We start from the raw sequence: 114,459 nt of genomic DNA, 5'->3' as shown, positions 1-114,459 counted from the left end.
TCGAAAGCGCCAGCGGCAGGGCCACAGCAGCGGCACGCCGGCGGGCGTGAGCATATCTGCAACGATATGGCTAAGATAGCCGACAACCATACCCTGCAGCGCGTCCGTCGGCAGGATCCAGCTGTCAGGCACTTTTAAGGCAAAGAGGGTAAGCGCAAGAAAAACCGCCAGCAGGCTATGGGTAAACCCACGGTGACCAAAGGCGCGCGCAACGGGTTTTGAGATCCACTTTAGCCGCTGGCCGAGGAAGGATTTCGGGTGATCGATGTCCGGCAGCAGGCAGGTGAGAATGGCTGAAGGCACAATATGCCACCAGTCGCCCTGTGCAAGCACGGGCGTCAATTCGGCATTCTTGGTAAACACCGCGCAGGCTATGGAGAAAAGCAGGTGTCCTTCCGCCGTCATGATCAAACTCGCTAAACTGTCGATGCATACAGTATAGGATGTTTGTACAGTAGGCGGAAGAGGTGACGGTGTAACTCTTTGTCACAATCCTGCTAATTTAGCGCGCCAGCCAGCCGCCATCGACCGCTAGCGTGTAGCCATTTATGTAGTCAGCCGCCGAAGAGGCGAGAAAAACCGCCGCGCCCTGTAAATCCTCCGGCGTACCCCAGCGAGCCGCGGGAATACGATCGAGGATCTCCTGATTACGTTCAGCATCTTCGCGCAACTGCTGGGTATTGTTGGTCGCCATATAGCCGGGCGCAATCGCATTAACGTTAATATTGTGCTTCGCCCACTCATTCGCCAGCAGGCGGGTGAGGCCCATCACGCCGCTTTTTGAGGCGGTATAAGAGGGAACACGAATGCCGCCCTGGTAAGAGAGCATCGAGGCAATATTGATAATTTTGCCGCCGCTGCGCTGGGCGATAAATTGTCGGGCGACAGCCTGGGAGAGGAAGAAGAGCGATTTGAGGTTGAGATCCATCACCTCATCCCAATCCTTTTCGCTGAAATCGATGGCGTCACAGCGGCGGATAGTTCCGGCGTTATTGATGAGAATATCAAGGTGTCCCATCTTCGCCACCGCTTGATCGACAATCGAGGCCAGCTGCTGCTGGTCGCGCAGGTCGGCCTGAATCGCGTGAAATCGGCGGCCAAGCGCCTCGACGCGTTTTGCCGTTTCATGAGGGATTTTCCGGTTAACACCGACAATATCGCAGCCTGCTTCCGCCAGCCCTATTGCCATGCCCTGGCCCAGACCGGTATCGCATCCGGTTACAAGAGCCACCTTATCCGTTAGCTTAAAAGCATCCAGTATCATATCTACTCCGGCGTGATGTCATGTCGTGACGGGCGTCAATGCCTGCGGATCAGAATAGAAGGCGGGAGCGTAAAATACAAACAAATGAAATCATGTTTCAATATTTTTGTGATGCAGGAGCAGCTTTGCGCTGCTCCTGCACATTATTAACCGAGCAGATGTGCAGCGGTGAGCTGCTGCAAGCTGTCGAGTTTGACATTCGCCAGCACATAGCGCGGATCGGCACGATGCTCCTCATCGGGCACCACAATCGAACGCATGCGCGCCGCTTTGCTGGCAATCATCCCGTTTACGGAATCCTCCAGCGCCACGCAGGCTAAGGGATCGACACCGAGTTTCGCCGCGCAATCAAGATAAACCTGCGGGTGCGGTTTGCTGTAAGGCAGGCTCTCGGCAGAGGCCAGTGCATCGAAGCTGTCACGAAGGTCGAACATCGCTAAAACTTTTTCGAGCATATGCAGCGGCGAGGCGGAGGCCAGCCCCACACGCAGGCCGTTCGCTTTGCACAGTGCCAGCGCTTCACGCACGCCCGGCAGCAGTGGGCGCTCTGCTTCTACCAGCGCGATTGCGCGCTCGATAATTTGTGCAGTCACTTGCTGGCAGGACGGACCGCTCCACGGCTGTTGCGCATACCATAAATCAACCACCATATCGATGCGCAGGCCCAGCGTGTCAGGCAGTTCGCCGCGGCGCGTGATGTCGACGCCGAGGCTTGAGATCACCTCAAGTTCAGCGCGATCCCACAGCGGTTCCGAGTCAATTAATAAACCATCCATATCAAAAATTGCTGCAACTGTTTGGCGCGGGGCAGACATAACACCTCTCCGGTTAGCGTGATTAAACAGGGTGAAGGTAGTGAGTATGGCAATGCGTTCACCCTGGCGTCTTTAAAAATCAGGCGAAAATAGTTATCAGCAGGTAGACTAAGGCACAAACAGTGCGTCAACAACAAGGGGAATCCATGACGTATCAACAAGCTGGACGCATCGCCGTACTGAAACGCGTTCTGGGTTGGGTGATTTTTATTCCGGCCGTTATTTCGACCGTTATTTCGATCCTGAAGTTTATGTATGAGCATAGCGATAAACAGCCCGGTATTAATGCCGTGATGCTTGATTTCGCCCACGTGATGATTGAGATGATGCGGTTCAATACGCCATTCCTCAATCTCTTCTGGTACAACTCGCCGACGCCCCATTTTCAGCAGGGTCTGAACGTTCTCTTCTGGATTATCTCCGCGCTGATCTTTATTGGCCTGGCTTTACAGGCTTCCGGTGCACGCATGAGCCGCCAGGCACGCTTTGTGCGTGAAGGGGTGGAAAACCAGCTGATCCTCGAAAAAGCCAAAGGCGACGAGGGGCTGACCCGCGAGCAGATCGAAGCGCGTATTAATGTGCCAAACCACACCATTTTCCTGCAGATTTTCCCGCTCTATGTGCTGCCGGCCATCATCATCGTGGCGGGGTACTTCTTCTTTAAGCTGCTCGGCTTTCTGTAAAGTTACAGCGCCCGATAGCATTCGCGATCGGGCTTCTTAGCCTTCCACTTTTACGCGGCCAATACCCGATCCAGCGCCTTCTGTGCATTCATCAAATGTTCACCGCCGAAGAGAATGGCGCGGTTGAAGAGGGTGTAGAGCTGGTAAATCGGTTGGCGGTCGAGAAAGTCGGGCGGGAGCGGGGAGATAGATTGGTAACCGTCATAGATCTGCGGCGGCTGATCCGGATGGAGCGGCAACATCGCCAGATCGCACTCCCTGTCGCCCCAGTAGCAGGCGGGATCGTAAATATAGGGGCCATCCGGGCCAAGGGCGCAGTTGGCGGACCAGAGATCGCCATGCAGTAAAGAGGCCTGCGGCTGGTGGCCAGCTAACCGCTGCTGAACATGTTCAACAATTGCATCGATATTGCCGAACTGTAGCCCTTTCTCCGCCGCCAGCTCAAGCTGCCAGCCGATACGCTGCTCGGCGAAAAAGGTCGACCAGCGTCGCTGCCAGGCGTTTGGCTGCGGGGTGGTGGAGAGATCGTTATCGAAGTCGAGACCAAACTGCGGCTGATCGCTCCACTGATGGAGCCGGGCAAGCTGCTGGCCCAGCAAAAAAGCGCTATGCATATCCAGCGGACGGGCGTGGAGATACTCCATCACCAGGAAGCTGTAGTCGCGGTCGCTGCCGACCGCCCACACTTCAGGCACCCGGACCGTATTGCTGCGCGCCAGCAGCGCCAGCTGATCGGCTTCGGCAGTGAAGATGGGAAGCAGGGCGCGTTCATCACATTTAACGAAACAGTCGCGTCCTGCGTAACGTATGCGCCATGCAGCGTGAATTTCGCCGCCCGGTAGCTCATCGCGTTGTTCAATTTCGCCTTCACCCAGTTGCTCGCTTAACAGACCACTTATCGCTTGCCACATGATATTTCTCCCATGTAATCAGCCAGATCATTAGGTTAGCGCACTAAAGCTGTGAAAAAATTCGACTTAACGCACACCAGGCGCACGCACGGCGCAGGATGGCACTTATTGCTCTTGTTGCCGCCACGTCTCCCAGGTGGAAACCGTGACATCGGTTTTTCGCCCGACGGCGCTTTCGGCCAGGCCGCTGGCGAGATCATGAACCTCTTGCTCATTTAAGGCGCTAATCAGGCCGAAGGTGTTGGTGCCCAGATCGTGCACCTTGCCATCGTCGTCCGCCATGGTGATAAGAAAGCCCGCAAGTGTAAAGTGGTTATTCAGCTCATTAATATCCGTTAGCGTCTCATCGTGAAATTTCACCGTGACGACGTAGCGGTTGATGCCATCGCTACTCATATTTCACCTCATTGTTAATGCAAATTTTTTTAGCATAGTCGGCGACGACTATTTGTCGACTATCGCCAGCGACTCTCGCTGCGTTAACGCGCTTAAGCACCGCATAAGTAGTCGTAGATCTTTTGCGTATCTTCACTGGCACACAGGCGCGTGCCCTGATTGATGGTTGCCGCGCTGCCGGCTGCGACGCCAAAGCGCACCATATCGTCGAGCGGGGCATCTTCGGCAAGCTTGAGGGTCATGGCACCGACCATGCTGTCGCCCGCACCAACGGTGCTCTGGCTTTTCATCGGCGGCGGCACAACCTGAACATGGCCCTGCTGATCCACCCCCAGCGCCCCTTGCGGCCCTAGCGAGACCACTACGCGGCGCGCTTTACCGCTGTTAATGATCTCCTGCGCGGCACGCAATACGTCATGAGGTTGGTTGAGCGGTCGGCCAACCAACGCGCTCAGCTCTTTCTGGTTGGGTTTGACCAGTTCGATATTGCCAATCTCCAGCGCAGCGGCCAGCGCCTCGCCTGAGCTGTCGATAATGCAGCGGATCCCCTGTTTTTGCGCGACGGTAATCAACTGCGTCAGCTTTTCAAGCTGTACACCAGGCGGAAGACTGCCGCTGATGACCAGAATCGCGCCGCTCTCTATCGTCAGCACTCTCTCTTCTATCTGGCGGAACTCATCTTCGCTGAGGGCGGCGCCGGGCATCACAAAGCGATACTGCTCGCCGCTCGCTTCAACGTGCACATGCAGGTTCTGTCGCGTCCAGTCTGCGGTCTGCACGCTGAGGGTCGGGACATGCTCATCGGCGAGCAGGGCAGTCAGGTGTTCACCGGTTGCGCCGCCCGCCGGGAAAATCGCGGTAGCTTTGCCGCCGAGGTGGGCAATGGCGCGGGCAACATTAATGCCGCCGCCACCCGGTTCAAAAACCGGCGAGGTGCAACGGAGTTTTCCTTCCGGATAAATTTGCGGCGTTATTGTCGCGCTATCGAGAGATGGCGCGAGCGTTAGCGTATAAATCGATACCATATTGACCTCCTGTTACGTAGGGTGCAGTAAGCCTGGCACCATTTACAGCGAAGGGAAAGTAAATAACAGTATGATTTTAAATACGATATTATTTTTACGGTGATATTTCGGAATCTATAACATTTATTCTGAGATCTCTCTTATTCAAAAAATCAAATAAGATTTCATTGATATGTTTAAGCGGTCTTTTTATAATTTGTTACCTTTCTGCGGACCATTGGTCATTGATCCATAAGAAAGTTTCCGGGACCGTGTTGGTCTCATTTACTGTACGGATTTTAAAAAAATGAAGCTTTTTAAGACAGTACCCGCGCTGGTTGTGGCTGCGGGCGTGCTTGCGTCGATGAATGCTGTCGCAGATGATACCGTTTTTACTGTCATGGATGACCCCGCCTCCGCGAAAAAACCGTTTGAAGGTAATGTTAACGGTGGCTATCTCGGTCAGTCAGGCAACACAAAGAGTTCCTCTTTGACGGCTGACTCTACCCTGACATGGTATGGCGATTCTACGGCCTGGTCCCTGTGGGGCAACGCCAGTAATACCTCGTCTAATGACGAACGTTCTTCCGAGAAGTATGCTGTTGGTGGTCGTAGCCGTTATAACATGACTGACTACGACTACCTGTTTGGCCAGGCGAGCTGGTTAACCGATCGCTACAACGGTTACCACGCCCGTGACATCGCTACCGCCGGTTATGGTCGTCAGTTCCTGAATGGCCCGGTTCACAGCTTCCGTCTCGAATTCGGTCCGGGTGTACGTTATGACAAGTACACTAACGGCGATACCAAAACGACGGCGCTGGGCTATGCGTCTGGCACCTATGCGTGGCAGTTCTCTGACAATGCGAAATTTACCCAGGGCGTTTCGGTGTTTGGTGCGGACGATACCACTGTCAACTCCGAAACCGCGCTGAACGTGGCGATTAACTCCCACTTCGCGTTGAAAGTTGCCTATAACGTGACCTGGAACTCCGAGCCGCCATCATCGGCACCGGATCATACCGATCGCAGAACGTCGATTACCTTAGGCTACAAAATTTAACTGGACGGGCCGGATTATCCGGCCCGTTTTTATTTACACTCAGTGCGCAATTCGTCGGTTAATTTTATTTAAGTCCGCTCCTGCACTTTCTCTCCACATTTCCGCTTTGAGAAACATATTCAGTTTATTTGACACGAACGGCTAAATAAATTGACTGGGAAAAAGTGTGATCCAGATCTACAATTCTTGCTGTGGGCACGCTGCTGCCCGGCCAGTTAAATCTATTTCAGCAAGAGAATTCAATCATGAAAACAATCACAACAACCGCCGCCGCGCTGGTTATTTCTGCGCTCTCTTTCAGCGCTTTCGCGGCACAGCCTGCACAATCTACTAACCACATCACCAGCATCGAAGCGGGTTCAAACATGATCCCCGGCACGCATGCAGTAAAAGGTACTAATGACGCTGCTTTTAATGCGCATACGCTGGTAGCCGGTGGATGGGAATAAAGATTATTCTTAGCAGTTTCATCTGCTTAATTTAAAAACCGGATTATGCGGTACCGGTTTTTAAATTTGGCAAGACAGACTTAATAATGAGTCGATTCTGAAAAGTTATTTATAAAAAGTGCACGAATAACGCTTATCTCTGGTTGCGTTAAATCTCAAAGTATTAGCTACGCAGGAGAGAGAGAATATTCTCCGCCGCCTGGTTCGCCACTTTTAGCACGGCGTCCTGACCCTGCTGTAACAGCTGTGCTTTAGCCATCTTGCTCGCTTCCAGCGCGTAATCTGCATCTTCTATCCGGCTCTTTGCCGCCTGTGTGGCGATACTCTGCTGCGCCAGCACCGATTTGTTTGATTCAAAACGATTAATAAAAGCGCCATATTGCGCGCGGTAACCGCTCACTTTCTCCAGCGCCTGGTCGAGTTTGCCCATCGCCTTACCAGCAGTGGTTTCTGACAGCAGATCCGTGCCGGTTAAGCCAAGGGATTTAACATCCGCGGGCGTGGTCGGAATGGTCGTTGATTTGATCTCATCCCCGACAGTGGCGCTGGTCACCACTTCCCACGGCCTGCTCTGCTTAGGTGGCACTTCCGGCGTAATGGTCGGTTTTGGCAGCTCGCCCCAGGTCAGGTTGCTGGTAAAAGAGCCGCTACCGACGACCATGACAACAAGATCTTCGGTGACATTATCGATCGTTAAACGCTCAAGGCGGTTCGAACCATTGCTGCCATCATTGTAGGCAGCACCGGACTCATAACGATCGCCGTCACCACTGTATTTGATGGTCATGCCATTATAGGCGAGCGTCGAACTACCATTTAATGCCCAGGAAGAGCCACCCTCAATCAGTAACGAGTCATCGTAAGTGGCGCCACTCTTAAAGCCATTCGATGCGGTCAAAACGCGGCTGGTCGCCTTTGCTGAATCCGTGATGCCGCGGCTTTTCCAGGTGTAATCCGGGTCACTGCCATTAATCGGCGTACCAGCCAGATGTTTACCGTCACGCGTAAAGAGCTGGATATCGTCATCCAGACCGAGTGAGTCGATGGTAATAGTAATATTTTTCGCTCCCGCAGGAATATAGGCCAGCGAGACGATGCCTGAGCTGAACGAATAGTCCGTTCCGCTCACCGGAAATTTCGTACTCAGCGGCGGAACATCGCCGATAAGTGCTGGCGGAAGTTCCGGCGCGTCCGTTGCCAGCGGATAAGAGCCGAAAATCTCGGTGCCTTCGGAAATCGACTGAATGGTATCCAGAATGCTTTGATACTCATTCTGTATGCTGCGTCTGTCGCTGTCGGAAAGCGTGCTGTTGCCAGCCTGGATAGCCAGGCTTTTAGCGCGAATCAGCCGTTCACTAATGGTACTCAGGCCACCATCGGCGGTCTGCGCCATGCTGATGGCGTCATCAAGCCCGCGGGAAACCACGGTGTCTGCGTTGCTGTTAGAACGCATACGATTGGCGATGGCCTGGCCTGCCGCATCGTCTTTTGCGCCATTGATTCGAAAGCCTGACGATAAACGCTCAATTGACTCCTGCAGAGTCGATGAGGTCGTTTTTCGAACCGTCAGGTTCAATCCCGTCATCTCGTTGTAATTGATCGCTTGCATTACCGTCGCTATATCATTCAAACCACGAATGCTCTATTTATCGGCAACAGGAGTGAGTTTCTTTAAGGTAAATCGATAAGGAAATTTAACTTTGTGCAACTGTATAAAAAACAAGTGCTTTTACATTTCCGCTATAGATTTGCTGTGTTGTGGCACACTTACAGGCAATGGGGATAAGGATAGATTGCGTTTTACTCAAGGCTTTCTAATGAAAAAAGTGGGGCGATATGGGCAAGTTGAATGATGCGGCGTTATACGATGAGATGTGCCGGGTGGTGGGCAAGGTGGTGCTTGAGATGCGTGACCTGGGACAGGAGCCTAAGCATATTGTTATTGCGGGTGTGGTAAGAACCATGCTGGCTAATCAGAGAATTAAACGTACCGAACTGACCGAAGCGGCGATGGAAGAGGTGATTCGCGCACTGGGTTTCGACGCCTGAGCCGGGTTTCAACAGGGCACGCATTGCTGCGTGCCCGGGAGAAGCGAAAGCCCTAGCGTCGTTTTCTCGGGGAAACCGGTAGGGTTTGTGAATATTTCACTTTGCTGTGTTTATAAAAGGCAAAAAAAACAATCGCAATCAGCAGAACAATGGCTAAGATATAAACTATTACCATGATTTATCAGTGGGTTAGGGGTTAATGGGAAGCCAAATAGACTGCTTCCACCCCTGTTGTGTCAAGATGGCAAAGCAAAATCAGATAATACCTTCCTTGCGCCAGCACAGTTGAATGGCGACTTACTCCCCAATAGAGCCGAAAAAGGGCGCAATAACGATCCGCGCCACACTAGCCCTTTCAACGCCGAGTGCAAATGTGTACTATTGTCGGGTACTTAACAGCAGCGGGTAAGGGTAAAGTGCGGTCATTACCGTTCGATACATATTCCGCAGAGTGAAGCGAGAAAACTTATCTAAGCGGCTGTTATATCTTTGAAATCTCATTTTGCATGTGCTCTTTCGTGTGGCGCACCACTGCAAATTAAGGAAATGAAATGCCTGTAATTACGCTTCCTGATGGCAGTCAACGCCATTATGACCACGCCGTAAGTCCCCTGGATGTCGCGCTTGATATTGGCCCTGGCCTGGCGAAAGCTTGCATTGCCGGGCGCGTCAACGGTGAACTGGTCGATGCTTCAGATATCATCGACAGTGATGCAAACCTTGCTATCATCACCGCAAAAGATGAGGAAGGGCTGGAGATTATCCGCCACTCCTGTGCGCATCTGTTGGGCCATGCGATCAAGCAACTATGGCCGCACACCAAAATGGCGATTGGTCCGGTTATCGACAACGGTTTCTATTATGACGTTGATCTCGACCACACCCTGACTCAGGAAGATATCGACGCGCTCGAAAAACGTATGCACGAGCTCGCCGAATCCAACTATGACGTTATCAAGAAGAAAGTGAGCTGGCAGGAAGCGCGTGAAACGTTTGTCGCACGCGGTGAAAACTACAAAGTCTCCATTCTTGATGAAAATATTGCCCATGATGATAAGCCTGGCTTGTATCATCATGAAGAATACGTCGATATGTGCCGTGGTCCGCACGTACCGAATATGCGTTTCTGCCACCATTTCAAACTGATGAAAACGGCGGGCGCTTACTGGCGTGGCGACAGCAACAACAAGATGCTGCAGCGCATTTACGGTACCGCATGGGCAGATAAAAAAGCGCTTAACGCCTATCTGCTGCGTCTGGAAGAAGCAGCAAAACGCGACCACCGTAAAATCGGCAAGCAGCTTGACCTGTACCATATGCAGGAAGAAGCGCCGGGTATGGTATTCTGGCACAACGATGGCTGGACCATTTTCCGTGAACTGGAAACGTTTGTACGCTCTAAGCTGAAAGCGTACCAGTACCAGGAAGTTAAAGGCCCGTTTATGATGGACCGTGTGCTGTGGGAAAAAACCGGCCACTGGGACAACTATAAAGATGCTATGTTTACGACCTCTTCGGAGAATCGTGAATACTGCATCAAACCGATGAACTGCCCGGGACATGTGCAGATTTTCAACCAGGGGTTGAAATCCTACCGCGACCTGCCGCTGCGTATGGCGGAGTTCGGTAGCTGCCACCGTAATGAACCTTCGGGCGCGTTGCACGGTCTGATGCGTGTGCGCGGCTTTACGCAAGATGATGCGCACATCTTCTGTACGGAAGAGCAGGTTCGCGATGAAGTGAACGCCTGCATCCGTATGGTCTACGATATGTACAGCACGTTTGGCTTCGAAAAGATCGTTGTCAAACTCTCCACCCGTCCCGAGAAACGTATCGGTAGTGACGAGATGTGGGATCGTGCTGAGGCGGATCTGGCAGTTGCGCTGGAAGAGAACAATATCCCATTTGAATATCAGCTGGGTGAAGGCGCATTCTACGGTCCGAAAATTGAATTTACCCTGTATGACTGCCTCGATCGTGCATGGCAGTGCGGAACGGTACAGCTGGACTTCTCCCTGCCGGCTCGTCTGAACGCCTCTTATGTGGGCGAAAGCAACGAGCGTCAGGTTCCAGTTATGATTCATCGCGCAATTCTTGGGTCACTGGAGCGCTTTATCGGCATCCTGACTGAAGAGTTCGCAGGCTTCTTCCCAACCTGGCTTGCGCCGGTGCAGGTAGTGGTCATGAACATCACTGATTCACAGTCTGAATATGTCAACGAATTGACCGAGAAACTGCAAAATGCAGGCATTCGTGTAAAAGCAGACTTGAGAAACGAGAAGATAGGCTTTAAAATCCGCGAGCACACTTTACGTCGTGTCCCTTATATGCTTGTTTGTGGTGACAAAGAGGTTGAAGCCGGCAAAGTTGCTGTGCGTACCCGTCGCGGTAAAGACCTGGGTAGCCTTGACGTAAATGAAGTTATCGAGAAGCTGCAACAAGAGATTCGCAGCCGCAGTCTTAAACAACTGGAGGAATAAGGTATTAAAGGCGGAAAACGAGTTCAAACGGCGCGTCCCAATCGTATTAATGGCGAGATCCGCGCCCTGGAAGTTCGCTTAACTGGTCTGGAAGGCGAGCAGCTTGGTATTGTGAGTCTGCGAGAAGCTCTGGAAAAAGCTGAAGAAGCCGGGGTTGATTTAGTTGAAATTAGCCCTAACGCCGAGCCGCCCGTTTGCCGTATAATGGACTACGGCAAGTTCCTCTATGAAAAGAGCAAATCTTCTAAGGAACAGAAGAAGAAGCAAAAAGTTATTCAGGTCAAGGAAATCAAATTCCGACCTGGTACAGATGAAGGCGACTATCAGGTAAAACTCCGCAGCCTGATTCGCTTTCTTGAAGAGGGCGATAAGGCCAAGATCACACTGCGTTTCCGCGGTCGTGAGATGGCCCACCAACAGATCGGTATGGAAGTGCTTAACCGCGTGAAAGAAGATCTGGTCGAACTGGCAGTTGTCGAATCCTTCCCTACGAAGATCGAAGGCCGCCAGATGATTATGGTGCTTGCTCCTAAGAAGAAACAGTAAGGCCATCAAGTAATTAAACCTGTGGGCCTCGTGCTCGCGGGTTTAGTTCGCCTTTGTTTCGTTTATTAACAATGCGAAGTGGAAATTGAAAAATGCCAAAGATCAAAACCGTACGCGGTGCTGCTAAGCGCTTCAAAAAAACCGGTAAAGGTGGTTTTAAGCACAAGCATGCTAACCTGCGTCATATTCTGACCAAAAAAGCTACCAAGCGTAAACGTCACCTGCGTCCGAAAGCCATGGTTTCTAAAGGCGATCTGGGCCTGGTCATCGCGTGCCTGCCGTACGCATAAGTCGTTAACCTTTTAACTTTTTAATTAGAATATACAGGAGAGCATATGGCTCGCGTAAAACGTGGTGTGATTGCACGTGCACGTCATAAGAAAATTTTGAAACAAGCTAAAGGCTACTACGGCGCGCGTTCACGCGTTTACCGTGTTGCCTTCCAGGCTGTTATCAAAGCTGGTCAGTACGCTTATCGTGACCGTCGTCAGAAAAAGCGTCAGTTCCGTCAGCTGTGGATTGCACGTATCAACGCAGCAGCACGTCAGAACGGTATTTCTTACAGCAAATTCATCAACGGCCTGAAAAAAGCCTCTGTTGAAATTGACCGTAAGATCCTGGCTGACATCGCCGTATTCGACAAAGTGGCATTCTCTGCCCTGGTTGAAAAAGCGAAAGCAGCTCTGGCGTAAGCCAGTTTAAGAGAGGGAGCCTGGCTCCCTCTTTTGCTTTAACAGTATCAATACATTGACTTTTTGCCGTGATGCGTTTTCAATAGCCCATCGTCGCCACGTAGCCGATTAAGGTAATGCAAGCATGAATGCTGCTATTTTCCGCTTCTTTTTTTACTTTAGCACCTGAATCCAGGGGGCTTGCGCGTGAAAGAAGAAACGGAAAACAGCGCCAGAAAGCCTCCCTTGTGGAGGCTTTTTTTGTATCTGCCGCGTGTAAATATCGTCATATAACGAGGAAAACCATGTCACATCTCGCAGAGCTGGTTGCCAGTGCGAAGGCAGCCATTAACGATGCCTCAGATGTCGCCGCGCTGGACAACGTACGCGTCGAATATTTGGGTAAGAAAGGGCATCTGACCCTTCAGATGACCACCCTGCGTGAGCTGCCGCCAGAAGAGCGCCCGGCTGCCGGAGCGGTAATCAACGAAGCGAAAGAGCAGGTTCAGCAAGCGCTGAACGCGCGCAAAAACGATCTCGAAAGCGCTGCGCTGAATGCCCGCCTCGCTGCTGAGACCATCGATGTCTCCCTGCCGGGCCGTCGTATTGAAAATGGCGGTCTGCACCCGGTGACCCGTACCATCGATCGTATCGAGAGCTTCTTTGGCGAGCTGGGCTTTACCGTCGCCACCGGGCCGGAGATCGAAGACGATTACCATAACTTTGACGCGCTGAACATTCCGGGCCACCATCCGGCACGTGCCGATCACGACACCTTCTGGTTCGACGCCACGCGTCTGCTGCGTACGCAGACCTCAGGTGTGCAGATCCGCACCATGGAGCATCAGCAGCCGCCGATCCGCATTATTGCTCCGGGCCGCGTCTACCGTAACGACTACGATCAGACCCACACCCCGATGTTCCATCAAATGGAAGGGCTGATCGTTGATAAAAACATTAGCTTTACCAACCTGAAAGGGACGCTGCACGACTTCCTGCGTAACTTCTTTGAAGAGGATCTGCAAATCCGCTTCCGTCCCTCCTACTTCCCGTTCACCGAACCCTCCGCCGAAGTGGATGTGATGGGTAAAAACGGTAAATGGCTGGAAGTGCTGGGCTGTGGCATGGTCCACCCGAATGTGCTGCGTAACGTTGGCATCGACCCGGAAATCTACTCCGGCTTCGCGTTTGGCATGGGGATGGAGCGCCTCACCATGCTGCGCTACGGTGTGACAGATCTGCGCGCATTCTTCGAAAACGATTTGCGTTTCCTCAAACAGTTTAAATAAGGGCAGGCGAAACAATGAAATTCAGTGAACTGTGGTTACGCGAATGGGTGAACCCAGCGGTTGATAGCGAAGCGCTCTCCGGGCAGATCACCATGGCCGGCCTGGAAGTGGACGGCGTTGAACCGGTCGCCGGTGCGTTTCATGGTGTAGTGGTTGGCGAAGTGATGGAGTGCGCTCAGCACCCGAACGCCGACAAACTGCGAGTAACAAAAGTGAACGTGGGCGGCGATCGCCTGCTGGATATCGTCTGCGGCGCGCCAAACTGCCGTCTCGGTCTGAAAGTGGCCGTTGCGACCGTCGGCGCGGTACTGCCGGGCGATTTCAAAATCAAAGCGGCGAAACTGCGCGGCGAACCCTCTGAAGGGATGCTCTGCTCCTTCTCCGAACTCGGTATTTCCGACGATCACAACGGCATCATTGAACTGCCGGCAGATGCGCCGATTGGCACCGATATTCGTGAATACCTGAAGCTTGACGACAACACTATCGAAATCAGCGTCACGCCAAACCGCGCCGACTGCCTGGGCATTATCGGTGTTGCTCGCGACGTTGCAGTGTTGAATAAATCCCCGCTGAACGAGCCAGAAATCGCACCGGTTGCCGCCACCATTAACGATACGCTGCCGATCGTTGTGGAAGCGCAAGAGGCCTGTCCGCGCTACCTGGGCCGCCTGGTCAAAGGTATCAACGTCAGCGCGCCGACGCCGCTGTGGATGAAAGAGAAGCTGCGTCGCTGCGGCATTCGTTCAATCGATGCGGTAGTCGATGTCACCAACTACGTTCTGCTTGAGCTCGGCCAGCCGATGCACGCTTTCGACAGCGATCGCCTGGAAGGCGGCATCGTGGTGCGTATGGCGAAAGAGGGCGAAACGCTGGTGCTGCTCGACGGCAACGAAGCGAAGCTGAGCACAGACACGCTGGTCATTGCTGACCAGAAAAATGCGCTGGCAATGGGCGGTATCTTCGGCGGGGAACACTCCGGTGTAAACAGCGAAACGAAAAACGTTCTGCTGGAGTGTGCTTTCTTCAACCCGCTCTCCATTACCGGTCGTGCGCGTCGTCACGGTCTGCACACTGATGCTTCTCACCGCTACGAGCGCGGCGTCGATCCGCAGTTGCAGTATAAAGCGATGGAGCGCGCCACGCGCCTGTTGCTGGATATTTGCGGCGGTGAAGCGGGCCCGGTCATTGACGTGACTAATGAAGCCTCTCTGCCGAAACGCGCCACCATCCGTCTGCGTCGCAGCAAGCTGGACCGCCTGATTGGTCATCACATTGCCGATGAGCAGGTGAGCGATATTCTGACCCGCCTTGGCTGCGAAGTCACCGCAGGCCAGGATGAGTGGCTGGCGGTCGCGCCGAGCTGGCGTTTCGATATGGAGATCGAAGAGGACCTGGTGGAAGAGGTTGCCCGTGTTTACGGTTACAACAATATTCCTGACGAGCCAGTACAGGCCGGGCTGATCATGGGCGAACATCGCGAAGCCAACTTGTCCCTTAAGCGAGTGAAAACTATGCTTAACGACAAAGGCTACCAGGAAGTGATCACCTACAGCTTCGTTGATCCGAAACTGCAGCAGTTGATCCACCCGGGCGAAGAAGCGCTGGTGCTGCCAAGCCCGATCTCCAGCGAAATGTCGGTGATGCGCCTCTCACTGTGGACTGGTCTGCTGGGCACCATTGTCTATAACCAGAACCGTCAGCAGAGCCGTGTGCGTATTTTCGAAACCGGTCTGCGTTTTGTGCCGGATACCCAGGCGAACCTCGGCATCCGTCAGGATGTGATGCTGGCGGGTGCTATCTGCGGTAACCGTTATGAAGAGCACTGGGACCTCGCGAAAAACAGCGTTGATTTCTTCGATCTGAAAGGCGATCTGGAGTCTGTGCTGGAGCTGACCGGCAAAACAGGCGCTATCGAGTTCCGCGCTGAGACCAATCCGGCGCTGCATCCGGGTCAATCTGCCGCGATTTATCTGAAAGATAAGCGCATTGGCTTTATCGGCGTGGTGCATCCGGAGCTGGAGCGTAAGCTTGATCTGAATGGCCGCACGCTGGTGTTTGAACTGGAGTGGAATGCCCTTGCAGACCGCGCCGTGCCTCAGGCTCAGGAGATTTCTCGCTTCCCGGCGAACCGCCGCGACATCGCTGTTGTGGTCAATGAAAATGTACCCGCAGCAGATGTTTTGGCTGAATGTAAGAAAGTTGGCGCAAATCAGGTAGTTGGCGTAAACTTGTTTGACGTGTACCGCGGTAAGGGCGTCGTGGAAGGGTCGAAAAGCCTTGCCATCAGTCTGATCCTTCAGGATACCGGCCGTACACTCGAAGAAGAGGAGATTGCCGCTACCGTTGCCAGATGTGTAGAGGCATTAAAAGAGCGATTCCAGGCATCATTGAGGGATTGAACCTATGGCGCTTACAAAAGCTGAAATGTCAGAATATCTGTTTGATAAGCTCGGGCTTAGCAAACGGGATGCAAAAGAGCTGGTAGAGCTGTTTTTCGAAGAGATCCGTCGTGCTCTGGAAAATGGTGAGCAGGTCAAACTCTCCGGCTTCGGCAACTTTGATTTGCGTGACAAGAATCAACGTCCGGGTCGTAATCCAAAAACCGGCGAAGATATTCCCATTACAGCACGGCGCGTGGTGACCTTCAGACCCGGCCAGAAGTTAAAGAGCCGCGTCGAAAACGCTTCGCCCAAAGCTGAATGATTTTGCATTAACCAAAAAGGCCGCCTCGCGGCCTTTTTTCTTTTCAGCATCCGCTATCCCTCTTAGAATCAGTCACCTGGCTGATGAGTAAACGTGAAACCATGCTGGCATACGCCCATCTTCAACAGCAACGCAACCGCCGCTGGCTCGGCGCGCTGGCGCTGCTGTTACTGCTTGCGCTCACCTTAAGTCTTTGCGCAGGCGAGCAGTGGATAGCCCCCAATCGCTGGTTCACTCCTGAGGGTGAGCTTTTTGTCTGGCAGATACGCTTACCGCGCACTCTTGCCGTGCTGCTGGTGGGTGCTGCGCTGGCGCTGTGTGGTGCCACCATGCAGGCGCTGTTTGAAAATCCTTTGGCAGAGCCAGGCCTGCTTGGCGTATCGAGCGGCGCGGGCGTAGGCCTTGTTGCGGCAGTGTTTCTCGGCGGCGGGATGTTGCCCGACTGGGCGCTCGGTCTCTGCGCCATTGCCGGCGCATTAATGGTTACGCTTATCCTGCTGCGCTTTGCGCGCCGCCATCTTTCCACCAGCCGCTTACTGCTGGCTGGTGTCGCACTCGGCATTATCTGTACCGCCTTAATGACCTGGGCGGTCTACTTCTCTACCTCGCTCGATTTACGCCAGTTGATGTACTGGATGATGGGCGGCTTCAGCGGCGTCGACTGGCAGCAGGGCTGGCTGATGGCAGCACTTCTGCCGGTGATGGTGTGGATCTGCCTGCAATCCACGGCGCTGAACGTGTTAGCGCTGGGGGAAATCTCCGCCCGCCAGCTCGGGCTGCCGCTCTGGTTATGGCGTAATCTGCTGGTGGCGGCCACCGGCTGGATGGTAGGCGTCAGCGTGGCGATTGCCGGGGCTATTGGCTTTATCGGGCTTGTGATCCCGCATATTTTGCGCTTATGTGGCTTAAGCGATCATCGCGTTCTGCTTCCGGGCTGCGCGCTGGCGGGCGCGGTTGCGTTGCTGTTTGCGGATATTGTCTCGCGCCTCGCGCTTAGCGCCGCAGAGCTGCCGATTGGCGTTGTAACATCAACACTAGGTGCGCCGGTGTTTATCTGGCTATTATTGAGGGTCGGGCGCTAAGCCCGGCAACCATCACATTCATTAAGGGGATGTTATGCAACAGAATATTCTGGATACCGAAGTTACCACTATTGATGGCGAAAAGATCTCGCTCAGCGCCTGGCGCGGCAAGGTGCTTTTAGTGGTTAACGTCGCGTCAAAATGTGGCCTGACGCCGCAGTACGAGCAGCTGGAAAACCTGCAGAAAGCGTGGGAAGGGGAAGGCTTTAGCGTGCTGGGCTTCCCGTGCAACCAGTTTCTTGGCCAGGAGCCGGGCTCGGAAGAGGAGATCAAAACCTTCTGTAGCACCACCTATGGCGTCACCTTTCCGCTGTTCAGCAAGATCGACGTCAATGGCGACGCGCGTCATCCTCTGTATGAAAAATTGATTGCTGCCGCACCAACAGCGCTTGCCCCGGCAGACAGCGAATTTTATGAGCGCATGGTCAGCAAAGGCCGCGCACCGCAGGCACCGGGCGATATTTTGTGGAACTTCGAAAAATTCCTGATTGGCCGCGACGGCCAGGTGATTCAGCGTTTTTCACCCGATATGACGCCGGAGGATCCGCTGCTGGTCAACGCCATTAAGCAGGCCGTCTCGAAGTAATGTCGATGCTGATGCAGCTGCAGCAGGTTGCTGAGCCAGGCAGGCTGGCACCGATAAGCGTGTCGCTGCCCCCCGGGCAGATCGTGCATCTTGTCGGGCCGAACGGGGCAGGGAAGAGCACGTTGCTCGCACGTATCGCCGGGCTTTCCGGCGGGCCGGGTAAGATAACTTTTGGCGGCCAACCCCTTGAGCAGTGGTCGGCGACGGCGCTGGCACGGCATCGCGCCTACCTGGCCCAACAGCAGAGTGCACCGTTTGCCATACCCGTGTGGCACTACCTGTCGCTGCATCAGCCTGATAAAAGCCAGCACGCCCTGCTGACCCATATTGCCGGTCAGCTTGGCCTGCAGGATAAGCTGGCGCGGGCAACCAACCAGCTCTCCGGCGGCGAATGGCAGCGGGTGCGGCTGGCGGCGGTGATTTTGCAGATCCATCCGCAGGGCAACGATCGCGGGCAGCTGTTGCTGCTCGATGAACCGATGAACAGCCTTGATGTGGCACAACAGGCGGCGCTGGATGGGGTAATTGGCGAGCTGGTCAGCGCTGGTATTTCGGTAGTGATGAGCAGCCACGATCTGAATCATACCCTGCGACAGGCCCACCAGGTATGGCTATTGCGTGAGGGAGAGTTGCTGGTAAGCGGCACCAAAGCGGAGGTAATGACACCTGCGCATCTGGCTGACGCCTACGGCATGGCTTTCCAGCAGGTTGAGGTGGAAGGCCACCGAATGCTGATCCCGACCGTGTGACGCAATGGAGACTTGCCACGACTCGCGCTCCCACTGTAGATTAATCCGATAAAAAGAGATAACGAGGCGTATTGCAGAATGCGTATCTGGTTTTTACTGGCGGCAGCGCTTTTCCTTGCAGGATGTAGTTCTCATCGCGCCCCCCCGCCTAACCCACGGCTGTCGGACTCGATTACGGTGATCGCCAACCTGAACGATCAACTGAGCGAATGGCGCGGCACGCCCTATCGCTATGGCGGAATGGCGCGTTCAGGCGTCGACTGCTCGGGCTTTGTGATGATGACCTTCCGCGACAAATTCGCGCTGCAGTTGCCGCGTGAAACGCGTCAACAGGCGAAGCTTGGCACCGAGATAGATAAAGAGGATCTGCTGCCAGGCGATCTGGTGTTTTTCAAAACCGGCTCTGGCGAGAGCGGGCTTCACGTCGGCATCTACGACACTGATAACGCCTTTATTCACGCCTCAACCAGCCGGGGCGTGATGCGCTCTTCGCTGGATAATGTCTACTGGCGCAAAAATTTCTGGCAGGCGCGACGTATCTGACGCGGCATCGACAGACAGAGAAAAAAGGGAGCGCGCGTAATGCAGGCCTCCCTTTTTTTGTTTGCGGCAGCGGAACATTTTCATATAAACCAGGACGTTTCCACTAATTCATTTTTTAAAGTTTAATTATGCTTGTTCGCAACTCACCGCCAGGGGGCAAGAGAATGCGGGAGCCAACGAATAACAACGGAGGGGAGGGTAGAAAAATAGAACGGGAAAAAAATGAAGCCAATCTCATTAAAATCAGTAAATATGGAATATTGTCAAACAGCTTTGTTGAAGCCGGATTTCACCCATAATGCGGGGCTGGCAAAATGATAGTTTCACTCGATTACAGCTATCGCTCTGAGCTTTTATTACTCCCGGCAAGAAACGGTAACGGAGTGCTTCAGGGTGTCGAAATTATCGTTAACTTTGTTGGAAAGGACAGCACCGTCCGCGCCCCGACAGAGCTGGTTTTGCCGCGCCTGACGAATGCAGAAAAAGTGACGCTGTTTACTGAGCAACTGGCGCTAATTGAAGCCTGCCAGCTCTTTTTAATTCAGCATCACCTTACCGCCTGGATTAATATTTCTCCGGAAATAACCGAGCAATTACTGACGGATGACACGCTGGCGGCGCAGGTAAGAAAATTCCCGTGCCTTGAATTAGCCATCAATGAGAATTATCCAGATCTCAATAGCGGAAAAGAGAACAAAACTCTGTCTCTTTTGGCGAAACAATATCCGCTGGTGCTGTGGAATTTTGGCGTTGGCGCTGCGTCAACCAGAGCGGTATTTGACGGGTTGTTTAAACGGGTCATGCTGGATAAAAACTTTATTCACCAACGTTTATCTACGCTTGCCTTCGAACCCTTTATGCGCGCCATCATTTCGCAGGTTGAACCCTATTGCGATGCGGTGATGATTGCCGGCATTGATGATGAGCCGTCGCTGAAGCGCGCAAGGGCGTTTCAGTTCAGCGCCATGCAAGGCGCACTCTGGCCTGCGGTTACCGCCGCGCAGCTGACGTCACTGATCCATCCATAGCCCTTGTGTTGCCCGGTGTTTAAACACCGCGTTAGGCACTACACTAAAAGGCTGGAGGATCTATGACCCTGACTTTTACTACTCGCTGGCGTGATGAACTGCCAGATTACTACACCGCGTTAATGCCCACTCCGCTCAGCAACGCACGCCTTATCTGGCGTAATGCTCCGCTGGCTGAAACCCTCGGCATACCCGAGGCGCTCTTTCACCCTGAATCCGGCGCTGGCGTCTGGGGCGGCGAAACGTTGCTGCCCGGCATGTCGCCGCTGGCGCAGGTCTATAGCGGGCATCAGTTCGGTGTCTGGGCCGGGCAACTGGGCGACGGGCGCGGCATTCTGCTCGGCGAACAGCAGCTGGCGGATGGCTCAACCCGCGACTGGCACCTGAAAGGTGCCGGGCTGACGCCATACTCGCGCATGGGCGATGGCCGCGCGGTGCTGCGTTCGACCATTCGTGAAAGCCTTGCCTCAGAAGCGATGCACTATCTCGGCATTCCCACCACTCGTGCGTTAAGCATTGTCACCAGCGACACGCCGGTGATGCGCGAGACCCGCGAGCAGGGGGCGATGCTGATGCGCATCGCGGAAAGCCATGTCCGTTTCGGCCATTTCGAACACTTCTACTATCGTCGTCAGCCTGAGAAAGTACGCGAGCTGGCCGATTTTGTCATTCGCCATCACTGGCCGCATCTGCAGGAGGAGCCTGACCACTACGTCGCCTGGTTCCGCGATGTGGTCCGGCGTACTGCCGTGATGATTGCCCGCTGGCAGGCGGTCGGTTTTGCCCACGGCGTGATGAACACCGACAATATGTCGATCCTCGGTTTGACGATGGATTACGGGCCGTATGGTTTTCTCGACGACTACAACCCGGCGTTTATCTGCAACCACTCTGACTACCAGGGGCGCTACAGTTTTGAAAACCAGCCGGTGGTGGCGCAGTGGAATCTGCAACGCCTGGCGCAGTCCCTCTCGCCGTTTATTGCCGTCGATGCCCTGAATGGGGCGCTGGATGAGTATCAGACCGCGCTGCTGACGGAGTATGGCAGCCTGATGCGCAGCAAGCTCGGCCTGTTTGTGCCGCAAGAGGGGGATAACGAGATCCTCAACACGCTGTTTGCGTTGATGGCGCGGGAAGGGAGTGACTACACGCGGACCTTCCGCATGTTAAGCCATACCGAGCAGCAGAGTGCGGACTCGCCGCTGCGCGATGAGTTTATCGATCGCGGTGCGTTTGATAACTGGTTCGCCACCTATCGCCAGCGCCTCCAGCAGGAGGGGATTGACGATGCGCAACGGCAGCAGCAGATGCAGAGCGTTAACCCGGCGGTGGTGTTGCGCAACTGGCTGGCGCAGCGCGCCATCGATGCGGCGGAGCAGGGCGACATGGCAGAGCTGGAAAGGCTGCATGAGATCCTGCGCCAGCCCTTTAGCGATCGCAGCGATGATTATGCCCGCCGTCCGCCGGACTGGGGCAAACGGCTGGAAGTAAGCTGCTCGAGCTAGTTTATTTGGTGAGGATCAGCTTGCCGGCGTGGGTTTCGCGCAGCAAATAGCGCTGCCCGTTATGCTCAATCACAACACGGCGCTGTTCGCCGAGCAGCGCCTGGCTGGTGATATGCCGATCGTCGGCCTGAATCTGATCCGGTTTTTCGTGCGGGCTGGTGGGCGTGGCGGGGCTATCCATAGGCAAAGTCGCGCTTAACGGTAAATCAACAATGAGAATTATTATCGATAAACAGCGCGGTGAGGCAAGTGCGTTTCAGGGAGATCGCGCCGATCCCCCTAAAATCTGTAGGTAACCTCTGCCTGGTTCGCAGATGAGCCTGGATCAACCGCGCGTGGCGACGGCGGCGGCCAGTTTTTCCAGCAGCAGCACGCTGTCATCCCAGCCAAGGCACGGATCGGTGATCGACTGACCATAGATCAGCGGCTGCCCGGCAACGATTTTTTGCGTTCCCTCTTTCAGGAAACTCTCCGCCATCACACCGGCAATGGCCGTTGAACCATTGCGAATTTGCGCACAGATCTCATCACACACCTCAAGCTGGCGGCGATGCTGTTTCTGACAGTTGCCATGGCTGAAGTCGACCACCAGTTGCTCCGGCAGATCAAACTCGCGCAGCGTGTCGCAGGCATTGGCGATATCCTGCGGGTAAAAGTTTGGCTGCTTACCGCCGCGCATAATGATATGGCCCCACGGGTTCCCGCTGGTCTGGTAGACGGTCATCTGACCATCTTTGTCCGGTGACAGGAACATATGGCTGGCGCGAGAGGCGCGGATCGCATCCACGGCAATACGGGTATTGCCATCGGTGCCGTTCTTAAAGCCCACCGGGCAGGAGAGCGCCGAGGCCATTTCGCGGTGGATCTGGCTTTCGGTGGTGCGCGCGCCGATGGCGCCCCAGCTAATCAGATCGGCGATAAACTGGCCGGTCACCATATCAAGGAACTCGGTGGCGGTCGGCACACCCAGTTCGTTGACCTGCAACAGCAGCCTGCGCGCCAGTTCGATACCGTGATTCACGCGATAGCTGCCGTTCAAATCGGGATCGGAGATCAACCCCTTCCAGCCGACCACCGTGCGCGGTTTTTCAAAATAGGTGCGCATCACAATCTCTAACTGCGCCTCGTGCTGCGTGCGCAGAGCTTGCAGGCGGCGGGCATACTCCATCGCCGCATCCAGATCGTGAATAGAGCAGGGGCCGATAACCACCAGCAGGCGGCGATCTTCACCGTTAAGGATTTTTTCTATACGTCTCCGTGAGGCCGTCACATGGGCGGCGACCTCCGGGCTGACAGGATAGCGCTGTGCCAGCGCCGCAGGCGTCACCAGGCTATCAATACGCGCGGTGCGAAGTTCATCTGTTTTGTTCATTAACGATCTCGAAATTAGGGGCTTCAGCGGCAAAAGTGCCGGAAGTGATGCGCTCACCATAAACCAATCGCGGCTGAAAACAAGCCTGCTACGGGGCGCAACACATCAGTGGGAAGGATGATAGCGCAGAATGCATTCATGTACTAGCTTATTAGTACATGCGGCGGCTTAATCCCATCATATCGAGCATCTTGGTGGCAATCTCCTCAACGGAGTAGTTGGTGCTGTTAAGGCAGGGGATTTGATGGCGGCGGTAAAGCGCTTCCACTTCGGCCACTTCCATACGGCACTGGCGTAACGACGCATAGCGGCTGTTCTCGCGGCGCTCTTCGCGGATGGCGGCAAGGCGCTCAGGATTAATGGTCAGACCAAAGAGTTTATGCTGCAACGGCTTCAGCGCGGCAGGCAGGCCGAGGTTATCCATATCATCCGCAATAAAGGGGTAGTTCGCGGCGCGAATACCGAACTGCATCGCCAGATAGAGGCTGGTGGGTGTTTTACCGCAGCGGGAGACGCCGAGCAAAATCACCTGTGCCTGGTCGAGGTTGCGCAACGAAATACCATCATCGTGCGCCAGTGTGTAATCAATGGCGGCGATACGCGCGTCATACTTGGTCAAATTTCCCGGCGTCAGGCCATGGGTACGATGGGCAATCGGCGTCGGATCGAGTTTTAATTCCTGCTGCAGCGGCGCCACCAGCGCCTGCACGATATCCTGACAGAACCCCTCGCATTGCAAAATAATGGCGCGGATTTCCGGCAACACAATCGAGTAGAAGACCAGCGGGCGATTGCCGGTCTGCTGATAGAGCGCATCTATCTGCTCCTTGACCGCGCGGGCGCGGCTCTCGGTTTCCACGAAGGGCAGGGTGATACTGCTGACGGCAACCGGAAATTGCGACATCACCGCATGGCCTAATACTTCAGCGGTGATAGCGGTTCCATCGGAAATATAAAACACGTGACGATCGACTGCGTTGTCCATTAATCCCATCCTGAGTGTGATGCGCAATTATCTGAAAGCTTAAATTAAAAAGCCTGCCACTGCGTATAACCTTTATCTCATTTTAAAATGAAATACCGTTTTTATTTTTAATGAACTGTACGGTTCATTTTTTAACACCGGGAAGTACGCGAATCGCCGGGGTATTGAGAATTAACCTGGTCACCATTAATTGATGGGTATCTGTCCGAAAAACCGCTAAGGCTAATTGCTTACACGATTCACCGTTTTTTCAACGCAATTTATTATGCCAGGATAAAAAACGCTGTAAGACGTTATGTACCCCTTCATATATCACAAAAGGATTGTCTCGATGTCCAACAATGGCTCGTCACCGCTGGTGCTTTGGTATGACCAACTCGGCATGAATGATGTAGACAGAGTTGGAGGCAAAAATGCCTCCCTGGGTGAAATGATTACTAATCTTTCCGGTATGGGCGTCTCCGTACCGAATGGATTTGCGACCACCGCCGACGCGTTTAATCAGTTCCTCGAACAGAGCGGTTTAAATCAGCGTATTTATGAACTGCTTGATAAAACCGACATCGACGACGTCTCCGAACTGGCGAAAGCCGGGACGCAGATCCGCCAGTGGATTGTGGATACCCCGTTCCCGCCCGCGCTGGAACAGGCGGTACATGAAGCGTACGCCCAACTTTCGGCAGATGACGCAGAGGCCTCGTTTGCCGTGCGCTCCTCCGCCACCGCAGAAGATATGCCGGACGCCTCGTTTGCCGGTCAGCAGGAAACCTTCCTCAATGTGCAGGGCTATGACGCCGTGCTGGTGGCGATTAAGCATGTCTTCGCTTCCCTCTTTAATGATCGCGCCATCTCCTATCGCGTGCATCAGGGTTACGACCACCGTGGCGTGGCGCTCTCGGCGGGCGTGCAGCGCATGGTGCGCTCCGATCTCGCCTCTTCGGGTGTGATGTTCTCCATTGATACCGAATCCGGTTTCGACCAGGTGGTGTTTATCACCTCTGCGTTTGGGCTGGGTGAAATGGTGGTGCAGGGCGCGGTCAACCCGGATGAGTTCTACGTGCATAAGCCGACGCTCGCCAATGATCGCCCGGCGATTGTGCGCCGCACCATGGGTTCGAAAAAAATCCGCATGGTCTATGCGCCGAATCAGGAGCATGGCAAGCAGGTGCAGATTGAAGATGTGCCGCAGGCCGAGCGCGATCGCTTTTCCCTGACCGATGAGGAGGTGCAGGCGCTGGCGAAACAGGCGGTGCAGATTGAAAAACATTATGGCCGGCCGATGGATATCGAGTGGGCGAAAGATGGCCACACTGGCAAGCTCTTTATCGTGCAGGCGCGTCCGGAAACCGTGCGCTCGCGCGGCCAGGTGATGGAGCGCTACACTCTGCATGCGCAGGGCAAGATCATCGCCGAGGGGCGCGCCATCGGCCACCGCATCGGCGCGGGCACGGTGAAAGTGATCCACGATATCAGCGAGATGAACCTGATCGAGCCTGGCGATGTGCTGGTCACCGACATGACCGACCCGGACTGGGAGCCGATCATGAAAAAAGCGGCGGCGATCGTCACCAACCGCGGCGGGCGCACCTGCCATGCGGCGATTATCGCCCGTGAGCTGGGTATTCCGGCGGTGGTCGGCTGCGGCGATGCCACCGATCGCATCAAAACCGGCGAAAAAGTGACGGTCTCTTGTGCTGAAGGCGACACCGGCTATGTCTATGCTGAACTGCTCGATTTCAGCGTGAAAAGCTCAAGCGTCGACACCATGCCGGATCTGCCGCTGAAGATCATGATGAACGTCGGCAACCCGGATCGCGCCTTTGACTTCGCCTGTTTGCCAAACGAAGGCGTCGGGCTGGCGCGTCTCGAATTTATCATCAACCGCATGATCGGCGTGCACCCGCGCGCGCTGCTGGAGTTTGACGACCAGGAGCCGAAGCTGCAAAACGAAATCCGCGAAATGATGAAGGGTTTCGATTCGCCGGTTGAGTTCTATATCGGTCGCCTGACGGAGGGGATCGCGACGCTCGGCGCAGCCTTCTGGCCGAAGCGCGTTATCGTGCGCCTTTCCGATTTCAAATCTAACGAATACGCTAACCTGGTGGGCGGTGAGCGCTACGAGCCGGAAGAGGAGAACCCGATGCTCGGCTTCCGTGGCGCGGGCCGTTATGTGGCAGATAGCTTCCGCGACTGCTTTGCGCTGGAGTGTGAAGCGGTAAAACGCGTGCGCAACGAGATGGGGCTAACCAACGTCGAGATCATGATCCCGTTTGTGCGCACCGTTGACCAGGCGAAAGCGGTGGTGGATGAGCTGGCGCGCCAGGGGCTGAAGCGCGGCGAGAACGGGCTGAAGATCATTATGATGTGCGAAATTCCGTCGAACGCGCTGCTGGCAGAGCAGTTCCTCGAGCACTTTGACGGCTTCTCCATCGGCTCAAACGACATGACCCAGCTGGCACTCGGCCTGGATCGCGACTCCGGTGTGGTGTCGGAGCTGTTTGATGAGCGTAACGAGGCGGTGAAAGCGCTGCTGTCGATGGCCATCCGCGCGGCGAAAAAGCAGGGCAAATATGTCGGCATCTGCGGCCAGGGGCCGTCCGACCATGAGGATTTTGCCGCGTGGTTAATGGATGAGGGCATCGACAGTTTGTCGCTCAATCCGGATACGGTGGTGCAAACCTGGCTCAGCCTCGCCGAACTGAAAAAATAACGGCGAAAACAAAATCCCCGGCACAATGTCGGGGATTTTTTTATTTCAGCCGCGAATATGTGGCCGATCACAATAACTAAAAAACGTAAAAAGCCTGGCAATTATTGCAATTGTTCCGATGCTGCCTTCTTCTAATACTTGAGCCTGTAGTGAGCGGTGCGATAAGAAATAACGCACCAGGATGAAATAATTTTTCACCTCACAAGGCTAATAACAATGACAATTTCCTCTGTCCTGCGTACGAAAGACAAAATAGGCTATGGCCTCGGCGATATGGCAAGCGCCCTGGTGTGGCAAACGGCGACGCTATTTCTCGCCTATTTCTATACCGATGTTTTTGGTTTACCCGCCGCCATTATGGGCACTATGTTTTTAGTCGTTCGCGTTATTGATGCGTTTGTCGATCCCTGTATCGGCGCGCTGGTGGATCGCACGCAAACACGTCATGGTCGTTTTCGCCCGTGGCTGCTCTGGTTTGCTATTCCCTTCGGCGTCAGCTGCGTTATCACCTTCTATGTACCGGAGGCGGGCGCCACGGCGAAAATTATTTATGCCTGCGTCACTTACGCCATTCTCAGCTTTATCTACTCCGCGATTAACGTGCCTTACTGCGCCATGCCCGGCGCGCTGACCATGGATCCGCACGAGCGCCACTCGCTGCAATCCTGGCGCTTTGGCCTGTCGTTTATCGGCGGGCTGATTGTTACCGTTATCGCCCTGCCGCTGGTGGCGCACCTCGGCGATGGTAACGTGCAGAAGGGTTACTTCTACGCCATGAGCATGATGGGCGTATTAGGGATTGTGCTCTTCTTTAGCTGTTTCTTTATGACCCGCGAACGCTTTACGCCGCGTAATGACACTTCCGGCTCGATGATAGGCGATCTCAAGCTGCTGGCAGCAAATAGCCAATGGCGCATTGTTTTCCTGTTTAATATTTTGCTGTTGACCGCCGTCGTGACCCGCGGTTCAGCCACCATGTATTACGTCAAATATGTGTTACTGCGCCCGGAAATGGTCTTCACCTTTATTGTCTCCGGCATGCTGGCTTCACTCACCGGCGCACTATTATCGGCACGTCTACTCGGTAAATTCGATCGCGTGCGCGCTTACCAGTGGACGATTATTACTTTCGTTATCTTTGCCGCGCTGATCTTTATCATTCCGCCATCGCAGGTGTGGCTTATTTTCACCCTCAATATTGTCTTCAGCTTTATTCAGAACCTGACCACGCCGCTGCAATGGACGATGTTCTCCGACGTGGTGGATTATGAAGAGCACCGCAGCGGACGCCGCCTCGACGGGCTGGTCTTCTCCACCGCGCTCTTCGCCATTAAATTTGGTCTTGCCCTCGGTGGCGCAGTGGTGGGCTGGGTGCTCGGTGCGGTTGACTATATTCCGAACCAGGCTCAGCAGAGCGCAACCGTGCTTACCACCATCAATGCGCTGTTTACCCTGATTCCCTGCCTGTTATTTATCTGCATGGTGCTGCTGCTGACCCGTTACAAACTCAACAGCAGCGTCGCCGACAGCATCGCACAAGAGCTTCTGCAAAAACGCGGTGGCAGTAATGAAGCCGCCGACGCGCAAACCACCCCGGATCTCAGTAACACAGGAGTGACCCGATGACCGCAATTTACAAAGACGCAAACCGCCCCGTCGCCGAGCGCGTGGCCGATCTTCTTGCCCGCATGACGCCAGAGGAGAAGTTCGCCCAGATGCACGGGCTGTGGCTGGTGCTCTCAGAGGAGGGCGACCACCGCGAGCGGACCGATTTAAGCGATGAATTTGCCGGAGTAAGCGCGCAGGAGGCGCTGGCGGAGCGGCTGAAACTCGGCGTCGGGCAAATTACCCGCCCGCTGGGCACCCATATTGTCGAGGCGAAACAGGGTGTACGTGCCGCCAACCGGCTGCAAAAAACGCTGATGGAGGAGACGCGCCTCGGCATTCCGGCGCTGTTCCATGAGGAGTGTCTGGTGGGGCTGCTCTGTAAAGATGCCACGCTGTTTCCCTCCTCACTCAACTACGGCTCGACGTGGGATCCGGCACTGATTAAACGCGCCGCGCAACACATTGGTGATGAAGCGCGCTCGACCGGCTGTAAACAGGGGCTGGCGCCGGTGCTGGATGTCTCGCGCGATGTACGCTGGGGGCGCACGGAGGAGACTTTTGGCGAAGATCCATGGCTGGTCGGCGTGATGGCCTGCGCCTACGTCGAGGGGTTGCAGGGCGAGAAGGGCGATATGCTGGCGACGCTCAAGCACTATGTCGGCCACTCATTCAGTGAAGGGGCGCGCAACCACGCGCCGGTGCATCTCGGTTTTTGCGAGCTTAACGACACCTTCCTGCTGCCCTTTGAGATGGCGGTGAAGTGCGCCAATGCCGGATCGGTGATGCCCGCCTATCACGATATCGATAACCAGCCGGGCCACAGCGATCATTTCCTGCTCACTACCGTATTGCGCGAACAGTGGGGCTTTGAGGGGATTATTGTTGCCGATTATGGCGGCGTCAGCCTGCTGCACCAGCATCACGGCGTCACTCACGATGCCGCCGAGTCGGCGGCGCTGGCCTTTAACGCCGGGCTTGATGTTGAGTTGCCAAAAGATGACTGCGCGCGCCATCTGGCGCAGGCGGTGGAACGCGGTCTGATCTCGATGGAAAAAGTGGATGAGATTGTCGCGCGGCTGCTGTCAGTGAAGTTCCGTCTCGGCCTGTTTGAACACCCCTACAGCGACGAACAGAAGATTGTTCTGCAAGCGGAGGAGACACGGCAAGTGGCACGCGAGGTGGCGACCCGCTCGCTGACGCTGCTGGAGAATAACGGCGTGCTCCCCCTGAGCGGCGCGCCGAAGGTGGCGGTTATCGGCCCGACCGCGGACGATCCGCTGGCTTTGTTGAGCGGTTATAGCTTCCCGGTGCATCTGATTATTAGCGATATGCTGGAGGAGACGTCGCAGGTCACCACACCGCTTGCCGCCCTGCGCCAGACCCTTGGCGAGGCGCAGGTTCGTTACGCCAAGGGCTGCCATATCATTGAAAAACGGATGGCGGGCGCGCCGGTCTTTCCGGGCGATGCCTCAGGAAAACCGATGCAGGCGTCGCCGGTCTCAAAGGATATAAGCCTGATTCCTGACGCGGTACGCGCGGCGCAAGAGAGTGAGGTAGTGATTGCCTGCGTGGGCGATCTCGCTGGCCTGTTTCAGAGTGGCACGGTCGGTGAGGGCTCTGACACCGACAGCCTGACGCTGCCCGGCGTCCAGCAGCAGTTGCTGGAGGCGCTGGTAGAAACCGGCAAGCCGGTGGTAGTAGTGATGACCGGCGGGCGTCCGTACAACCTGCAGGGGCTGGAAACGCGCGTCGCTGCCCTGCTGATGGCATGGGCACCGGGTCAGGAGGGCGGATGGGCAATTGCCGATGTGCTCACCGGGCGCGCGGAGCCGCAGGGCAGGCTGGTGGTGAGCGTGCCGAAAAGCGCGGGCGCCATGCCCTATTACTACAACCATAAATTGAAGAGCGGCGGGACGCCTTTCGCCTTCCACTTTGGCTCTCGCTACCCCTTCGGCTATGGCCAGAGCTGGACGCAGTTTGCCTACGGCGAGCCTGAGCTGGCGACCAGTCAGGTCGATATTGACGGCGAGATCACGCTGCGCGTGAAGATAACAAATGTCGGCGAACGCAGCGGCAGCGACGTGGTGCAGCTCTATGCGCGCGATAACGTCGCCTCGATGGTGCGACCGGTGCAGGAGTTAAAAGCGTTTCAGCGCGTGGCGTTAAGCCCCGGTGAGACGGCGACGCTCACCTTCACGCTACCGGTTGATATGCTCAACTTCACCCGCCGGGACGGAAAGCGCATTGTCGAGCCTGGCGAGTTTGAGTTGCAGATTGGCGCCTCATCGGCAGACATTCGCGGGCGCGCAACCGTGACGGTAACCGGGCAGACAAAAGTGTTGCCGCAGCGATGGCGAATGATGAGTAATTGTGAAGTAAGTCGCTAATTTCAGACGAAACCCGCTATGCAAAGCGGGTTTCTTTTTTATCAGCGCTATCAATAAAAAAAGGATAAAAAAAAGCCCATCGTGGGAGATGGGCAAAGACTACACACAGCAATTCGTTGTTTCACTCAGGGGATTTCCATGCTTATAAATCAAGGTGTTGATTTATAACCGTGCTCTTATAGTAGGCATGCGGAATTTTTGCGTCGATCAGATTCGTCTCATTAGTTAAACGCAGGTAAAGAATATATGCTGCAAAAGAGGCGATATACCGGAGATTATACAGGATGGGTGATATAGCGGTGTTAAAATGATAAGCAATGCTTAATGATTATTAAGGCGGGCTACCCCGCCTTAACGGTATCAGGCAGGGTTGTCTAAATCGTCGACTTGCGCCAGCGCGTCGTCTGAGGGCGTCTTCGGTGCCGGGACTTCGTTAACCCAGGCGGAGAAGAGACGCCAGGAGACCGCCAGCAGCACCGGGCCGATAAACAGGCCAATCATGCCAAAGGCTACCAGGCCGCCGATAACGCCGGAGAGGATCAGGATCAGCGGAAGATCGGCCCCGAGGCGAATCAGCACCGGGCGGATAAAGTTATCAAGCGTTGCCACCACTGCGCTCCATACCAGCAGCACCGTTCCCCACGTCGAATCACCGCTCCAGTAGAGCCAGATAATTGCCGGTACCAGTACCAGCAGCGGACCGATCTGAATCAGGCAGGTCATCAACATCAGCACCGTAAAGAGGGTGGCGTAAGGCACACCGGAGACAGCAAGCCCGATACCGCCCAGCACCGCCTGCACCAGCGCCGTCACCACCACGCCGAGCGCGACGGCACGGATCGCCTGGCCTGCCAGCAGCACCGCAGCATCGCCGCGCTCGGCCGCCAGCCTGAAAGCGAAGTGGCGAATACCCTCTGCCACCTGCTCACCGCGCCAGTAAAGCAGGGCGCTGAACAGCAGCATCAGGCCGCAGTGCAGCATCAGGCGACCAATATGCGCGGCCTGGCCGACAAACCACGTTGTTGTGGTCCCGACGTAGGGGCGCAGCTTCGCCATAATCGCGCTACCGCCCATATCGAGCAGGCTGTGCCAGGCGGCGTAGAGCTTGCTGCCCACCAGCGGAATGCTGTTCAGCCATGCCAGATCCGGCGGTGAGGAGACGCCGCTGGTCACGGCGTGGATCACCGTGCCGCTGGAGTCGACAAGGCTATTGACCAGCAGGGCGACCGGGATAATAAACAGCAGGATCAGCAGCAGCATCATCGCCAGCACCGCCAGCGAGCGGCGGCCGAAGAGTAATCGCTGCAGGCGCAGCAGCAAAGGCCAGGTGGCGATCACCACGGTTCCCGCCCAGGCGAAGCCGAGCACAAACGGCTGCACCACCCACAGGCAGGCAATGATCATCAGGGCTAAAAACAGTACCGACAGCATTAATTGCGGCACATCCCTGGAGTGACGACTATCAACTTTATCCATTATTCACCTTTCCAGTACTGAAGGGGCGGTGCGGCAGGCAAGCACCCATTATTATGCGAAGCGATATGCGCTGGTTTGCACCGCCTGATTCTGCCTGCAATTCTGCTGAGCACCTAAGAAAAAAATGTGATACAACGATGAGGGCTTAAAGCAAACGATTAACTTTTAACAACATTAACTGTCAGGCAGGGTCAAGCATAATGATCCCACAGATTTCCCAGGCACCAGGCGTCGTTCAACTGGTGCTCAATTTTTTGCAAGCACTGGAGCAGCAAGGTTTTACAGGTGATACCGCCACCAGTTACGCCGACCGGCTAAGCATGGCGACAGACAACAGTATTTACCAGCTACTACCCGACGCCGTTCTCTTCCCCCGTTCAACGTCAGACGTTGCCCTGATCACGCGTCTCGCCGCCGAAGCGCGTTTTAAGGCGCTGGTCTTTACCCCGCGCGGCGGCGGTACCGGCACCAACGGCCAGGCGTTGAATCAGGGCATCATTGTTGATATGTCCCGCTATATGAACCGCATTATTGAGATTAACCCCGAAGAGGGGTGGGTGCGTGTTGAAGCGGGCGTCATCAAAGATCAGCTTAACCAGTTTCTTAAACCGTACGGTTTCTTCTTCGCGCCGGAGCTCTCTACCAGCAACCGCGCGACCCTTGGCGGCATGATCAATACCGATGCCTCCGGCCAGGGTTCACTGGTCTACGGTAAAACCTCCGATCACGTACTCGGGCTGCGCGCGGTGCTGCTGGGCGGCGATATCCTTGATACCCAGGCGATGCCGGTTGCGCTGGCCGAAACCCTCGGCAAGGCCAGCACCGCTATCGGGCGCATCTATAAAACCGTGCTCGAGCGTTGTCGCGATAACCGCCAGCTGATTGTCGATAATTTTCCGAAACTCAACCGCTTTCTCACCGGGTACGACTTGCGCCACGTCTTTAATGACGAGATGACCGAGTTTGACCTGACGCGCGTGCTGACCGGCTCGGAAGGCACGCTGGCCTTTATTACCGAAGCGCGGCTTGATATTACCCGCCTGCCGAAAGTGCGCCGGCTGGTGAACATCAAATATGACTCCTTCGACTCCGCACTGCGTAACGCCCCCTTTATGGTCGAGGCACGCGCGCTGTCGGTGGAGACCGTCGACTCGAAAGTGCTCAACCTGGCGCGGGAAGATATCGTCTGGCATTCGGTTAAAGAGCTGATTACTGATGTGCCGGACAAAACCCTGCTTGGCCTCAATATCGTCGAGTTTGCCGGGGATGATGAAGCGTTGATCGATGCACAGGTGGCCTCGCTCTGTCAGCGGCTGGATGAGCTGATGGCGCGTGGCGAAGGCGGCGTGATTGGCTGGCAGCGCTGCGATGAGCTGGCGGCGATTGAACGTATCTATGCGATGCGCAAAAAAGCGGTTGGCCTGCTGGGGAATGCTAAAGGCGCGGCCAAGCCAATTCCGTTTGCGGAAGATACCTGCGTGCCGCCGGAGCACCTGGCCGATTACATTGTTGAGTTTCGTGCGCTGCTCGACGGGCACGGGCTGAGTTACGGCATGTTTGGTCATGTCGATGCCGGTGTGCTGCACGTGCGCCCGGCGCTGGATATGTGCGATCCGCAGCAGGAAGTGCTGATGAAAACTATCTCTGATGAGGTGGTGGCACTGACGGCGAAATATGGCGGGTTATTGTGGGGCGAGCACGGTAAAGGTTTCCGCGCCGAGTACAGCCCGGCCTTCTTCGGCGAGGCGCTGTATGGTGAGCTCAGGAAAATCAAAGCGGCGTTTGATCCTGAGAACCGCCTGAATCCGGGGAAAATCTGCCCGCCGGAGGGGCTTGATGCGCCGATGAAGCAGGTCGATGCGGTTAAGCGCGGGACGTTTGATCGGCAGATCCCGACCACTTCGCGCACGGCCTGGCGTGGGGCGATGGAGTGTAACGGTAACGGGCTGTGCTTTAACTTTGATGTCAAAAGCCCGATGTGCCCGTCGATGAAGATCACTGGCAACCGCATTCACTCACCGAAGGGGCGCGCTACGCTGGTGCGCGAATGGCTGCGCCTGCTGGCTGACCGCGGTATCGATCCGCTGAAGCTTGAGAGAGAGCTGCCGGAAAAACGCACCTCGCTGCGCACCCTTATTGAGCGCACCCGCAACAGCTGGCATGCGCGCCGCGGCGAGTATGATTTCTCCCATGAGGTGAAAGAGGCGATGTCCGGCTGCCTGGCCTGCAAAGCCTGTTCGACCCAGTGCCCAATCAAGATTGATGTTCCGGAGTTCCGCTCCCGTTTTCTGCAAATCTATCACGGTCGCTATCTGCGCCCGCTGCGCGATCATCTGGTGGCGACGGTCGAAAACTATGCACCGCTGATGGCGCGAGCGCCGAAGACTTTCAACTTCTTTATGAGCCAGCCGTGGGTGCGAAACCTGTCGGCGAAACATATCGGCATGGTCGATCTGCCGTTACTCTCAGTACCGTCGTTGCAGCGGCAGATGGTCGGCCATCACTCGGCCAATATGACGCTGGAGCAGCTCGAAGCCCTGAGCGCCGAGCAGCGCGCGAAAACGGTGCTGGTGGTGCAGGATCCCTTCACCAGTTACTACGACGCGCAGGTGGTGGCGGATTTTGTCCGCCTGGTCGAGCGGTTAGGTTACCGCCCGGTAGTGCTGCCCTTTTCACCGAACGGCAAAGCGCAGCACATCAAGGGCTTTCTGAATCGCTTTGCGAAGACAGCGCAGAAGACCGCGGATTTCCTCAACCGCGTTGCGGAGCTGGGGATGCCGATGGTTGGCGTCGATCCGGCGCTGGTGCTCTGTTATCGCGATGAGTACAAGCTGGCGCTGGCGGATAAACGCGGCGATTTCCATGTGCAACTGGTGCATGAGTGGCTACCCGCCGTGCTGGAAAAGGTTGAACCACGCGCCGTGAGCGGCGAGCCGTGGTATCTTTTCGGCCACTGTACCGAAGTGACCGCCTTGCCCGGTGCGCCTGCGCAGTGGGCGGCTATCTTCGCGCGTTTCGGCGCACAGCTGGAAAATGTCAGCGTCGGCTGCTGCGGCATGGCCGGTACTTATGGTCATGAAGTGAAGAACCACGCCAATTCACTCGGTATCTATGAGTTGTCGTGGCATCAGGCGATGCAGCGTCTTCCGCGCAACCGCTGTCTGGCGACGGGCTATTCGTGCCGCAGCCAGGTGAAGCGCATTGAAGGAAACGGTGTGCGCCATCCGTTACAGGCCCTGCTGGAGATGGTGTGATGATCTGGAAACGCGCGGTTACGCTGGAAGCGCTCAACGCCATGGGCGACGGCAATATGGTTGGCCTGCTGGATATCCGTTTTGAGCGCATCAGCGACGATACGCTGGAAGCCTCGATGCCTGTCGATGCGCGTACGCATCAGCCCTTTGGCCTGCTGCACGGCGGCGCCTCGGTGGTGCTGGCTGAAACCCTCGGCTCGGTGGCGGGCTATCTCTGCACGGAAGGGGAGCAAAAGGTGGTCGGTGTGGAGGTCAATGCCAACCACCTGCGCCCGGTGCGCAGCGGGCGGGTGCGCGGCGTCTGTAGCGCCCTGCACACCGGCAGCCGCCATCAGGTGTGGCAGATCGATATCTTCGATGAGCAGGCGCGCCTCTGCTGCTCTTCACGCCTGACCACCGCCGTTGTCTGAAGCGATTTCGGCGGGTTACCGCCGAAAATCTTCACGTTTTATTCACTATTCTTAAGATAACCCATTAGCACTCCGTGCTATATTACGCGCTACGGGATGTAACGCTTGCGCTCTGATGCAAGCGATTGGGCTGTAACGCGTAATGACTTGATGAAGTTCTTCATTGTCTCTTTAAGCGCTACTGGATACAGGCTTGAAGGATTGATGAATGACGGCATTTAAATTAGCTTTTCTCCACCCGCGTTACTGGCTCACCTGGGCTGGTCTGGGTTTTCTCTGGTTGCTGGTGCAACTCCCTTATCCTTTTCTTTCGCGTCTTGGCGCCGGTCTGGGGCGACAATCACGCCGCTTCCTCAAACGCCGCGAGAAGATCGCAAAACGTAATCTCGAACTCTGTTTTCCTGATATGAGCGACGAGATACGCGAAACGCTTATCGCCAAAAACTTTGTCTCGCTGGGCATGGGTCTGATTGAGACCGGCATGGCCTGGTTCTGGTCCGATAAACGCGTGCGTCGCTGGTTTGACGTCGACGGTTATCAGCACTTGCAGGCCGCGCAGGCAAGCCGCCAGGGGGTTATGGTGGTAGGCGTGCACTTTATGTCGCTGGAGCTTGGTGGCCGCGTGATGGGGCTCTGCCAGCCGATGATGGCGACCTATCGGCCGCATAACAGCCCGGTGATGGAGTGGGTGCAAACCCGTGGACGTATGCGTTCCAATAAATCGATGATCGATCGCCGCAACCTGAAAGGGCTGGTACAGGCGCTGAAGCAGGGCGAAGCCGTCTGGTTTGCACCGGATCAGGATTATGGCCGTAAGGGCAGCAGCTTCGCGCCATTCTTCTCGGTCAAAGATGCGGCGACCACCAACGGTACTTTCGTGCTTTCCCGCCTCTCCGGCGCGAAGATGTTGACCGTAACAATGGTGCGTAAAGAGGACAGCTCCGGCTACTCGCTGCACATCGGCCAGGCGCTGGATGATTATCCGGCCCATAACGAATTTGCCGCAGCCAGCTATATGAACCGGGTGATTGAGCGTGAAATCCTGCGCGCGCCGGAACAGTATTTATGGATCCACCGGCGTTTCAAAACGCGCCCGATCGGCGAACCTTCGCTCTACAGCTAATCTTTCTTAACGCCCCGTTTCAGGGGCGTTTTGCCGTTTAATTAAAGGGAGTGGTTATGGTCAGGATTATTGCCGCGGGCTGCTTTGCCCTTTTCTCTGCCTGCTCGTGGTCAGCCGGTATCACGCTGCTCTGCGATGAGTACAGCGTTGAGGTGGAGCCCAACGGGCTGACGGTAAACGGGCGGCACTTCAGCGATCCGCAAGAGAAGCCGTATGAGATTGGCGATCAGTACACCGGGCGTTCGCTCTTTTACAGTGATAAAGAGGATCAGAACGCAGATACAAACTGGGTTGCGATCCATATCATCACGCAGCTGGGAAGCGGTAAAAAAGCCTTTTTCTATTCAGATAAAAACCACACCGATGACAAAGCGATCCTCTGTAGCCAGGGGAAGGAAACGCCGTCACCGTAAAGGCGAGCACAGGGCGTTAACTGCTGAGATTTTCCCATAACTGCAGCTGTGAAAGGGTCAGAGCGTGGGGTAACGCATAGCCTTTAACGGCAGGAAAGAGGCTTTGCCACTCGCTGTCGCCACTCTGCAGAAGGTGCTCTGCGCGATTGTGCAGCCCCAGCATAAAACCGTACGCTTTAATCTCGCGCAAAAAGGGCAGGCTCTGTTGCAGCTCCGCGTGCGCGATGCGCTTATCAAGAACAATCTCGATACGATCCGCTGCGACATCATGGCGGGTGCAGAGATGATGAAGCGTGGCGAGATAATCGCTATCGTTCAGCCGCTGCGGCGGTAACGTAAAGGAGAAACAGAGCGTCTCTTTCTTTTTCGCCAGCTGGCACAGTGTTGTAAAAATAAAATCGGCCACGCTCGGCGGCTGCCCGCATGTTATCTCTACCGGACGGGGGAGTGCAGGGCGATCGCTGTATTCAAAAAAACGCGCGCTCGTCTGGTAACAAAGAATATTTTTCCCCGACAGATCGGTCACCGGCAGAAATTCTGCCGTCACGAGAAGTTTCTTATCAGCAATATCGACTATTATTGATTTCATTTCCCTGATTAAGCTCCCTACTCAAAAGAACAGGACTTTTCCAATATACAAGAGTGCAATTTTACCTACGCAATCATCACATTTGAAAATTGTTTTAAGTGATCGATCTGTTGCTGTTTGATAGCCTCTATCTATTGCTATTACAAAACCGATCGCTTAAATCTATATAATTGGTTAGCGTTATCGGCGTAATATTTGTATTAACGGCATATTATTATCTGTTGGTTTGTTTTGGGTTTTTGTTATCTTCTTGTTATCGCTGATAAAACATCAAAAATTTATTTCTATACTGTCTGAGGAAACCGCCGTGAAACGGGCCTGCGATTGCCGGGTTTTGTTTTTTATGCCGCAATAAAAGCATTAATTGTTTAAACACCAACTCCGCGCTGCCAATAAATCATCGGCCATGATGAAAATAGCGCGGGCGCGCCGGAAGGAAAAAGACGCACCCTGAAGATAAAAATGCCAATTAAGCGTAACGGGTGAGGAAATCAATAATCAGCCGGGTAACAAATTCCGGGTTTTCTCTGTTGCTAATATGGGCAGCACTGGGGATGAGGCTAAATTCACAGCCCACTTTTTCCGCCATCAATTGGCCCTCCAGCGGCGGGCGCGGTAAATCCAGCTCTCCGGTGGCAACCTGCACCGGGCAACTGATTTTCTCCAGCATCGCCATACGATCGGGACGCCCGAAAATGAGCTTGCCAAGCGGAACAATGCTCTCGCGCAGTTGCTCTGCGCTGAGTGCGCCAAGCCGGGCCTTGAGCGCCTGCACATCAGATGGATCGGCATTGTGCGAGTAGAACTGCGAAACCACATACTCCAGCAGCGGCGGGGGAAGGGTGCCAGCAGCGTCAATGGCGTTAAGCATGGCGAAATACTTTTCACGCGCCTCATCCGTTTCACTGCCAACAAAGGTGTCGATCAGCACCAGCGCTTTAACCCGCTCCGGAGCCATTGCGGCGAGTTCTGCGCCCCACATTCCCCCTACCGACAGCCCGACGATGGCAAACTCCTCAATGCCAAGGGCATCCATAATCTGCAGATGATCGGCGGCGAGATCGGCCATGGAGCTTTTCCCTGCTGGCAGCGCGGGGGATTCACCATGTCCCCACAGGTCAGGCACGATGACGCGAAACTGCTTCGCGAGCGCGGTCATCTGCGGTGACCACATGGTTTTATCAAACAGGTAGCTGTGACCAAGCAGGAGGGGTAAGCCGCTGCCGCTATCGATATATGACAGGGTAGATGGTGTCTGCATCACTCTTTTCCTTATAGGGGCGCTCGTTGGCGTGAGCGCGGTAAAAGTGCGTTCATCATATAAAAGATCGATCGCCTCGGGAGCCTGCAAATTCCTATTCTTCAGCGGGCGGTCATCTTTAAGCCCTTCCTATAATAAAAATAGGCATTTCCTATACATTTTTTGCGCTTTTACCGATTTAACGCGTTACGCTTGCTAAAGCCATTATTTATCAATTTATTAATCATTTTTTTACCGCCCTCTACACCCTTTCAACAGGGTCTATGCTTAACAGATACGCTGTAAAAAGGGCCCGTGGGGGAATAACCCTGCGGTAAGAAGGTTGAAGTGAGAATTATTATCACTAACATAGCGTTATGCCCTTCAGCTCAGATGAAGTGAGGTAACACGATGGAATCATTTAACCCCGAAGATTTTGCATGGCGCGGGCTTACCCTGACGCCGGCCGCCGCGGAGCATATCCGTGCACTAACCGAAAAACAGCCCGGCCTTCTTGGCGTGCGGCTTGGCATTAAGCAGACCGGCTGCGCAGGCTTCGGTTATGTGCTCGACACCGTAAGCGAGCCGAACGACGACGACCTGCTGTACGAATCTGATGGCGCTCGCCTCTATGTCCCTTTACAGGCCATGCCGTTTATCGATGGCACCGAAGTGGACTACGTGCGCGAAGGCTTGAACCAGATCTTCAAATTCAATAACCCGAAAGCGCAGCACGAGTGCGGCTGCGGCGAAAGCTTTGGGGTATAGGCGGTACTATGTCTCGTAATACTGAAGCAACTGACGATGTCAAAACCTGGACCGGCAATATCAATTATAAAGAGGGCTTTTTCACCCGGCTGAGTACGGATGAGCTGGCGAAAGGCATCAACGAAGAGGTCGTACGCGCCATTTCGGCGAAACGTAACGAGCCTGAGTGGATGCTGGAGTTTCGCCTGAACGCTTTTCACGCCTGGCTGGAGATGGAAGAGCCGCACTGGTTAAAAGCCCATTACGACAAGCTTAACTACCAGGATTACAGCTACTACTCTGCGCCCTCCTGCGGCAACTGCGATGACGCCTGCGCCTCGCAGCCCGGCGCGGTGCAGCAAACCAACGCCAATACCTGGCTGACGGAAGAGGTCGAAGAGGCCTTTAACCAGCTCGGCGTGCCGGTGCGTGAAGGCAAAGAGGTGGCGGTAGACGCCATTTTTGACTCGGTGTCGGTTGCCACCACCTATCGTGAAAAGCTCTCTGAACAGGGGATTATCTTCTGCTCCTTTGGTGAGGCGATCCACGATCATCCGGAGCTGGTGCAGAAGTACCTCGGTACCGTGGTGCCTTCCAACGATAACTTCTTCGCCGCGCTGAATGCGGCCGTCGCCTCTGACGGCACTTTTATCTACATCCCGAAAGGGGTGCGCTGCCCGATGGAGCTGTCGACCTATTTCCGCATTAACGCGGAGAAGACCGGCCAGTTCGAGCGCACCATTCTGGTGGCGGATGAAGGGAGCTACGTCAGCTATATCGAGGGCTGCTCTGCGCCAGTGCGCGACAGCTACCAGCTGCATGCGGCGGTGGTGGAAGTGATCATCCACAAAGATGCGGAAGTGAAATACTCCACGGTGCAAAACTGGTTCCCGGGCGATAACAACACCGGCGGCATTCTCAACTTCGTCACCAAGCGTGCGCTGTGTGAAGGGGAGAACAGCAAAATGTCGTGGACCCAGTCAGAAACCGGCTCTGCGATCACCTGGAAGTACCCGAGCTGTATCCTGCGCGGCGACAACTCGATTGGCGAATTCTTCTCGGTGGCGCTCACCAGCGGGCATCAGCAGGCGGATACCGGCACCAAGATGATCCACATCGGTAAGAACACCAAATCGACGATTATTTCGAAAGGGATCTCGGCCGGAAAGAGCCAGAACAGCTACCGCGGGCTGGTGAAAATCATGCCGACGGCAACCAACGCGCGAAACTTCACCCAGTGTGACTCAATGCTGATTGGCCCTGATTGTGGCGCGCACACCTTCCCCTATGTCGAGTGCCGCAACAACAGCGCGCAGCTGGAGCATGAAGCGACCACTTCGCGTATCGGTGAAGACCAGCTCTTTTACTGTCTGCAGCGCGGCATCAGCGAAGATGATGCCATCTCAATGATTGTTAACGGCTTCTGTAAAGATGTCTTCTCCGAGCTGCCGCTGGAATTTGCCGTCGAAGCGCAAAAACTGCTGGCTATCAGCCTTGAACACAGCGTCGGTTAAGAATTAAAGGATAATAAATGTTAAGTATCAAAGATTTGCAGGTTGGTGTTGAAGATAAATCGATTCTGCGCGGCCTGAACCTTGAGGTGCGTCCGGGCGAAGTGCACGCCATTATGGGCCCGAACGGCTCCGGGAAAAGTACGCTCTCCGCCACCCTTGCCGGGCGTGAAGATTATGAAGTAACCGGCGGCAGCGTGGAGTTCAAAGGCAAAGATCTGCTGGAGCTGTCACCGGAAGATCGTGCGGGCGAAGGCGTCTTTATGGCCTTCCAGTATCCGGTGGAAATCCCGGGCGTCAGCAACCAGTTCTTCCTGCAAACGGCGCTCAACGCGGTGCGTAAATATCGCGGCGAAGAGGCGCTGGACCGCTTCGATTTTCAGGATTTGATGGAAGAGAAAATTAAGCTGCTGAAGATGCCGGAAGATCTGCTGACCCGTTCGGTTAACGTCGGCTTTTCCGGCGGCGAGAAGAAGCGTAACGACATCCTGCAAATGGCAGTGCTGGAGCCGGAGCTCTGCATCCTTGATGAGACCGACTCGGGGCTCGATATCGATGCCCTGAAGATCGTTGCTGAAGGGGTCAATGCGCTGCGCGATGAGAAACGCGCCTTTATTATCGTCACCCACTACCAGCGCATTCTCGACTACATCAAACCGGACTTTGTGCATGTGCTGTATCAGGGGCGCATCGTGAAATCAGGCGATTTCACGCTGGTTAAGCAACTGGAGGAGCAGGGCTATGGCTGGCTTACCGAACAGCAGTAACGCGCTGCAACAGTGGCACCATCTGTTTGAAACAAAGAGGGGTGCGCACTCCGCCACGGCTGAGCAGCACCTGCAGCAGATGCTGCGTCTCGGCCTGCCGACGCGTAAGCATGAGAACTGGAAATATACGCCGCTGGATGGTCTGTTAAACAGCCAGTTTGTCGCCAGCAGTGCCACCCTCGACGCCGCGCAGCGTGATGCGCTGGCGCTGCCGGTTGACGCGCTGCGTCTGGTCTTTGTCGACGGCTTGTTTAGCGCTGAATTAAGCGACGACACCACCGGCTCCGGGTTTGCGGTAACGGTAAGCGAAGCCGCCGAAAACCTGCCTGCGCCGGTGCAGCCGGAGGTCTTTTTACACCTCACCGAAAGCCTGGCGCAGAGCGTCACCCGCATTGACGTCGCGCGTAATCAGCGCCCTGAAAAGCCGCTGCTGCTGATGCACGTTACCCAAGGGGTGACCGGGGAGGAGATGAACACGGCGCACTATCGCCACCATATCGAACTGGCGCAGGGCGCGGAAGCGACGATCTACGAACACTATGTCAGCCTGAATGGCGCGCGCCATTTTACCGGCTCGCGCTTTACCATGCAGGTCGGCGCGAATGCGCGTCTGCATCACGTCAAGCTGGCTTTCGAGAACCCGCTCAGCTACCACTTTGCCCATAACGATATTGTGCTCGGCGACGATGGCGCAGCCGACAGCCACAGCTTCCTGCTTGGCGGCGCGGTGCTGCGACATAACACCAGTACCCAGCTGAATGGTGAAAACACGCAGCTCAATATCAACAGCCTGGCGATGCCGGTGAAGAGCGAAGTGTGCGACACCCGCACCTGGCTTGAGCACAATAAGGGCTACTGCAACAGCCGCCAGCTGCATAAAACCATTGTCAGCGGCAAGGGGCGGGCGGTATTTAACGGTCTGATCAAGGTGGCGCAGCACGCCATTAAGACCGACGGTCAAATGACCAACAACAACCTGCTGCTCGGTCGTCTTTCGGAAGTGGATACCAAACCGCAGCTGGAAATTTATGCCGATGACGTGAAATGTAGCCACGGGGCGACCATTGGACGTATCGACGATGAGCAGATGTTTTACCTGCGCTCGCGCGGCATTGATGAGAACGCAGCGCAGCAGATGATCATCCATGCCTTTGCCGCTGAGCTGACCGAAGCCATCAGCGACGAGGCGCTAAAACAGCAGATTCTGGCGCGTATCAGCCAGCGTCTTGCAGGGGGCGAAGCATGAGTTTTCCCGTGAACGAGGTACGTGCCGATTTTCCGGTACTGCAACGTGAAGTAAACGGACTCCCGCTGGCATATCTCGACAGCGCCGCCAGCGCGCAAAAACCGAATGCGGTAATCGATGCCGAAGCGGAGTTTTTCCGCCACGGCTATGCCGCAGTGCATCGCGGCATCCATACGCTCAGCGCGGAAGCAACGCAGCGGATGGAAAATGTGCGGGTGCAGGCGGCAAGCTTCCTGAACGCGCGTCTGCCGGAAGAGATCGTGTTTGTGCGCGGCACCACCGAAGGGATCAACCTCGTTGCCAATAGCTGGGGCAACAGCCAGGTAAATGCGGGCGATAACATCATCATTAGCGCCATGGAGCACCATGCCAACATCGTGCCGTGGCAGATGCTCTGTGAGCGGGTAGGTGCCGAGCTACGCGTCATCCCGCTGAATCAGGATGGCACGTTGCAGCTTGAAGTGTTGCCCGGCCTGCTGGATGCGCGGACCAAACTGCTGGCGATTACCCATATCTCTAACGTGCTCGGTACCGAGAACCCTGTTGCTGAGATCATCGCGCTGGCGCATCAGCGCGGCGCGAAGGTGCTGGTGGACGGTGCGCAGGCGGTAATGCATCACGCGATTGATGTGCAGGCGCTCGATTGCGACTTCTACGTCTTCTCCGCCCATAAACTCTATGGGCCGACCGGGATTGGCGTGCTCTACGCTAAAGAGGATATTTTGCAGGCGATGCCGCCGTGGGAAGGGGGCGGGGCGATGATCGCCACTGTCAGCCTCACTGAAGGCACGACCTATGCGAAAGCGCCGTGGCGTTTTGAAGCGGGCACGCCGAACACCGGCAGCATTATGGGCTTTGGCGCGGCGATGGAGTACGTCACGCGCCTCGGTCTGGAAGCGATTGGCGAGTATGAGCAGACGCTGATGCGCTACGCTCTCGATGCGCTGCGCGAGGTGCCGGATTTGACGCTTTACGGCCCGGCCGACAGAAAAGGGGTGATTGCCTTTAATCTTGGCAAACATCACGCCTATGACGTGGGCAGCTTCCTGGATAATTACGGTATTGCGGTGCGTACGGGTCACCACTGTGCGATGCCGCTGATGGCCTTCTATAATGTCCCGGCAATGTGTCGTGCGTCGTTTGCGATGTACAACACGCATGAAGAGGTGGATCGTCTGGTTACCGGCCTGAAACGTATTCATCAGTTACTGGGCTAACAGGGAGCACACATGGCCGCACTACCCGATAAAGAGAAGCTGGTGCGCAACTTTAACCGTTGCGCCAACTGGGAAGAGAAGTACCTCTACATTATTGAACTGGGCCAGCGCTTACCTGCGCTGAGTGCTGAAGCGCATAACGCAGACAATCTTATTCAGGGCTGTCAGAGCCAGGTGTGGATTGTCATGCAGCGCAATGATGAGGGCGTGATTGAGCTGACCGGCGACAGCGATGCCGCCATCGTCAAAGGGCTTATCGCCATTGTCTTCGCCCTCTATCAGCAGATGACCCCGCAGGACATCGTGGCCTTCGATGTACGCCCGTGGTTTGAAAAACTTGCCCTGACGCAGCACTTAACCCCCTCCCGCTCGCAGGGGCTGGAAGCAATGATCCGCGCCATCCGTACCAAAGCTGCCAATCTTAGCTAAACTCAAAAGACCCTTCTATCCTGTTTACGCGGGGCGTTTGCCGCCTCGCTGATTCTTCAGCTTTCTGACAGCCTGTCAGTGATTACAGGAAACACAGCATGAAACGCGCGTCTTTACTTTTTCTTTCTCTTTTTGGTGCATTAAGCACACTTCACCTGGCCCATGCGGCGGAATATAGCCTGCCTGCGAATGGCGGTCGCCTGATTGGCCAGAACCAGACCTACACCGTACAAGCCAGCGATAAAAACCTGCAGGCCATCGCCCGCCATTTTGATACGGCAGCAATGCTGATCCTTGAGGCGAATAACACCATCGCGCCAGTTCCTGCACCGGGCACGACGGTGACGATCCCAACACAAATGCTGCTGCCGGATACACCGCGGGAGGGGATTGTCGTCAACCTCGCGGAGCTGCGGCTCTACTTCTACCCTCCGGGTAAAAATAGCGTGCAGGTCTACCCGATTGGCATTGGCCAGCAGGGGCTGGAAACGCCGGTGTCGGTAACCCGCATCAGTCAGAAAATCCCTAACCCGACCTGGACGCCGACTGCGGGCATCCGTGCGCGCTCGCTGGAGCGTGGCGTAGAGTTGCCGAAAGTGGTGCCCGCCGGGCCAAATAATCCGCTGGGACGCTTTGCCATGCGTCTGGGGATTGGTAATGGCGAGTATCTGATTCACGGCACCAATGCACAGGACAGCGTCGGCTTACGCGTCAGCTCCGGCTGTATCCGCATGAACGCGCCCGATATTGAAGCGCTGTTTGCGCAGGTCGCTGCCGGTACGCGGGTAGCCATCATCAATGAACCGGTGAAGTATGCCGTCGAGCCTGATGGTAAGCACTACATTGAAGTGCATCGCCCACTGGCGCAAACCGTTGAACAGGACACGCAGACGCAGCCTATCGTCTTCTCACCGGCGCTGGGCGCGTTGATTGAGCAGTCTGGCGGCGACCATTCGATGATTGAGAAAGCGCTCTCGCGCCGTGCTGGTTATCCGGTAGTGATTGCGGGCGGGAAAGCCACCTCTGCGTCAACCACGGTATTGTCGGTACAGAACAGCATTAAGCCGACAGCCAGCGTTGAAGGGCAGAGCGAAGTGGTGATGCAGTAGGTAAGAAGGGATAGAAGGAAGGCAAAAAAAATGGCGCACAATGTGCGCCATTTTCATTACAGGTACTCTTACTTACGGTAAGAGTGAGCCTGGTTGTCCAGACGCTGGTTAGCGCGAGCTGCGTCGTCTTTAGCAGCCTGAACGTCAGAACGCACTGCGTTCACGTCGTTGCTCAGCTGGTCAACTTTAGCGTTCAGAGTCTGAACGTCAGAAGACAGCTGATCGATTTTAGCGTTGCTGGAGCAACCAGCCAGCAGAGTAGAACCCAGGATTACCGCGCCCAGTACCAGTTTAGTACGATTCATTATTAATACCCTCTAGATTGAGTTAATCTCCATGTAGCGTTACAAGTATTACACAAAGTTTTTTATGTTGAGAATATTTTTTTGATGAGAATGCACTTAAATTTGATCGTTCGCTCAAAGAAGCACCGACTTTGATTTAACTTGCTAAAAACGCCTATTAAAACAGCGGATTCTCATCGGATTCATCTTAGATAAAGGGCGATTTAAATAGCAAAATCCGATTGAAATTTTTAATTCCATCCGCAAGCAAAAATATTTAAAAAAAAGCGCCGCAAGGGCGCTTTTTTAATCTGTCAAAAAGTCCGGTAATTATTACAGTACGTGGACAGATGCAGTGTTGGTGGTGCCGCTCGGAACCAGCGCGCCGGAGACCATCACTACCACGTCGCCTTTGCTTGCCAGACCGCTTTCCAGCGCCACTTCTTTACCCAGACGGTAGAAATCATCCGTAGAGGAGATCTCTTTCACCAGTTGGGCAACAACGCCTTTGCTCAGCACCAGCTGACGCGCAGTTACTTCATTGGTGGTCAGCGCCAGGATAGTCGCATCCGGGAAGTATTTACGCACAGCGCGCGCAGATTTACCGCCCTGAGTTGCCACCACGATCAGCGGCGCTTCCAGCTTCTCAGCGGTTTCCACTGCGCCACGGCAGACAGCTTCGGTAATACGCAGTTTGCGGCTGTCGTTGTTGTAGTCCAGACGGCTGGTCATCACGCGGTCAGTACGCTCGCAGATGGTTGCCATGATGGAGACGGACTCCAGTGGGTATTTCCCTTTTGCGGATTCGCCAGAGAGCATCACGGCATCGGTGCCGTCGAGGATGGCGTTCGCCACGTCGCCAGCTTCAGCGCGGGTCGGACGCGGGTTTTTGATCATGGAGTCGAGCATCTGGGTAGCGGTGATCACCACTTTACGTGCGCGAATACATTTTTCGATCATCATCTTCTGCGCGAAGATCACCTCTTCAACCGGGATCTCAACGCCCAGGTCGCCACGGGCAACCATGATGCCGTCCGACGCTTCAAGGATCTCGTCGAAGTTGTTCAGGCCTTCCTGGTTTTCAATTTTGGAGATGATCTGGATGTTTTCGCCGCCGTGCGCTTTCAGGTGCTCACGGATTTCAACCACGTCAGAACGCTTACGGATGAAGGAAGCAGCAACGAAATCGACGCCTTGCTCGCAGCCGAAGATCAGATCCTGCTTATCTTTTTCCGCCAGCGCCGGCAGGGCGATAGAGACGCCCGGCAGGTTGACGCCTTTGTTTTCGCCGAGATCGCCGTTGTTCAGCACTTTACAAACAACTTTATTCCCTTCGATGGCGGTCACTTCCATACCGATCAGACCATCGTCGACCAGCACGGTATCGCCGACGCTCAGGTCGTTGGTGAAGCCTTCATAGGTCACGGCAACGGTGTCGCTATTGCCAACAACGGATTTGTCGGTGGTGAAGGTGAAAGTCTGACCCGCTTTCAGCGAAACGTCGTTACCGCCTTCCAGTTTGATGGTGCGGATTTCCGGACCTTTGGTGTCCAGCAGGATGGCCGCTTTCTTACCGGTTTTGCTCATCACGTTGCGCAGGTTCTGGATGCGCTGGCCGTGCTCAGCATAGTCACCGTGAGAGAAGTTCAGACGCATGACGTTCATGCCTGCGTCCAGCATTTTGGTCAACATCTCTTCGGATTCGGTTTTCGGCCCGATGGTGCATACAATTTTGGTCTTTTTCATGACAGTTTCTGGTCTTTAAGTTTGGGTTGAGAAGGAATGGGAATTCACGCTCCGGGATGCGCACGGCGCCGGAGTCAAACCTGTGTTGCGAAAAGAGCGATGCCACAGAATAAGGATAGGTGACATCAAAAAAGCGTGCAGAGGAATGTGTGCCTGAGGTTCAGCCAGTCTGGGAAAACATTGATGTGAGTTATCTGCTTTACAGTTCAATCAGCTGAATCCATTCAAATTAGGATTGCGGCATTATAGCGTCCACAGTGACAGAAAGGAATTAAAAACGCTGTTTCAAAATGCGAATTGATGACCAGCATCGTTTCGTTATGCAACCGTTATCACATAATTGCGCAACCGTTGCACCAGCGTATGCACTTCTTCTGCTGAACAACCCGGCGTCAGCAGTTGCATCAGAATGACCGCATCTTGCGGCAACATTATTGTACAGCTGCGCAAGTGCTTATTTATCGAGCCACTCTTTTGCTGAAAAAAATTAGCAATAAGAAAGTTCCATATATCTCAATTGACTCACGCCTGAGGTCAGGGGATTAAATAAATGCAAAGCAAACTGCTTGCACTCTAATTAATTACCACGATAGCTAATTTTTTAATCACGCCGACCTTTAAGCGAGGCGGATATATCGTTCATTTCGTCAGCATAATCGCAGAAATATATTTTATATTTCCGAATCACTATCACGTTTTTGCACCAAATTTAGATTAAGGAAAATCCTAAAACGCTTGCATTTAAGCGTGGCTAACTTTTTGTTTTAGTTAGTTTCTTCTAACGCAGCGCGAAAGTGGTATAAATCTAAGTTGTTGATATGTATGAATCTTCATTTTTTGAGATAATTTGCAATAAAGCACGGCGTAACTACTCTTAAGCGACTCTTAATGAGAGGCAAAAATTTATAAAAAAATTTGTTCCGGAGAATTACACCCGGAGGTCGGCTGGTGCCTGCTAATTATTTTACCGCCAGCCCTATTTAATGCGTTGACTCTTGATGAAGGTTAGGCGATGACGACTTCCACAGTTGTTGGTCATGGATATGCTTTTATTTCACCGCCGGAAATTCCGACCCAACAGGGGCCGATGGGTATCCTGTATGATTTTAATGACGGTGCCCGTTTATTGTTGCCAGCCGGTAACTGGCGGGTCGAAATAAGCGATGACGAAACGGGAAATATCCTCTTTGCTGACGATGTCGGGCAGGGGTGGGTCATCAGCACGAAAAAATATTATGTGCCGTTTCGTCTGCGGGTCTGGGACGGAGTGCAGGCGGAGCCCGTGCTGGATCATGCGCTGGATATGCGCGGCAAAAGGGTGCTGATCTCTTTTCCCAGCGGCACGCTCGGCGATCTGGTCGGCTGGGTGCCGTACGCCGAACGCTTTCGGCAAACCTACCAGTGCCACGTTGACTGCACGCTGGCGCAACCGATTGTCGATCTCTTCTCGCCGGTCTATCCGCAGCTCAACTTTTCAACCCCGGAAAGCTGGCAGGCCGGGCCTGGCGTGAGCGCGCCGCCCTATGCCAGCTGGCGCGTCGGGCTCTTTTTTAATGGCGATCTCGACAAACAGCCCTTTGATTTTCGCGCCGTTGGCCTGCACCGCACCGCCGGGCATATCCTCGGCGTCGACCCGAGCGAAATTGTCCCGGATCTGCGCCAGCACACTCCGCGCCGCATCGCTGAGCCCTATGTCTGCATCGCCACCCAGTCCACCAGCCAGGCCAAATTCTGGAACAACGGCACCGGCTGGCATGAGGTTATCGATTATCTACAAGCGCAGGGCTACCGCGTGCTTTGCATCGACAAAGAGCGCGTGGTCGGCCGCGGTTACGTCTGGAACAAAATCCCCCACGGCGCGGAAGATTTCACCGGCAATTTGCCGCTGGCTGAACGCGTGGCGCTGCTGGAGCACGCCGACTTTTTTATCGGCCTCGGCAGCGGTCTCTCCTGGCTTGCCTGGGGCTGCCATATCCCGGTGGTGCTGATCAGCGGTTTCAGCCTGCCCAACAGCGAGTTTTATACCCCCTGGCGCGTCATCAACACCCATGTCTGTAACGGCTGCTGGGATGACGTGCGGCTCAATTTTGATCATCAGGACTATTTCTGGTGTCCGCGCCACAAAGGCACGGACCGGCAGTACGAATGCACACGATTTATCACTGGCAAGCAGGTCATCGGCCATTTACGCCGGCTGATTGCCCTGCGAAGCAATCCCTTTGGCATCAAAACAACAGCATTGGCAGACCCCGATCAACACGCCGCATAGCGGATGAGAGACGGGTTTCGAGGACATTGAAATGAAGAAAAGTCTTAACTGCAGTTACCGGCTGGTGTGGAATGACGTTCAGCGGGCGTTCGTGGTGGTTTCCGAACTGACACGGGCAAAAGGCAAGCGCGCAGGCGGCGCGGTATTAATCTCAGCGGCGGTGGGCGGTCTGTTCGCCAGCAGCGGGGCAATGGCATTCACCCCCGATGTCACCGATTCGGTGCGGGATGAGGTGGTGCAGGAGGGCGTACAGAATGTACGCACCGGCGGGTTAACCACTAACCATACTATCGGCAGTCGCGGTACCCAGATCGTGGCGGGCGGTCAGACCGTTGACACCCGCGTTCAGGATGGCGGATCGCAGATCGTGCGCCAGAACGGCCAGACCAGCGGTACCGTGGTCACCAACGGCGTACAGATTGTTGAAGTGGACGGCACGGCAACCGGCTCGCAGCTGAACAGCGGCGGCACGCAGGCGGTCTCCGGTAAGGCGAGCGGCACCGTGGTCGGTGCAGGCGGCGTGCAAACCGTGCTGCAGAGCGGTCTGGCAAGCCAGACGGTGATTAACAACGGCGGCGTACAGGCTGTTAGCGGCAACTCAGTCGAGGGTATTGTTAATGCCGGCGGCACGCAGCTTATCAACAACGGTGGTTTCTCCCAGAATGCGACAGTAAACAGCGGCGGTAGCCAGCATGTTAACGTCGGGGGTTCCGCCGCCGATACCGCTATCTTTGGCGGCGGCAATCAAATTGTTGCCGGTACGGTATCCGGCGCCCACCTCAACGACGGCGGCGCGCAGCTGGTTCAGCAAACCGGTAAAGCCATCGGCACCATCGTCAATAATCGTGGTACCCAGACCGTCGACGGCACCGCGATCTCTGCGGTGGTTAACGGCGGCGGTACCCAACTGGTTCATAGCGGCGGGCTGGCAGCGGGTACTACCGTCAACAGCGGCGGCATCCAGCATATCAAACAGGGCGGCGCAGCCTCCGACGGCGTCGTGTTTGGCGGCGGCACCCAGGTTCTCTCAGGAACCGCATCCGGCACCAGCGTCAGCGACGGCGGTGCGCAGTTAGTCCAGGCAACCGGTAAATCTACCGGGACCATCATCAACAATCGCGGCACACAGACCGTTGACGGCCAGGCGATCGACTCCGTGGTCAATGCGGGCGGTACGCAGCTGGTTAACCGCGGCGGTCTGGCGACCGGCGGCGTGGTTAACACCGGCGGACTACAGCATATCAGCGTAGGCGGTGCGGCATCCGACGCCACTCTGCTCGGCGGCACCCAACTGGTGGAGGGTATGACCTCCGGTACCGTCATCAATAACCGCGGTTTGCAGCAGATCCACGCCAGCGGCATCAGTAAAGACGCGGTGGTTAACGCGGGCGGCGAACAGGATGTTGACGGCGTTTCGCTCTCCGCAGAGGTGAACGACGGCGGCCTGCAAAAAGTGCGCAGCGGCGGCAGCGCGACCAGCGCGGTGATCAACGCCGGTGGGATCCAAAGCGTGCTCACGGGCGGTTCAACCGTTGCCACCACGCTGCTGGGCGGTATTCAGCAACTGGCGGGCGTGGCGGCAGACACCATTATCGGTGCGGGCGGCGTACAGCACGTGCAGGTGGGCGGCAGCGCGACGGGATCGCTTATCAACGACGGCGGCTTGCAGCGTGTGGATGGTACGGCCACTTCATCGGTTATCTATGACGGCGGCACCCAACTGGTCAATAACGGCGGTCTGGCGAAGAGCGCGACCGTTAACAGCGGCGGCCTGCAGCACATTAATGAAGGCGGAGCGGCGTCCGACACCACGGTGTTTGGCGGCGGTAAGCAGGTTGTTGCCGGCACGGCGTCCGGTACCAGCATCAACAACGGCGGTCATCAGCTGGTGCAAGCCACCGGTAAAGCCACCGATACCATTATCAACAGCGGCGGCACCCAGGCGGTAGATGGCGCGGCGATCGCCGCAGTGGTTAATGATGGCGGCGTACAGCTGATCCACTCCGGCGCGCTGGCCAGCGGTTCGCAGGTAAATGCCGGTGGTTTGCAGCATATCAATGAAGGCGGTGCAGCATCTGATGCGCTGCTGTTTGGCGGTACCCAGGTTGTTGAAGGTACGGCATCCAATACCCGCGTCGATGCAGGCGGCGTGCAGCAGGTTCACGCTACCGGCAAAACCACCGACAGCAAAATCTATGACGGCGGTTTCCAGGATGTTGACGGCACGGCAAACGGCACTATCGTCTACAGCGGCGGTAAACAGCTGATCCGCAGCGGCGGTCACGCGAACGATACCCGCGTTGATAAAGATGGCGTGCAGATTGTGCGTGCCAAAGGTGCGGCTTCAAAAACCACCCTGCTGGGCGGAACGCAGCAAGTTGCCGGGCTGGCCGGTGATACGGTTATCGGCGACGGCGGCATTCAGCACGTGCAGGTGGGCGGCATCGCAACGGGATCGCTTATCAACAGTGGCGGTTTGCAGCGCGTTGACGGTTCGGCGACCTCAGCCGTGGTCAACAACGGCGGCGTGCAGCTGGTTAACAGCGGCGGGCTTGCCGCAGGCTCCATCGTCAACAGCGGTGGCCTGCAGCACATCAATGTCGGCGGCGCGGCCTCCGACGGCACGGTATTCGGCGGCGGCAAACAGCTGGTGGCCGGTACGGCTTCCGGCACCAGCGTCAGCGATGGCGGTCAGCAGATCGTGCAGGCGAGCGGCAAAACCACCAATACCCAAATCAACACCGGCGGCGTGCAGAGCGTCGACGGCAATGCCACCTCATCGGTCGTGCGCAACGGCGGTACGCAACTGGTGAACCGGGGCGGCCTAGCGGCAGGCACCACGGTGCACAGCGGTGGCCTGCAGCACATCAATGTTGGCGGCGCGGCCTCCGACGGCACGGTATTTGGCGGCGGCAAACAGGTGGTTGCGGGCACGGCGTCCGGCACCAGCCTGAGCGATGGCGGTCAGCAGATCGTGCAGGCGAGCGGTAAAACCACCGATACCCATATCAACAGCGGCGGCGTGCAGAGCGTCGATGGCACTGCCACCTCGTCAGTTGTTAACGACGGCGGTCAGCAGATTGTCAACAACGGCGGCCTTGCTGCCGGTTCAATCGTCAAAAACGGCGGGGTCCAGCACGTCTCAGCCGGTGGCGCAGCCTCCGACGGCACAGTGTTTGGCGGCGGTACGCAGCTGGTTCAGGGTACGGCTTCCAGCACCAGCATCAGCGACGGCGGTGTACAGCTGATCACGAAAGGTGGCCAGGCACGCGGTACGCTGGTGAACAGCGGTGGCGTCCAGCGCGTAGACGGTCAGTCGTTCGAGGCGGTGATCAATAACGGCGGGCAGCAGATCGTTGACCCGTACGGCTGGTCGCGCCAGAGCGTGATTAACGCGGGCGGCAAGCAGATCCTCAGCAACGCGGCGGTAGCGATCTCCACCGTTCTCAACGGCGGTGAGCAGCACGTCAATAACGGCGCGAAATCCTTCGCCGCGCGCGTGCTGGGCGGAACGCAGAATATCGGCAGCGGCGGCCAGGCCTTCGAAGCGCGTATTGAGAAGGGCGGCGTGCAGAACGTTAACGATGGCGGTTATACCTACGGCGGTACGATCTATGAGGGTGGCAGACAAAACGTTGCCGCTGGCGGCGTCACCGACTTCACCTTCGTCGACGGCGGCCTGCAGGTGGTTGACGGCACGTCGATTGTCAGCATCGTGAAAAACGGCGGGCGTCAGGTGATCAACAAAAATGCCAATGCCGAAGTCTCTATCGTTATCGATGGCGGTATCCAGGAGGTGTACGGCACCACCACCGGTTCGGAAATCACCCGTGCAGAACAGCGCATCTACAGCGGCGGCTCAGCGACCTCTACCGTGCTGAACGACGATGCAGTACAGGGGATTTACGACGGCGCCGTGGTCACCGATACCCGCAACCGTCACGGCATCCAGAATATTTACAGCGGTGGCCGTGCGGAAAACAACCTGATGGATAACTTTGCGGTGCAGAATATCGCCGCCGGGGCCACGGCGGTTAACACCTCGTTGGGCAACGACAGCCAGCAGAACGTGCGCGGCAGCGCGGTGGATACCGATCTCTCCTCGAACAGCGTGCAGAACGTCTACCGCGGCGGTACCGCGACCCGCACAACGCTCTATGAGCGCGGCACGCAGAATATCTACAGCGGTGGTTCATCCGATTTTGCTGTTATCAACGTCGGCGGGATCCAGAACGTGCTGACCGGCGGCATCGCCAGCAACACCACCATCAACGGTGGCGGCACGCAGAACGTCAACAGCGGCGGGACGGTGATCTCCACCATCATCCGCGAGGGCGGGATCCAGAACGTCAATGACGGCGCAATCGTCATCGACAACAAGGTAGTTGGTGATCAGGTGGTTAACCAGGGCGGCACCGTTGCTTCCTCTACCGTTAGCGAAAATGGCGCCCAGAGCGTCACTTTCGGCGGCAAGGCTATCGCCACCACCGTCAGCAAAGGCGGCGCCCAGTTCGTTCGTGCCGGGGGCGTGGCGGATCTGACAGCGATTGAGCGCGGCGGCATGCTGGCGCTGGAAGATGGCGCCACGGTCACCAATATCAATCTCAACAGCGGCGCAGCGCTGATGGCGGGCACCGACACCACGCTTAACGGCACCAACGCTAACGGCAGCTTCTCCATTGCCAATAAGATCGCCGATAGCCTGCTGCTGGAAAGCGGCGGTCTGCTGGCGGTTGCCGTAGACGGTAGCGCCAACAACACCGTGGTCAGCGAGAACGGTACGCTGAGCGTTGCCGAGGGCGGCATGCTGACCGGGGTCACCAAAATCAATGATGGCGGTACGCTGGCCGGTAATGTGAACAACGACGGCGAACTGCGCATCACCACTGCGAACAGCGCCAGCACCGTTAACGCGGCGATCAACGGCAACGGTACGCTCTATAAAGAGGGTAACAACACCCTGACCCTGAGCGGTGCGCTTAATCAGGCGGGCGGCACCTACCTGCAGAGCGGTACGCTGGTGTTCAGCGGGCTGGATGCGGTGACCGACATCATCGCCCAGGCCGGGACCTCTTTGCAGCTGAGCAACGGCTCCACGCTGACCGGGATGATTGACCCGACCGATCTCACCGTCGATGCAGGCTCAAACTGGCTGATGACCGACAGCTCCCTGCTCGACAACCTGACGCTGGGCGGCACCATTGATTACCAGGCACCGACCGGGGCATTTGTACCGAAAACCCTGACCGTCACTAACCTGGTGGGCAATGGCGGCACCATCACCCTTAACACCCTGTTTGATGGTAATACCGCAGTGAGTGACAGCCTGGTACTGGATGGCGGTACTGCCACCGGTAACACCAATATCGCCATTCGCAGCCAGGGCGGCCTCGGGGCACGTACCAGCGGTAACGGCATTCAGGTCGTGAACGCCATTAACGGCGCGACCACCACCGATGATGCTTTCCGTCTGGACGGTAGCCTGCAGGCGGGTGCGTATAACTACACCCTACAACAGGGCAACGCCGACGAGAGCTGGTATCTGACCACCGCTGAGGCAGGCGGTAACGCAGACGGCCCGCAGAACTACCGTTCGGCGATCTACCTCTACAGCTCCGTTTACGCTCAGGCAATGGATTATGACAGTGCGCTCCTCGGCTCGCTGGATGCCCGTCGCTATGCGGCGCGTACCCCGACCGAAGGCGGCAGCAATATGTGGGCCCGTTTCCAGGCCGGTCAACTGAGCCACGATCACGGCGGCAGTGACCTGAGCAATGGCAACACGCCGGAAAGCAAAGGCGGCTACACCTTCCTGCAGATCGGTAGTGATTTGTGGCAGGGTTCAGGCTCTGGCATGGAGTGGACCGCTGGGATCTACGGTGCGGCAGGTCTCTCCGCTATCGACGTGCAGCGTAACAACAAGTCGAAAGCCGGTACGGTTCGCGATGACGCTTACAGCGGCGGCCTCTACCTTAATGGCGTGCATGAGAGCGGCTGGTGGATGGACGTAGTGGCACAGGGTACTCGCCACAACTTCGACACTAATCCGCGCGACGGCGACGGCCTGAAAACCCACGGCTGGGGCTACGTTGGCTCCTTCGAAACCGGTCTGCCGTTTGAGATTGGCAGCGGCCTGGTGCTGGAGCCGCAGGTGCAGTACCAGTATCGCGGCGTGAACCTGAAAGATGGCAGTGATGATGTGGCTGACGTCCAGTTCGGTGATGGTCACAGCCAGCAGGTGCGTGCCGGTCTGCGTCTGGGCAACAATGCGACGCTGAAAGAGAGCGGTAAACCGGTACCGGTAAGCTGGTTTATCCGTCCGTCCTTTATCCAGACCTTCGACTCGAAGGGCACGCTGAACGTTAGCGCGCCGGGTGTGGCAGGCAGCGAAACGTCGTTCAATCCGGATCAGGATGGCACCGCAGCAGCGCTGGATATTGGCATCGATGGCCAGATCCGCGACAACGTGACCCTCGGGGTGCGCGCGGGCTACACCCGCAGCATCGATGACGCGGGTACCGGCGGTTACGGCGGTCAAATCACGCTGAAAGTCGGCTTCTGATAAGCCTTGCAGTAATATGAAAAGCCGCGCCGCAAGGTGCGGTTTTTTTTATCTCTTATTTCTGGGGGAGAATTTTTATCACGACCGGTAACGCGCAGAAGGCGTGATGCTGAAGCTGAGATGAAATAAAGGGGATAAAACAGAGAGTAACAACGAATGGTGCGTCCGAGTGGACTCGAACCACCGACCCCCACCATGTCAAGGTGGTGCTCTAACCAACTGAGCTACGGACGCACTGAAGAAGGATGGTGCGTTCAATTGGACTCGAACCAACGACCCCCACCATGTCAAGGTGGTGCTCTAACCAACTGAGCTATGAACGCAATGTTGTGGTTGACAACGGGGACGAATATTAGCGGCAGCCCGCAGATGTGGCAAGCGGAAAATGGCAGATTTCTTACTGAATTCACTCGATTGCGGAACAACTGAGCAAAACGCGCTGAAAGTAGCCGCCCGCAGGCGGCTACAGCGGTTTAGCGTGCCGCGCGCTGCAAAATGCGGCTCGAAGGCTGACGCTGCAAATGGCGCATGCGCAGCATCATCATTACCGCCGCCGAGGTGAGGCCAATAATAAAGCCCATCCAGAAGCCTGCTGGTCCCATTGGCGCAACCACCAAATCCGTCAGCGCCAGAATGTAGCCGGTCGGCAGCCCCAGCACCCAGTAGGCGATAAAGGTAATAAAGAAGATCGAACGCGTATCTTTATACCCGCGCAAGATGCCGCTACCGATCACCTGAATTGAATCAGAGATCTGATAGATTGCCGCCAGCATCATCAGATGCGACGCCAGCGCCACCACTTCCGGGTTATCGTTATAGAGCAGGGCGATCTGCTCGCGCATCAGCACCGTAAACACCGCGGTAATGGCCGCCATACAAACACCGACCATCAAGCCGGTGCGAGCCGAGGTTTTGGCATCAATCGTCGAGCCCTGACCGAGGCGGAAGCCGACACGAATAGTGACCGCTGCTGCCAGCGACATCGGCAACACGAACATCAGCGAGCTGAAGTTAAGCGCAATCTGGTGTCCGGCAACATCGACAATGCCGAGAGGCGAGACCAGCAGCGCGACGACGGCAAACAGGGTCACTTCGAAAAAGAGTGCCAGCGCAATCGGTAAGCCGAGCTGGGTCAGCCGTTTCAGCACTGCCATATCGGGACGTGCGAAGCGGGCCTCGTGTTTGATGTCGCGCATGGCACCGGCGTGTTTCACGTAGAGGCGCATAAAGATAAACATCACCCAGTAGACCGACGCGGTCGCCACGCCGCAGCCGACGCCGCCCAGCTCCGGCATACCGAAACGGCCATAGATAAAGGCGTAGTTAACCGGAATATTGACCAGCAGGCCGAGAAAGCCCATCACCATGCCGGGTTTGGTTCGCGCCAACCCTTCGCACTGGTTGCGCAACACCTGGAAGAAGAGATAACCCGGTGCGCCCCACATCAGCGCGCGTAAAAAGTGGACCGCTTTATCGGCCATCAGCGGGTCGATGTTATGCATGGCGCGAATAATATGACCGGCGTTCCACAGCACAATCATAATCAGCACCGATACGGCACCCGCCAACCAGAACCCCTGGCTCACCTGATGCGCGATGCGATCGCGACGCCCGGAACCATTCAGCTGCGCAATCACCGGCGTCATTGCCAGCAGCAGGCCGTGACCAAACAGAATAGCGGGGAACCAGATAGAGGTACCGATAGCGACCGCAGCCATATCCGTGGCGCTATAGCCCCCGGCCATCACGGTATCGACGAAGCCCATCGCCGTCTGGGCAACCTGCGCAAAAATCACCGGCAGGGCAAGTGCCAGTAATTGACGCGCCTCTGTTACATACTTCTGCACGTTAACACCTATATATTGTTGTTATAAGAGAGAATGGAAATACTTAAGAGAAAGGAGTTATATCCTTGTGCGACAAAAAATGCCGCACTGCGATAAGTGCGACATCTGCTCAAATAGTACCTGTTAACGCCCCTTTTTGCCACGTTATCCATAAATCAAAATTATCTTTCGCCGCAAAGCGGGCTTCAGGCTGGCAAGGGGATTTTTCACCTGTTATTGTGCGTGGAGCACACGGTAATGCCGTAAGAATGAAACAGGAGTGATGATTATGTTTACGGGTATTGTACAGGGCACGGCAAAAGTGGTGTCGATTGACGAAAAACCGAATTTTCGCACCCACGTTGTTGAGCTGCCTGAAACGATGCTGGACGGAATTGAAACCGGGGCGTCTATTGCGCATAACGGCTGCTGCCTGACCGTCACCGAGATTAACGGTAGCCATATCAGCTTTGATTTGATGAAAGAGACGCTGCGTATTACTAACCTTGGCGAACTCGAAGTTGGGGATATCGTTAACGTTGAGCGCGCGGCGAAATTCAGCGATGAGATTGGCGGGCATTTAATGTCGGGTCATATTATGTCGACCGCTGAAATCGTCAAAATCCTCGCCTCGGAAAATAACCGCCAGATCTGGTTTAAAGTGCAGGAGCCGACGCTGATGAAATACATCCTTTATAAAGGATTTATTGGCATCGACGGTATCAGCCTGACGGTTGGTGAAGTGACCGCCACGCGTTTTTGCGTGCACCTGATCCCGGAAACGCTGCAGCGCACCACCCTGAGTGGCAAAAAACTGGGGCAGCGCGTCAATATTGAGATCGATCCGCAAACTCAGGCCGTTGTCGATACCGTTGAGCGCGTACTGGCGGCCAAAGAGGCTGCTGTTGTGGTGAATGTCGTCGAGTAACCAGGCGTCACAAACAGCAAAAAGCCGCAGCGTAGCCGTTGCGGCTTTTTTGTTGGTCAAACGCAGCGCTAACGCGCGACGCGCAGACCTTTCTCGACGCCGCGGCTAAACACCACCTGCCAGAGCTGAATATCGCGGGCGCGAAAGGCCCCGGCGCAGGCGTTCAGATAGTAGCTGAACATGCGTTTAAAGCGCTCGGAGTAGTTGTCGGCAATCTCCGGCCACGCGGCGAGAAAGCGCCCATACCAGGCCATTAGCGTGCGGTCATAATCGGCGCCGAAGTTGTGCCAGTCCTCCATCACAAAGTGCGGCTCACTGGCGGTAGCGATGTGGCGCACCGAGGGCAGGCAGCCGTTCGGGAAGATATAGCGGTTGATCCACGGATCAACATTGTTATCGGTCTGTCTGGAGCCGATGGTGTGGAGTAAAAAGAGGCCGTCCGGCTTCAGGTTTCTGTCGACCACATCAAAGTAGGTGGCGTAGTTTTTCGGCCCGACGTGTTCAAACATGCCGACGGAGACGATGCGGTCAAACTGATCGCGCAGATCGCGATAATCCTGCAACAGAATCTCCACATCCAGCCCGGCGCAGCGCTGTTGCGCCATTTTCTGCTGCTCTGCGGAGATGGTGACGCCGACCACGCGAACGCCATAGTGCTGTGCCATAAACTGCGCCAGCCCGCCCCAGCCGCAGCCGATATCGAGCACGCGCATACCGGGGGTTAACTGCAGTTTTTCGCAGATAAGCCGCAATTTTGCCTGCTGCGCCTCAGCAAGGGTGGTCGCCTCTTTCCAGTAGCCGCAGGAGTACTGCATCGCCGGGTCGAGCATGCGGGTAAAGAGATCGTTGCCGAGGTCGTAGTGCTCTTTGCCGACAATCCACGCCCGCTTTTTGCTTTGCAGGTTGAAGAGCCGGGCCGCGGCAATGCGCAGCGTATCTTTGAGATGGTGCGGAAGCTGTTTTTCAAGGCCCGCGCGCAGTACCTGGGTGAAGAATATGTCGAGCCGCTCGCACTCCCACCAGCCGTCCATATAACTTTCGCCGAGTCCGAGCGATCCGTCCTGTAAAACGCGTTTGAAAAAATCAGGATTTTTCACCTGAATATCTGCGGGGGCGGGACCGTTGATACGAATACCTGCGCGACCCAGCAGTTCGTTTGCTATACGGAACCAGTTGTCATCCCGCACGCTCACTTCTTCTATACACGATGAACTCATACCTTCTCCATCACGAATAGTGATCAGAACTCTACAAGCGTAGACGCTGGCAGAGTTTGTGAGAAATCTCACGGTTTGCACCGTAAGGCTGATATCAGACGTAGAACAGAGGAAGGGAGAGACCCTTGCCAGAAAAGGCCCTCCTTGGGGAAACGAGCACGCTCCGGTGCCCGTTACTGCATAATATTTATCGTATTTATGAGATAGCCGAGAATCAGTATAGGCCTCAATATCAGGTGATTCAACTTGTCGCTAATAGCAGGCTAATTACGCCATTAGCGACAGTCCCGTCGGCAACTACCCGCGTGCGGAGGAGGGCTCACGCACCTCATCCGGCTCTTCGCCTGCGCGATGCTGAATGCCATAACCGAGTGCCGCGAGCAGCACCATGGCGAGCATCACGCTGGTGGTGGTCAGCAGCGGGGTAATGATCAGCCACGAAACAACGAGGCTCGCGAAGAAGCAGAGCCCCAGTTGCAGGGTATTCTGCAACGCCGCCGCGCGGCCCGTCGCCTGCGGGAAGGGACGCAGCGCCTGCGCCACCACGATAGGGTAGATCGCGCCATTTGCCATCGCCATCAGGCAGAAGGGGATCAGCAGCGCGGTCAGCGAGACGCCGGGAATAAAGCCGACTGCCCAGGTCGCCAGCACGCTCAGAGCAAAGCCGCTCAGTAACCACGGCAACATGCGCGAACCCTGCCACTTTTGCAGCGCTGCGCGGCAGCCGTAACCACCAATCAGGAAGGCGAAGGTTTGTGGCACATAGCTCAGGCCAATTACCGACGGGCCATAGCCCATCTCATGCAGGATAAACGGTGAGCCGGTAAGCCAGGCAAAGAAGCTGGCGGAGCAGGCGGCGTAGATCATCACATTGCCGCGATAATCGCGGGCGCGCAGCAGATCGAGGAAGGTGAGTGCCTGCTGGTCATGCGCCACCTCTTTTACCGGCGATTTAAGGCGGAAAACCGGAATCATCAGCACCACGGTGATCGCCAGCAGGGTGGCGAAAATCGCCTGCCATTCAATATGGGCCAGCAGCCAGGCACCGAGCAGCGGGGCCAGCGCCGGGGTTAAGCCGACCAGCGGCATAATGGTGGCGAAAATGCGGTTAACCCGGTGCGCCGGGTAGTGATCCGTCACCAGCGCCTGCCAGCTAACGGTAGCGGCACAGACGCCGACAGCCTGCACAAAACGCAGCACCAGCAGCCAGGTGGCATCGCGCACCCAGAGGGTGCCAAGGCAGCCCAGGGCGAAAATAGAGAGACCGATCAGCAGAATCGGTTTGCGACCATAGCGATCCGACAGCGGCCCCCACAGCAGCTGCGCCACCGCGAACCCGGCCAGGAAGAGGCTCAGCGAGGCGCTGATCACGGCGGGAGAGGTGTTTAAATCTTGCTGAATCGCGCTGAAAGCGGGCAGGTACATGTCGGTGGCTAAAAAGCCCAGCACGCTTAAGCCCGCGAGCCAGACTAAAAATCCTTTGCCAGGTTGCATTCTCATTTCTCTTTAATTGCAGGTAATCAGGGTGGGGAAGTGTAAGGAGTGCTTTCCTGGTTGTGAAACGCTAATATTTGCACATTGGTTTCAAAAATTTTGCAGGCAGAATATGTGGTCAGAATACTCCCTTGAAGTGGTGGATGCCGTGGCGCGTAACGGCAGCTTTAGCGGCGCAGCGCAGGAGTTGCACCGCGTGCCCTCTGCGGTGAGCTACACCGTGCGTCAGCTGGAGGAGTGGCTGGCGGTGCCGCTGTTTGTGCGCCGCCACCGTGATGTGGAATTAACCCCCGCCGGGGTCTGGTTTTTAAAGGAGGGACGGTCTGTTATCAAAAAAATGCTGATCACCCGCCAGCAGTGCCAGCAGATCGCCAACGGCTGGCGCGGCCAGTTGCCAATTGCCGTCGATAACATTGTGAAACCCGCCCGCACCCGGCAGATGATTGTCGATTTCTACCGTCACTTCAGCGATGTCGAACTGGTGGTCTACCAGGAGGTGTTCAACGGCGTGTGGGATGCGCTCGCCGATGGCAGGGTTGAACTGGCGATCGGCGCCACGCAGGCCATTCCGGTCGGTGGTCGCTACGCTTTTCGTGATATGGGCACTTTGAGCTGGAAGTGTGTTGTTTCACGTCAACATCCGCTGGCACAACTCAACGGTCCGTTAAGCGATGAGACGTTGCGCAACTGGCCGTCGCTGATTCAGGAGGATACCTCCCGCTCGTTGCCGAAGCGCATTACCTGGCTGCTGGATAACCAGAAAAGGGTGATGGTGCCCGACTGGGCCTCGTCGGAAGCGTGCCTGTCGGCGGGGCTCTGTGTAGGGATGGTGCCAGCCCATTTTGCCCGACCGTGGCTCGATAGCGGCGACTGGGTGGCGCTTGAACTGGAAAACCCGTTTCCGGATGCCGCCTGCTGCCTGACATGGCAACAAAACGAGGCGTCGCCTGCGCTGAACTGGCTGCTCGATTACCTGGGCGATAGTGAAACGTTGAATAAGGAGTGGCTGCGGGAGCCGGAGTAAGGCTCCCGCGCAAAGGGATTAACGGCGGTAATCGCGGAAGGGGCCATCGGCCACCGAGCGGCGCTCAACCAGGCGCGGATGCACCTCAATCGACTGCGACTGTTCGCGTTTATTCACAATGCGATCGAGCAGCATGGTGAATGCCGTTTCACCCAGTGAGTCTTTCGGCTGATGAATCGTCGTCAACGCCGGGGTGAAGAAGCGCGAGTTGCGCACGTTGTCATAGCCGATAACGGAGATATCCTGCGGCACGCGCAGACCCATCTCATCGGCGGCGCAGAGAGCGCCCATCGCCATAATGTCGCCGCCGCAGAAGACTGCGGTGGGGCGCGAGGACTGGCCGAGGATCTGCTGCATGGCGCGGTAGCCGGACTCCGGCTCAAAGTCGCCCTGCACAATCCAGTTTTCCGGCACGTTGATCATCGCTTCATTCATCGCCTTCATAAAACCGGCCAGACGACCTGCGCCGGTGTTGCGCTCCAGCGGACCCGGGATCACGCCGATGTCGCGATGGCCGCGCTCAATCAGGTAACGACCGGCCATATAGCCGCCCTGGAAGGCGTTATCGATCACCGAATCGGTGAAGTCCGCCTTCGATTCGCCCCAGTCCATCACCACCATCGGAATATGGCGATACTCTTCAAGCATGGTGAGCACGGTTTCCGGGTACTCAGAGCACATCACCAGCAGGCCATCGACACGCTTTTGCGCCATCATCGACAGATAGGCGCGCTGCTTCTCCTGGCTGTTCCAGGCGTTGCCGAGGATCAGGGTGTAACCCTTCTGGAAACACTTCTTCTCAACCGCTTCGATGATCTCGGCGAAGTAGGCCGCTTCACTGCTGGTCGCCAGCAGGCCAATCGATTTGGTGTGATTCACTTTCAGGCTGCGCGCAACGGCGCTTGGCGAGTAGTGCAGCTCTTTGATTGCCGCCCAGACGGCGTTGCGCGTCTCTTCGGCGACGAAACGGGTTTTGTTAATTACATGTGATACGGTTGTAGTGGAAACGTTTGCTCGTTTCGCGACATCTTTAATCGTTGCCATCAGATATTACTCCAGACCATATCGTAAGCTCCTGATAATTCGTAAGGTAAACGTTTGCCTTTAAACACCCTGAACTCATCAAAGTGAGTGCGGTACGCCGGGAAAACGACACTGGACGTCAGGAGGGGAGTCAATGGCCGGTACGCTAATAAATTTAGCGTCGAATTTTGTCTGATCTTGAGCAAAAGGGGAAGTATTAAAACGGTTCTGCTGGCAAATCACGCAAGATTTTTCCCATAATTTGTGCAAAAATGCGCAAGCTCACTTTTTGTGGGGAAATTAAATGGAGAAAAATTGATGAGCACCGATCTTAAGTATTCACTCTTCACCACCGTCATCGTTCTGAGCCTGATTGTTTTCGGCGCGCTGACCGCTGCACTGCATTGATCTGATGCGAGGGAGAGCCCTCTCCCTCGGTTCTTGCGTCCCCATTGTTACCCGTTGCGCAATAAACTTTTCTCCGTACGCTCACTTCTGTTTTTTGTGACACCTGTCATACTTTTGCCTTTCGCGACCCGGTAGAGGGTCGGCATGTCCATTTCGGAGTCAAAAGATGAAAATAAATTTCCCCCTGCTTGCGCTGGCGATAGGCGCCTTTGGGATTGGTACCACTGAGTTCTCCCCGATGGGATTACTGCCGGTGATTGCGCAGGGTGTTGGGGTATCGATTCCGGCTGCGGGGATGCTGATCAGCGCCTACGCCATCGGCGTGATGGTGGGCGCGCCGCTGATGACGCTGCTGCTTTCCCATCGCGGCCGTCGTAACGCGCTGATTTTCTTAATGGCGATCTTCACCGTCGGCAATGTGCTCTCTGCCATTGCGCCCGATTACGCCACCCTGATGATCGCCCGTATCATCACCAGCCTTAACCACGGCGCGTTCTTCGGCCTGGGCTCGGTGGTAGCCGCAAGCGTTGTCGCGAAAGAGAAGCAGGCCAGCGCGGTGGCGACGATGTTTATGGGGCTGACTATCGCCAATATTGGCGGTGTGCCTGCCGCCACCTGGCTTGGGGAGACTATCGGCTGGCGCATGTCCTTTATGGCAACTGCCGGGCTTGGAGTGATCTCCATGGTCTCGCTCTTCTTCTCATTACCGAAAGGCGGCGCGGGCGCACGACCCAACGTGCGCAACGAGCTCGCGGTACTGATGCGCCCGCAGGTGCTGACGGCGCTGCTGACTACCGTGCTCGGTGCTGGCGCAATGTTTACCCTCTATACCTACATCTCACCGGTGTTGCGCACGCTGACGGACGCCACGCCGGTGTTTGTCACCGCCATGCTGGTGCTGATTGGCGTTGGTTTCTCGATTGGTAACTTTTTGGGCGGCAAACTGGCGGACCGCTCGGTAACCGGCACCCTGAAAGGCTTTTTATTGCTGCTGATTGTTATCATGCTGGCGATCCCGCTGCTGGCGCGCAGTGAAATTGGTGCGGCGATCGCGATGGTGGTGTGGGGCGCGGCTACCTTCGCGGTAGTGCCGCCGTTGCAGATGCGCGTAATGCGTGTTGCCCATGAAGCACCGGGGCTGTCGTCATCGGTCAATATTGGCGCATTTAACCTCGGTAATGCCCTTGGCGCGGCGGCAGGTGGGGCGGTGATCTCCGGCGGTCTCGGCTACAGTTTTGTTCCGGTGATGGGGGCGATTATTGCCGGGCTGGGGCTGCTGCTGGTGCTCTTTTCCGGGCGTAATTCAGCGTCGCGCGTCTGTGCGGCAGCGGAGTAAGGCGAAGTAACACCTGCCGCGCAAGCGGCAGGTGGGAGAGGGCGTTAGCGAATGGTTTTCGGTGTCACTACGCGGCGCGCACCAACATAGTGGCGCTGCCAGTAATCTTCGCTTAATGAAGTGACCTGAATATCCTGGCCGCTTCGTGGTGACTGGATAAATTTGCCGTTGCCGACATAGACGCCAACGTGATCGGCGGTGCCGCGACCCTGGGTGCGGAAGAAGACCAGATCGCCGCTCTCCAGTTCGCGCAGGTTAACCGGCGAGGCATCACGCAGGTGATACATCTCATTGGCGGTACGCGGAATACGGAATTTCACCAGATCCTTATAGGCGTAATAGACCAGCCCGCTGCAATCAAAACCGGTTTTCGGCGAAGAACCGCCCCAGTGGTAGGGTTTGCCGAGCTGGTTCATCAGCTTCGACATCGCGGTTTTTTGCACTTTTTGCACCCGCAGTTTATGCACGTCAGCCAGCGTGCCGGCCTGGCTGCTTTTCACTTTAATACAGTGCGGCTTGTGGCCTTTGCGCGGCGTACACTTCTCAGTCCAGCTAACGGTTGCAGTTTTCAGTGAGCTGGATGCTTTACGACGCGAGGGAGTTTTAGCGGTTTTCTGCGGGGTAGCGCTGTTTTTCTTTTTTATCGATTTGGTCGACGTTTTGGTTTTTGCGGTTTTTTTACTGCTGACTTTTTCTGCTGAAGTGCCACTGCTTTTCTTTGTTGTTTTTGTAGAACTGTTTTTTTTCTTACGTTCGGATGCTTTCGCCAGATGTGTTTTTTGCACGACCGAGGCTGGCGCTTGTTCAGAAGCGCTCGCTAATGGCGTGAAAGACAATGTGGTGAACAACAAAGCACAGAGCGTGATTGAAGCTTTTGGTATCCGCGCCACTGAGCATTCCCCTGTTAGGGCAGGCATCTTATTATGCTTGCGTATGATTTAAAAAACTCGTCGATTCTAATCTATAAAAAGCCCAAACGTTAATACTGTTTTTGCATCTGTAACGTCGTTTCGTTAACAAGCGCGCAAAAACGAGCAAAACGTTTCGCTAAAAACGGTTTTTTCACCGCCTGAGCCGCGCCGGGTTGGCTTAAGTCACGCTTACCTTATCGTGCCTGTAACAGCGTAAATTCGCGCGGTGAATAAAATGTTATTTTCCGAAGCAAGCCTGACCCGCTACAATGTTCGATCTCTGCCGTAGAAGAAGTTGAAGGAAGCAAAGACAATGAGTGAGACTCTTGAGAAAATTCAGCGCCAGATCGCTGAGAACCCGATTCTGCTGTACATGAAAGGCTCGCCGAAACTGCCAAGCTGCGGTTTCTCCGCGCAGGCCGTTCAGGCGCTCTCTGCATGCGGCGAGCGTTTTGCCTATGTGGATATCCTGCAAAACCCGGATATCCGTGCCGAACTGCCAAAATATGCAAACTGGCCAACCTTCCCGCAGCTGTGGGTTGAGGGTGAGCTGGTTGGCGGCTGCGATATCATTATCGAGATGTATCAGCGCGGTGAATTGCAGCCGCTGATCAAAGAGGCCGCAGCGAAATATAAAGGCGTACCGGACGCCGAATAACCTGGCGTTATCGGCTCCGCCTTGAAAGGGCTCATGTTTCGACATGAGCCCTTTTTTATTGCCTCTCACCTGCTCACGGTACGTTGACTTAACCTAAATTATTGGGTATTACTGTGCAAATTTTGCACGTAACTATTTGTTAATTATCCTATTTTAAGAATTTTGATAAACCCAGGCATGCTTTTTCTGATGACCAGCTGTGAACAGGATTGCCTTAATTCAGGATGAATGATGAAAACAATAGACAAGATGATTGCGTTGATGACGCTTCTCTTTGCTTTTTCAGCTACGGCGCAGCAGCCGCTGGCAAGCAAGGAGGATGTGATGACCAGTATCTCACTGGGCACCCTAAGCGGAACGGCGAAGGAGCGGGTCTATGATACCGATGAGGGTGGACGCAAAATCAGCGAGCTTGACTGGCGCTATCGTCACGCTGTCGTGGTGCAGGGCTCTATCGAGTGGCTGTTGCAGTCATGGCTCACTTTTGGTGCGTCCGGCTGGACAACTGTCGCGCACAGTGGCAGCAAGATGGATGATTACGACTGGCAGCAGGCATCGCAATCCCGATGGACCGACCACAGCTCTCACCCTAATACGTGGCTCAATTTCGCTAACCAGTGGGATCTCAATCTGACCGGCTGGCTCATTCATCAGCCTGACTGGCGGCTTGGCGTGATGGGTGGCTATCGGCAAAGCCGTACCAGCTTCTCTGCGCACGGCGGCACCTTCAGCCGTAATAATGGCGCAAAGGTTGGCCGTTTCGATGATGTGAAAGTTCTCGGGTATTCACAGCGCTTCAACGTACCCTATATTGGCCTTACCGGTCGTTATCGCTATGGCAATGTTGAAGCAGGAACCAGCCTGAAATATAGCCGCTGGGTAAGCGCGCAGGCGACAGACCAGCACTACTTGCGCAGCATCACCTTCAGCGATACTACCCGGCAGCAGCAGAACTTTTCCCTTTCGGCTAGCGTCGGCTATTACGTCACGCAGCAGGCTAAGCTCTATCTGGAAAGCACCTGGGACCGCACGTTAAACAAAAAAGGGACCAATACCGCCACCTTCTCCAGGGAGGGGACCTATGCGCGCGCCTCTTTCAAGGATAGCGCCGGGATAGAGCACTCCGCGCTGCTCACCACCGCCGGGCTGGTCTACCACTTTTAATAAAAAACCGGTCTGTTGACCGGTTTTTTTCAGGCTTCTGAATCGACTTCTGGCGTCGGCAACGGCCAGCCGCCAAGGCGCTTCCAGCGGTTGACGATTTCACAAAACAGTTGTGCGGTCTGCTCCGTGTCATACAACGCGGAGTGTGCCTGCGTGGCGTCAAAAGCGATGCCAGCGGCCGCACAGGCTTTAGAGAGCACGGTTTGACCCAGCGCCAGCCCGCTCAATGAGGCGGTATCAAAGGTCACAAAGGGGTGAAACGGATTGCGTTTCATCGCCGAACGCTCGGCGGCAGCCATCATAAAGCTGTGATCGAAGGTCGCGTTATGCGCCACCATGATCGCCCGGTTGCAGTTCTGCTCTTTCATCCCTTTGCGCACCAGTTTGAAAATGGCATGCAGGGCGTCATATTCACTTACCGCGCCGCGCAGCGGGTTGGTCGGGTCGATCCCATTAAACGCCAGCGCTTCCGGCTGCAGATTAGCTCCTTCGAATGGCTCAACGTGAAAGTGCAGGGTGCTGTCAGGCATCAGCCAGCCTTGCTCATCCATTTTTAACGTAACGGCGGCGACCTCCAGCAGGGCGTCGGTTTTGGCGTTAAACCCGGCGGTTTCAACATCGATTACCACAGGGTAAAAACCGCGAAAACGGTCGCACAGAGCAGTCAGTTGAGCATTATCGGACATCAGGATCTCTTGATAGGAAAAAAGGGCAGCGCATTATGGCAAATTTTACGGAAAGATGTAAAACAGCGGGCGCATTGCGCGCCCGGGGGGATCAGTGACCCAGACCGCGTCCGGCGTCTTTCTCTTCAATCAGTTCGATTTTGTAACCGTCCGGATCTTCAACGAAGGCGATAACCGTGGTGCCGCCTTTAACCGGGCCAGCTTCACGGGTGACGTTGCCGCCGTTTTTGCGAATCGCTTCGCAGGACTCCGCCGCGTTTTCCACGCTCAGCGCGATATGACCATACGCCGTGCCCAGCTCATAGCTGTCGACACCCCAGTTGTAGGTCAGCTCAATCACCGCTTCTTCGCTCTCATCACCGTAACCGACAAAAGCCAGCGAATATTTGTACTCCGGGTTTTCGCTGGTGCGCAGCAGTTTCATGCCCAGCACGTTGGTGTAGAAATTGATTGAGCGTTGCAGGTCGCCGACGCGCAGCATGGTGTGAAGTAAGCGCATAATATCCTCTTTTATGAATGCGTTAACGTTCCGGTTCGAAACACGGTTTTAGTATAGCGGCCGATCCGGGCCGCTATCAAATCTCAATCCGCTTCTCAGAGAGAAGGGTAGTCGGTGTAACCTTCCGCGCCGCCGCCATAGAAGCTTTCCGGGCGCTGCGGGTTGAGTTCCGCTTTCAGCTGCAGGCGTTTTACCAAATCCGGGTTGGCGATATAGGCGCGGCCAAACGCCACGGCATCAATCAGCCCCTTGTTGATCAGGTCTTCCGCTTTCTCCACGCTGTATGCGCCAGCACCGATAATCGGGCCATGGAAGCGCGCACGCACTTTTTCACGGAACGTTTCGCTGTAGGGCTCACCGCCCGCCCAGTCCGGCTCGGACATGTGCAGGTAAGCAATACCGCGTTTACCCAGCTCTTCAATCAGGTAGAGCGCGTCCGCTTCTTCGTTCGGGCCATTGTCGGTGTTCTGGAAAGAGCCGATTGGCGAAACGCGAATACCGATGCGATCGGCGCTCCACTCTTCACACACGGCGTCAATCACTTCCAGCACCAGGCGCGCGCGGTTTTCAACGCTGCCGCCATACTGGTCGGTACGCTGGTTTGCAGAAGGTGAGAGGAACTGGTGCAGCAGGTAGCCGTGGGCAGAGTGCAGCTCAACCAGATCGAAACCGGCGTCGCGCGCGTTGGCAACGGCCTGGCGGAAATCATTAACGATGCCCGGGACCTCATCGGTCTCCAGCGCGCGCGGCATGGAGGTATCTTCACGGGTGGCGTTGCCGTTTTCATCACGCAGCGAGGTACGGGTACCCGCGCTGATGGCAGACGGCGCAACCGGTGCGGCACCGCCCGGCTGTAAGCTGCTGTGAGAGATACGGCCGGTGTGCCACAGCTGAACCGCAATGCGGCCATCATCGGCATGCACTGCATCGGTGATCTTTTTCCAGGCGGCGATCTGCTCGTCGCTGTGCAGACCCGGCGCGCCCGCATAGCCTTTGGCCTGCGCGGAGATTTGCGTCGCTTCACTGATGATAAGCCCGGCGCTGGCACGCTGGCGGTAGTACTCCGCCATCAGCGGTGTTGGGACATCGCCCGGCTCAATGCTGCGCAGGCGCGTCAGGGGCGCCATCAACACGCGGTTCGGTACGGTAATGGCACCGACTTTCAACGGCGTAAATAATTTACTGGACATAAACAACTCCTGAATAGACCGGTCGACTAGTAAAAAGTGAAATAAAAAGCCTGATGTTATTCAGGCCGGGTAATGATCTGCTGCGCATGCGCCAGCGCGCTTTCCAGCGGCACGGCACTGCGCGAAATTTTTGCCTGCAGGTTAGCGCCGAGCCACAGAGCATATAACACCTGAGCCTGGGAGCGCGCTTCGCCTGCAAAGGCGAGGCTCTTCTCCTCGCGTCCCTGTTCCAGCGCCTGTGCCAGTAGGGCGATAATCCCCCGCGCACCGCTGTCCATCGCCGTGCGCATATCTTCCGAGAGATCGCACACTTCCGCCGAAAGCTTCACCGTCAGGCAGCCGCTGATATGGCCCTGCTGGCAAAACTGATTCAGCGTCTCCTGATAATAGGCCAGCAATCTGTCGCGCGCTGTGCCCGGGCCGCTGGAAAAATGGTTTGCCAGCCGCTGGTGGTAACCGGCGTAGTAGCGCTCAAGCAGCGCCACGCCAAACGCCTCTTTCGAGCGAAAGTAGTGGTAGAAGGAGCCTTTCGGCACTTCCGCCGTTTTCAGTAATTCGCTCAACCCCATGCCGGTAAAGCCGCGATGCATGCAGAGCTGCTCGCCGGTGGCCAGTAAGTGTTCGCGTGTATCGTGTTCAGAATTCTTGCGCATCGACACACTCTAGCGGGCGAACTTTGTGATGGCAATTGGCGAACAATGCGTTTTTAACAGTTGCGCAATATCTCACCGCGGTCTTGAATGTAGAGAAAGCCTGCATCTATGGAGCGTCCATTGCCTGAACAACTGGAGTTTTTCCCGGTCCAGAGTCCGTGTCGCGGCATCTGTCAGACAGATGAGCGCGGCTTTTGCCGTGGCTGTATGCGCAGCCGCGATGAGCGCTTTAACTGGCAAGCGATGAGTGATGCGCAAAAGCAGGAGGTGCTGCGCCTCTGCCGCCAGCGCTTACAGCGTAAATTGCGCGCAATGCGTGACCAACCCCCGGAAGAACCTGATCAACCTTCGCTGTTTTAAGGGCAAAAATGGGTATACTCGGGGCAAATTACCTTCGAGGAAATCATGATGGTTCAGCGTATTGCCCTTGCGCCGCAAGGTCCTGAGTTCTCACGTTTTGTGATGGGTTACTGGCGTCTGATGGAGTGGAATTTCACGCCGCGCCAGCTGGTCAGTTTTATTGAAGCTCATCTCGATCTTGGCGTCACTACCGTCGATCATGCCGATATCTATGGCGGCTATCAGTGTGAAGCCGCTTTCGGTGAAGCCCTCAAGCTTGCCCCGCATCTGCGCGCGCGCATGGAGATGGTCACTAAATGTGGCATCGCCACTACCGCGAAGCCGGAACACGCGCTCGGTCACTACATCACCGGGCGCGACCATATTATTCGCAGCGCCGAGCAGTCGCTGGTCAACCTGGCGACCGACTATCTCGATCTGCTGTTGATCCATCGCCCGGATCCGTTAATGGATGCCGATGAAGTCGCCGAAGCCTTTTTGCAACTGCATCAGAGCGGTAAAGTGCGCCACTTCGGCGTCTCCAACTTTACGCCTGCGCAATTCTCGCTGCTGCAATCACGGCTGCCGTTTACGCTGGTCACCAATCAGGTGGAGATCTCGCCTGTGCACCAGCCGCTGCTGCTTGATGGCACGCTCGATCAGCTTCAGCAGTTGCGCATTCGCCCGATGGCGTGGTCCTGCCTGGGCGGCGGGCGCATCTTCAGCGATGCCGACTGCCAGCCGCTGCGCGATGAGCTGCACCAGGTGGCAACGGAGCTGAACGCCGAAAACATTGAGCAGGTGATTTACGCCTGGGTGCTGCGTTTACCCTCTGCGCCGCTGCCGATCATTGGCTCCGGCAAAATTGAGCGCGTGCGTTCATCCCTCGGCGCGCTCAATCTACAGATGTCCCGCCAGCAGTGGTTCCGCATCCGTAAAGCGGCGCTCGGCTACGACGTGCCGTAAGCTAACGCTATGACCTCCCGGTGAAATGTGCCGCTCTGGCCTACACTTACAGAGCGAAAACAATCCAACGGAGGTCACATGAAGCGTTTTAGTCTGGCAATGCTGGCTCTGCTCACCTGTGCGGGTGCGCAGGCCGCCAGTGAAGAAGTGCAGATGAACCTCGTCACCGCGCAGGGCGTCGGGCAGTCCGTCGGTAGCGTCAAGATCAGCGAAACCGATAAAGGGCTGGAGTTTGCGCCCGACCTCAACGCGCTACCGCCCGGCGAGCACGGTTTCCATGTGCATGCTAAAGGGAGCTGCGAACCAGCGATGAAAGAGGGCAAGCCCTCTGCTGCTGAAGCCGCGGGCGGCCACCTTGATCCCCATAAAACAGGCAAACATGCAGGACCGGAAGGGGAAGGTCATTTAGGCGACCTGCCGGTGCTGGTGGTCAATAATGACGGTAAAGCGACCGATGCCGTTGTCGCGCCGCGCCTGAAAAAGCTGGACGAGGTGAAAGGCAAGGCGCTGATGATCCACGTCGGTGGCGATAACATGTCCGATCAGCCAAAACCGCTCGGCGGTGGCGGGGCGCGTTATGCCTGCGGCGTAATTAAGTAACCGGCTCGCTGATGGTGCCTGGCGCGGGCGCGTTTTCCAGCTGGGCAAGCGCGCAGTAGAGACGCCAGATTAGCGAGGCGAGTTCCCGCGCGGCGGGCTGGTGATGCTGGCCCAGCGCCGCGCAAATCCGCTCTAACTCTGTGAGCGTGGCGTTGAGCGATCGTTGCTGCACGCCGCGCTCGCTCATCACATCCCGCAGCAGACCAATCGCGCGATCGCGCACCCGGCTTAACGGATCGGAACGCGTCTCCCAGCCGCGCAGTTGCCACACCACATGCGAACAGTTGAGCAGCACCACGCCCCAGCGCAATAACCAGCGCCGCGCCTGTGCATCCTGGCTGTTACTGAGCTGGCTGATGTGGTGATAAACAACCGACTCATATTGGTGTTCCTGCAACCTTGGCGTGCGGCTCAGTTGGTCAACAAAATGGCGGCGCAGGGCGCGAATATGGCGACGGCTTTTACGCGCATCCGATCCCGGTCGCAGCACCGCAAAGGCGAGCCAGGCCAGCGCCACGCCGAGGATCTTTGCCAGATCGGCATTGAGAAAATCGGCAAAATCAAACACTGGTGGGTCGCTCACCGCGATAAACGATCCCATAAAGACAATCAATTGCCCCCACAGCCCGGCACGCTTTGGCATCTGAAGCTTGAGCAATTGCAGGGTGGTAAGCAGCGGAAAGAGAAACAGCAGAAACAGCGCCAGCGCGTTGATCTGCACCATCAGGCCAAATTTCACCACAAAGCTAAACAGTGTCAGCAGGGCAAGTGTGCGCAACAGCAGGGTTAACGAGTTAAACGGCGCGGGGGAAACGGAGTAGAGCACGCAGCTGATCGCCGCCAGCGTCAGCGCGGCGGATCCATGTTCCCACTGCGCGCTGAGGCTCCACGCTCCAACCATAATCAGCGCGACAAAGGTTCGCAGCCCGCTCCACAACGCTTCGGCATTGTCGATATCGCGCATTAACGCCGGGCTGCGCGGTGGCAGCGCTTCGCTTACCGGCGAGGCATTTTCCAGATGGCGTAACCAGCGGCTGCTGGCAAGGTATAAACGGCAGAAGTAGCGCAGCCGCTGCCAGAAAGCGTGATGGCGATAGTCAGCCTGCGGCGTCGGCGCAAGCGGGGCGATGATGCGCGCGACCGTGAGCGCGTCGGCATCGTGATGCGCCAGCTCTGCCAGCAGTTGCTCAAGCAGAGGGCGCAAAGTGGCGGGCGCGTCGGGCCAGTTGAGCATCATTCGCCGCAGGCTGGAGATAACGCTGGTCATGCGCAACTGCTGATGGAGCAGCCAGGTGAGCACCCGGTTTTGACGGCGAAAGCGATAGTGGCTCCAGAAGGCCTGGATGCGCAGCAGGTTGGTGGTGAGGATCTGCCCAATCACGCTCTCATGTGCGTTGCGGATGGCGTCGTTTGTTTCCGCCTGCCAGAGCAGGCTGGCGTGCTCCAGCAGCCGGGCATGCATCCTTCTTAACGCGGCGAGCAGCGTCGGGCCATCGGCGGTGCCGGGCAAGATCATCATCATCATGCCGCCGCACAGAATGCCGAGGATCACCTCGCAGACGCGCGCCTGGGCGATATCCCACAGTTCGGTAATTTCGGTGATATTGGTCATCGCAAAGGCGATGATGGCGGCGGTATAACCCGCCAGTTGAAAGGCGTAGGCGACATTGTTCGTGAACTGGGCGCAGGCCCAGGTACAAAAGGCTATCCAGCCCGCCATGGCAAACAGAAAAAGCCACGGATCGTTAAGGGTTTGCCCGGCGATAATCAGTGCGGCGCACGCTCCAAGCAGGCTACCGGCAATGCGCCCGAGGCTTTTGCTGATCACACCCCCGACGGTGGGAAAACTGACCACCGCCGCAGAGGTCATCGCCCAGTAGGGCTCATCCAGGTTGAGCGCATAGGCCAGCGTCAGCGCAAGGCACATAGCAATGCCGTTACGCAGTGCGTAGCGCCACTGGCCGCCGGTCGCCTTGACCCACGGCAGGTTTTGCCACAGCAGCATTAGCCTGCTCACGGCTGCTCGCTGATGGTGACGGTGCAGGTGGTGCCGGCCACCAGCGTCATATCCTGCGGCAGGGCGTCAAACTGAATGCGTACCGGCACGCGTTGCGCCAGCCGCACCCATGGAACTGTCGGTTTTATATCCGCCACCAGCCCGCTGTCCGCCTCCACGCTCTGATCGTAAATGGCGCGACCAATGCTGGCTACGTGACCCTGTAACGTTTTATTGCTGCTGTAGAGTACAATCTTCGCTGCGGCACCTTCACGAATATGGCGCAGTTTGGTCTCTTCGAAATAGCCAACGACATAAAATGAGTGGCTGTCGACCAGCGCAAACACCGGCTGACCGGCAGTGGCGTAGTTGCCCGTGCGCGCAGAGAGGTTTGTCACCCAGCCATCAACCGGCGCGGTAATGCGGGTTTGCGCCAGTTGCCATTTCGCCTGGTTAAGCTGCGCCGTGGCGACGGCAACATCGGCCTGCGCCGCTTTCACGCCAATATTGGCGGTGTCGAGATCTTCAGCCGAAATGTAGTTATGGGAGAGGTGGCGGCGGCGGTTGGCTTCGTTATTGGCTTTTGCCAGCTCCGTTTGCGCCTTCGCCAGCTGCCCTTCGGCATTCACCACAGCAATGTGATAAGGGGTATCGTCAAGCAGAAACAGCACATCGCCTGCGTGAACATACTGGTTATCTTTCACCGCCAGCTGGCGAATAGTGCCGGAGACCTGCGGCGTGATGCTCACCTGCTCGGCGCGCACTTTGCCATCCCGCGTCCAGGGCGACTGCATATAGACGTTCCACATCCACCAGCCTGCGGCCAGCGCAATCGCCACGACCAATAACGTTGAGAAATACTTCAGGGAGTTAAGCCGCATCGTTACCACACCATCAACAGGCCGAGCGCGAGGCTCAGCGCAATCACAAAGAGGGAGAGATCCATCAGCATCGGATGCCAGATATCGCCCGCGTAGATCCAGTCGCGCAGCAGGCGGTGCGCCATCAGCCAGATAAGAAAGCCCAGCATCACGGCTTTGAAGAGCGGCGGAAAATAGACCGAGGCGCCAAAGATAAGATCCTGGAAGGGTAAATCGGGAGAACTTGAGGTTAACTTCACGCGTCACTGTCCTGTTTAAAATAAGTGCGCCAGCGCGCGGAAAGCGGCGCGGCACAAGCCCTGGCGAGGCGAGCAATATATTTGTTTTACAAATATAAATGCTGCAAACTATTCTAAAATGAGTAGAATAACTTAGCAAACTAATTATAAGGAGATGAAATTGGAATCGCCATTAGGTTCTGATCTGGCACGCTTAGTGCGCATTTGGCGTGCTTTGATTGACCATCGCCTAAAACCTCTGGAATTAACGCAGACACACTGGGTGACGCTGCACAATATTCATCAGTTACCGCCCGATCAGTCGCAAATTCAACTGGCAAAAGCGATCGGCATTGAGCAGCCTTCACTGGTGCGCACGCTCGATCAACTGGAAGAGAAGGGCCTGATTTCTCGCCAGACTTGCGCCAGCGATCGGCGGGCAAAACGCATTAAATTGACTGACAAAGCGTCGCCTATCATCGATCAGATGGAGACGGTAATTCGTAAGACCCGGGGTGAGATTCTATCCGGGTTCTCTGCGGAGGAGCTTGAGATGTTGATTAAGATGATCGCCCGGCTGGAGCACAATATTACCGAGCTCCAGTCGCGAGACTAAAAGCAAAAAGCCTTGCAATCGCAAGGCTTTTTTTATGCCCATTGGCGGGCAAGCTTATGCGGTCATCAGCATGACCGCACAGACTCGTGATTAACGCGGGGAAACGGTAATTTCGCGGCCGTTGCTCGCCATGACGACGCGCTGACCTGCAACATACTGGGTTTTACCCTGTTTCTGCACCACCATAATGGTGTTGCCGTCATCTTTACGAATTTCCAGCTCCACGCCCTGGGTTTTGTTCATCGCACCCTGCGCGGATTGACCCGCAACGCCACCGGCTACTGCACCTGCGGCGGTTGCCAGCGAACGACCTGCGCCGCCGCCAATGGTGTTGCCCAGGAAACCACCCAGTACGGCACCACCCAGCGCGCCGATAACATTGCTGTCATCACCGCCCTGAATCTGCACCGGACGAACGTTAACCACGGTGCCGTAAGTGACATTTTGCACCTGTTTGGCTTCGGATGCAGAGTAGACGTCGCCGGAGAGCGAGTCGTTATTCACACACCCAGCCAATGTAAAACCAACCAGCGAAACTGCCAGTGCACGTAACATCATTTATGAATCTCCTGTTCACCATGAAACGCCCTTGCGAGCATCCGTCATGGCTAAATTATATGGCATATTCGCAATGCCACTCGAATCTTCAGCCAATTCCCGAAAAAAATGATACACAAAGCGCGATCAACCCGATCTAAACGAAGCGATTATAAGCGTACTTTGCGCCATTTACACTTAAGCAAAATGGTGAGGATTGTTAAAAAGTGTTTGCAGTCGATGGCGTAAACGGACGCTTTATGGTGGAGTGGAGCCTCTTTGCCATGCATGAAAGGAAGGGATATGAAATCAGGTCGCTATATTGGGGTGATGTCGGGCACCAGTCTGGACGGGGTAGATGTGGTGCTGGCCGCCATCGACGACACCATGGTCGCGCAGCAGGCAAGCCTGACCTTTCCCATTCCGCTGCCGCTTAAAGAGGGGATCCTCAATATCTGTCAGGGGCAGAAGCTGACCCTCTCTCAGCTTGGCCGCCTCGACACGCAGCTCGGCAAACTCTTTGCCGATGCCGTATTAGCCCTGATGGACAGAGAGCAGCTCGTTGCCCAGGATATTGTGGCGATTGGATGTCACGGCCAGACCGTCTGGCACGAACCGACGGGCGTGGCACCGCACACGCTGCAAATCGGTGATAACAACCAGATTGCCGCGCGTACCGGTGTTACCGTAGTCGGTGATTTTCGCCGCCGCGATATGGCGCTCGGCGGGCAGGGCGCGCCGCTGGTGCCCGCTTTTCATCACGCGCTGCTCGCGCACCCGGTTGAGCGGCGTATGGTGCTCAATATCGGCGGTATCGCCAATCTCTCGCTCTTAATCCCTGGCCAGCCGGTCAGAGGTTTCGACACCGGGCCCGGCAATATGCTGCTTGATGCGTGGATCTGGCGTCATCTGGGCAAACCCTACGATGAGAACGCGCAGTGGGCGAGCGAAGGCAAAGTGATCCTGCCGCTGCTGCAAAGAATGCTGAGCGATCCCTATTTTGCCGAGCCGGCACCGAAGAGCACCGGGCGGGAGTATTTCAACGCCGCCTGGCTGGAGCGTCATCTTGTTCACTATCCGGGGCTTGCCGCCTGCGATGTACAGGCGACGCTGGTGGAGCTGACGGCGGTCACCATCTCCGAACAGGTGCTACTCAGCGGTGGCTGCGAGCGGCTGCTGGTGTGCGGTGGCGGTAGCCGTAACCCGCTTTTAATGGCGCGTCTGGCAAGCCAGCTTCCGGGTATTGAAGTGGCACCGACCGATGATGCCGGGATCAGCGGCGACGATATGGAGGCGCTCGCCTTTGCGTGGCTGGCCTGGCGCACGCTGGCTGGCTTGCCGGGCAATCTCCCCTCGGTGACCGGTGCTGCCGCGCCAACGGTGCTGGGGGCTATCTTCCCGGCTAACCCACGGCAGAATCAGAGTTAACCGCATTCCACTTCAGGGGTACGCCGCTAGACTGACCGGGTTTAAGGAGGGCGCTTCGCTCTCCGTGACCAGGAGCGTCCCGGAGTATCCTATGAAAAAAATCCTTATCATCTGCCTGCCCGCACTGCTCGCCGGATGCAGCTATTACAACCAGTTCGTCGAGCGCATGCACACCGACACTCTCGCCTATCAGTGCGATGAAAAGCCGCTGACCGTGAAGATTAACCAGACCCGCCAGCAGGCGAGTTTCGTGCTTGATAACCAGCAGCTGACCCTGCAACAGGGGCTCTCCGCCTCGGGCGCGCGTTACACCGACGGTGTATACGTATTCTGGTCAAAAGGTGACGGTGCTACCGTCTATAAACACGACCGCATTGTGTTAAACAACTGTCAGTTAATTCCGCAGCGTTGAGATTTTCACCGGGGGGCGCATAATAGCTCTCCCTGAGGACAACTTTCGCTAACGCCATGACTGATAACGATCAATTGCAGCACATCGCGCACCTGCGCCGTGAGTACACCAAAGGCGGTCTGCGCCGCGCCGACCTTCCCGCTGAACCCTTAACGCTCTTTGAGCGCTGGCTTGGCCAGGCGTGTGAAGCGCAGCTCGCTGACCCGACGGCCATGGTGGTCGCCACCGTTGATGAGCAGGGGCAACCCTATCAGCGCATTGTGCTGCTCAAGCACTACGACGAAAAAGGGCTGGTGTTCTACACCAACCTCGGCAGCCGTAAAGCACAGCATCTGGAACATAATCCGGCTATCAGCCTGCTTTTTCCGTGGCATATGCTGGAGCGCCAGGTGATGGTGACCGGCAAAGCGGAGCGTCTCTCCACCCTTGAAGTGGTGAAGTATTTCCACAGCCGCCCGCGCGACAGCCAAATCGGCGCATGGGTCTCGAAGCAATCAAGCCGCATCTCGGCGCGCGGTATCCTCGAAAGCAAATTCCTCGAACTGAAACAGAAATTCCAGCAAGGCGAGGTGCCACTGCCCAGTTTCTGGGGCGGCTATCGCATCCCAATTGAGCAGATGGAGTTCTGGCAGGGCGGTGCAAATCGTCTGCACGATCGTTTTTTGTACCAGCGTGAAAATGGCGCGTGGAAAATCGACCGTCTGGCACCGTAAAACGCCGAAAATGTTGTGATAAGCGCTGGTGCAACGTAGCCCGGCGCTTTATGCTATCTGCCCCCCTGAAGTATCCTTTCGCATCTGGCGAAAAGTCGTGTACCGGCATAGGTGCAGTCCGTTTTATACATGGAGAATTTGATGGCTAGCAGTAACTTGATTAAACAATTGCAAGAGCGGGGCCTGGTGGCCCAGGTGACGGATGAGGAAGCGTTAGCAGAGCGACTGGCGCAGGGGCCAATCGCGCTCTATTGCGGCTTCGATCCCACCGCTGACAGCTTGCATTTGGGGCATCTGGTTCCTTTGTTATGCCTGAAACGCTTCCAGCAGGCGGGTCACAAACCGGTCGCGCTGGTGGGCGGCGCCACGGGGCTTATCGGCGATCCGAGCTTTAAAGCCTCCGAGCGTAAACTCAACACCGAAGATACCGTGCAGGAGTGGGTCGACAAGATCCGCAACCAGGTGGCACCGTTCCTCGATTTTGACTGCGGCGAGAACGCAGCTATCGCGGCGAACAACTACGACTGGTTCGGCAGCATGAACGTGCTGACCTTCCTGCGCGACATCGGTAAGCATTTCTCTGTTAACCAGATGATTAACAAAGAAGCGGTCAAACAGCGTCTGAACCGCGATGATGTCGGCATCTCCTTCACTGAATTCTCCTACAACCTGCTGCAGGGCTATGACTTTGCCTGCCTGAACGAGCGCTACGGCGTGGCGTTGCAGATTGGCGGCTCCGATCAGTGGGGCAACATCACCTCCGGTATCGACCTGACCCGTCGTCTGCATCAGAACCAGGTCTTCGGCCTGACCGTACCGCTGATCACCAAAGCCGACGGCACCAAGTTTGGTAAAACCGAAGGCGGCGCGGTGTGGCTCGATCCGAAGAAAACCAGCCCGTACAAGTTCTACCAGTTCTGGATCAACACCGCTGATGCCGATGTCTATCGCTTCCTGAAATTCTTCACCTTTATGGACATCGCTGAGATCAACGCGCTGGAAGAAGAAGATAAGAACAGCGGGAAAGCGCCGCGCGCGCAGTATGTGCTGGCCGAGCAGGTAACACGTCTGGTTCACGGTGACGAGGGTCTGACCGCCGCGAAACGCATCACCGCAAGCCTGTTCAACGGCACGCTGAGCGATCTCAGCGAAGCCGACTTTGAACAGCTGGCGCAGGATGGCGTACCGATGGTTGAGATGGAGAAGGGCGCGGATCTGATGCAGGCGCTGGTGGATTCCGAGCTACAGCCGTCCCGCGGCCAGGCGCGCAAAACCATCGCCTCTAACGCGGTCACCATTAACGGTGAAAAGCAGGCCGATCCGGAGTACTTCTTTACCGATGCCGACCGACTGTTTGGTCGCTACACGCTGCTGCGTCGCGGTAAGAAGAACTACTGCCTGGTGTGCTGGAAGTAATTTTCACTGGCTTCAGACGATAAAAAAGGCGGGAATATCCCGCCTTTTTCTTTGCCTTGCATTTAGGCAGGCCGCTGTAAATCAGGCAATGCCTTCCGCGGAGAGCGCCGCAGCCACCGCCGGGCGTGCCGCCACGCGTGACATGTAGGCTTCGATATTGCCAAGACCGCTCATATCGAGTTTTACCGCATGCGCCCAGCGCAGCACGGTGAAGAGATAGCCATCGGCAATGGTGAAGTGCTCGCCACTGATCCAGCCGTTACCGCTCAGGGCGTCGTTAACGTAGTGCAGCTTCTTCTCCAGCTGTGCGCGCACGGTCGGTTTGTACTCTTCCGGCGTATCCGGGCGGAACAGCGGGGTAAAGCCCTTGTGCAGCTCGGTGGCGATATAGTTCAGCCACTCCAGCGCCTTGTAGCGCGGCAGCGTACCGACAGCCGGCAGCAGCTGGCTTTGCGGCGCGTTATCCGCAACGTACTGCATAATGGCAACGCCTTCGGTGATCAGCGTGCTGTCATCCAGCAGCAGCGCCGGAACCTGGCCTTTCGGGTTAATCGCGAAAAAGTCTTCGCCATCTTCCAGACGTTTTTTCATCAGATCGACACTGATAAGGGAGATCTCTTTCCCGGCTTCGCGCAGCGCAATATGGGAGGCGAGTGAGCAGGCACCTGGCTTGTAGAACAGTTTCATCGACGTTTCCTTTTATCTGAATTCCGGCATAGAGTAGTACGCCGTTGCATAAAAAAAAAGCCGCTAACTGACGTTAACGGCTTCTTCATTTCTACCCGCTTGCGATTACGCAGTGGCGGTTTTGGACGCTTCATCCGCGTCGTCACGGCTCTGGGTCATGCGGTTCAGCTTCGGCGCGGTCAGCACCATCAGCACGGCAATCACCGCCGTCGCAATACCAATCTGCAGGAAGACGCTACCGTAGATGTTCAGGGACATCAGCGGGTCGGTGACGTTCTCCGGGATCGCCATCTGGTTGGCCACGTAGCCGGCGATGATATTCGCGCCCGCGGTGGTCAGGAACCAGCTGCCCATAATAAAGCCCATCAGACGCTGCGGCACCAGCTGTGCGACCATCGCCAGGCCAAGGCCGGAGATCATCAGCTCACCAATACTCTGCAGGCCGTAGCTCGCAATCAGCCAGCTTACGGAAACAATACCGGCATCAGAGGCGAACTTGGTGCCCAGCGGCAGCACGAGGAACGCGCCGGAGCAGAGCACCATCCCGATAGCAAACTTGTGCGGCATCGGCAGGGTGTCGCCCATTTTGTTATAGATAGCGGCAAGAATCGGGCTACCGATAATGATCCAGAACGGGTTCAGCGCCTGATACTGCTCCGGCTCAAACGCGATGCCGAACAGGGTATGTTCAACGTTACGGATAGCGAAGAAGTTCAGGGAGGTCGGCATCTGGCTGTAGAGCACGAAGAAGACGATAGCCTGCACCATCAGGATAAAGGCAACGATCATCTTACGACGCGCCGCGCCCTGCAGGGTAAAGGTCTCTTTCGCGAAGATGGCGATAATGCCCAGCGCGATCACGCCCAGTACCATACGCGCGATACCCTGGTTATGCAGCAGCCAGGTGGCAATCGCGATCAGCACCGCAATACCGACGATAGTCGCCAGCAGGTAGCCGATGCGCAGCGGTTCGAAGTCCGGTTTGGAGCCGTAGTTTTTCACCCAGCGTTTGCAGAACGCAAAGTTAACGATGGTGATCAGCAGGCCAACGACGCTCAGACCAAACGCGGTGCTCCAGCCAAAGCGGGCAGCAAGCCAAGGCGTTGCCAGCATTGAGAAGAAGGAGCCAACGTTCACCGCCATGTAATACATGGTGAACGCACCGTCGAGACGCGGGTCATCCTTGTCATAGCACGTTGAGAGCAGCGAAGAGGGGTTGGCTTTAAACAGACCGTTACCGACGGCAATCGCTGCCATGCCCATATAGACGATGCTGGCATCGTGACCGGACCAGGCCACCAGCGCATAACCCAGCGCCAGCACAATCGCGCCCAGCAGGATCACACGTTTAGTACCGAGCACTTTATCGCCCAGCCAGCCGCCGATAGCCACCAGGCCATAGACCAGTGCGCTGAAGGAGGAGAAGAGCGTAATGGAGTCTGATTCCGACATTCCCAGTTGCTTAACCAGGTAAACGGCCATGATCCCTTGCAGGCCGTAGTAACCAAAACGTTCCCACAATTCGATCGAGAAGATGAGATAGAACGCTTTCGGTTGTTTGAAAGCGTTCATGCTGACGCTTTCTGTTGGTTTGTTTGCAGTTGACACGTAGACCTCTTTTTTTACATCCCATATTAACGGGGGGTGTTCAGCGCGCGATAACCAGTTTGCATCACGCTTTTAGTTATATTGGGAGGAGAAACGGCGGGTAATGTTCACTATCCTGGCCCATGAGGCAAGTCTTTTGACATATTCTGTTACATAGATCCAGCGCATAACTTTGCTCGGCAAACTGAATTGTTATTCAGAGTTTAATTTTATCATTTTGGTAAAAGTGGATTTTTCTACTGGTTCTTAACATCTCAACGCGGGGGTAAGGGATATGTTCGGCTATTTTCGCGCACAGGCAGTGCATTGGGCTGGTTTCTGAGACATATCTGGTTGGATGTCCCGCCAGAGTAGGGACGGGATGGATATCAGGGATGCGTAGATTTTAACATTTAGCCCTTTATTAACATTGCCTTAGCAAATAAGCCTCAAAGCGCCTGGCGTTGGATTTTTTTCTTCTAAAAAAAGGTTTCAACTGCCTGAAAGTGTATAAGCGGATGATTATTTGCTCAAGGTGCCATTCGACTGCCCGATCGTGTCACCGGGTGACTCTTTTGCAGAGTTGTGAGTCATATCACAATGAGTTATCTCCTAAAATCAGCCACTTTGTGGCGGCTTTTTTTACAAGCGATACGCTTACCGGAGAAATAATTAACAATTGTTGCCCGGATAAGCCGGTTGTTCATGACAGCAGGGCGCCGCAGTGGCAGACTTCGGACTTTATTTTTATGGGAGCAAAGCGATGAATTTACATCCGTGGATCAACGCAGTACATCTTGTCAGCGCAATCGTCTGGATTGGCGGCATGCTGATGACCGCCATGGTGGCGCAGTGGAGCCTGCGACAGAACGATAAAAGCACCACTCTGATTCTGCTTAACGATGTACGCAGCTGGAACCGCAGAATGACCAGCCCGGCGATGATCGTGCTGTGGATTGCCGGTATCACCATGCTGGTGGCCCACGGGCAGATGCCGCACCTGTGGTTAATCATCAAGATCGTGTTTGTGGTGCTGCTATCGGGCCTGCACGGCTTTCTCTCCGCCACGCTGCGTCGGCTGGCGAACGGTGAAACCCTGAAGCGTACAGGCGCGCTGAACAACGCTACGCTGCTGCTGGTGCTGTTTACCGCGGTGATTACGGTACTGGCGGTGGTACGCCCCTTCTGAGGCGTTAATCGGTCTTACTGTCGTATTCGCACAAATCTTCAATAATGCAGGAGCCGCAGCGGGGTTTACGGGCGATGCAGGTGTATCGCCCGTGCAGAATAAGCCAGTGATGGCAGTCGACTTTAAACTCCGCCGGCACCACTTTCAGCAGCTTTTCCTCCACCTCTTCGACATTTTTCCCCGGCGCAAAGCGCGTGCGGTTAGAGACGCGGAAAATATGGGTATCCACGGCGATAGTCGGCCAGCCAAAAGCGGTATTCAGCACCACATTGGCGGTTTTACGCCCGACGCCCGGCAGGGCTTCCAGCGCGGCGCGATCTTCCGGCACTTCGCCACCATGTTTTTCCAGCAAAATGCGGCAGGTCTTAATGACGTTCTCCGCTTTGCTGTTGTAAAGGCCGATGGTTTTGATGTACTGCTTCACGCCATCGACGCCCAGCTCCAGCATCGCCTGCGGCGTATTGGCAACCGGGTAGAGCAGCGCCGTCGCTTTATTGACACTGACATCCGTCGCCTGGGCTGAGAGCAGCACGGCGATCAGCAGTTCAAACGGCGAGGCGAAGTTCAGTTCGGTGGTCGGATGCGGGTTGTTCTCCCGCAGCCGGGTGAGGATTTCGAGGCGTTTCGCTTTGTTCATTATGCCTTCCCGGGCGAGGTCTCTGGCGCGTCGTTGGCCTTCGCGGCGGCAGCGGCTTCACGACGTTTTTTCATTTTCTGATCGATTAAGTACTTCACCGCCAGCATCATACCGAGGCCGATAAATGCGCCCGGCGGCAGCATTGCCAGCAGGAACGGCGAGTCCGTATGGAACACTTCGATGCGCAGCCCTTTCGCCCAGCTTCCCAGCAGGCCATCCGCGCCGTCAAACAGCGTGCCGTTGCCGAGCATTTCACGCATCGAGCCAAGGACAAACATCGCACAGGTCGCCCCCATGCCGATGGCAAAACCGTCCAGCGCCGATAGCGCCGGCCCTTTTTTCGCCGCGAAAGCTTCTGCGCGACCCACCACGATACAGTTAGTGACGATCAGCGGAATAAAGATCCCCAGCGACTGATAGAGGCCGAAAGCATAGGCGTTGATCAGCATCTGCACGGCGCTCACCACCGAGGCGATGATCATCACGTAGATGGGAATACGGATCTCCGACGGCGTCCAGCGCCGCAGCAGGGAGATAAACAGGTTAGTCAGGGTCAGCACCAGCGTGGTCGCCAGCCCCAGTCCGAGGGCGTTGGTAGCGGTCGACGTTACCGCCAGCAGCGGACACATGCCGAGTAACTGCACCAGCGCGGAGTTGTTTTTCCACAGCCCCTGGACAATGACCTCTTTTACTTCGCTCATCGTTTACTCTCCACACTCTGGCAAACGGGACAGCTGCTCAGGCAGCGTCATGGCGTAAATCCCGGTGCGCTTCACCGCATTCACCACCGCGCGCGGGGTGATGGTCGCACCGGTAAATTGATCGAAATTGCCGCCATCTTTTTTCACGGCAAAGTGGCTATCGGCCGGGCCGTCGATTTTCTTGCCGGCAAAGTAGGTGATCCAGTTACTGATGCGCAGCTCGATTTTATCGCCCAGACCCGGCGTTTCATGGTGTTCGGTAACACGCACGCCCAGCACCGTACCGCTAAAATCCGCGCCGACCAGCAGCTGGATAGCACCGGAGTAGCCATCCGGCGCGGTCGATTCAATCACCGCCGCCACCGGTTTATCCTCTTTCTGCGCAATCCATACGCGATGCGAACCTTTACCGAGCGCCGGGTCGCTCACCACATAACAGCTCTGCGCCAGCGCGTTAGTATAGCTCCCGGGCGGCAGCACCTGATCGAAGAGCGCTTTTTGCTGCAATACCGCCTGGTCGGCGATGGTGCTTTTGGTCATCTGGTTAATGGCGGCGGTCAGGCCGGTGGAGCCAGCGGCAAAGAGGGCCAGCGTGACGCCATGTTTACGCATTGTCTCTAGCATGACGGCTCCTTAACGATGTCCATACACACGCGGGCGCGTGTAGTAATCAATCAGCGGCACGGTGATATTCGCCAGCAGCACCGCAAAGGCGACGCCATCCGGGTAGCCGCCGAAGCTGCGAATCAGCCACACCAGCAAACCAGCCAGCGCGCCGAAAATCAGACGGCCTTTATTGGTGGTCGAGGCGGTGACCGGATCCGTAAGAATAAAGAATGCGCCGAGCATCGTCGCACCCGAAAGCAGATGCAGCTGCGGGGCTAAGAAGCTCTGCGGGGCAAAGAACCAGCCAAGGGTGGCGCAGAGGGTCAGCGAGAGCAGGAAGCTGACCGGGATATGCCAGCGAATGGTGTTTTGCGACAGCAAAAAGATCCCGCCCGCCAGATAGCCAAGGTTAACCCACTGCCAGCCTGCACCCGCCAGCACGCCGCTGTAGATCGGGTACTGCATAATCTGCTCAACGCTGTGTCCGGCATGCAGCGAGGTTTTAAAGGTGTCGAGCGGCGTCGCCTGGCTGATGCCATCCACGCCCATGCGCAGGGCATCCATCGTCGCACCCGTGGTGCTGTGACCGGTAAAGATCACCTGAAGGGCATCCAGCAAACCGGGCACCGTGCGCGCAATATCATGGGGCGGCAACCAGCTGGTCATCTGCACCGGGAAGGAGATAAGCAGCACCACATAGCCGATCATCGCCGGGTTAAAGGGGTTATGACCAAGACCACCATACAGCTGCTTGGCGATAATCACCGCAAACACGGTGCCCAGCACTACCATCCACCACGGTGCAAAAGAGGGGATACTGATGGCGAGCAGCAGGCCGGTTAACAGGGCCGAGTTATCCGCCAGAATGGTGCTGACGGACTGTTTGCGTAGTTTCAGCACCAGCCCTTCGGCCAACAGGGCACTGACGATAGCGAGAATAAGCTGGATCAACGTTCCCCAGCCAAAAAACCAGAGCTGCGCGGTGATGCCCGGTATCGTCGCCAGCGTGACCAGCAGCATAATGCGCGAGGTCTGGCGCTGGTTATGGGTGTAAGGGGAACTTGCGATTCTGAAAACCATTTAATCCTCGTTAACAGCTTGCTGCGCGGCTTTTTTAGCCTGAACTCTGGCAATGGCCGCCGCGACCGCCGCTTTACGCGGATCGTCATTGGCAGCCTGGGTGTGCGTGGAGGCCTCTTCTGCGCTGGATTGCGCGCGGGCCTGCTCTGCTTTACGGGCTTTGGCACGGGCAATCGCCGCTTCGACGGCGGCTTTGCGCGGGTCGACCGGCTCACTGCTTTCCGGCTCGGCAGCAGGCGTCTCTTTCTGCGCCTGCTCCGCTTTACGCGCTTTCGCGCGGGCAATCGCCGCTTCGACGGCGGCTTTGCGCGGGTCGACCGGTTCGCTGGCTTCCGGTTCGGCAACTGGCGTCTCTTTCTGTGCCTGCTCCGCTTTACGCGCTTTGGCGCGGGCAATCGCCGCTTCAACGGCGGCTTTGCGCGGGTCAACCGGCTCGCTGGCTTCCGGTTCGGCAGCTGGAGCCTCTTTCTGTGCCTGCTCCGCTTTACGCGCTTTCGCGCGGGCAATCGCCGCTTCAACGGCGGCTTTACGCGGATCAACCAGTTCGGTGGTTTCCGGCTCGGTAGCGGCAGCGACTTTCTGCGCATGCTCCGCTTTACGCGCTTTCGCACGGGCAATCGCTGCTTCGACCGCGGATTTGCGCGGGTCGTCGCCTTCAGCCTCTGCCTGCTGTGCTTTTTCCGCCTGACGCGCCCGCGCCTCAGCTTTGCGCGCTTCGCGGGCGGCAATTACTTCGCGGTTATCAGGCTCGGCACCAGCCTGCACCACCACCGGCTCTGCGGCAGTGGCCTGTTTCTCTTTCACGCGCGAGAGGGCGGCTTCAATTGCCTGCTTATCCTCTTCGCCAGGCTTCGCGGCGGCCTGCTTGTGACGCGCCTGGCGCGCCAGTTTCTCGCGCTCAAGACGCGCCTGACGGGCTTCAAAACGCGCCTTCGCTTCGGCGGTGCGTCGCTCTTCCTCGGCGATGGCGGAGATCTCCGCTTTCTCCTGGCGGAAATATTGCACCAGCGGAATATTGCTCGGGCAGACCCATGCGCAGGCACCGCACTCGATACAGTCAGAGAGATTGTGTGCGATGGCTTTGTCGTGCTGCTGGCCTTTGCTGAACCAGTAGAGCTGCTGCGGCAGCAAGTCCGCCGGGCAGGCATCGGCGCAGGCGCTACAACGGATGCAGCCTTTCTCTTCCTGCGTTTCGCCCATTTCGCTAGCCGAAGGGGCGAGCAGGCAGTTAGTAATTTTGACCACCGGCACATCCAGCCACGGCAGGGTAAAGCCCATCAGCGGGCCGCCCATAATCACCAGCTGTTCTGCCGAAGGCTGGAAGCCAGCGAAATCGAGCAGGTGGCGAACCGGCGTGCCGAGCCGCGCCCAGACGTTGCCCGGTCGGCTAACCGCTTCACCGGTCAGGGTCACTACGCGCTCCGTTAACGGTTCACCGTCGATCACCGCGCGCTTCACCGCGTAAGCGGTGCCGACGTTCTGCATCAGCACGCCGATATCGGACGAGCGTCCGCCGTGCGGCACCTGCTTGCCGGTGAGGATCTGCGTCAGCTGCTTTGCCCCGCCGGAGGGGTATTTGGTCGGGATCACTTTCAGCTGAATATCGTGGCTGCCCGCCAGCACCGCACGCATCATCGAGATCGCCTGCGGTTTATTATCTTCGATACCGATCAGCACCTGGCGCGGCTGAAGGATATGCGCGAGGATGCGCACCCCTTCCATAATCTGCGCGGCGCAATCCTGCATCAGGCGATCGTCGGCGGTGATATAGGGTTCGCACTCGGCGGCATTGATAATCAGCGTATCGACTTTATCGCCGGCGCCTTGCAGCTTGGCACCGGTCGGGAAGCCAGCGCCGCCCAGCCCGGCAACGCCGAACTGATGGATACGCTCAATCAGCGCCTCAACGCTCTGGGTGCGATAATCCTGCCAGCCTTCACGCGCAATCCAGCGATCTTCGCCGTCCGCTTCGATAATGACGCTCAGCTCCGGCAGGGCGGAAGGGTGCGCGGTGGCGTGAGGTGCAATCGCCACAACGGTGCCGGAGGTCGGCGCGTGCACCGGCAGCATACGACCGCGGCCGCGGGTCAGCGGCTGTCCGCGCAAAACGCTATCGCCCACGCTGACGCACAGTTCGCCTTCAGCGCCGATATGCTGCTTTAAGGGAATGACAAAACGGTTCGCCAGCGGCAGTTGACGCAGCGGCGTACCGTTAGACTGGGTTTTCATCTCCGGCGGATGAATGCCGCCGTGGAAATCCCACAGTTTCTCTTTTCGGAATGCGGAAAATAACTTAAGCATGGTGCTCCACGGGAATAGTGCGCACCGGAATGGTGTGCAGATCCCATTTCCAGTTCTGCGTGGTTGGCGCAACCGGGCGCAGGTCGATACACTGCGTCGGGCACGGATCCACACAAAGATTACAGCCTGTGCAGAGATCGCTTATCACCGTATGCATAGCGCGGGTTGCGCCGACGATGGCGTCGACCGGGCAGGCCTGAATGCATTTTGTACAGCCGATGCAGTTGCTCTCATCGATGATGGCAAGCATACGCACCGGCTCCAGCGCGTCGGCATCGCCGTCAATCGGTTGCGGGTCGACGTTTAACAGCGTGGCGATTTTCTGCATCACCGCTTCGCCGCCGGGAGCGCAGCGGTTGATCTTTTCACCCTGAGTGCCCACCGCTTCAGCGTAGGGGCGACAGCCGGGGTAGCCGCACTGCCCACACTGGCTCTGCGGCAGCAGTTCATCGATACGTTCAACAACCGGATCGTCCTCGACCGCAAAACGGCGCGAGGCGTAACCGAGGATCAGGCCGAACAGCAGCCCAAGTACGCTCAGGACTGCAACGGCGATGGTTATCGCATTCATTACAGTTTTACCAGACCACTAAAGCCCATAAAGGCCAGAGACATTAAGCCGGCGGTAACTAACGCAATCGCGTTACCGCGAAACGGCGCGGGAACATCGGCGACGGCAAGGCGTTCGCGGATTGCGGCAAACAGCACCATCACCAGTGAGAAGCCGACGGCGGCGGCGAAGCCATACAGCGCCGACTGCATAAAGTTGTGCCCAAGATTGATGTTGAGCAGGGCGACGCCAAGCACCGCGCAGTTGGTGGTGATAAGCGGCAGAAAGATACCGAGCAGGCGATAGAGCGCCGGGCTGGTTTTACGCACCACCATCTCGGTGAACTGCACCACCACGGCAATAATCAGGATAAAGGAGAGGGTGCGCAGATAGACCAGGTTCAACGGGATCAGCACCCAGTTATCGATAAGCCATGAGCAGATCGAAGCCATGGTCATCACGAAGGTGGTCGCCAGCCCCATACCCATTGCGCTTTCCAGCTTTTTGGAAACGCCCATAAACGGACACAGGCCAAGAAACTTCACCAGTACGAAGTTGTTGACCAGTACCGTTCCGATAAATAGCAGAAGATAGTCTGTCATTATGTGGCCTGAAATGAAAAAAGCCGCCTATTATCGGGCAAACTGCCCCGGGCGACAACAGGTTAACTGTAAGGTTATTTACGGGTTAATAAAGGTCTTCTTCACACGCACCGCGCGCTTGAAGTAGGGCACAAACAGCGCCGCCGCCAGCAGCGGAAAGATCAGCTGGCGAACCGCCATCGCATCGGAAACGGGTGAAAAAGCAAATGCTTTTATCGCCAGCAGCACGCAGACCAGCAGCCAGATAATGTAGTGTTTCGGCACCAGGCTGCGGCGTTTGAAAAAGGCGATAGTCAGCCAGAGCGTATAGCACCAGAGGGCGGCGGCAAAGACAAAGGATAAGATCAACAGCAGCATCGCTTTCGACGGCTGCGCCAGCAGGGCCGAGAGCGCATGCGGCGTTAACAGGGCGGTGACGTAGAGCATTAACGCCAGCGAGGTGCTTAATAACGCGACCAGCAACCAGGCCAGAGGGGCGAGTAACCAGCCTCCGATACGTTCTGCGGATGTTGTTGTCATGCCATTTCCTCTGTTAACACATTCAGTTGCGGCAAACATTGCCGGGCGACGAGTATAAAGCATCGCACGGCGATTGCCAGCGGACTCAGACCACGTAGCGCCATACCGAGCGCGGAACGCACCCAATGTCAAATAGCCGCCCGCCGGAGACCAGCTCAGCGCGGCGGTGATCGGCAGCGCGATACATATTAATGATCTCACTGCTCTCGGTCAGGGTGTAGTTAAGGTGATCAAAGAGCTTTTCCAGGCTTTCAAGCGAACTGATTTTGCGAAATTTTAATAAATAGTCCTGCACGGTCATGTCGGAGGGTGTCCATATAATGAAGAGGCAAAAAAAGAACGACTATGCGCGCAAATAATAGACGTTATTATCCGGGCGTAAATAGCTTGAGAATAATCTGCCATTAAATTAAGCATATTCTTTTCAGATAAAAACCAGGCGCCACTAAGGCGCCGGGCGAAGAAGGTTAACGTCCTTCCTCATGACGGGCAACCCGCTTCTGGCGCGATATGGGCTATCGCAGCAATAGGGAATACCTTTATTTCTTTTGCACTACCACGCTTTGCTCAGGCGGCTGGTAATTATCAATATGGCTGGCAAACACCAACAGAATGGTTGATACGCCGAGCACAATCCAGCCCATTAATTCAACAATCCGATTGAATATTGCGGTCATATTTATACTGCTCCCTGGGATTAACATCACACGCCGGTAGTCATTAACGGGTGGTGGGCGCAGATTTAAGCAGATTTTGTGACCGGAAACCAGACCAGAATAGGCTGAATTATTCATCGTAAAAATGCGTCACAACAGCGGTTGTCGGCGTCAGGCAGATAGTGTGAAATGGAGGTCCACTGAAAAGAGGCCGTGATATGAGTGATATTATTCGGGTTGGCGTGATCGGATATGGCTACGCCAGTAAAACATTTCATGCACCGCTGATTGCAGGCACCGCCGGAATGGCGCTGGCGGCTATTTCCAGCAGTGATGAGTCAAAGGTCAAAGCCGACTGGCCGAACGTCGATGTCGTTGCCGATCCCAAACGTCTGTTTAACGATCCCAATATCGACTTAATTGTCATCCCCACGCCCAACGATACCCACTTTCCGCTGGCGAAAGCCGCACTGGAAGCGGGCAAACATGTGGTGGTTGATAAACCCTTTACCGTGACACTGTCACAGGCGCGCGAGCTGGATGCACTGGCCCGCAGCTATGGTCGCCTGTTATCGGTGTTTCACAACCGCCGCTGGGATAGCGACTTCCTGACGCTGAAAGCGCTGCTTGCCGATGGCGCACTGGGTGAAGTGGCCTATTTCGAATCCCACTTCGACCGCTTCCGCCCGCAGGTGCGTAACCGCTGGCGCGAACAGGGCGGCCCGGGGAGCGGCATCTGGTACGATTTAGCCCCGCACTTGCTCGACCAGGCGGTCAATCTGTTTGGTCTGCCGGTCTCATTAACCGTCGATCTGGCCCAGTTGCGCCCGGGCGCGCAATCCACCGACTATTTCCATGCGGTATTGACCTATCCCCAGCGCCGCGTGGTGCTGCACGGCACACTGCTGGCGGCGGCGGAATCCGCGCGTTATATCGTCCACGGCACGCGCGGCAGTTATGTGAAATACGGTCTTGATCCGCAGGAGGAGCGCTTAAAAAGCGGGGCGCGCTTACCGCAGGAGGATTGGGGCTATGACATGCGTGATGGCGTGTTGACCCGCATCGACGGCGAAACGCGGAAAGAGGAGACCTGGCTGACGCTGCCGGGCAACTATCCGGCCTATTATGCGGCAATTCGTGATGCGCTGATGGGCGGCGGTGAGAACCCCGTTCCGGCAAGCCAGGCGATCCGCATTATGGAGCTGATTGAGCTTGGTATTGAGTCAGCAAAACACCGCGCAACCCTCAGCCTCACCTGAGTGAATGGCTCACGGCCTGCCGTGAGCCACGCTCATCAGGCCTGCGCGACGCGCTCGCGCAGCGCCTGTTTCTCTTCGGCAGTGATAAAGGCCATCTCCAGCCCGTTAATCTGCGCCTGGCGGATCTGCTCAGCGCTCAGGCCGGCTGCCGGGGCGGCGACTTCATATTCGTGACCAATGTCGATCCCCTGAACCGCCGGATCGTCCGTATTAATGCTGGCCAGAATGCCGTGATCGAGGAAGGCTTTCAGCGGGTGGCGATCGAGAGAGGCCACGGTGCTGGTCTGAATGTTGGAGGTGAGGCAGGATTCAATACCAATGCGCTGTTCGGCGAGGAAGTCCATCAGCGCGGCATCTTCAATCGCTTTTACCCCGTGACCGATGCGCACGGCACCCAGTTCACGGATCGCCTGCCAGATGCTCTCGGGACCCGCGGCTTCACCGGCATGCACGGTGATCTGCCAGCCGGCATCGCGGGCGCGGGTAAAGTGGGAGAGGAACAGGCTTCCCGGAAAACCAAGTTCATCGCCCGCCAGATCGAGCGCGGTAATGCCGTCGCGATGGGCGAGCAGGGCGTCCAGCTCCTGTTCGCAGGCGGCTTCGCCGAAGGTGCGGCTCAGAATACCGATTAAGCGCGCCTGCACATTAAAATCGCGGCTTCCTTCGCGTACCCCGGCAATCACCGCTTCCACTACGCCCGCCACCGGCAGATTGTGGGTCATCGCCATATAGCCCGGCGAGAAGCGCAGCTCAACATAGTGCAGGCCATTTCGCGCCGCATCTTCCATGTTTTCGTAAGCGACGCGACGGCAGGCATCCAGCGAGGCCAGCACCTTTACGCCCCAGTCGAGTTTGGCGAGAAAGCTCACCAGATCCGGTTCGTTCGAGGTGACCTGCACATGCGGGCGCAGCGCGTCGAGGGTTTGCGCGGGGAGGGTTAAATTATACTGGCGGCCAAGATCGAGGATGGTTTGGGCACGGATATTGCCGTCAAGATGACGATGGATATCGGTTAAAGGCAGTTTTAAATCAATCATGATCGCACTCATCTTTTTGTAAAAGTGCAAAGCATTATACAACACTTCGTTAACTTATTAAAAATAGTAATAAAATGAGCAGGATGGAAAAGGAGGGCGTGCAAAGATGAGGGAAAAATACGCACCTGCGGATGCCAGCGCAAGCCGGGCTGGCATCGATCACGCCCTCAGAAGAAGACGTTGAAAATTACTGTGACGATCAGCAGCCAGCAGGGGAGTGAAAAGTAGAGCGTGCCCTTTTTGTCCGGGCTACGTTTAAGCAACAGGAGCGTGATAAAGGTCACCGCCAGCACGGCGAGATAGAGGATCACCAGCAAGTGGCTCTGCAACACATTGTGCAGCGCGATGGCCAGCAGCAGGCTCGACACCAGCGCATAGAGGCGGAACGTGCGGGTAAAAAAGATCCAGCCGAGAACAAAGTAAACCAGCGACACGCCCCAGACCATCATTCACTCCCTTGATAAATTTCGCCACAGGCTAACATGAACGCAGCGCGGCAATCAGCCTTTTTACTCCCTCTTCCAGCTTTACACGCGGGCAGCCGACGTTGAGGCGAATAAACCCGCGCCCCTGTGGCCCGTAGACATCGCCGCGCATAATTGCCACCTGCTGCTCCTCAATCAGCATTTTTTGCAGCCCGTCATCATCAATCTCCAGCGCTCGCAGATCGATCCACGCCAGATAGGTCGACTCCGGCGGCTGCCAGCGCAGCTGCGGGAAGGCGTCGTTGAGGGTTGTGGCGAGGTAAGCCAGGTTAGCGCGCAGATAGCTGCGCAGAGCCTCAAGCCACGGCCCGCCTTCGCGGTAAGCGGCAACATGCGCCGCTACTGCCAGCACCGCGGGGGAGGATAAGCCGTTAGCGTTTTTTAACGCGTCGAGATAGCCGTTGCGCGACGCCTTGTCGCCAAACAGACCCCATGCGCCGGTTAATGCCGGGATATTGAAACTTTTAGATGCCGAGGAGAAGAGCGCCCACGTTGAGCGCGCAACATTGCACCACGGAATGTGCTGCTGCGCGCCCCAGACCATATCCATATGGATCTCGTCGCTGATCACTTTCACCTGGTGGCGCTCGCACAGCAGTGCCATCGCGGTCAGCTCTTCATGCGTCCACACTTTGCCGGTCGGGTTATGCGGGCTGCAGAGCAGCAGAACCTTGCTTTCCGGCCGTGCCAGCACCGCTTCGAGCTGCGTCATGTCACACACCCAGCCGCCGTGATACTGATGCAGCGGTACCGTCAGCAGCTTGCGCTGATTATGGCTTATCATTTTCGGGAAGGCATCATAGGCGGGCGTGTGAACCACAACGGCATCGCCGGGCTGCGTCCACTGGCGGATGGTCTCGGCAATCATCCAGATAACCGACGGCCCATAGACCAGAGCGTCGCAGTCGATTCGGGTGTCGAACCGGCTGGCGAGCCAGTATTCGATAGCGCCGAGAAAGTCATCGTTCTGCCAGCGGCTGTAGCCGAAAACACCGTGCGCAAGGCGCTTTTGCATGGCGTCGAGAATGCAGGGCGCGGTGGCGACATCCATATCCGAGATGGTAAAGGGCAGCAGGTCGGCGCGGCCAAAACGATCGCTCACGTAGTCCCACTGGGTGCACCAGGTGCCGTGGCGATCGACAGGGGTGGAAAAATCAAAGGAAACGTCGCGCTTCATCTACTTGCCTCTGGGGTTATCTGTACCTGCGCGGCCGTAATGAGCTGCGCCATTTCATCTTTTACTGACTGCACCTGCGGCCCAATCACCACCTGCAGGTTGTGGTCGTTGACCTTCACCACGCCGAGCGCGCGATGGGATTTCAGCGCGGCGGCATCGACCTGCGCCATGCTGCCCACCGACAGGCACAGGCGGGTAATGCAGTTATCCAGGCTCTGCACATTTTGCGCTCCGCCAAGGGCGGCAAGCAAGGCCGGGACATCATAGCCGGAGCGACCTCTCGCTTCTGGCGTCGTGCTTTGCTCGCTCTCAACCGTCTGCGGTTCGCGGCCGGGCGTTTTCAGATCAAAACGGGTAATAGCAAAGCGGAACAGCGCGTAGTAGACGATAAACCACACCGCGGCGACCAGCGGCACCAGATACCATTTGGTCGCCAGCCCGTGCAGCACGCCGAAGACGATAAAATCAATCACATTGCCGTCGGTATTACCAATCGTCACCCCAAGCACCGCCATCACGGTAAAACCCAGTCCCGTGAGGAGGGAGTGGATTAGATAGAGCGCCGGGGCGACAAAAAGAAACAGAAACTCAACGGGCTCGGTGGTGCCACCGACGACGCAGGCGATAACACCGGAAATGAGCAGCCCCTTAATCTTATGGCGGTTTTCCGGGCGCGCGCAGTGGTACATCGCCAGCGCTGCGCCGGGCAGCCCACCCAGGAACGCAGGCATTTTCCCCTGCGAGAGAAAACGCGTCGCGCTCTCAGAAAAGCCGTGCGTCTGCGGGCAGCCAAGCTGGGCCTGGAAGATGGTCAGCGCGCCGCTTACCTGATGACCACACACCTCCATGGTGCCGCCCGCATCAGTAAAGCGGATCAGCGCCACCAGAATATGTTGTAAGCCGAAGGGGAGCAGCAGCCGCTCGCCGGTGCCGAAGATCATCGGCCCGAAGTCGCCCGCGCGATCGATAAGTTGCCCGAGGCCGCTAATGCCGAGCGCAAACCAGGGCCAGATAAGCGGGATCAGCAGGCCAGCAATGCCCATCACCACGCTTGTGACAATCGGGACGGAACGCGTGCCGCCAAAAAAGGCCAGTGCGTCCGGCAGGCGCAGGGTGTGAAAGCGCTCGTGCAGTCGCCAGACGATCACCCCCGCAATCACCGCGCCGAGGATGCCGGTATCAATCGACTGAATGCCAAGCACGCTCTGAATGTTATGCGCCTTGAGCACGGCTGCGTCGTTAGTCGGTAAAATGCCCTGCGCGGTGAGCCAGAAGTTGACCGCCAGGTTCATCACCGCATAGCCGACAAAGCCAGAAAAGGCGGCGACGCCTTTATCTTCCCGCGCAAGGCCCAGCGGGATGGCAATACAGAACATGACCGGTAAGAAGGTGAAGGCAAATGCGCCGATTTTGCTCATCCAGATAAAGATTGCCTGCGGTAACGGATGGCCTAACAGCGGCAGCAGCGTAATTACATCACGGCTACTTAGCGAGCTGCCAATGCCCAGCATAATCCCGCAGAATGAGAGCAGCGCGACCGGCAGCATAAAGGTGCGGCCAAGCTGCTGAAAAAACTCCCACACGGCATTACCCGATCTCTTTTTCCCCGTCATAACAACTCCTCATAAAAGTAAGCGAACGGCAGGCTTCCTGTCTCTGCGTATAGGGTTTTATCAGCTTTCTGCCGCTGGCGGCACCGCTAATCATCCTGACGATCTTAATTAGGAATTCAACTAGATAGAGGGGGATTTGCGAGCTGTTTTCCAGCTTTACTAAATGGATGAGAAAATTTCATATACCCGGTTGCGAAGGCCGAAAACCGCGACTATTTTTAGGGGCGAAATTAAGATCCTCCAGCCATGACGCGGAGGCCCGCTATTGGTATCTCTATTCAGGATGACTATGCAGACGACAACCACAGAAGAGCAGCTCAACGCTTATTTTGGCGCGAGTGCCGGTGATAATGAGGCTGAAAAGCAGGTTATTAGCACGATCCTTGCTAACCTGCGTTTGCAACAGCGTGATATCACCCATAAACATCTCATCCTCGCGCTGGTTGGGCTGCTGGAAACGGAAGACGATCCCGCAACGCTGGAGATTTATCGCCGCGCCTTAGAGCGGGTAGTGCAGAAAACGCCGGACGATATGTAAAACGGCACGATTGATCAACGAAGACGCCTTCATTGAGGACGAAGGCGTTTTTTACGCCAGTCAGGCGGAGTAGGTTACCCGTTCGAGGATGAGCTGCCGGGCGGCATCAAGCACGCGCTTCTGTCTGGGGTCGGTGGTTATACTGCTCTGTGCACGCAGCACCATTACAAGGTTGCTGGGTTTCACAGGCCGTTGAGAGTGCATAAGGTAGGTAGCGGCTATGCCGATGACCTCATGGATCTCTTCAGGTTCAACTTGCACATCGTCGTTCAATGACTCTCCCTTGTTGCACTGTTGATTCTCTCTTCCAGGCTCGCCGGCCAGATCAAATCCACTGTGCATTCGTCGGAACATGCGAAGCAAGTCTGAATAGAAGGGTGAAAAGTAAGGGTCCGGTAGGGAACGCCAGACCTGATGATGAGTTGTTGCTGGAAAATCAGTGCTTGCGGGCTTTGTTATCGATGCCCGGGCCTGATAAAGGCAACCGGCTCTTTAAGCGGCTGACCTGTAAACTGCTTTTGCGCCCGCGTGAGGCCGGCTGGGTTTTATAGTGGTGAATACCGCTGATCGCACTTTGCAGCGCTTCGCGTCGCGTGCTGTCGGCTTCGCTCATCAGGGACTCTTGCAGTTGCCCAATCAGCGCATCGAAAGAGACATCATCATCTGAATCAAGCAGGGCCAGTACCGCCTCGCCCATTACCGTATCTACAAGCTTATCTGACTCATTTTTACTCATTCTGCCTCACACATTTGCTGCACCGTACAAAGGTTTCCCGGTCATGCATCTTAGTAACGTTATGCTGAACGTTATAGCGCATTCATTAAAATTATGGAAATGACGAGCCCATTTTTCTGGTGAAAATCAGCTTCAGCAGATCGCCATAGCGCGCTTCTGTTAACGGATCGTTGGCGTTATCGAGACGCGCTGCCAGTTTGATACAGAGACTCTGTCGGCTGACCTGGCCTTTTTCACGCAAAAGCTCGATCACGATTTCGCCTAACAACTCCTCTTGCGAGGGCGTGCAACCCGGCGGGAAGAACGCACTCTCATCCGGACCTTTATCCTGGAAACCTTTCACGACTGTCCTCTCTTCAACGGGCTAAATGCCAAAAGAATGATTTTGCATCAACGGACTGATTCGGTTATCAGCCTCGCGCTACAAAGCATTCAGCAGCCCCGAATTTTGCTGGCTAATAATAACTGAAAGAAATAGATAGGGAAGGGAAAAGGGGCTTACGGAGGATATATCTTCCAGGGGAAAGCAAAAAAATGCCCCTCATGTGAGGGGCGTTTTGCTTACTGCTGCGGTATTGCCGGCGGAGCGGGAGGAACCGCTTCACCCGGCACGGCTGGCTGCAGTGACGGCAGGCCAAACATGCCGACAAACTGCTCCAGCGGCATCTTCTCGCCGTTCAGCGTCACCTGGCCGTTGGCATACTGCAGGCTGGTGAGAATGGTGTTGTTCTCAAGGGTAGTGATGCGGAACATCTGGCCCATTGCCGCCAGGCCTTTCACCTGCTGGTTAGCCAGTTTCGCCGCATCCTCTTGCTGATACCCTTGCAGCTTCGCCACCTGGGTCATCAGTTCGGTCGCCATATCTACCGGAATGGAGAGCTTGCCGTCGAGAGATTTCACATTGCGATCGACCTGCTGCGCCAGCGTCTGCGGGGCGTCAGCGGTTTTTGCCGGATCTTTCAGGAACAGCGAGAGGTTAAAGGTCGATTCGCCTTTCGCATTTTTCCAGCTCAGCGGAGCAACGGTAATCACCGGCTCGCCTTTCAGCAGCAGCGGTACGACACTGAGAAACGCTTCGGTCGCTTTCTGCTGGTACAGCTCAGGATTCTGGGCGATATCAGGCTGCGCCATCAGCGCGCGGATCTGCGCATCATACTGCTGCGTGGCCTGATGCCAGGCGTTGCCATCAACCTGGCCGACTTTCAGCGTCAGTTTGCCGTTGCCGAGATCCTGGCCCTGGACTTTCAGGCTGTTGAGGGTGTAATCGACCTGGCTGTTGATATTTTTCTTATCATCCGCCACGTCCGATTTCGCCGTAAGCTCCATCCCTTCAAGAATCGCCATCTCTTTGTTTTCAATGGAGATAGCAAGTTTATCAAGGCTCATCTTCTGGCTGCCGGTGCGCTCATTGAAAGCACTCATTTCGCTCGAGCCATCGGTTTTGAAGTTATTAAAGGAGAGCTGCACTTTCTGGCCAAACTCGTTAACCGTATCGACCAGGCCGCTTTGCGCTTCGCCGCTCACCGCGACCGCATTGCCCTCTTTATCAGCGCTGACGCGGAAATTACCGCCGCCGAAAGCGACTTTCTCACCCTCTTTTTCGAAATTCAGCGCGCGCAGGTTGATGTCGCTGCGGGTATCACCGGCGTAGCCAATACGCGTTTCGGCGACGAACGGCGACTCACCCTTCGCCATCTCAAACAGCGCTTTGGTGACGTCATTATTGACCAGTTGCGTATGGACGGAGGCCATTGCCGGCGTCAGGCTGAAGGATTTTAGCTGCGCCAGCGGGAAGGGGCCATGATCGACATTTTCATGCAGAACCACGCTCTGACCCGGCTTCAGCCACGGGCTGGTGGTGCCGGCAATCGGCTTGACCTGCAGGGTAAAGGTACTGGAGAAGAGGCTGCGTTTGTAATCCTGCGCCGAAAGCTCAACATTGGCGTCCGGCGCGCTGCGTTTGATCTGGGCATTTGCCTGGCTCACCATCTCGCCCAGACGACCTTCCAGCTGTTTCCCGGTATACCAGGCTCCGCCTGCCCAGACGACACCTAATGCAACAATAACCCCGACGGCAACCAACGTTTTTTTCATAGCGCTTATCCCTGAAAAAGAAACCAGGCGGTGTAAACCGCCTGGACTGTCAATGAAGTTCGCTAAAGCTTAGCAATAGTTGCTTAAAACTTCAGTAACTTAGTCGATTTTATTAAACACGCGTGCCACCCGTCCGGTGCCGCTCGCGGCGACCGGCGACTCATCCGCGCCGATAAACGCCGATTCACCCGCTTTCAGCACCAGCGTTTGTTCACCTTTGCTGAGCACCGCTTCACCTTCGACACAGAAGATAATCGCCGCGCTCTGCTGCGCCAGCGGCGTTTCGTGGGTGGAGAGATCGTGCAGCGAGAAGGCAAAGTCAGCGACCGGGATCGGGAAATCGAGGGCGGCATCGTCACGAACCGGCTGCGTCAGCAGATCATCTGCCGCTTTCGGCGTGAATTTGACGTTCGCCACCAGTTCCGGGATATCAATATATTTCGGCGTCAACCCGGCGCGCAGCACGTTATCGGAGTTGGCCATCACCTCCAGCGCCACGCCTTGAAGGTAAGCGTGCGGGGTTTCCGCGAACAGGAACATCGCTTCGCCGGGGTTAAGTTTGACCACGTTAAGCAGCAGGGGTGAGAAGAGGCCGCTGTCGTCCGGGTAGAATTCGGCGATGGTGCGGATAGTGTTCCACGGCTCGCCATGCTCTTTATCAAGCACCGATTTCAGCACCGCCAGCGCGCGGGACTTCTCTTCGTTCTGCATATTGAGCAGCGCGGCAAAAAGCTCGCTCAGGCGCTCGGCACCGGGTGCCTGCAGGAAGTGGGCGATGGCGGGATGTGCACCGGCGACAGGTTGCAGCAGAGAGACGATATCAGAGAACTCGCGGAACGCGTTCATCGCCAGGAAAGGGGTGAGGGCAAAGACCAGTTCCGGCTTGTGGTTAGGATCTTTGTAGTTGCGCTCCGCGGCATCCAGCGGGATACCGGCCGCGTTCTCTTTCGCAAAGCCCAGCTCTGAGTTTTTCTTGTTCGGGTGAACCTGGATTGAGAGCGGTTGGTCAGCGCAGAGCACTTTAAACAGGAACGGCAGTTCGCCAAAGCGTTCAGCCACGGCATCGCCGAGCAGGCGGCGCTTATCGGCCTCAATCACCTCGCGCAGCGCGCGGGTTTGCCCCTGTTCGTCCTGCACTTTTGAGCTGCTCTTCGGGTGGGCACCCATCCATAACTCGGCCATTGGCAGATTATCCGGATTGGCGATGCCGTAGAGATCCGTTAACGCACTTTTACTACCCCAGGCATAGTTCTGCACGGAGTTGATGAGTTTTTGCATTATCAAGCCCTTTTTGATTAGGAAAATTATCGCGCCATTAAAGCAACAAACCCGGCGGAAGTAATCAGTGAGGGTAAAAAGTCGTACTAGTCTCAGTTTTTGTTAAAAATTTGTGTAGGATATGGCGACTCGCTTTAACACAGGCTGAGGGATCTCCTGCCTGAACAATAACCAAATCTTGCCGTAAGTGAGAGAACAATGTCGAACAAACCCTTCTGTTATCAGGATCCTTTCCCCCTCGGAGAGGATGACACCGAATACTATCTGCTAAGCCGCGACCACGTCTCCGTTGCCCAGTTCGAGGGGCAGGATATTCTCAAAGTCGATCCGCAGGCGCTGACGCTGCTGGCACAGCATGCCTTCCATGATGCGTCGTTTCTCCTGCGCCCGGCGCATCAGCAGCAGGTTGCCGATATTCTGAGCGACCCCGAAGCGAGCGAGAACGATAAATATGTCGCACTGCAGTTCCTGCGCAACTCGGAAATCGCCGCTAAAGGCATTCTGCCGACCTGCCAGGATACCGGCACGGCGATCATTATGGGTAAAAAAGGGCAGCGCGTCTGGACCGGCGGCGGCGATGAAGCCGCACTGGCGCAGGGCGTTTACAACACCTATACCGAAGATAACCTGCGCTACTCGCAAAACGCGCCGCTGGATATGTATAAAGAGGTCAACACCGGCACCAACTTGCCTGCGCAGATCGATCTCTACAGCGTGGACGGCGAGGCGTATAAATTCCTGTTTATCGCCAAAGGCGGCGGCTCGGCAAACAAAACCTATCTCTACCAGGAGACAAAAGCGCTGATCACCCCGGCGAAGCTGAAAAACTATCTGGTAGAAAAAATGCGCACCCTCGGCACCGCGGCCTGCCCGCCGTACCACATCGCTTTTGTCATTGGCGGGACCTCTGCGGAAGCGACGCTGAAAACCGTGAAACTGGCTTCGACCAAATATTATGACGCGCTACCAACCCAGGGTAACGAGCACGGCCAGGCGTTTCGCGACGTGCAGCTTGAGCAGGAGTTACTGCAGGAAGCACGCAACCTCGGCCTCGGCGCGCAGTTCGGCGGCAAATACTTCGCCCACGATATCCGCGTGATCCGTCTCCCGCGCCACGGCGCATCCTGCCCGGTCGGCATGGGCGTGTCGTGCTCCGCAGACCGCAATATTAAAGGCAAAATTACCCGCGACGGTATCTGGCTTGAGCGCCTTGAGCAGAATCCTGGCAAATACATCCCGGAAGCTCTGCGGCAGGCGGGCGAGGGCGAGGCGGTAAAAGTCGATCTTAACCGCCCGATGAGCGAGATCCTGGCTCAGTTGTCGAAGTATCCGGTCTCCACGCGCCTGTCGCTCACCGGGACGATTATCGTCGCCCGCGACATTGCCCACGCCAAACTGAAAGAGCTGATGGACAGCGGTGAGCATCTGCCGCAGTACGTAAAAGATCACCCGATCTACTACGCCGGACCGGCGAAAACGCCGGAAGGGTACGCGTCGGGATCGCTCGGCCCAACCACTGCCGGACGTATGGACTCCTACGTCGATCAGCTGCAATCCCAGGGTGGCAGCATGATTATGCTGGCGAAGGGCAACCGCAGCAAACAGGTGACGGACGCCTGCGCGAAACACGGTGGCTTCTACCTCGGCAGCATCGGCGGCCCGGCGGCGATCCTCGCGCAGAACAGCATTAAACATCTCGAGTGCGTCGCCTACCCGGAGCTGGGTATGGAGGCTATCTGGAAAATTGAGGTGGAGGATTTCCCGGCGTTTATCCTCGTGGATGACAAAGGCAATGACTTCTTCCAGCAGATCCAGTCTGGCCAGTGCGCCAACTGCCTGAAATAGTACCTGCCGCCCTGCGGGGCGGCTTTTCCCCGTTTTGGCGGTTATAAAGCACGAACTTCACAACAACATTCTAAAAAGCATCAATACTTTTACCTGTTTGCAAGTGAGCCAGTCGAAAACCCTATCACTTTGTACCCAAGGAGAGAGTAATGACAACGCATCGCAGTGAGAAAGATTCGATGGGCGCGATTGACGTCCCGGCAGATAAACTGTGGGGCGCGCAGACCCAGCGGTCGCTTGAGCATTTCCGTATCTCAACAGAGAAGATGCCGGTCTCGCTGATCCACGCCCTGGCGCTGACCAAACGCGCGGCGGCAAAAGTGAATCAGGATCTGGGGCTGCTGCCGGAAGAGAAGGCGCGCGCGATTATGGCGGCGGCCGATGAGGTGCTGGCCGGAAAACACCCTGACGAGTTTCCGCTGGCGATCTGGCAGACCGGATCGGGCACCCAAAGCAACATGAACATAAATGAGGTGCTGGCAAACCGCGCCAGCGAGATCCTCGGCGGCGAGCGCGGTATGGCGCGTAAAATTCACCCCAATGATGACGTCAACAAGAGCCAGAGCTCCAACGATGTCTTCCCGACGGCGATGCACGTCGCGGCGGTGATTGGCGTGCGCGAGCAGCTTATCCCGCAGCTTCAGGTGCTGAAAAAGACCCTCAGTGAAAAGGCCACCGCCTTTGCCGATATCGTCAAAATTGGCCGTACCCATCTGCAGGATGCAACGCCGCTGACCCTCGGCCAGGAGATCTCCGGCTGGGTGGCGATGCTGGAGCACAATCTTAAACATATCGAACAGAGCCTGCCGCATCTCGGCGAACTGGCGCTGGGCGGCACCGCAGTAGGTACCGGGCTGAATACCCATCCGGAATATGCCGAACGGGTGGCAAAAGAGCTGGCAAGCTTTACGCAGCAGCCGTTCATTACCGCGCCGAACAAGTTTGAAGCGCTGGCGACCTGCGATGCGCTGGTGCATGCCCACGGCGCGTTAAAAGGGCTTGCCGCGTCGCTGATGAAAATCGCCAACGATGTGCGCTGGCTCGCCTCCGGCCCGCGCTGCGGCATTGGCGAAATTTCGATCCCGGAAAACGAGCCGGGCAGCTCCATCATGCCGGGCAAAGTTAACCCGACCCAGTGCGAAGCGATGACCATGCTCTGCTGCCAGGTGCTGGGCAATGACGTGGCGGTGAATATGGGCGGCGCGTCGGGTAACTTCGAGCTTAACGTCTTCCGCCCGATGGTGATCCATAACTTCCTGCAGTCGATTCGCCTGCTGGCGGATGGCATGGAGAGCTTCAATGAGCACTGTGCGGTTGGCATTGAGCCAAACCGGGAGCGAATCGATCAGTTGCTGAATGAGTCGCTGATGCTGGTGACCGCCCTCAATACCCATATTGGCTATGACAAAGCGGCGGAGATTGCCAAGAAGGCGCATAAAGAGGGGCTGACGCTGAAAGCCTCGGCGCTGGCGCTCGGCTACCTGACGGAAGCCGAGTTTGACAGCTGGGTGCGGCCGGAATCGATGGTCGGCAGCATGAAGCCTGCCTAATCCGCCACGTAGAGGTGCAGCCGGGGAATAATCGGGGTTAACGGCTGCGCCTGCGGTTTGTAGCGGTGCTGAATATTATCGGCGTTGTAGTCCAGCAGTTCGCCGACGTCCGGCACCGCGCCGCCATTCTCCTCCGATATCAGCGTGATAATCGGCGTCGGGCAGGCGTGCTGCACCTGTTTTTGCGAGCCGGCGTACCAGACGCGGGCGATAGGTTGTACCTTCACCGGGCGTTTGATCTTCAATCGCGCTTTTTGCGGCAGGGCGGCGACATCGTTGTACTCCTGCTGAACGCGCGCCAGCCACTCATCTCTGCTCCAGCCTGCCACCGCGCGCGGTGATTTCAGGCTCTTCTCCAGCTGCGCCAGCACCTCATCGCGGGTGAAATTTTTAATAATGTGCTTATTGGCCCAGCCGAAACGGATGGTCGCCGGTGCGCGCAGCAGTGTTAATGTGCGGTAAGCATTGAGGGTAATCAGCCCCGGCAGATGGCGATGCACCCACTCGAAGCGGGCCGTGGGCGCCAGGCCGGACTCAACCGTGACGATCTTTTCAAACGCCTGCTTGAGCGAATTAATCGTGTTAATGCGCGCCTCCAGCGCCTGCAACATCGCGTCACTTGCCTGATAACAGACCACGCCCGGCAGCCGCACGGCGGCTTTACTGCTGCGGTTTTCCGACTGCTGCTGAATAAAGAGGTGGGTGTAGTGGTTGAGCGCGAGGCCGGCCGCCGCTTTGCCGATATGCTGCTTCACCGCGATGGTCGGGAGCGGATCATGCTCGGTCCCTTTGGCAATCTCTGGCAGGGTAAAGACGCGGGCGACCATCAGGCGGCACTCGCTCAGTTCAGCCTTCAGCGCCGCCAGCTCACGCTCCAGTTGGCGAAAGGTGCTGTTCAGGCGGTCAATCAGATCTAACGCGACCATTTTGCACTCCTGTAGTTACAACATACTAATGGTTTATAGCACAGGAGCCGGGCATTAGCCACTGTGCGTTGAAGGGTTAAACAGGAAGCGGAAGGTTATGGTAGATCGGCCACTGGAAGGTAAATTTCGCGCCGCCAAGCTCGCTCTCGCCGCAGCTGACGCTGCCGCCAAAGGCCTGGGCGATGGAGTGGACAATCGCCAGCCCTAAGCCGCAACCGCCGGTGGCGCGATCGCGGCTCGGATCGAGGCGCACAAAGGGTTCGAAAATACGCTCCCGTTCCGCCGGTGCGATACCTGGGCCATCATCTTCCACCGTCATGCTGGCAAGCGATCCCTGACGCTGCAACGTTACCTTAATCGTCCCTTCGCTGTAGCGCAGGGCATTGTTGACCAGATTATCCAGCACGCGCTCCATCAGGCGCATATCGAGCGCGCCATATTCGTCGCCTGCCTGGCAGTCGAGCAGTAAGCTGTGCTGCGGGTTCATGCTGCGCGCATCGTCGAGATAACTGCTAAACCAGGCGGGCAGATCCGGCGTCGTCAGCTGCAACTCGGTCTGTGGGCGATCGAGTCTGGCGTAAGTCAGCAGCTCTTCAATCAACCCCTCCAGTTGCCCGATATCGCGGTTCAGCGCGGTGTGTTCCGCCTCGCTGAGGTTATCGCTCATCTCCAGCCGGTAACGCAGCCTGACCAGCGGGGTACGCAACTCATGGGCGATGCCATCAATCAGCTGCTTTTTACTGGCGATTAAGGCGTTGATATTGTCCGCCATCTGGTTAAAAGCGATACCGAGCCGCTCGAAACTGGAGGCGCTGTCAAAATGAATGCGCTCCTCAAGATGTCCTTCGCCGAAGCGCTGTGCGGCAGACTCCAGCCGCAGCATCTCTTGCCAGTGCGGTCGCATCCAGATAAAGACCGGGAAGGCCAGAGAGATGGCAATCAGTGCCATTAACCCCATATCCAGCAGCCGCGTTTCATGCAGGAAAAAGAGATAGGGCACCGGGCCGACCGCCAGCACATAGTGGCTGCGCGGAATGCGCTGGATAAACGTGTATTCCGAATCAATCGCGACAATATCGCCCTCGCGCAGACGCTGGGCAGCCGCCGGATCGAGGTTGAACTTGTTCATCGGCTCGACCTGCAGATCGAACGAGAGGTTGAGATCGAGCTCTTTTAAGGTCTTTGCCCACTCGTGAGGCGGGATTTCGCGCAGCTCGCTGCGCATCAGGTAGAGCGAGCTCTTCATCAGGTCATCAAGCGACTGGCGGCCAGCGCGCTCGGCGGTAAATTTGTAGACCAGACCGACCAGCATCGTCATTACCAGAAAGCAGACGAACAGCAGAAGGTAAAACTGGACGAACAGCTTTTTCATCGTGACACCTGGTTACGGATTTCAGTTGTCCCACGCATGGGGAGCAAACAGATAGCCTTTGTTACGGACGGTTTTAATACGATAGGGCTCAGTGGCGCTGTCGAGCAGCTTTTTACGCAGGCGCGAAATCGCCACATCAACACTGCGATCCATCCCGTCGTAGCTTACGCCGCGCAGGTTTTTCAGCAGCGCATCACGATCCATAATTTGTCCCGCGTGGGTGGCAAGCTCCCACAGCAGATCGAAGTCAGCGGTTGAGAGCGCCACCTCAACGCCTGCCAGCAGCACCTGGCGGTTAACGGGGTCAATCGACAGTGTGCCGAAGGTAATGGTTTTATGCTGTTTCAGCGATGGCACCGCAGGCTCGGCGGCCGCTGCGCTGCGCTGGCGCAGATGGAGACGCAACCGTGCCAGCAGCACGGCGGGCGGGGTGGTTTTCAGAATATAGTCGTTAGCGCCCATCTCCAGCGACAGGATATGGTTCATATCGCTATCAAGGGAGGTCAGCAGCACAATCGGCCCGTTCCACTCTTTGCGCAGATCGCGACACAGGGTCATGCCATCTTTGCCTGGCAGCATAATATCGAGCAGCACCAGCTCCGGGTTCTCCCGCGCGATCACCTCTTCCGCGCGATCGCCTCTCGGCTCGACAATCACATCCATATCGTGCTTGCCAAGGTATGCGGCAATCAGGGCACCCACATCCGGGTCGTCTTCTACAAAAACGATCTTATTCATAAGCCATCATAATGAGCAAAAACGTCAACATACACCGCCTTGATAGAACCTGCCATTACTCTTTTCTAAACGAACGCGCTTCCGCTATGCTGGCGCTCTATGTTGTTGAAGTGTTAACAGGAAAAATGATGGGCTTGCTGATGAAAGCGGCGATTGGCGCACTGGTGGTAGTGCTGATTGGTCTGCTGGCGAAAACAAAAAACTACTATATAGCCGGGTTAATCCCGCTATTTCCTACCTTTGCCATGATTGCGCACTATATTGTCGCCACCGAGCGCGGTGTCGAGGCGCTGCGCACCACCATTATCTTTGGCATGTGGGCGATCATCCCTTACTTTCTCTATCTGCTTTCACTCTGGTACTTCACCGCTTTTATGCGGCTAGGGCCGGCGCTGGGCTGTGCGGTGATCTGCTGGAGCCTCAGCGCCTGGCTGTTAATCTACTGCTGGAGTCGCCTGCACTGATTTCAGCGCACCAGCATCCAGGTGGCGGGCAGGGCGGCAACCAGCAGCAGGAAAATCAGCACTTTTTCGCGCTGCATCAGCGAGATGGTTTCGCTATGGGTGCTGCGGGCGTAGATAAAGACCAGCAGACCTGGGGCATAAAGCACCACTGAGAGCAGCAGGTGCATCGGGCCGGAGGCGTAGAGCAGCCATAAACCGTAGAGGCAAGCCCCAACGGCGACCATGCGGTGCAGCGGACGACGCGCGATTTTCAGCAGGAAAGCGCCAACCAGCAGGTAGGGCACGAGTATCATCTCTGAGGCAATGGTCAGCAGAGTGTTGTAATCCGAGCCGGTAAGCCAGATCAGCACCAGGCAGATCTGCACGCTGGCGTTGGTCAGCCACAGCGAGGCCGCAGGGGCGCTCTGTTTGTTCTGATGCGCGAAGATACGCGGGAAGGCTTTGTGCGTTGCCGCCAGCAGCGGCACTTCCGCCGCCATAATGGTCCAGCTCAGGTAGGCACCGCACACGGAGATAATTAACCCCGTCGCGATCACCACTTCGCCCCAACTGCCCAGCAGTTTCACCATCAGCCCGGCCATCGACGGGTTACGCATTTCTGCAAGCTCCGGACGCGCGACCACGCCGAGAGAGAGCAGTGTTACCAGCAGATAGACCGTCAGTGCCGCCAGCACCGCCAGCAGCGTCGCGCGGCCGACATCCTGTTTATTACGCGCACGGGCAGAGACCACCACCGCGCCCTCCACGCCGATAAACACCCACAGGGTGATCAGCATGGTGTTTTTCACCTGCTCCCACACCGGCACGCCAAGCGCTACGCCGCTGAAGTCGAGGGAGAATTTATCGAGGTTAAAGGCCAGCGCCGCCAGCACGACAAACAGCCCGAGCGGGACCAGTTTCGCCAGCGTTGCCGCCAGGTTGATGCTCGCTGCGGTTTGCACGCCGCGCAGCACCAGTGCATGCACAATCCACAGCAGCGCAGAAGCTCCGACGATCGACTGCCAGGTGTTGCCATCGCCAAACAGCCGTAATGACGGGCTGTCAGTGAAGAAACTGAGGGCGGAGAAGACGATCACCAGATAGGAGACATTGGCGATCACCGCACATAGCCAGTAGCCCCAGGCGGAGCAGAAACCAATCAGCTCGCCAAAGCCTTCACGGGCGTAGGTGAAGATGCCGCCATCGAGATCGGGGCGGATGCGGGTCAGGATCAGCATGGCGAAGGCGAGAAGGATGATGCCGACGCCGGTGATCAGCCAGCCGATAATCAGCGCGGCAGGGCTGGCGACTTCCGCCATATTTTGCGGCAGGCTGAAGACGCCCGCACCAAGCATTGAGCTCAGGACCAGCGCAGTTAAAGCGCTAAGGCCAAGTTTCTTTTCCATTGTTATCCTGTCAAAAAAGCAACTCATCCAGAATAATTATTTTGCCGGAGCGCATAAATATGGTGGATATCACTAAGGCGCGGAATTTTACGGAGAGTCGTCAGGGCATGCAATGAGGGCGAGGGGAATTTTGTGAAAAAGTAGATAAAACTGAAAAAAAAGGCGGCTTTCTGCGCCGCCTTTTCCCTGAGCGTCGCCTTATTTATAGAGGTCGGCGCTGATGGTCATGTTGTTGCCGCTTTCAGACCACTGACGCGTGATGTGATAGTACTTCGCGCCTTTTGCGGCGGCACGTTTGGCGACCTGATAAGAGATTTCAGTCATGTTGCCATAGTTGCCGGTGAACTTAACGCTGTCGAAAGGCACCATCTGCGCGGCGGTGATTTTATTCAGCTCTTCAATCTTTTTACCGTCCGGAAGCGTGACACTGTAACGACCACCGGTAGAGGATTGCGTTTCAAAGAAACGGCCGACGCCGACGCCTGCGGTGGCATCTGACGCTACGCCCGGAATTTCAACACGCTTCGCTTCTTCACCGCCTTTTGCCAGCGCGGCACGGCCCGCTTCGGAGTCGCGTGGGATGGCGTCTGCGCTCTGAATCACGCGTTTTTTCGCATTGGCTTTATAGATGAAGGCTGTAATCAGTTGGTTGCCGCCCTGGTTGGCATCAACCTGGCGCACGATATAGAACGCATCAGCGCCCTTCGCTTTCGCCGCTTTACTGATAGCGTCGTTAACTTCCGGCTGGGTGCGGTAGAAACCCTGCACCGTCACGGTATCGTAAGGCTCGAGCGCAATGGCTTTATCTTTTGGATATTCGGTTACGCCATTGATCTCGCGATAGGTCGGCTTGTCTGCTTTCGCCGCATCAGCTTTATAGAGATCGGCGGTGACGCGCTGGTTGCCGCTGTTATTGGCATCAGAGGTGTCAACAACATAAAAAGAGGCCGCGCCTTCTTTATCTGCGCGTTTGGAGACGGCGTTAACCGCATCGCCAATCGCGTTAAAACGTCCGGTAATCACGATGCGATCGTAAGGCTTCACCGCAGCGGCTTGCTCCGGTGTTAACTCTGTCGCGGCGTTAGCAGTAAACGCGGTTGCGGACAGAAGTGCTGACGCCAGGAGGGTGTACTTGAGCTTCATAAAAATAATCCTTCGCCTTGCGCAAACCATAAGTTGTTATTAATAAAACGTCGGTGATTATTGCATTTAAACCGCGCAACTGTCTGCGTCATTTTTTACAGAGTGTGCGCGGCCAGGGGGATAAACCATAACCTTTAGTGATATGTTGAAAAAATAGCCCCTTGACCAGCAAAAGTGATAAAGGTTATGAGTTTTTAAAGTTAATGTAATGTTAAAAGGGATGGTGGGGCGGAGATAAATCATGTTTTGCCGCTTCGCTTAAGCGGAATATCAGCCTTTCCACGTTAATTTAAGTCAAATAACCCTGTCAGCCCGCTTCAGCGCTTAATTTTCGCGGATTAGTGCAGCATTTCGCTTTTCTGACGGTGGATCGCAGGCGTTATTTTCAGTAGGTTATAGAAAGTTTGTTACTGTTTTATTTTCCGCACGGCGTTAATTAGCCACCGCGAAAAACGGACAAACCATCAACTAAAACCGATGGAAGGGAAAACTATGCGTATTGGTGTACCTAAAGAGAGGTTGGCCAATGAAACCCGCGTGGCCGCGACGCCGAAAACGGTCGAGCAGCTACTAAAATTGGGTTTCACCGTCGCGATTGAGAGCGGCGCGGGCAAGCTGGCAAGTTTTGACGACGAGGCGTTTGCCCAGGCGGGCGCGACCATTGTCGATAGCGATAATGTCTGGCATTCGGATGTGATCCTGAAAGTGAATGCGCCGCTGGAGGAGGAGATTGCACTGCTCAATCCGGGCACAACGCTGGTGAGCTTTATCTGGCCTGCGCAAAACCCGGCGCTGATTGAGACGCTGGCGGCACGCAACGTCACGGTGATGGCGATGGACTCCGTTCCGCGCATCTCGCGCGCTCAGTCGCTGGATGCGCTGAGCTCGATGGCGAATATCGCCGGTTATCGCGCGATTGTTGAAGCCGCCCATGAGTTTGGCCGCTTCTTCACCGGGCAGATCACCGCCGCCGGTAAAGTGCCACCAGCCAAAGTGATGGTGATTGGCGCAGGCGTTGCTGGTCTGGCCGCCATCGGTGCGGCTAACAGCCTTGGCGCGATTGTCCGCGCATTCGATACCCGCCCGGAAGTGAAGGAGCAGGTGCAAAGTATGGGCGCCGAGTTCCTCGAACTTGATTTTGAAGAGGAAGCGGGCAGCGGCGATGGCTATGCGAAGGTGATGTCTGAAGCCTTTATCAAAGCGGAGATGGAGCTCTTTGCTGCGCAAGCGAAAGAGGTCGACATCATCGTCACTACGGCACTCATTCCGGGCAAACCGGCGCCGAAACTGAT

The 114,459-nt window shown here is 56.3% G+C and carries 109 protein-coding genes, 2 tRNA genes, 1 other RNA gene and 1 other annotated feature (2 of these 113 running past the window's edge); of the genes, 55 read left to right on the top strand and 57 right to left on the bottom strand.

Features of this window, described 5'->3' with window-relative positions:
• From IAE48_RS00850 to hxpB, 3 genes are all read right to left on the bottom strand, one after another.
• Positions 1-405, bottom strand: partial view of a metal-dependent hydrolase gene (locus tag IAE48_RS00850; protein ID WP_094420097.1) — the 5' portion only. The gene continues 186 nt to the left of window position 1, outside the view; only the first 405 of its 591 coding nucleotides appear in the window; it begins with the start codon at positions 403-405; its stop codon lies off the left edge, out of view.
• Positions 406-502: 97 nt separating this feature from the next.
• Complete coding sequence (gene kduD / locus IAE48_RS00845) at positions 503-1,264, bottom strand: 2-dehydro-3-deoxy-D-gluconate 5-dehydrogenase KduD (protein WP_094420096.1); 762 nt, start codon at positions 1,262-1,264, stop codon at positions 503-505.
• A gap of 146 nt (positions 1,265-1,410) precedes the next feature.
• Positions 1,411-2,079, bottom strand: a complete 669-nt coding sequence (gene hxpB, locus IAE48_RS00840; protein ID WP_200133139.1) for a hexitol phosphatase HxpB — start codon at positions 2,077-2,079, stop codon at positions 1,411-1,413.
• A gap of 146 nt (positions 2,080-2,225) precedes the next feature.
• Between hxpB and IAE48_RS00835 the strand changes: the two genes are divergently transcribed.
• Positions 2,226-2,762 (top strand): YniB family protein, encoded by a 537-nt coding sequence (locus IAE48_RS00835; RefSeq protein ID WP_200133138.1) that lies wholly within the window; start codon positions 2,226-2,228, stop codon positions 2,760-2,762.
• 50 nt (positions 2,763-2,812) lie between these two features.
• On the opposite strand, the gene IAE48_RS00830 is transcribed toward IAE48_RS00835, so the two are convergent.
• From IAE48_RS00830 to pfkB, 3 genes are all read right to left on the bottom strand, one after another.
• Positions 2,813-3,673, bottom strand: a complete 861-nt coding sequence (locus IAE48_RS00830) for a fructosamine kinase family protein (protein WP_094420093.1) — start codon at positions 3,671-3,673, stop codon at positions 2,813-2,815.
• A 105-nt stretch (positions 3,674-3,778) separates the two neighbouring features.
• A complete protein-coding gene (gene ghoS, locus IAE48_RS00825) occupies positions 3,779-4,069 on the bottom strand; it encodes a type V toxin-antitoxin system endoribonuclease antitoxin GhoS (RefSeq protein WP_094420092.1) in 291 nt (96 codons plus the stop codon).
• Between the two features lie 92 nt (positions 4,070-4,161).
• Complete coding sequence (pfkB, locus tag IAE48_RS00820) at positions 4,162-5,094, bottom strand: 6-phosphofructokinase II (RefSeq protein ID WP_200133137.1); 933 nt, start codon at positions 5,092-5,094, stop codon at positions 4,162-4,164.
• Between the two features lie 286 nt (positions 5,095-5,380).
• Between pfkB and IAE48_RS00815 the strand changes: the two genes are divergently transcribed.
• Positions 5,381-6,136, top strand: a complete 756-nt coding sequence (locus IAE48_RS00815; protein WP_200133136.1) for a YdiY family protein — start codon at positions 5,381-5,383, stop codon at positions 6,134-6,136.
• 245 nt (positions 6,137-6,381) lie between these two features.
• Positions 6,382-6,585: a hypothetical protein gene (locus IAE48_RS00810; protein ID WP_054802949.1), complete on the top strand. Its 204-nt coding sequence runs from the start codon at positions 6,382-6,384 to the stop codon at positions 6,583-6,585.
• A 163-nt stretch (positions 6,586-6,748) separates the two neighbouring features.
• On the opposite strand, the gene IAE48_RS00805 is transcribed toward IAE48_RS00810, so the two are convergent.
• Positions 6,749-8,194 carry a flagellin gene (locus tag IAE48_RS00805; RefSeq protein WP_200133135.1) on the bottom strand — a complete coding sequence of 482 codons (1,446 nt, stop codon included), beginning with the start codon at positions 8,192-8,194 and terminating at the stop codon, positions 6,749-6,751.
• Between the two features lie 227 nt (positions 8,195-8,421).
• Between IAE48_RS00805 and fumD the strand changes: the two genes are divergently transcribed.
• The 15 genes from fumD to selO all read left to right on the top strand — a co-directional run bounded on the left by fumD (position 8,422) and on the right by selO (position 21,819).
• Positions 8,422-8,634: a fumarate hydratase FumD gene (gene fumD / locus IAE48_RS00800; RefSeq protein WP_042715883.1), complete on the top strand. Its 213-nt coding sequence runs from the start codon at positions 8,422-8,424 to the stop codon at positions 8,632-8,634.
• Between the two features lie 551 nt (positions 8,635-9,185).
• Positions 9,186-11,114 (top strand): threonine--tRNA ligase, encoded by a 1,929-nt coding sequence (gene thrS, locus IAE48_RS00795; protein ID WP_094420089.1) that lies wholly within the window; start codon positions 9,186-9,188, stop codon positions 11,112-11,114.
• A 3-nt stretch (positions 11,115-11,117) separates the two neighbouring features.
• The gene (gene infC, locus IAE48_RS00790) at positions 11,118-11,660 is read left to right on the top strand and encodes a translation initiation factor IF-3 (RefSeq protein ID WP_071789579.1); all 543 of its coding nucleotides are present in this window, start codon (positions 11,118-11,120) and stop codon (positions 11,658-11,660) included.
• 92 nt (positions 11,661-11,752) lie between these two features.
• Positions 11,753-11,950: a 50S ribosomal protein L35 gene (rpmI, locus tag IAE48_RS00785; RefSeq protein WP_001124225.1), complete on the top strand. Its 198-nt coding sequence runs from the start codon at positions 11,753-11,755 to the stop codon at positions 11,948-11,950.
• 45 nt (positions 11,951-11,995) lie between these two features.
• Positions 11,996-12,352: a 50S ribosomal protein L20 gene (gene rplT / locus IAE48_RS00780; RefSeq protein WP_007374646.1), complete on the top strand. Its 357-nt coding sequence runs from the start codon at positions 11,996-11,998 to the stop codon at positions 12,350-12,352.
• Between the two features lie 119 nt (positions 12,353-12,471).
• Positions 12,472-12,596: a sequence feature (Phe leader region), on the top strand.
• Entirely contained in the window at positions 12,477-12,521 is a 45-nt protein-coding gene (gene pheM / locus IAE48_RS00775; RefSeq protein WP_001386830.1) for a pheST operon leader peptide PheM, read from the top strand. (Overlaps the previous feature by 45 nt.)
• A 40-nt stretch (positions 12,597-12,636) precedes the next feature.
• Positions 12,637-13,620, top strand: a complete 984-nt coding sequence (gene pheS, locus IAE48_RS00770; protein ID WP_023481633.1) for a phenylalanine--tRNA ligase subunit alpha — start codon at positions 12,637-12,639, stop codon at positions 13,618-13,620.
• Between the two features lie 14 nt (positions 13,621-13,634).
• Entirely contained in the window at positions 13,635-16,022 is a 2,388-nt protein-coding gene (pheT, locus tag IAE48_RS00765) for a phenylalanine--tRNA ligase subunit beta (RefSeq protein WP_200133134.1), read from the top strand.
• A 4-nt stretch (positions 16,023-16,026) separates the two neighbouring features.
• Positions 16,027-16,326, top strand: coding sequence for an integration host factor subunit alpha (ihfA, locus tag IAE48_RS00760; protein ID WP_006820203.1), 300 nt, complete (start codon positions 16,027-16,029; stop codon positions 16,324-16,326).
• A gap of 101 nt (positions 16,327-16,427) precedes the next feature.
• On the top strand, positions 16,428-17,408 hold the full coding sequence (btuC, locus tag IAE48_RS00755) for a vitamin B12 ABC transporter permease BtuC (protein WP_200133284.1): 981 nt from the start codon (positions 16,428-16,430) through the stop codon (positions 17,406-17,408).
• A 34-nt stretch (positions 17,409-17,442) separates the two neighbouring features.
• The gene (locus tag IAE48_RS00750; RefSeq protein ID WP_094420087.1) at positions 17,443-17,994 is read left to right on the top strand and encodes a glutathione peroxidase; all 552 of its coding nucleotides are present in this window, start codon (positions 17,443-17,445) and stop codon (positions 17,992-17,994) included.
• On the top strand, positions 17,994-18,743 hold the full coding sequence (btuD, locus tag IAE48_RS00745) for a vitamin B12 ABC transporter ATP-binding protein BtuD (protein WP_042715842.1): 750 nt from the start codon (positions 17,994-17,996) through the stop codon (positions 18,741-18,743). The genes IAE48_RS00750 and btuD overlap by 1 nt, the downstream gene beginning before the upstream one ends.
• Before the next feature lie 78 nt (positions 18,744-18,821).
• Positions 18,822-19,286: a C40 family peptidase gene (locus IAE48_RS00740; protein WP_042715841.1), complete on the top strand. Its 465-nt coding sequence runs from the start codon at positions 18,822-18,824 to the stop codon at positions 19,284-19,286.
• 314 nt (positions 19,287-19,600) lie between these two features.
• A complete protein-coding gene (locus IAE48_RS00735; RefSeq protein ID WP_094420086.1) occupies positions 19,601-20,314 on the top strand; it encodes an EAL domain-containing protein in 714 nt (237 codons plus the stop codon).
• A gap of 62 nt (positions 20,315-20,376) precedes the next feature.
• Positions 20,377-21,819: a protein adenylyltransferase SelO gene (selO, locus tag IAE48_RS00730; RefSeq protein WP_200133133.1), complete on the top strand. Its 1,443-nt coding sequence runs from the start codon at positions 20,377-20,379 to the stop codon at positions 21,817-21,819.
• 1 nt (position 21,820) lies between these two features.
• Here selO and hemP read toward each other — a convergent pair whose 3' ends face one another.
• The 3 genes from hemP to IAE48_RS00715 form a co-directional block, all read right to left on the bottom strand.
• Positions 21,821-22,000, bottom strand: coding sequence for a hemin uptake protein HemP (gene hemP, locus IAE48_RS00725; protein WP_124968482.1), 180 nt, complete (start codon positions 21,998-22,000; stop codon positions 21,821-21,823).
• 144 nt (positions 22,001-22,144) lie between these two features.
• Entirely contained in the window at positions 22,145-23,191 is a 1,047-nt protein-coding gene (gene aroH, locus IAE48_RS00720; RefSeq protein WP_076769756.1) for a 3-deoxy-7-phosphoheptulonate synthase AroH, read from the bottom strand.
• A 151-nt stretch (positions 23,192-23,342) separates the two neighbouring features.
• Entirely contained in the window at positions 23,343-24,176 is an 834-nt protein-coding gene (locus IAE48_RS00715; RefSeq protein WP_042718155.1) for a pyruvate, water dikinase regulatory protein, read from the bottom strand.
• 331 nt (positions 24,177-24,507) lie between these two features.
• On the opposite strand from IAE48_RS00715, the gene ppsA reads away from it, so the two are divergent.
• The 3 genes from ppsA to IAE48_RS00700 all read left to right on the top strand — a co-directional run bounded on the left by ppsA (position 24,508) and on the right by IAE48_RS00700 (position 30,881).
• Entirely contained in the window at positions 24,508-26,886 is a 2,379-nt protein-coding gene (gene ppsA / locus IAE48_RS00710; protein ID WP_139964866.1) for a phosphoenolpyruvate synthase, read from the top strand.
• A 216-nt stretch (positions 26,887-27,102) separates the two neighbouring features.
• Positions 27,103-28,512 (top strand): MFS transporter, encoded by a 1,410-nt coding sequence (locus tag IAE48_RS00705; RefSeq protein ID WP_094420031.1) that lies wholly within the window; start codon positions 27,103-27,105, stop codon positions 28,510-28,512.
• On the top strand, positions 28,509-30,881 hold the full coding sequence (locus tag IAE48_RS00700) for a glycoside hydrolase family 3 N-terminal domain-containing protein (RefSeq protein ID WP_200133132.1): 2,373 nt from the start codon (positions 28,509-28,511) through the stop codon (positions 30,879-30,881). The genes IAE48_RS00705 and IAE48_RS00700 overlap by 4 nt, the downstream gene beginning before the upstream one ends.
• 64 nt (positions 30,882-30,945) lie before the next feature.
• Here IAE48_RS00700 and rprA read toward each other — a convergent pair.
• Both rprA and ydiK read right to left on the bottom strand, forming a co-directional pair.
• Positions 30,946-31,053: antisense sRNA RprA (rprA, locus tag IAE48_RS00695), an RNA gene on the bottom strand.
• Between the two features lie 188 nt (positions 31,054-31,241).
• Positions 31,242-32,357 (bottom strand): AI-2E family transporter YdiK, encoded by a 1,116-nt coding sequence (gene ydiK, locus IAE48_RS00690; RefSeq protein WP_200133131.1) that lies wholly within the window; start codon positions 32,355-32,357, stop codon positions 31,242-31,244.
• Between the two features lie 200 nt (positions 32,358-32,557).
• Here ydiK and IAE48_RS00685 point away from each other — a divergent pair, with 200 nt between their 5' ends.
• The 4 genes from IAE48_RS00685 (at position 32,558) to IAE48_RS00670 (ending at position 37,557) form a co-directional block, all read left to right on the top strand.
• Positions 32,558-35,611, top strand: a complete 3,054-nt coding sequence (locus tag IAE48_RS00685; protein WP_200133130.1) for an FAD-binding and (Fe-S)-binding domain-containing protein — start codon at positions 32,558-32,560, stop codon at positions 35,609-35,611.
• The gene (gene menI / locus IAE48_RS00680; RefSeq protein ID WP_094420028.1) at positions 35,611-36,021 is read left to right on the top strand and encodes a 1,4-dihydroxy-2-naphthoyl-CoA hydrolase; all 411 of its coding nucleotides are present in this window, start codon (positions 35,611-35,613) and stop codon (positions 36,019-36,021) included. The genes IAE48_RS00685 and menI overlap by 1 nt, the downstream gene beginning before the upstream one ends.
• Before the next feature lie 208 nt (positions 36,022-36,229).
• Positions 36,230-37,144, top strand: a complete 915-nt coding sequence (gene lpxP / locus IAE48_RS00675; RefSeq protein WP_023481826.1) for a kdo(2)-lipid IV(A) palmitoleoyltransferase — start codon at positions 36,230-36,232, stop codon at positions 37,142-37,144.
• A 56-nt stretch (positions 37,145-37,200) separates the two neighbouring features.
• A complete protein-coding gene (locus IAE48_RS00670; RefSeq protein ID WP_233631353.1) occupies positions 37,201-37,557 on the top strand; it encodes a hypothetical protein in 357 nt (118 codons plus the stop codon).
• A 16-nt stretch (positions 37,558-37,573) separates the two neighbouring features.
• Here the strand turns inward: IAE48_RS00670 and IAE48_RS00665 are convergent, their stop codons facing one another.
• Positions 37,574-38,146, bottom strand: coding sequence for a hypothetical protein (locus tag IAE48_RS00665; RefSeq protein ID WP_200133129.1), 573 nt, complete (start codon positions 38,144-38,146; stop codon positions 37,574-37,576).
• 469 nt (positions 38,147-38,615) lie between these two features.
• Positions 38,616-39,407 carry an alpha/beta fold hydrolase gene (locus IAE48_RS00660; RefSeq protein WP_200133128.1) on the bottom strand — a complete coding sequence of 264 codons (792 nt, stop codon included), beginning with the start codon at positions 39,405-39,407 and terminating at the stop codon, positions 38,616-38,618.
• 390 nt (positions 39,408-39,797) lie between these two features.
• Between IAE48_RS00660 and sufA the strand changes: the two genes are divergently transcribed.
• From sufA to IAE48_RS00625, 7 genes are all read left to right on the top strand, one after another.
• The gene (gene sufA, locus IAE48_RS00655; protein WP_200133127.1) at positions 39,798-40,154 is read left to right on the top strand and encodes a Fe-S cluster assembly scaffold SufA; all 357 of its coding nucleotides are present in this window, start codon (positions 39,798-39,800) and stop codon (positions 40,152-40,154) included.
• Positions 40,155-40,162: 8 nt separating this feature from the next.
• A complete protein-coding gene (gene sufB, locus IAE48_RS00650; protein WP_076769762.1) occupies positions 40,163-41,647 on the top strand; it encodes a Fe-S cluster assembly protein SufB in 1,485 nt (494 codons plus the stop codon).
• Positions 41,648-41,664: 17 nt separating this feature from the next.
• Positions 41,665-42,411, top strand: a complete 747-nt coding sequence (gene sufC / locus IAE48_RS00645; RefSeq protein WP_094420024.1) for a Fe-S cluster assembly ATPase SufC — start codon at positions 41,665-41,667, stop codon at positions 42,409-42,411.
• On the top strand, positions 42,386-43,657 hold the full coding sequence (sufD, locus tag IAE48_RS00640; RefSeq protein WP_200133126.1) for a Fe-S cluster assembly protein SufD: 1,272 nt from the start codon (positions 42,386-42,388) through the stop codon (positions 43,655-43,657). Before sufC ends, sufD begins: the two co-directional genes overlap by 26 nt.
• Entirely contained in the window at positions 43,654-44,874 is a 1,221-nt protein-coding gene (gene sufS / locus IAE48_RS00635; protein WP_200133125.1) for a cysteine desulfurase SufS, read from the top strand. Before sufD ends, sufS begins: the two co-directional genes overlap by 4 nt.
• Before the next feature lie 12 nt (positions 44,875-44,886).
• Positions 44,887-45,303 (top strand): cysteine desulfuration protein SufE, encoded by a 417-nt coding sequence (gene sufE / locus IAE48_RS00630; RefSeq protein WP_042712086.1) that lies wholly within the window; start codon positions 44,887-44,889, stop codon positions 45,301-45,303.
• Positions 45,304-45,401: 98 nt separating this feature from the next.
• Positions 45,402-46,412, top strand: coding sequence for a L,D-transpeptidase family protein (locus tag IAE48_RS00625; RefSeq protein ID WP_200133124.1), 1,011 nt, complete (start codon positions 45,402-45,404; stop codon positions 46,410-46,412).
• A 68-nt stretch (positions 46,413-46,480) separates the two neighbouring features.
• Here IAE48_RS00625 and IAE48_RS00620 read toward each other — a convergent pair whose 3' ends face one another.
• Together IAE48_RS00620 and pykF are read right to left on the bottom strand one after the other, a co-directional pair.
• Positions 46,481-46,717, bottom strand: a complete 237-nt coding sequence (locus IAE48_RS00620; protein WP_006118977.1) for a major outer membrane lipoprotein — start codon at positions 46,715-46,717, stop codon at positions 46,481-46,483.
• A gap of 312 nt (positions 46,718-47,029) precedes the next feature.
• Positions 47,030-48,442 carry a pyruvate kinase PykF gene (gene pykF, locus IAE48_RS00615; RefSeq protein WP_054802861.1) on the bottom strand — a complete coding sequence of 471 codons (1,413 nt, stop codon included), beginning with the start codon at positions 48,440-48,442 and terminating at the stop codon, positions 47,030-47,032.
• Positions 48,443-49,454: 1,012 nt separating this feature from the next.
• On the opposite strand from pykF, the gene IAE48_RS00610 reads away from it, so the two are divergent.
• Together IAE48_RS00610 and IAE48_RS00605 are read left to right on the top strand one after the other, a co-directional pair.
• Positions 49,455-50,711, top strand: coding sequence for an autotransporter strand-loop-strand O-heptosyltransferase (locus IAE48_RS00610; RefSeq protein ID WP_200133123.1), 1,257 nt, complete (start codon positions 49,455-49,457; stop codon positions 50,709-50,711).
• Between the two features lie 31 nt (positions 50,712-50,742).
• Complete coding sequence (locus IAE48_RS00605; protein WP_200133122.1) at positions 50,743-57,273, top strand: AIDA repeat-containing protein; 6,531 nt, start codon at positions 50,743-50,745, stop codon at positions 57,271-57,273.
• Positions 57,274-57,430: 157 nt separating this feature from the next.
• On the opposite strand, the gene IAE48_RS00600 is transcribed toward IAE48_RS00605, so the two are convergent.
• From IAE48_RS00600 to mdtK, 3 genes are all read right to left on the bottom strand, one after another.
• Positions 57,431-57,507: transfer RNA gene (locus IAE48_RS00600), tRNA-Val, on the bottom strand.
• A gap of 12 nt (positions 57,508-57,519) precedes the next feature.
• Positions 57,520-57,596: transfer RNA gene (locus IAE48_RS00595), tRNA-Val, on the bottom strand.
• 150 nt (positions 57,597-57,746) lie between these two features.
• Entirely contained in the window at positions 57,747-59,120 is a 1,374-nt protein-coding gene (gene mdtK, locus IAE48_RS00590; protein WP_200133121.1) for an MdtK family multidrug efflux MATE transporter, read from the bottom strand.
• 268 nt (positions 59,121-59,388) lie between these two features.
• Between mdtK and IAE48_RS00585 the strand changes: the two genes are divergently transcribed.
• Complete coding sequence (locus tag IAE48_RS00585) at positions 59,389-60,027, top strand: riboflavin synthase subunit alpha (RefSeq protein ID WP_200133120.1); 639 nt, start codon at positions 59,389-59,391, stop codon at positions 60,025-60,027.
• Between the two features lie 68 nt (positions 60,028-60,095).
• Here IAE48_RS00585 and cfa read toward each other — a convergent pair whose 3' ends face one another.
• Both cfa and punC read right to left on the bottom strand, forming a co-directional pair.
• Entirely contained in the window at positions 60,096-61,244 is a 1,149-nt protein-coding gene (cfa, locus tag IAE48_RS00580; protein ID WP_200133119.1) for a cyclopropane fatty acyl phospholipid synthase, read from the bottom strand.
• A gap of 297 nt (positions 61,245-61,541) precedes the next feature.
• A complete protein-coding gene (gene punC, locus IAE48_RS00575; protein ID WP_200133118.1) occupies positions 61,542-62,738 on the bottom strand; it encodes a purine nucleoside transporter PunC in 1,197 nt (398 codons plus the stop codon).
• Positions 62,739-62,850: 112 nt separating this feature from the next.
• On the opposite strand from punC, the gene punR reads away from it, so the two are divergent.
• Positions 62,851-63,762, top strand: coding sequence for a DNA-binding transcriptional activator PunR (gene punR / locus IAE48_RS00570; RefSeq protein ID WP_124968462.1), 912 nt, complete (start codon positions 62,851-62,853; stop codon positions 63,760-63,762).
• 18 nt (positions 63,763-63,780) lie between these two features.
• On the opposite strand, the gene purR is transcribed toward punR, so the two are convergent.
• A complete protein-coding gene (purR, locus tag IAE48_RS00565; RefSeq protein ID WP_023481848.1) occupies positions 63,781-64,806 on the bottom strand; it encodes an HTH-type transcriptional repressor PurR in 1,026 nt (341 codons plus the stop codon).
• A 297-nt stretch (positions 64,807-65,103) separates the two neighbouring features.
• On the opposite strand from purR, the gene IAE48_RS00560 reads away from it, so the two are divergent.
• A complete protein-coding gene (locus IAE48_RS00560) occupies positions 65,104-65,193 on the top strand; it encodes a YnhF family membrane protein (protein ID WP_094192965.1) in 90 nt (29 codons plus the stop codon).
• A gap of 166 nt (positions 65,194-65,359) precedes the next feature.
• On the top strand, positions 65,360-66,529 hold the full coding sequence (locus IAE48_RS00555) for an MFS transporter (RefSeq protein WP_200133117.1): 1,170 nt from the start codon (positions 65,360-65,362) through the stop codon (positions 66,527-66,529).
• A gap of 44 nt (positions 66,530-66,573) precedes the next feature.
• Here IAE48_RS00555 and IAE48_RS00550 read toward each other — a convergent pair whose 3' ends face one another.
• Positions 66,574-67,419, bottom strand: coding sequence for a C40 family peptidase (locus tag IAE48_RS00550; RefSeq protein ID WP_200133116.1), 846 nt, complete (start codon positions 67,417-67,419; stop codon positions 66,574-66,576).
• Between the two features lie 334 nt (positions 67,420-67,753).
• Here IAE48_RS00550 and IAE48_RS00545 point away from each other — a divergent pair, with 334 nt between their 5' ends.
• Together IAE48_RS00545 and IAE48_RS00540 are read left to right on the top strand one after the other, a co-directional pair.
• Entirely contained in the window at positions 67,754-68,098 is a 345-nt protein-coding gene (locus IAE48_RS00545) for a Grx4 family monothiol glutaredoxin (protein ID WP_023481856.1), read from the top strand.
• Positions 68,099-68,326: 228 nt separating this feature from the next.
• Entirely contained in the window at positions 68,327-69,262 is a 936-nt protein-coding gene (locus tag IAE48_RS00540) for an omptin family outer membrane protease (protein ID WP_200133115.1), read from the top strand.
• Positions 69,263-69,291: 29 nt separating this feature from the next.
• On the opposite strand, the gene rnt is transcribed toward IAE48_RS00540, so the two are convergent.
• The 4 genes from rnt to IAE48_RS00520 form a co-directional block, all read right to left on the bottom strand.
• A complete protein-coding gene (gene rnt, locus IAE48_RS00535) occupies positions 69,292-69,948 on the bottom strand; it encodes a ribonuclease T (protein WP_054802857.1) in 657 nt (218 codons plus the stop codon).
• A 91-nt stretch (positions 69,949-70,039) separates the two neighbouring features.
• Positions 70,040-70,447: a lactoylglutathione lyase gene (gene gloA, locus IAE48_RS00530; protein ID WP_023481879.1), complete on the bottom strand. Its 408-nt coding sequence runs from the start codon at positions 70,445-70,447 to the stop codon at positions 70,040-70,042.
• A gap of 95 nt (positions 70,448-70,542) precedes the next feature.
• Positions 70,543-71,637, bottom strand: coding sequence for an alkene reductase (locus IAE48_RS00525; protein ID WP_200133114.1), 1,095 nt, complete (start codon positions 71,635-71,637; stop codon positions 70,543-70,545).
• Positions 71,638-71,693: 56 nt separating this feature from the next.
• On the bottom strand, positions 71,694-72,290 hold the full coding sequence (locus IAE48_RS00520; RefSeq protein ID WP_042718753.1) for a TetR/AcrR family transcriptional regulator: 597 nt from the start codon (positions 72,288-72,290) through the stop codon (positions 71,694-71,696).
• 108 nt (positions 72,291-72,398) lie between these two features.
• Here IAE48_RS00520 and IAE48_RS00515 point away from each other — a divergent pair, with 108 nt between their 5' ends.
• The 3 genes from IAE48_RS00515 (at position 72,399) to sodC (ending at position 74,195) form a co-directional block, all read left to right on the top strand.
• Positions 72,399-72,650: a DUF1289 domain-containing protein gene (locus IAE48_RS00515; RefSeq protein WP_192869619.1), complete on the top strand. Its 252-nt coding sequence runs from the start codon at positions 72,399-72,401 to the stop codon at positions 72,648-72,650.
• Positions 72,651-72,698: 48 nt separating this feature from the next.
• A complete protein-coding gene (locus tag IAE48_RS00510) occupies positions 72,699-73,595 on the top strand; it encodes an aldo/keto reductase family oxidoreductase (RefSeq protein ID WP_200133283.1) in 897 nt (298 codons plus the stop codon).
• A gap of 78 nt (positions 73,596-73,673) precedes the next feature.
• Positions 73,674-74,195 carry a superoxide dismutase [Cu-Zn] SodC gene (gene sodC, locus IAE48_RS00505; protein ID WP_054802854.1) on the top strand — a complete coding sequence of 174 codons (522 nt, stop codon included), beginning with the start codon at positions 73,674-73,676 and terminating at the stop codon, positions 74,193-74,195.
• Here the strand turns inward: sodC and IAE48_RS00500 are convergent.
• Genes IAE48_RS00500 through IAE48_RS00490 form a run of 3 tightly spaced genes read right to left on the bottom strand, consistent with a single transcriptional unit; the run spans position 74,188 to position 77,311 of the window.
• On the bottom strand, positions 74,188-76,200 hold the full coding sequence (locus IAE48_RS00500) for an FUSC family protein (RefSeq protein ID WP_200133282.1): 2,013 nt from the start codon (positions 76,198-76,200) through the stop codon (positions 74,188-74,190). The genes sodC and IAE48_RS00500 overlap by 8 nt on opposite strands.
• An 8-nt stretch (positions 76,201-76,208) precedes the next feature.
• Positions 76,209-77,072: an HlyD family secretion protein gene (locus IAE48_RS00495; protein ID WP_200133113.1), complete on the bottom strand. Its 864-nt coding sequence runs from the start codon at positions 77,070-77,072 to the stop codon at positions 76,209-76,211.
• A gap of 2 nt (positions 77,073-77,074) precedes the next feature.
• Positions 77,075-77,311: a DUF1656 domain-containing protein gene (locus IAE48_RS00490; protein ID WP_054802851.1), complete on the bottom strand. Its 237-nt coding sequence runs from the start codon at positions 77,309-77,311 to the stop codon at positions 77,075-77,077.
• 154 nt (positions 77,312-77,465) lie between these two features.
• Between IAE48_RS00490 and slyA the strand changes: the two genes are divergently transcribed.
• A complete protein-coding gene (gene slyA / locus IAE48_RS00485; protein WP_054802850.1) occupies positions 77,466-77,906 on the top strand; it encodes a transcriptional regulator SlyA in 441 nt (146 codons plus the stop codon).
• A gap of 90 nt (positions 77,907-77,996) precedes the next feature.
• Here slyA and slyB read toward each other — a convergent pair whose 3' ends face one another.
• The gene (gene slyB / locus IAE48_RS00480; RefSeq protein ID WP_023481629.1) at positions 77,997-78,464 is read right to left on the bottom strand and encodes an outer membrane lipoprotein SlyB; all 468 of its coding nucleotides are present in this window, start codon (positions 78,462-78,464) and stop codon (positions 77,997-77,999) included.
• Between the two features lie 282 nt (positions 78,465-78,746).
• Here slyB and anmK point away from each other — a divergent pair, with 282 nt between their 5' ends.
• The 4 genes from anmK (at position 78,747) to tyrS (ending at position 82,412) form a co-directional block, all read left to right on the top strand.
• Positions 78,747-79,871 (top strand): anhydro-N-acetylmuramic acid kinase, encoded by a 1,125-nt coding sequence (gene anmK / locus IAE48_RS00475; RefSeq protein ID WP_200133112.1) that lies wholly within the window; start codon positions 78,747-78,749, stop codon positions 79,869-79,871.
• Between the two features lie 91 nt (positions 79,872-79,962).
• The gene (gene mliC, locus IAE48_RS00470) at positions 79,963-80,283 is read left to right on the top strand and encodes a C-type lysozyme inhibitor (RefSeq protein ID WP_042716941.1); all 321 of its coding nucleotides are present in this window, start codon (positions 79,963-79,965) and stop codon (positions 80,281-80,283) included.
• 56 nt (positions 80,284-80,339) lie between these two features.
• Positions 80,340-80,996 carry a pyridoxamine 5'-phosphate oxidase gene (pdxH, locus tag IAE48_RS00465; protein ID WP_076769772.1) on the top strand — a complete coding sequence of 219 codons (657 nt, stop codon included), beginning with the start codon at positions 80,340-80,342 and terminating at the stop codon, positions 80,994-80,996.
• Positions 80,997-81,137: 141 nt separating this feature from the next.
• On the top strand, positions 81,138-82,412 hold the full coding sequence (gene tyrS / locus IAE48_RS00460) for a tyrosine--tRNA ligase (RefSeq protein ID WP_054802846.1): 1,275 nt from the start codon (positions 81,138-81,140) through the stop codon (positions 82,410-82,412).
• Positions 82,413-82,493: 81 nt separating this feature from the next.
• Here the strand turns inward: tyrS and gstA are convergent, their stop codons facing one another.
• Together gstA and dtpA are read right to left on the bottom strand one after the other, a co-directional pair.
• A complete protein-coding gene (gene gstA, locus IAE48_RS00455; RefSeq protein WP_200133111.1) occupies positions 82,494-83,099 on the bottom strand; it encodes a glutathione transferase GstA in 606 nt (201 codons plus the stop codon).
• 105 nt (positions 83,100-83,204) lie between these two features.
• On the bottom strand, positions 83,205-84,707 hold the full coding sequence (dtpA, locus tag IAE48_RS00450; protein WP_023481746.1) for a dipeptide/tripeptide permease DtpA: 1,503 nt from the start codon (positions 84,705-84,707) through the stop codon (positions 83,205-83,207).
• A gap of 742 nt (positions 84,708-85,449) precedes the next feature.
• Here dtpA and IAE48_RS00445 point away from each other — a divergent pair.
• Positions 85,450-85,875, top strand: a complete 426-nt coding sequence (locus IAE48_RS00445; RefSeq protein ID WP_200133110.1) for a CopD family protein — start codon at positions 85,450-85,452, stop codon at positions 85,873-85,875.
• A gap of 4 nt (positions 85,876-85,879) precedes the next feature.
• On the opposite strand, the gene nth is transcribed toward IAE48_RS00445, so the two are convergent.
• The 10 genes from nth to blr all read right to left on the bottom strand — a co-directional run bounded on the left by nth (position 85,880) and on the right by blr (position 93,548).
• Positions 85,880-86,512: an endonuclease III gene (nth, locus tag IAE48_RS00440; protein WP_200133109.1), complete on the bottom strand. Its 633-nt coding sequence runs from the start codon at positions 86,510-86,512 to the stop codon at positions 85,880-85,882.
• Positions 86,512-87,213 (bottom strand): electron transport complex subunit E, encoded by a 702-nt coding sequence (locus IAE48_RS00435; protein ID WP_042716886.1) that lies wholly within the window; start codon positions 87,211-87,213, stop codon positions 86,512-86,514. Before IAE48_RS00435 ends, nth begins: the two co-directional genes overlap by 1 nt.
• Positions 87,214-87,216: 3 nt before the next feature.
• Complete coding sequence (gene rsxG / locus IAE48_RS00430; RefSeq protein WP_200133108.1) at positions 87,217-87,837, bottom strand: electron transport complex subunit RsxG; 621 nt, start codon at positions 87,835-87,837, stop codon at positions 87,217-87,219.
• 9 nt (positions 87,838-87,846) lie between these two features.
• Positions 87,847-88,899 (bottom strand): electron transport complex subunit RsxD, encoded by a 1,053-nt coding sequence (gene rsxD, locus IAE48_RS00425; protein ID WP_200133107.1) that lies wholly within the window; start codon positions 88,897-88,899, stop codon positions 87,847-87,849.
• Positions 88,900-91,200, bottom strand: coding sequence for an electron transport complex subunit RsxC (rsxC, locus tag IAE48_RS00420; protein WP_200133106.1), 2,301 nt, complete (start codon positions 91,198-91,200; stop codon positions 88,900-88,902).
• Positions 91,193-91,771, bottom strand: coding sequence for an electron transport complex subunit RsxB (gene rsxB, locus IAE48_RS00415; protein WP_200133105.1), 579 nt, complete (start codon positions 91,769-91,771; stop codon positions 91,193-91,195). The genes rsxC and rsxB overlap by 8 nt, the downstream gene beginning before the upstream one ends.
• Positions 91,771-92,352, bottom strand: coding sequence for an electron transport complex subunit RsxA (gene rsxA / locus IAE48_RS00410; protein ID WP_023481348.1), 582 nt, complete (start codon positions 92,350-92,352; stop codon positions 91,771-91,773). Before rsxA ends, rsxB begins: the two co-directional genes overlap by 1 nt.
• Positions 92,353-92,430: 78 nt before the next feature.
• A complete protein-coding gene (locus tag IAE48_RS00405; RefSeq protein ID WP_200133104.1) occupies positions 92,431-92,871 on the bottom strand; it encodes a DUF2569 domain-containing protein in 441 nt (146 codons plus the stop codon).
• Positions 92,872-92,956: 85 nt separating this feature from the next.
• Positions 92,957-93,172, bottom strand: a complete 216-nt coding sequence (ydgT, locus tag IAE48_RS00400; RefSeq protein WP_023481783.1) for a transcription modulator YdgT — start codon at positions 93,170-93,172, stop codon at positions 92,957-92,959.
• 238 nt (positions 93,173-93,410) lie between these two features.
• Positions 93,411-93,548, bottom strand: coding sequence for a division septum protein Blr (gene blr, locus IAE48_RS00395; RefSeq protein ID WP_023481427.1), 138 nt, complete (start codon positions 93,546-93,548; stop codon positions 93,411-93,413).
• A 197-nt stretch (positions 93,549-93,745) separates the two neighbouring features.
• Here blr and IAE48_RS00390 point away from each other — a divergent pair, with 197 nt between their 5' ends.
• Positions 93,746-94,786, top strand: coding sequence for an oxidoreductase (locus IAE48_RS00390; protein WP_200133103.1), 1,041 nt, complete (start codon positions 93,746-93,748; stop codon positions 94,784-94,786).
• Positions 94,787-94,821: 35 nt separating this feature from the next.
• Here the strand turns inward: IAE48_RS00390 and add are convergent, their stop codons facing one another.
• The 4 genes from add to malX all read right to left on the bottom strand — a co-directional run bounded on the left by add (position 94,822) and on the right by malX (position 99,098).
• Positions 94,822-95,823, bottom strand: a complete 1,002-nt coding sequence (gene add, locus IAE48_RS00385) for an adenosine deaminase (protein ID WP_200133102.1) — start codon at positions 95,821-95,823, stop codon at positions 94,822-94,824.
• Between the two features lie 167 nt (positions 95,824-95,990).
• Positions 95,991-96,272, bottom strand: a complete 282-nt coding sequence (locus IAE48_RS00380; RefSeq protein ID WP_225975726.1) for a hypothetical protein — start codon at positions 96,270-96,272, stop codon at positions 95,991-95,993.
• A gap of 28 nt (positions 96,273-96,300) precedes the next feature.
• Positions 96,301-97,485, bottom strand: coding sequence for a MalY/PatB family protein (locus IAE48_RS00375; protein WP_200133101.1), 1,185 nt, complete (start codon positions 97,483-97,485; stop codon positions 96,301-96,303).
• Positions 97,482-99,098 (bottom strand): maltose/glucose-specific PTS transporter subunit IIBC, encoded by a 1,617-nt coding sequence (gene malX, locus IAE48_RS00370; RefSeq protein WP_200133100.1) that lies wholly within the window; start codon positions 99,096-99,098, stop codon positions 97,482-97,484. The genes IAE48_RS00375 and malX overlap by 4 nt, the downstream gene beginning before the upstream one ends.
• A gap of 289 nt (positions 99,099-99,387) precedes the next feature.
• Between malX and IAE48_RS00365 the strand changes: the two genes are divergently transcribed.
• The gene (locus IAE48_RS00365; protein WP_042715260.1) at positions 99,388-99,636 is read left to right on the top strand and encodes a biofilm development regulator YmgB/AriR family protein; all 249 of its coding nucleotides are present in this window, start codon (positions 99,388-99,390) and stop codon (positions 99,634-99,636) included.
• 60 nt (positions 99,637-99,696) lie between these two features.
• Here IAE48_RS00365 and IAE48_RS00360 read toward each other — a convergent pair whose 3' ends face one another.
• From IAE48_RS00360 to manA, 5 genes are all read right to left on the bottom strand, one after another.
• Positions 99,697-99,909: a hypothetical protein gene (locus IAE48_RS00360; protein WP_148285640.1), complete on the bottom strand. Its 213-nt coding sequence runs from the start codon at positions 99,907-99,909 to the stop codon at positions 99,697-99,699.
• Positions 99,910-100,072: 163 nt separating this feature from the next.
• A complete protein-coding gene (locus IAE48_RS00355) occupies positions 100,073-100,372 on the bottom strand; it encodes a hypothetical protein (RefSeq protein WP_148285641.1) in 300 nt (99 codons plus the stop codon).
• A 91-nt stretch (positions 100,373-100,463) separates the two neighbouring features.
• Entirely contained in the window at positions 100,464-100,715 is a 252-nt protein-coding gene (locus IAE48_RS00350; RefSeq protein WP_200133099.1) for a two-component-system connector protein YcgZ, read from the bottom strand.
• A 218-nt stretch (positions 100,716-100,933) separates the two neighbouring features.
• Complete coding sequence (locus tag IAE48_RS00345) at positions 100,934-102,466, bottom strand: YdgA family protein (protein WP_200133098.1); 1,533 nt, start codon at positions 102,464-102,466, stop codon at positions 100,934-100,936.
• Positions 102,467-102,565: 99 nt separating this feature from the next.
• Positions 102,566-103,744 carry a mannose-6-phosphate isomerase gene (manA, locus tag IAE48_RS00340; protein ID WP_200133097.1) on the bottom strand — a complete coding sequence of 393 codons (1,179 nt, stop codon included), beginning with the start codon at positions 103,742-103,744 and terminating at the stop codon, positions 102,566-102,568.
• A gap of 198 nt (positions 103,745-103,942) precedes the next feature.
• Here manA and fumA point away from each other — a divergent pair, with 198 nt between their 5' ends.
• Together fumA and fumC are read left to right on the top strand one after the other, a co-directional pair.
• The gene (fumA, locus tag IAE48_RS00335) at positions 103,943-105,589 is read left to right on the top strand and encodes a class I fumarate hydratase FumA (protein WP_200133096.1); all 1,647 of its coding nucleotides are present in this window, start codon (positions 103,943-103,945) and stop codon (positions 105,587-105,589) included.
• 149 nt (positions 105,590-105,738) lie between these two features.
• Positions 105,739-107,139, top strand: coding sequence for a class II fumarate hydratase (fumC, locus tag IAE48_RS00330; RefSeq protein ID WP_200133095.1), 1,401 nt, complete (start codon positions 105,739-105,741; stop codon positions 107,137-107,139).
• On the opposite strand, the gene tus is transcribed toward fumC, so the two are convergent.
• From tus to rstA, 3 genes are all read right to left on the bottom strand, one after another.
• Positions 107,136-108,065 (bottom strand): DNA replication terminus site-binding protein, encoded by a 930-nt coding sequence (gene tus, locus IAE48_RS00325; RefSeq protein WP_200133094.1) that lies wholly within the window; start codon positions 108,063-108,065, stop codon positions 107,136-107,138. The genes fumC and tus overlap by 4 nt on opposite strands.
• Positions 108,066-108,141: 76 nt before the next feature.
• Positions 108,142-109,437, bottom strand: coding sequence for a two-component system sensor histidine kinase RstB (gene rstB, locus IAE48_RS00320; protein ID WP_094419986.1), 1,296 nt, complete (start codon positions 109,435-109,437; stop codon positions 108,142-108,144).
• Between the two features lie 21 nt (positions 109,438-109,458).
• On the bottom strand, positions 109,459-110,175 hold the full coding sequence (gene rstA / locus IAE48_RS00315; protein ID WP_200133093.1) for a two-component system response regulator RstA: 717 nt from the start codon (positions 110,173-110,175) through the stop codon (positions 109,459-109,461).
• Positions 110,176-110,303: 128 nt separating this feature from the next.
• Here rstA and IAE48_RS00310 point away from each other — a divergent pair, with 128 nt between their 5' ends.
• On the top strand, positions 110,304-110,639 hold the full coding sequence (locus tag IAE48_RS00310) for a GlpM family protein (protein WP_200133281.1): 336 nt from the start codon (positions 110,304-110,306) through the stop codon (positions 110,637-110,639).
• Positions 110,640-110,641: 2 nt separating this feature from the next.
• On the opposite strand, the gene IAE48_RS00305 is transcribed toward IAE48_RS00310, so the two are convergent.
• Positions 110,642-112,024, bottom strand: a complete 1,383-nt coding sequence (locus IAE48_RS00305; protein ID WP_128483039.1) for an amino acid permease — start codon at positions 112,022-112,024, stop codon at positions 110,642-110,644.
• A 198-nt stretch (positions 112,025-112,222) separates the two neighbouring features.
• Entirely contained in the window at positions 112,223-113,167 is a 945-nt protein-coding gene (gene ydgH / locus IAE48_RS00300) for a DUF1471 family protein YdgH (protein ID WP_200133092.1), read from the bottom strand.
• A gap of 492 nt (positions 113,168-113,659) precedes the next feature.
• On the opposite strand from ydgH, the gene pntA reads away from it, so the two are divergent.
• A protein-coding gene (pntA, locus tag IAE48_RS00295; protein WP_200133091.1) for a Re/Si-specific NAD(P)(+) transhydrogenase subunit alpha crosses the window boundary here: on the top strand, positions 113,660-114,459 show its 5' portion. 733 nt of this gene lie beyond the right edge of the window; the window shows 800 of its 1,533 coding nt (coding positions 1-800); its start codon is at positions 113,660-113,662; its stop codon lies beyond the right edge, outside the window.

This window comes from Kosakonia sp. S57 (assembly GCF_016516575.1).
GTDB classification, from domain to species: domain Bacteria; phylum Pseudomonadota; class Gammaproteobacteria; order Enterobacterales; family Enterobacteriaceae; genus Kosakonia; species Kosakonia cowanii.
This window is presented reverse-complemented; position numbering and strand designations above follow the sequence as displayed.

Bases quoted from the DNA above. Each gene is read 5' to 3' on its own strand.
- IAE48_RS00355 (WP_148285641.1), bottom strand. From the start codon at position 100,372: ATGAGTAAAAATGAGTCAGATAAGCTTGTAGATACGGTAATGGGCGAG.
- IAE48_RS00810 (WP_054802949.1), top strand. From the start codon at position 6,382: ATGAAAACAATCACAACAACCGCCGCCGCGCTGGTTATTTCTGCGCTC.
- IAE48_RS00305 (WP_128483039.1), bottom strand. From the start codon at position 112,024: ATGGAAAAGAAACTTGGCCTTAGCGCTTTAACTGCGCTGGTCCTGAGC.
- IAE48_RS00585 (WP_200133120.1), top strand. From the start codon at position 59,389: ATGTTTACGGGTATTGTACAGGGCACGGCAAAAGTGGTGTCGATTGAC.
- IAE48_RS00525 (WP_200133114.1), bottom strand. From the start codon at position 71,637: ATGTCCAGTAAATTATTTACGCCGTTGAAAGTCGGTGCCATTACCGTA.
- kduD (WP_094420096.1), bottom strand. From the start codon at position 1,264: ATGATACTGGATGCTTTTAAGCTAACGGATAAGGTGGCTCTTGTAACC.
- pheT (WP_200133134.1), top strand. From the start codon at position 13,635: ATGAAATTCAGTGAACTGTGGTTACGCGAATGGGTGAACCCAGCGGTT.
- IAE48_RS00500 (WP_200133282.1), bottom strand. From the start codon at position 76,200: ATGCTGCTGTGGCAAAACCTGCCGTGGGTCAAGGCGACCGGCGGCCAG.
- IAE48_RS00555 (WP_200133117.1), top strand. From the start codon at position 65,360: ATGAAAATAAATTTCCCCCTGCTTGCGCTGGCGATAGGCGCCTTTGGG.
- slyA (WP_054802850.1), top strand. From the start codon at position 77,466: ATGAAATTGGAATCGCCATTAGGTTCTGATCTGGCACGCTTAGTGCGC.
- IAE48_RS00685 (WP_200133130.1), top strand. From the start codon at position 32,558: ATGATCCCACAGATTTCCCAGGCACCAGGCGTCGTTCAACTGGTGCTC.
- IAE48_RS00405 (WP_200133104.1), bottom strand. From the start codon at position 92,871: ATGACAACAACATCCGCAGAACGTATCGGAGGCTGGTTACTCGCCCCT.
- rsxC (WP_200133106.1), bottom strand. From the start codon at position 91,200: ATGCTTAAGTTATTTTCCGCATTCCGAAAAGAGAAACTGTGGGATTTC.
- nth (WP_200133109.1), bottom strand. From the start codon at position 86,512: ATGAACAAAGCGAAACGCCTCGAAATCCTCACCCGGCTGCGGGAGAAC.
- aroH (WP_076769756.1), bottom strand. From the start codon at position 23,191: ATGAACAAAACAGATGAACTTCGCACCGCGCGTATTGATAGCCTGGTG.
- sodC (WP_054802854.1), top strand. From the start codon at position 73,674: ATGAAGCGTTTTAGTCTGGCAATGCTGGCTCTGCTCACCTGTGCGGGT.
- slyB (WP_023481629.1), bottom strand. From the start codon at position 78,464: ATGATGTTACGTGCACTGGCAGTTTCGCTGGTTGGTTTTACATTGGCT.
- sufS (WP_200133125.1), top strand. From the start codon at position 43,654: ATGAGTTTTCCCGTGAACGAGGTACGTGCCGATTTTCCGGTACTGCAA.
- IAE48_RS00750 (WP_094420087.1), top strand. From the start codon at position 17,443: ATGCAACAGAATATTCTGGATACCGAAGTTACCACTATTGATGGCGAA.
- IAE48_RS00805 (WP_200133135.1), bottom strand. From the start codon at position 8,194: ATGCAAGCGATCAATTACAACGAGATGACGGGATTGAACCTGACGGTT.
- mliC (WP_042716941.1), top strand. From the start codon at position 79,963: ATGAAAAAAATCCTTATCATCTGCCTGCCCGCACTGCTCGCCGGATGC.
- pdxH (WP_076769772.1), top strand. From the start codon at position 80,340: ATGACTGATAACGATCAATTGCAGCACATCGCGCACCTGCGCCGTGAG.
- IAE48_RS00605 (WP_200133122.1), top strand. From the start codon at position 50,743: ATGAAGAAAAGTCTTAACTGCAGTTACCGGCTGGTGTGGAATGACGTT.
- ghoS (WP_094420092.1), bottom strand. From the start codon at position 4,069: ATGAGTAGCGATGGCATCAACCGCTACGTCGTCACGGTGAAATTTCAC.
- selO (WP_200133133.1), top strand. From the start codon at position 20,377: ATGACCCTGACTTTTACTACTCGCTGGCGTGATGAACTGCCAGATTAC.
- IAE48_RS00310 (WP_200133281.1), top strand. From the start codon at position 110,304: ATGGGCTTGCTGATGAAAGCGGCGATTGGCGCACTGGTGGTAGTGCTG.
- IAE48_RS00705 (WP_094420031.1), top strand. From the start codon at position 27,103: ATGACAATTTCCTCTGTCCTGCGTACGAAAGACAAAATAGGCTATGGC.
- IAE48_RS00390 (WP_200133103.1), top strand. From the start codon at position 93,746: ATGAGTGATATTATTCGGGTTGGCGTGATCGGATATGGCTACGCCAGT.
- IAE48_RS00625 (WP_200133124.1), top strand. From the start codon at position 45,402: ATGAAACGCGCGTCTTTACTTTTTCTTTCTCTTTTTGGTGCATTAAGC.
- sufD (WP_200133126.1), top strand. From the start codon at position 42,386: ATGGCTGGCTTACCGAACAGCAGTAACGCGCTGCAACAGTGGCACCAT.
- IAE48_RS00715 (WP_042718155.1), bottom strand. From the start codon at position 24,176: ATGGACAACGCAGTCGATCGTCACGTGTTTTATATTTCCGATGGAACC.
- ihfA (WP_006820203.1), top strand. From the start codon at position 16,027: ATGGCGCTTACAAAAGCTGAAATGTCAGAATATCTGTTTGATAAGCTC.
- pheS (WP_023481633.1), top strand. From the start codon at position 12,637: ATGTCACATCTCGCAGAGCTGGTTGCCAGTGCGAAGGCAGCCATTAAC.
- rsxB (WP_200133105.1), bottom strand. From the start codon at position 91,771: ATGAATGCGATAACCATCGCCGTTGCAGTCCTGAGCGTACTTGGGCTG.
- rplT (WP_007374646.1), top strand. From the start codon at position 11,996: ATGGCTCGCGTAAAACGTGGTGTGATTGCACGTGCACGTCATAAGAAA.
- rnt (WP_054802857.1), bottom strand. From the start codon at position 69,948: ATGTCCGATAATGCTCAACTGACTGCTCTGTGCGACCGTTTTCGCGGT.
- IAE48_RS00375 (WP_200133101.1), bottom strand. From the start codon at position 97,485: ATGAAGCGCGACGTTTCCTTTGATTTTTCCACCCCTGTCGATCGCCAC.
- punC (WP_200133118.1), bottom strand. From the start codon at position 62,738: ATGCAACCTGGCAAAGGATTTTTAGTCTGGCTCGCGGGCTTAAGCGTG.
- cfa (WP_200133119.1), bottom strand. From the start codon at position 61,244: ATGAGTTCATCGTGTATAGAAGAAGTGAGCGTGCGGGATGACAACTGG.
- IAE48_RS00520 (WP_042718753.1), bottom strand. From the start codon at position 72,290: ATGCGCAAGAATTCTGAACACGATACACGCGAACACTTACTGGCCACC.
- rsxG (WP_200133108.1), bottom strand. From the start codon at position 87,837: ATGCTAGAGACAATGCGTAAACATGGCGTCACGCTGGCCCTCTTTGCC.
- IAE48_RS00540 (WP_200133115.1), top strand. From the start codon at position 68,327: ATGATGAAAACAATAGACAAGATGATTGCGTTGATGACGCTTCTCTTT.
- manA (WP_200133097.1), bottom strand. From the start codon at position 103,744: ATGCAAAAACTCATCAACTCCGTGCAGAACTATGCCTGGGGTAGTAAA.
- add (WP_200133102.1), bottom strand. From the start codon at position 95,823: ATGATTGATTTAAAACTGCCTTTAACCGATATCCATCGTCATCTTGAC.
- tyrS (WP_054802846.1), top strand. From the start codon at position 81,138: ATGGCTAGCAGTAACTTGATTAAACAATTGCAAGAGCGGGGCCTGGTG.
- IAE48_RS00435 (WP_042716886.1), bottom strand. From the start codon at position 87,213: ATGAGCGAAGTAAAAGAGGTCATTGTCCAGGGGCTGTGGAAAAACAAC.
- pykF (WP_054802861.1), bottom strand. From the start codon at position 48,442: ATGAAAAAGACCAAAATTGTATGCACCATCGGGCCGAAAACCGAATCC.
- anmK (WP_200133112.1), top strand. From the start codon at position 78,747: ATGAAATCAGGTCGCTATATTGGGGTGATGTCGGGCACCAGTCTGGAC.
- fumA (WP_200133096.1), top strand. From the start codon at position 103,943: ATGTCGAACAAACCCTTCTGTTATCAGGATCCTTTCCCCCTCGGAGAG.
- rsxA (WP_023481348.1), bottom strand. From the start codon at position 92,352: ATGACAGACTATCTTCTGCTATTTATCGGAACGGTACTGGTCAACAAC.
- IAE48_RS00610 (WP_200133123.1), top strand. From the start codon at position 49,455: ATGACGACTTCCACAGTTGTTGGTCATGGATATGCTTTTATTTCACCG.
- hxpB (WP_200133139.1), bottom strand. From the start codon at position 2,079: ATGTCTGCCCCGCGCCAAACAGTTGCAGCAATTTTTGATATGGATGGT.
- ydgT (WP_023481783.1), bottom strand. From the start codon at position 93,172: ATGACCGTGCAGGACTATTTATTAAAATTTCGCAAAATCAGTTCGCTT.
- fumD (WP_042715883.1), top strand. From the start codon at position 8,422: ATGGGCAAGTTGAATGATGCGGCGTTATACGATGAGATGTGCCGGGTG.
- pfkB (WP_200133137.1), bottom strand. From the start codon at position 5,094: ATGGTATCGATTTATACGCTAACGCTCGCGCCATCTCTCGATAGCGCG.
- IAE48_RS00660 (WP_200133128.1), bottom strand. From the start codon at position 39,407: ATGCAGACACCATCTACCCTGTCATATATCGATAGCGGCAGCGGCTTA.
- IAE48_RS00735 (WP_094420086.1), top strand. From the start codon at position 19,601: ATGATAGTTTCACTCGATTACAGCTATCGCTCTGAGCTTTTATTACTC.
- btuD (WP_042715842.1), top strand. From the start codon at position 17,994: ATGTCGATGCTGATGCAGCTGCAGCAGGTTGCTGAGCCAGGCAGGCTG.
- lpxP (WP_023481826.1), top strand. From the start codon at position 36,230: ATGACGGCATTTAAATTAGCTTTTCTCCACCCGCGTTACTGGCTCACC.
- IAE48_RS00815 (WP_200133136.1), top strand. From the start codon at position 5,381: ATGAAGCTTTTTAAGACAGTACCCGCGCTGGTTGTGGCTGCGGGCGTG.
- tus (WP_200133094.1), bottom strand. From the start codon at position 108,065: ATGGTCGCGTTAGATCTGATTGACCGCCTGAACAGCACCTTTCGCCAA.
- sufB (WP_076769762.1), top strand. From the start codon at position 40,163: ATGTCTCGTAATACTGAAGCAACTGACGATGTCAAAACCTGGACCGGC.
- ppsA (WP_139964866.1), top strand. From the start codon at position 24,508: ATGTCCAACAATGGCTCGTCACCGCTGGTGCTTTGGTATGACCAACTC.
- IAE48_RS00495 (WP_200133113.1), bottom strand. From the start codon at position 77,072: ATGCGGCTTAACTCCCTGAAGTATTTCTCAACGTTATTGGTCGTGGCG.
- IAE48_RS00835 (WP_200133138.1), top strand. From the start codon at position 2,226: ATGACGTATCAACAAGCTGGACGCATCGCCGTACTGAAACGCGTTCTG.
- punR (WP_124968462.1), top strand. From the start codon at position 62,851: ATGTGGTCAGAATACTCCCTTGAAGTGGTGGATGCCGTGGCGCGTAAC.
- IAE48_RS00515 (WP_192869619.1), top strand. From the start codon at position 72,399: ATGGAGCGTCCATTGCCTGAACAACTGGAGTTTTTCCCGGTCCAGAGT.
- IAE48_RS00345 (WP_200133098.1), bottom strand. From the start codon at position 102,466: ATGAAAAAAACGTTGGTTGCCGTCGGGGTTATTGTTGCATTAGGTGTC.
- IAE48_RS00830 (WP_094420093.1), bottom strand. From the start codon at position 3,673: ATGTGGCAAGCGATAAGTGGTCTGTTAAGCGAGCAACTGGGTGAAGGC.
- rstB (WP_094419986.1), bottom strand. From the start codon at position 109,437: ATGAAAAAGCTGTTCGTCCAGTTTTACCTTCTGCTGTTCGTCTGCTTT.
- IAE48_RS00670 (WP_233631353.1), top strand. From the start codon at position 37,201: ATGGTCAGGATTATTGCCGCGGGCTGCTTTGCCCTTTTCTCTGCCTGC.
- ydgH (WP_200133092.1), bottom strand. From the start codon at position 113,167: ATGAAGCTCAAGTACACCCTCCTGGCGTCAGCACTTCTGTCCGCAACC.
- IAE48_RS00445 (WP_200133110.1), top strand. From the start codon at position 85,450: ATGAATTTACATCCGTGGATCAACGCAGTACATCTTGTCAGCGCAATC.
- btuC (WP_200133284.1), top strand. From the start codon at position 16,428: ATGCTGGCATACGCCCATCTTCAACAGCAACGCAACCGCCGCTGGCTC.
- sufA (WP_200133127.1), top strand. From the start codon at position 39,798: ATGGAATCATTTAACCCCGAAGATTTTGCATGGCGCGGGCTTACCCTG.
- IAE48_RS00510 (WP_200133283.1), top strand. From the start codon at position 72,699: ATGGTTCAGCGTATTGCCCTTGCGCCGCAAGGTCCTGAGTTCTCACGT.
- blr (WP_023481427.1), bottom strand. From the start codon at position 93,548: ATGACCGCAATATTCAATCGGATTGTTGAATTAATGGGCTGGATTGTG.
- IAE48_RS00365 (WP_042715260.1), top strand. From the start codon at position 99,388: ATGCAGACGACAACCACAGAAGAGCAGCTCAACGCTTATTTTGGCGCG.
- IAE48_RS00545 (WP_023481856.1), top strand. From the start codon at position 67,754: ATGAGTGAGACTCTTGAGAAAATTCAGCGCCAGATCGCTGAGAACCCG.
- fumC (WP_200133095.1), top strand. From the start codon at position 105,739: ATGACAACGCATCGCAGTGAGAAAGATTCGATGGGCGCGATTGACGTC.
- gstA (WP_200133111.1), bottom strand. From the start codon at position 83,099: ATGAAACTGTTCTACAAGCCAGGTGCCTGCTCACTCGCCTCCCATATT.
- IAE48_RS00620 (WP_006118977.1), bottom strand. From the start codon at position 46,717: ATGAATCGTACTAAACTGGTACTGGGCGCGGTAATCCTGGGTTCTACT.
- ydiK (WP_200133131.1), bottom strand. From the start codon at position 32,357: ATGGATAAAGTTGATAGTCGTCACTCCAGGGATGTGCCGCAATTAATG.
- IAE48_RS00380 (WP_225975726.1), bottom strand. From the start codon at position 96,272: ATGATGGTCTGGGGCGTGTCGCTGGTTTACTTTGTTCTCGGCTGGATC.
- IAE48_RS00665 (WP_200133129.1), bottom strand. From the start codon at position 38,146: ATGAAATCAATAATAGTCGATATTGCTGATAAGAAACTTCTCGTGACG.
- gloA (WP_023481879.1), bottom strand. From the start codon at position 70,447: ATGCGCTTACTTCACACCATGCTGCGCGTCGGCGACCTGCAACGCTCA.
- IAE48_RS00740 (WP_042715841.1), top strand. From the start codon at position 18,822: ATGCGTATCTGGTTTTTACTGGCGGCAGCGCTTTTCCTTGCAGGATGT.
- menI (WP_094420028.1), top strand. From the start codon at position 35,611: ATGATCTGGAAACGCGCGGTTACGCTGGAAGCGCTCAACGCCATGGGC.
- rpmI (WP_001124225.1), top strand. From the start codon at position 11,753: ATGCCAAAGATCAAAACCGTACGCGGTGCTGCTAAGCGCTTCAAAAAA.
- rsxD (WP_200133107.1), bottom strand. From the start codon at position 88,899: ATGGTTTTCAGAATCGCAAGTTCCCCTTACACCCATAACCAGCGCCAG.
- rstA (WP_200133093.1), bottom strand. From the start codon at position 110,175: ATGAATAAGATCGTTTTTGTAGAAGACGACCCGGATGTGGGTGCCCTG.
- sufC (WP_094420024.1), top strand. From the start codon at position 41,665: ATGTTAAGTATCAAAGATTTGCAGGTTGGTGTTGAAGATAAATCGATT.
- IAE48_RS00560 (WP_094192965.1), top strand. From the start codon at position 65,104: ATGAGCACCGATCTTAAGTATTCACTCTTCACCACCGTCATCGTTCTG.
- hemP (WP_124968482.1), bottom strand. From the start codon at position 22,000: ATGGATAGCCCCGCCACGCCCACCAGCCCGCACGAAAAACCGGATCAG.
- thrS (WP_094420089.1), top strand. From the start codon at position 9,186: ATGCCTGTAATTACGCTTCCTGATGGCAGTCAACGCCATTATGACCAC.
- purR (WP_023481848.1), bottom strand. From the start codon at position 64,806: ATGGCAACGATTAAAGATGTCGCGAAACGAGCAAACGTTTCCACTACA.
- sufE (WP_042712086.1), top strand. From the start codon at position 44,887: ATGGCCGCACTACCCGATAAAGAGAAGCTGGTGCGCAACTTTAACCGT.
- IAE48_RS00700 (WP_200133132.1), top strand. From the start codon at position 28,509: ATGACCGCAATTTACAAAGACGCAAACCGCCCCGTCGCCGAGCGCGTG.
- malX (WP_200133100.1), bottom strand. From the start codon at position 99,098: ATGACGGGGAAAAAGAGATCGGGTAATGCCGTGTGGGAGTTTTTTCAG.